Annotated in this window: 106 protein-coding genes, 1 tRNA gene and 2 pseudogenes (1 of these 109 only partly in view); 68 read left to right on the top strand and 41 right to left on the bottom strand. The window is 64.7% G+C overall.

What is annotated here, in order from left to right; all coding sequences use genetic code 11:
* Positions 1-518: recombinase family protein (locus L8F96_RS15650; RefSeq protein ID WP_334656591.1), on the top strand; the 518-nt coding region annotated here is incomplete at its 5' end.
* A gap of 6 nt (positions 519-524) precedes the next feature.
* On the opposite strand, the gene L8F96_RS15655 is transcribed toward L8F96_RS15650, so the two are convergent.
* A complete protein-coding gene (locus tag L8F96_RS15655; RefSeq protein WP_334656592.1) occupies positions 525-2,060 on the bottom strand; it encodes an IS1182 family transposase in 1,536 nt (511 codons plus the stop codon).
* Positions 2,061-2,483: 423 nt separating this feature from the next.
* On the opposite strand from L8F96_RS15655, the gene L8F96_RS15660 reads away from it, so the two are divergent.
* On the top strand, positions 2,484-5,165 hold the full coding sequence (locus L8F96_RS15660) for a TonB-dependent receptor domain-containing protein (protein WP_334656593.1): 2,682 nt from the start codon (positions 2,484-2,486) through the stop codon (positions 5,163-5,165).
* A gap of 77 nt (positions 5,166-5,242) precedes the next feature.
* Here L8F96_RS15660 and L8F96_RS15665 read toward each other — a convergent pair whose 3' ends face one another.
* From L8F96_RS15665 to L8F96_RS15705, 9 genes are all read right to left on the bottom strand, one after another.
* Complete coding sequence (locus L8F96_RS15665) at positions 5,243-6,829, bottom strand: serine hydrolase domain-containing protein (protein ID WP_334656594.1); 1,587 nt, start codon at positions 6,827-6,829, stop codon at positions 5,243-5,245.
* Positions 6,826-8,343: an amidohydrolase family protein gene (locus L8F96_RS15670; protein ID WP_334656595.1), complete on the bottom strand. Its 1,518-nt coding sequence runs from the start codon at positions 8,341-8,343 to the stop codon at positions 6,826-6,828. Before L8F96_RS15670 ends, L8F96_RS15665 begins: the two co-directional genes overlap by 4 nt.
* A gap of 92 nt (positions 8,344-8,435) precedes the next feature.
* Positions 8,436-9,362 (bottom strand): LysR family transcriptional regulator, encoded by a 927-nt coding sequence (locus L8F96_RS15675; protein WP_334656596.1) that lies wholly within the window; start codon positions 9,360-9,362, stop codon positions 8,436-8,438.
* A gap of 37 nt (positions 9,363-9,399) precedes the next feature.
* On the bottom strand, positions 9,400-10,437 hold the full coding sequence (gene dgcA / locus L8F96_RS15680; RefSeq protein ID WP_334656597.1) for an N-acetyl-D-Glu racemase DgcA: 1,038 nt from the start codon (positions 10,435-10,437) through the stop codon (positions 9,400-9,402).
* Positions 10,356-11,375 carry an N-acetyltransferase DgcN gene (dgcN, locus tag L8F96_RS15685; RefSeq protein WP_334656666.1) on the bottom strand — a complete coding sequence of 340 codons (1,020 nt, stop codon included), beginning with the start codon at positions 11,373-11,375 and terminating at the stop codon, positions 10,356-10,358. The genes dgcA and dgcN overlap by 82 nt, the downstream gene beginning before the upstream one ends.
* A gap of 391 nt (positions 11,376-11,766) precedes the next feature.
* Entirely contained in the window at positions 11,767-12,585 is an 819-nt protein-coding gene (locus L8F96_RS15690; RefSeq protein ID WP_334656598.1) for a hypothetical protein, read from the bottom strand.
* On the bottom strand, positions 12,585-12,947 hold the full coding sequence (locus L8F96_RS15695) for a DUF3768 domain-containing protein (RefSeq protein WP_334656599.1): 363 nt from the start codon (positions 12,945-12,947) through the stop codon (positions 12,585-12,587). Before L8F96_RS15695 ends, L8F96_RS15690 begins: the two co-directional genes overlap by 1 nt.
* A 50-nt stretch (positions 12,948-12,997) precedes the next feature.
* Positions 12,998-13,576 (bottom strand): tyrosine-type recombinase/integrase, encoded by a 579-nt coding sequence (locus L8F96_RS15700; RefSeq protein ID WP_334656600.1) that lies wholly within the window; start codon positions 13,574-13,576, stop codon positions 12,998-13,000.
* Between the two features lie 129 nt (positions 13,577-13,705).
* Positions 13,706-13,978, bottom strand: coding sequence for a hypothetical protein (locus L8F96_RS15705; protein ID WP_334656601.1), 273 nt, complete (start codon positions 13,976-13,978; stop codon positions 13,706-13,708).
* Between the two features lie 367 nt (positions 13,979-14,345).
* On the opposite strand from L8F96_RS15705, the gene L8F96_RS15710 reads away from it, so the two are divergent.
* The 26 genes and pseudogenes from L8F96_RS15710 (at position 14,346) to L8F96_RS15835 (ending at position 49,564) form a co-directional block, all read left to right on the top strand.
* Positions 14,346-14,930, top strand: coding sequence for a recombinase family protein (locus tag L8F96_RS15710; RefSeq protein WP_066759998.1), 585 nt, complete (start codon positions 14,346-14,348; stop codon positions 14,928-14,930).
* Positions 14,931-15,140: 210 nt separating this feature from the next.
* Complete coding sequence (locus tag L8F96_RS15715) at positions 15,141-16,136, top strand: hypothetical protein (RefSeq protein ID WP_334656602.1); 996 nt, start codon at positions 15,141-15,143, stop codon at positions 16,134-16,136.
* A 179-nt stretch (positions 16,137-16,315) separates the two neighbouring features.
* Complete coding sequence (locus L8F96_RS15720) at positions 16,316-17,227, top strand: hypothetical protein (RefSeq protein WP_334656603.1); 912 nt, start codon at positions 16,316-16,318, stop codon at positions 17,225-17,227.
* Positions 17,224-18,336: a DGQHR domain-containing protein DpdB gene (dbpB, locus tag L8F96_RS15725; RefSeq protein WP_334656604.1), complete on the top strand. Its 1,113-nt coding sequence runs from the start codon at positions 17,224-17,226 to the stop codon at positions 18,334-18,336. The genes L8F96_RS15720 and dbpB (L8F96_RS15725) overlap by 4 nt, the downstream gene beginning before the upstream one ends.
* Positions 18,333-19,664, top strand: a complete 1,332-nt coding sequence (dpdA, locus tag L8F96_RS15730) for a tRNA-guanine transglycosylase DpdA (protein ID WP_334656605.1) — start codon at positions 18,333-18,335, stop codon at positions 19,662-19,664. The genes dbpB (L8F96_RS15725) and dpdA overlap by 4 nt, the downstream gene beginning before the upstream one ends.
* The gene (dbpB, locus tag L8F96_RS15735) at positions 19,627-20,715 is read left to right on the top strand and encodes a DGQHR domain-containing protein DpdB (protein ID WP_334656606.1); all 1,089 of its coding nucleotides are present in this window, start codon (positions 19,627-19,629) and stop codon (positions 20,713-20,715) included. Before dpdA ends, dbpB (L8F96_RS15735) begins: the two co-directional genes overlap by 38 nt.
* Complete coding sequence (gene queE / locus L8F96_RS15740) at positions 20,712-21,344, top strand: 7-carboxy-7-deazaguanine synthase (protein WP_334656607.1); 633 nt, start codon at positions 20,712-20,714, stop codon at positions 21,342-21,344. The genes dbpB (L8F96_RS15735) and queE overlap by 4 nt, the downstream gene beginning before the upstream one ends.
* Positions 21,344-21,718: a 6-pyruvoyl trahydropterin synthase family protein gene (locus tag L8F96_RS15745; RefSeq protein ID WP_066760005.1), complete on the top strand. Its 375-nt coding sequence runs from the start codon at positions 21,344-21,346 to the stop codon at positions 21,716-21,718. Before queE ends, L8F96_RS15745 begins: the two co-directional genes overlap by 1 nt.
* Positions 21,715-22,419: a 7-cyano-7-deazaguanine synthase QueC gene (queC, locus tag L8F96_RS15750; protein ID WP_334656608.1), complete on the top strand. Its 705-nt coding sequence runs from the start codon at positions 21,715-21,717 to the stop codon at positions 22,417-22,419. The genes L8F96_RS15745 and queC overlap by 4 nt, the downstream gene beginning before the upstream one ends.
* 98 nt (positions 22,420-22,517) lie before the next feature.
* Positions 22,518-25,670 (top strand): protein DpdE, encoded by a 3,153-nt coding sequence (gene dpdE, locus L8F96_RS15755; protein WP_334656609.1) that lies wholly within the window; start codon positions 22,518-22,520, stop codon positions 25,668-25,670.
* Entirely contained in the window at positions 25,663-28,161 is a 2,499-nt protein-coding gene (gene dpdF / locus L8F96_RS15760; protein WP_334656610.1) for a protein DpdF, read from the top strand. Before dpdE ends, dpdF begins: the two co-directional genes overlap by 8 nt.
* Positions 28,158-29,048: a protein DpdG gene (gene dpdG, locus L8F96_RS15765; protein WP_334656611.1), complete on the top strand. Its 891-nt coding sequence runs from the start codon at positions 28,158-28,160 to the stop codon at positions 29,046-29,048. Before dpdF ends, dpdG begins: the two co-directional genes overlap by 4 nt.
* Entirely contained in the window at positions 29,048-32,068 is a 3,021-nt protein-coding gene (gene dpdH, locus L8F96_RS15770; RefSeq protein ID WP_334656612.1) for a protein DpdH, read from the top strand. Before dpdG ends, dpdH begins: the two co-directional genes overlap by 1 nt.
* A complete protein-coding gene (locus L8F96_RS15775) occupies positions 32,058-32,774 on the top strand; it encodes a hypothetical protein (protein ID WP_334656613.1) in 717 nt (238 codons plus the stop codon). The genes dpdH and L8F96_RS15775 overlap by 11 nt, the downstream gene beginning before the upstream one ends.
* Positions 32,771-37,318 (top strand): protein DpdJ, encoded by a 4,548-nt coding sequence (dpdJ, locus tag L8F96_RS15780; protein WP_334656614.1) that lies wholly within the window; start codon positions 32,771-32,773, stop codon positions 37,316-37,318. Before L8F96_RS15775 ends, dpdJ begins: the two co-directional genes overlap by 4 nt.
* A gap of 2 nt (positions 37,319-37,320) precedes the next feature.
* The gene (gene dpdK, locus L8F96_RS15785) at positions 37,321-37,845 is read left to right on the top strand and encodes a phospholipase D-like domain-containing protein DpdK (protein ID WP_334656615.1); all 525 of its coding nucleotides are present in this window, start codon (positions 37,321-37,323) and stop codon (positions 37,843-37,845) included.
* Positions 37,842-39,953, top strand: a complete 2,112-nt coding sequence (gene dpdD / locus L8F96_RS15790; RefSeq protein ID WP_334656616.1) for a protein DpdD — start codon at positions 37,842-37,844, stop codon at positions 39,951-39,953. Before dpdK ends, dpdD begins: the two co-directional genes overlap by 4 nt.
* A 989-nt stretch (positions 39,954-40,942) precedes the next feature.
* On the top strand, positions 40,943-42,298 hold the full coding sequence (locus L8F96_RS15795) for an McrB family protein (protein WP_334656668.1): 1,356 nt from the start codon (positions 40,943-40,945) through the stop codon (positions 42,296-42,298).
* A 7-nt stretch (positions 42,299-42,305) separates the two neighbouring features.
* A complete protein-coding gene (locus L8F96_RS15800; RefSeq protein WP_334656617.1) occupies positions 42,306-44,873 on the top strand; it encodes a hypothetical protein in 2,568 nt (855 codons plus the stop codon).
* Between the two features lie 97 nt (positions 44,874-44,970).
* Positions 44,971-45,532: pseudogene (locus L8F96_RS15805) on the top strand (SOS response-associated peptidase family protein).
* Between the two features lie 242 nt (positions 45,533-45,774).
* The gene (locus L8F96_RS15810; RefSeq protein ID WP_334656618.1) at positions 45,775-46,077 is read left to right on the top strand and encodes a hypothetical protein; all 303 of its coding nucleotides are present in this window, start codon (positions 45,775-45,777) and stop codon (positions 46,075-46,077) included.
* Positions 46,031-46,570 (top strand): hypothetical protein, encoded by a 540-nt coding sequence (locus L8F96_RS15815; protein WP_334656619.1) that lies wholly within the window; start codon positions 46,031-46,033, stop codon positions 46,568-46,570. The genes L8F96_RS15810 and L8F96_RS15815 overlap by 47 nt, the downstream gene beginning before the upstream one ends.
* 135 nt (positions 46,571-46,705) lie before the next feature.
* Complete coding sequence (locus L8F96_RS15820) at positions 46,706-46,921, top strand: helix-turn-helix domain-containing protein (protein WP_334656620.1); 216 nt, start codon at positions 46,706-46,708, stop codon at positions 46,919-46,921.
* Between the two features lie 58 nt (positions 46,922-46,979).
* Positions 46,980-47,219, top strand: coding sequence for a hypothetical protein (locus L8F96_RS15825; protein ID WP_334656621.1), 240 nt, complete (start codon positions 46,980-46,982; stop codon positions 47,217-47,219).
* Positions 47,216-47,818, top strand: a complete 603-nt coding sequence (locus tag L8F96_RS15830) for a hypothetical protein (RefSeq protein ID WP_334656622.1) — start codon at positions 47,216-47,218, stop codon at positions 47,816-47,818. The genes L8F96_RS15825 and L8F96_RS15830 overlap by 4 nt, the downstream gene beginning before the upstream one ends.
* A 195-nt stretch (positions 47,819-48,013) precedes the next feature.
* Positions 48,014-49,564 carry a hypothetical protein gene (locus L8F96_RS15835; RefSeq protein ID WP_334656624.1) on the top strand — a complete coding sequence of 517 codons (1,551 nt, stop codon included), beginning with the start codon at positions 48,014-48,016 and terminating at the stop codon, positions 49,562-49,564.
* Positions 49,565-49,636: 72 nt separating this feature from the next.
* Here L8F96_RS15835 and L8F96_RS15840 read toward each other — a convergent pair whose 3' ends face one another.
* Entirely contained in the window at positions 49,637-50,830 is a 1,194-nt protein-coding gene (locus L8F96_RS15840; RefSeq protein WP_334656625.1) for a tyrosine-type recombinase/integrase, read from the bottom strand.
* 265 nt (positions 50,831-51,095) lie between these two features.
* Positions 51,096-52,082, bottom strand: a complete 987-nt coding sequence (locus tag L8F96_RS15845) for a bile acid:sodium symporter family protein (RefSeq protein ID WP_334656669.1) — start codon at positions 52,080-52,082, stop codon at positions 51,096-51,098.
* Positions 52,083-52,375: 293 nt separating this feature from the next.
* Between L8F96_RS15845 and L8F96_RS15850 the strand changes: the two genes are divergently transcribed.
* Positions 52,376-52,621, top strand: coding sequence for a hypothetical protein (locus L8F96_RS15850; protein ID WP_334656627.1), 246 nt, complete (start codon positions 52,376-52,378; stop codon positions 52,619-52,621).
* 45 nt (positions 52,622-52,666) lie between these two features.
* Here the strand turns inward: L8F96_RS15850 and L8F96_RS15855 are convergent, their stop codons facing one another.
* The 4 genes from L8F96_RS15855 to L8F96_RS15870 all read right to left on the bottom strand — a co-directional run bounded on the left by L8F96_RS15855 (position 52,667) and on the right by L8F96_RS15870 (position 55,917).
* Entirely contained in the window at positions 52,667-53,083 is a 417-nt protein-coding gene (locus tag L8F96_RS15855; RefSeq protein WP_334656628.1) for a hypothetical protein, read from the bottom strand.
* Between the two features lie 107 nt (positions 53,084-53,190).
* Positions 53,191-53,964, bottom strand: coding sequence for an SDR family NAD(P)-dependent oxidoreductase (locus L8F96_RS15860; RefSeq protein ID WP_334656629.1), 774 nt, complete (start codon positions 53,962-53,964; stop codon positions 53,191-53,193).
* Between the two features lie 39 nt (positions 53,965-54,003).
* Positions 54,004-54,348 (bottom strand): hypothetical protein, encoded by a 345-nt coding sequence (locus L8F96_RS15865; protein WP_334656630.1) that lies wholly within the window; start codon positions 54,346-54,348, stop codon positions 54,004-54,006.
* 39 nt (positions 54,349-54,387) lie between these two features.
* Entirely contained in the window at positions 54,388-55,917 is a 1,530-nt protein-coding gene (locus tag L8F96_RS15870; RefSeq protein WP_334656631.1) for a GGDEF domain-containing protein, read from the bottom strand.
* 188 nt (positions 55,918-56,105) lie between these two features.
* Here L8F96_RS15870 and L8F96_RS15875 point away from each other — a divergent pair, with 188 nt between their 5' ends.
* The 3 genes from L8F96_RS15875 (at position 56,106) to kynU (ending at position 59,592) form a co-directional block, all read left to right on the top strand.
* The gene (locus tag L8F96_RS15875; RefSeq protein ID WP_136450939.1) at positions 56,106-57,443 is read left to right on the top strand and encodes an MFS transporter; all 1,338 of its coding nucleotides are present in this window, start codon (positions 56,106-56,108) and stop codon (positions 57,441-57,443) included.
* A gap of 74 nt (positions 57,444-57,517) precedes the next feature.
* Positions 57,518-58,339, top strand: coding sequence for a tryptophan 2,3-dioxygenase (locus tag L8F96_RS15880; protein ID WP_125945361.1), 822 nt, complete (start codon positions 57,518-57,520; stop codon positions 58,337-58,339).
* A gap of 8 nt (positions 58,340-58,347) precedes the next feature.
* Entirely contained in the window at positions 58,348-59,592 is a 1,245-nt protein-coding gene (gene kynU / locus L8F96_RS15885) for a kynureninase (RefSeq protein WP_145117700.1), read from the top strand.
* A gap of 41 nt (positions 59,593-59,633) precedes the next feature.
* Here the strand turns inward: kynU and egtD are convergent, their stop codons facing one another.
* The 5 genes from egtD to L8F96_RS15910 form a co-directional block, all read right to left on the bottom strand.
* A complete protein-coding gene (gene egtD / locus L8F96_RS15890; protein WP_334656632.1) occupies positions 59,634-60,611 on the bottom strand; it encodes an L-histidine N(alpha)-methyltransferase in 978 nt (325 codons plus the stop codon).
* 60 nt (positions 60,612-60,671) lie between these two features.
* Positions 60,672-61,925: an ergothioneine biosynthesis protein EgtB gene (gene egtB / locus L8F96_RS15895; protein ID WP_334656634.1), complete on the bottom strand. Its 1,254-nt coding sequence runs from the start codon at positions 61,923-61,925 to the stop codon at positions 60,672-60,674.
* 155 nt (positions 61,926-62,080) lie between these two features.
* Complete coding sequence (locus L8F96_RS15900; protein WP_046409368.1) at positions 62,081-62,317, bottom strand: twin transmembrane helix small protein; 237 nt, start codon at positions 62,315-62,317, stop codon at positions 62,081-62,083.
* A gap of 10 nt (positions 62,318-62,327) precedes the next feature.
* Entirely contained in the window at positions 62,328-63,155 is an 828-nt protein-coding gene (gene gluQRS / locus L8F96_RS15905; protein WP_334656635.1) for a tRNA glutamyl-Q(34) synthetase GluQRS, read from the bottom strand.
* A 66-nt stretch (positions 63,156-63,221) separates the two neighbouring features.
* Complete coding sequence (locus tag L8F96_RS15910; RefSeq protein WP_046409365.1) at positions 63,222-64,025, bottom strand: enoyl-CoA hydratase/isomerase family protein; 804 nt, start codon at positions 64,023-64,025, stop codon at positions 63,222-63,224.
* 99 nt (positions 64,026-64,124) lie between these two features.
* On the opposite strand from L8F96_RS15910, the gene L8F96_RS15915 reads away from it, so the two are divergent.
* The 15 genes from L8F96_RS15915 to L8F96_RS15985 all read left to right on the top strand — a co-directional run bounded on the left by L8F96_RS15915 (position 64,125) and on the right by L8F96_RS15985 (position 79,316).
* Entirely contained in the window at positions 64,125-64,694 is a 570-nt protein-coding gene (locus L8F96_RS15915) for an HNH endonuclease (protein WP_125945367.1), read from the top strand.
* Positions 64,695-64,717: 23 nt separating this feature from the next.
* Positions 64,718-65,131, top strand: coding sequence for an EF-hand domain-containing protein (locus tag L8F96_RS15920; RefSeq protein WP_125945368.1), 414 nt, complete (start codon positions 64,718-64,720; stop codon positions 65,129-65,131).
* 32 nt (positions 65,132-65,163) lie between these two features.
* Positions 65,164-67,833 (top strand): phosphoenolpyruvate carboxylase, encoded by a 2,670-nt coding sequence (gene ppc, locus L8F96_RS15925; protein ID WP_334656636.1) that lies wholly within the window; start codon positions 65,164-65,166, stop codon positions 67,831-67,833.
* Between the two features lie 100 nt (positions 67,834-67,933).
* A complete protein-coding gene (locus L8F96_RS15930) occupies positions 67,934-68,629 on the top strand; it encodes a PepSY-associated TM helix domain-containing protein (protein WP_334656637.1) in 696 nt (231 codons plus the stop codon).
* Between the two features lie 18 nt (positions 68,630-68,647).
* Positions 68,648-69,118, top strand: coding sequence for a DUF2271 domain-containing protein (locus tag L8F96_RS15935; protein ID WP_046409362.1), 471 nt, complete (start codon positions 68,648-68,650; stop codon positions 69,116-69,118).
* 11 nt (positions 69,119-69,129) lie between these two features.
* Positions 69,130-69,993, top strand: a complete 864-nt coding sequence (locus L8F96_RS15940) for a DUF4198 domain-containing protein (protein WP_334656639.1) — start codon at positions 69,130-69,132, stop codon at positions 69,991-69,993.
* A gap of 16 nt (positions 69,994-70,009) precedes the next feature.
* Positions 70,010-71,002, top strand: coding sequence for an FAD:protein FMN transferase (locus L8F96_RS15945; RefSeq protein WP_334656640.1), 993 nt, complete (start codon positions 70,010-70,012; stop codon positions 71,000-71,002).
* A gap of 163 nt (positions 71,003-71,165) precedes the next feature.
* Complete coding sequence (locus tag L8F96_RS15950) at positions 71,166-71,447, top strand: hypothetical protein (RefSeq protein ID WP_334656641.1); 282 nt, start codon at positions 71,166-71,168, stop codon at positions 71,445-71,447.
* Between the two features lie 85 nt (positions 71,448-71,532).
* A complete protein-coding gene (locus L8F96_RS15955) occupies positions 71,533-73,560 on the top strand; it encodes an amidohydrolase family protein (RefSeq protein ID WP_334656642.1) in 2,028 nt (675 codons plus the stop codon).
* Between the two features lie 90 nt (positions 73,561-73,650).
* Positions 73,651-74,235, top strand: a complete 585-nt coding sequence (locus tag L8F96_RS15960; protein ID WP_334656643.1) for a GDSL-type esterase/lipase family protein — start codon at positions 73,651-73,653, stop codon at positions 74,233-74,235.
* A 135-nt stretch (positions 74,236-74,370) separates the two neighbouring features.
* The gene (gene katG / locus L8F96_RS15965; protein WP_334656644.1) at positions 74,371-76,608 is read left to right on the top strand and encodes a catalase/peroxidase HPI; all 2,238 of its coding nucleotides are present in this window, start codon (positions 74,371-74,373) and stop codon (positions 76,606-76,608) included.
* Between the two features lie 108 nt (positions 76,609-76,716).
* Positions 76,717-77,646 carry an IS1595 family transposase gene (locus L8F96_RS15970; RefSeq protein ID WP_136451054.1) on the top strand — a complete coding sequence of 310 codons (930 nt, stop codon included), beginning with the start codon at positions 76,717-76,719 and terminating at the stop codon, positions 77,644-77,646.
* Complete coding sequence (locus tag L8F96_RS15975; RefSeq protein ID WP_168770678.1) at positions 77,646-77,816, top strand: hypothetical protein; 171 nt, start codon at positions 77,646-77,648, stop codon at positions 77,814-77,816. The genes L8F96_RS15970 and L8F96_RS15975 overlap by 1 nt, the downstream gene beginning before the upstream one ends.
* The gene (locus L8F96_RS15980; protein WP_334656645.1) at positions 77,813-78,604 is read left to right on the top strand and encodes a hypothetical protein; all 792 of its coding nucleotides are present in this window, start codon (positions 77,813-77,815) and stop codon (positions 78,602-78,604) included. The genes L8F96_RS15975 and L8F96_RS15980 overlap by 4 nt, the downstream gene beginning before the upstream one ends.
* A 121-nt stretch (positions 78,605-78,725) precedes the next feature.
* Complete coding sequence (locus L8F96_RS15985) at positions 78,726-79,316, top strand: exopolysaccharide biosynthesis protein (protein ID WP_125945376.1); 591 nt, start codon at positions 78,726-78,728, stop codon at positions 79,314-79,316.
* A gap of 21 nt (positions 79,317-79,337) precedes the next feature.
* Here the strand turns inward: L8F96_RS15985 and L8F96_RS15990 are convergent, their stop codons facing one another.
* From L8F96_RS15990 to L8F96_RS16005, 4 genes are read right to left on the bottom strand one after another with little or no spacing between them, the layout of a single operon-like run.
* Positions 79,338-79,628: a hypothetical protein gene (locus L8F96_RS15990; RefSeq protein ID WP_334656646.1), complete on the bottom strand. Its 291-nt coding sequence runs from the start codon at positions 79,626-79,628 to the stop codon at positions 79,338-79,340.
* Positions 79,629-79,630: 2 nt separating this feature from the next.
* Positions 79,631-82,168, bottom strand: coding sequence for a cbb3-type cytochrome c oxidase subunit I (locus tag L8F96_RS15995; RefSeq protein ID WP_334656647.1), 2,538 nt, complete (start codon positions 82,166-82,168; stop codon positions 79,631-79,633).
* Entirely contained in the window at positions 82,165-83,172 is a 1,008-nt protein-coding gene (coxB, locus tag L8F96_RS16000; protein WP_334656648.1) for a cytochrome c oxidase subunit II, read from the bottom strand. The genes L8F96_RS15995 and coxB overlap by 4 nt, the downstream gene beginning before the upstream one ends.
* A complete protein-coding gene (locus L8F96_RS16005) occupies positions 83,135-83,515 on the bottom strand; it encodes a c-type cytochrome (protein WP_052742545.1) in 381 nt (126 codons plus the stop codon). The genes coxB and L8F96_RS16005 overlap by 38 nt, the downstream gene beginning before the upstream one ends.
* Before the next feature lie 80 nt (positions 83,516-83,595).
* Here L8F96_RS16005 and L8F96_RS18670 point away from each other — a divergent pair.
* Positions 83,596-83,910, top strand: a pseudogene (locus L8F96_RS18670) (c-type cytochrome); the annotation flags it as partial.
* 319 nt (positions 83,911-84,229) lie between these two features.
* On the opposite strand, the gene L8F96_RS16015 reads toward L8F96_RS18670, so the two are convergent.
* The 6 genes from L8F96_RS16015 to L8F96_RS16040 form a co-directional block, all read right to left on the bottom strand.
* The gene (locus tag L8F96_RS16015) at positions 84,230-84,889 is read right to left on the bottom strand and encodes a cytochrome b (protein ID WP_334656649.1); all 660 of its coding nucleotides are present in this window, start codon (positions 84,887-84,889) and stop codon (positions 84,230-84,232) included.
* Positions 84,886-85,632 carry a cytochrome c oxidase assembly protein gene (locus L8F96_RS16020; protein ID WP_334656650.1) on the bottom strand — a complete coding sequence of 249 codons (747 nt, stop codon included), beginning with the start codon at positions 85,630-85,632 and terminating at the stop codon, positions 84,886-84,888. Before L8F96_RS16020 ends, L8F96_RS16015 begins: the two co-directional genes overlap by 4 nt.
* Before the next feature lie 42 nt (positions 85,633-85,674).
* Positions 85,675-86,385, bottom strand: coding sequence for a peptidylprolyl isomerase (locus L8F96_RS16025; RefSeq protein WP_136450954.1), 711 nt, complete (start codon positions 86,383-86,385; stop codon positions 85,675-85,677).
* A gap of 88 nt (positions 86,386-86,473) precedes the next feature.
* Positions 86,474-86,980 (bottom strand): pantetheine-phosphate adenylyltransferase, encoded by a 507-nt coding sequence (coaD, locus tag L8F96_RS16030; RefSeq protein ID WP_046409351.1) that lies wholly within the window; start codon positions 86,978-86,980, stop codon positions 86,474-86,476.
* A 2-nt stretch (positions 86,981-86,982) separates the two neighbouring features.
* Positions 86,983-87,879 carry a polyprenyl synthetase family protein gene (locus tag L8F96_RS16035; RefSeq protein WP_125945383.1) on the bottom strand — a complete coding sequence of 299 codons (897 nt, stop codon included), beginning with the start codon at positions 87,877-87,879 and terminating at the stop codon, positions 86,983-86,985.
* Positions 87,876-88,112, bottom strand: a complete 237-nt coding sequence (locus L8F96_RS16040) for an exodeoxyribonuclease VII small subunit (protein ID WP_125945384.1) — start codon at positions 88,110-88,112, stop codon at positions 87,876-87,878. The genes L8F96_RS16035 and L8F96_RS16040 overlap by 4 nt, the downstream gene beginning before the upstream one ends.
* A gap of 131 nt (positions 88,113-88,243) precedes the next feature.
* Between L8F96_RS16040 and L8F96_RS16045 the strand changes: the two genes are divergently transcribed.
* The 8 genes from L8F96_RS16045 to pal all read left to right on the top strand — a co-directional run bounded on the left by L8F96_RS16045 (position 88,244) and on the right by pal (position 95,431).
* Entirely contained in the window at positions 88,244-89,602 is a 1,359-nt protein-coding gene (locus L8F96_RS16045) for an NAD-dependent succinate-semialdehyde dehydrogenase (RefSeq protein WP_334656670.1), read from the top strand.
* Positions 89,603-89,702: 100 nt separating this feature from the next.
* Positions 89,703-90,587 (top strand): hypothetical protein, encoded by an 885-nt coding sequence (locus L8F96_RS16050; protein ID WP_334656651.1) that lies wholly within the window; start codon positions 89,703-89,705, stop codon positions 90,585-90,587.
* A gap of 52 nt (positions 90,588-90,639) precedes the next feature.
* Positions 90,640-91,107, top strand: a complete 468-nt coding sequence (ybgC, locus tag L8F96_RS16055) for a tol-pal system-associated acyl-CoA thioesterase (protein WP_046406696.1) — start codon at positions 90,640-90,642, stop codon at positions 91,105-91,107.
* Positions 91,104-91,796: a protein TolQ gene (tolQ, locus tag L8F96_RS16060; protein ID WP_046406694.1), complete on the top strand. Its 693-nt coding sequence runs from the start codon at positions 91,104-91,106 to the stop codon at positions 91,794-91,796. Before ybgC ends, tolQ begins: the two co-directional genes overlap by 4 nt.
* Before the next feature lie 44 nt (positions 91,797-91,840).
* On the top strand, positions 91,841-92,272 hold the full coding sequence (tolR, locus tag L8F96_RS16065) for a protein TolR (protein WP_125945387.1): 432 nt from the start codon (positions 91,841-91,843) through the stop codon (positions 92,270-92,272).
* Positions 92,269-93,381 (top strand): cell envelope integrity protein TolA, encoded by a 1,113-nt coding sequence (gene tolA / locus L8F96_RS16070; RefSeq protein WP_417158999.1) that lies wholly within the window; start codon positions 92,269-92,271, stop codon positions 93,379-93,381. Before tolR ends, tolA begins: the two co-directional genes overlap by 4 nt.
* Before the next feature lie 107 nt (positions 93,382-93,488).
* A complete protein-coding gene (gene tolB, locus L8F96_RS16075) occupies positions 93,489-94,853 on the top strand; it encodes a Tol-Pal system beta propeller repeat protein TolB (RefSeq protein WP_417159000.1) in 1,365 nt (454 codons plus the stop codon).
* Positions 94,854-94,912: 59 nt separating this feature from the next.
* A complete protein-coding gene (gene pal / locus L8F96_RS16080) occupies positions 94,913-95,431 on the top strand; it encodes a peptidoglycan-associated lipoprotein Pal (protein ID WP_046406691.1) in 519 nt (172 codons plus the stop codon).
* Between the two features lie 118 nt (positions 95,432-95,549).
* On the opposite strand, the gene L8F96_RS16085 is transcribed toward pal, so the two are convergent.
* From L8F96_RS16085 to L8F96_RS16120, 8 genes are all read right to left on the bottom strand, one after another.
* Complete coding sequence (locus L8F96_RS16085; protein WP_046406689.1) at positions 95,550-95,756, bottom strand: Trm112 family protein; 207 nt, start codon at positions 95,754-95,756, stop codon at positions 95,550-95,552.
* Positions 95,753-96,370 carry an LON peptidase substrate-binding domain-containing protein gene (locus tag L8F96_RS16090; protein ID WP_046406687.1) on the bottom strand — a complete coding sequence of 206 codons (618 nt, stop codon included), beginning with the start codon at positions 96,368-96,370 and terminating at the stop codon, positions 95,753-95,755. The genes L8F96_RS16085 and L8F96_RS16090 overlap by 4 nt, the downstream gene beginning before the upstream one ends.
* Entirely contained in the window at positions 96,367-97,263 is an 897-nt protein-coding gene (locus L8F96_RS16095; RefSeq protein ID WP_046406686.1) for a tetratricopeptide repeat protein, read from the bottom strand. Before L8F96_RS16095 ends, L8F96_RS16090 begins: the two co-directional genes overlap by 4 nt.
* Before the next feature lie 110 nt (positions 97,264-97,373).
* The gene (locus L8F96_RS16100; RefSeq protein ID WP_046406684.1) at positions 97,374-98,219 is read right to left on the bottom strand and encodes a TorF family putative porin; all 846 of its coding nucleotides are present in this window, start codon (positions 98,217-98,219) and stop codon (positions 97,374-97,376) included.
* 175 nt (positions 98,220-98,394) lie between these two features.
* The gene (locus tag L8F96_RS16105; RefSeq protein WP_296220489.1) at positions 98,395-99,924 is read right to left on the bottom strand and encodes a SulP family inorganic anion transporter; all 1,530 of its coding nucleotides are present in this window, start codon (positions 99,922-99,924) and stop codon (positions 98,395-98,397) included.
* Positions 99,924-100,622, bottom strand: a complete 699-nt coding sequence (locus tag L8F96_RS16110; RefSeq protein ID WP_046406681.1) for a carbonic anhydrase — start codon at positions 100,620-100,622, stop codon at positions 99,924-99,926. Before L8F96_RS16110 ends, L8F96_RS16105 begins: the two co-directional genes overlap by 1 nt.
* Positions 100,623-100,712: 90 nt before the next feature.
* Positions 100,713-102,032, bottom strand: a complete 1,320-nt coding sequence (locus L8F96_RS16115; RefSeq protein WP_125945390.1) for an ATP-binding protein — start codon at positions 102,030-102,032, stop codon at positions 100,713-100,715.
* The gene (locus L8F96_RS16120) at positions 102,029-102,739 is read right to left on the bottom strand and encodes a response regulator transcription factor (RefSeq protein ID WP_046406678.1); all 711 of its coding nucleotides are present in this window, start codon (positions 102,737-102,739) and stop codon (positions 102,029-102,031) included. The genes L8F96_RS16115 and L8F96_RS16120 overlap by 4 nt, the downstream gene beginning before the upstream one ends.
* Before the next feature lie 152 nt (positions 102,740-102,891).
* On the opposite strand from L8F96_RS16120, the gene L8F96_RS16125 reads away from it, so the two are divergent.
* The 7 genes from L8F96_RS16125 (at position 102,892) to L8F96_RS16155 (ending at position 108,227) form a co-directional block, all read left to right on the top strand.
* A tRNA-Gly gene (locus L8F96_RS16125) sits at positions 102,892-102,966 on the top strand.
* A 155-nt stretch (positions 102,967-103,121) separates the two neighbouring features.
* Complete coding sequence (locus tag L8F96_RS16130; protein ID WP_125945391.1) at positions 103,122-103,922, top strand: DUF72 domain-containing protein; 801 nt, start codon at positions 103,122-103,124, stop codon at positions 103,920-103,922.
* Between the two features lie 59 nt (positions 103,923-103,981).
* Positions 103,982-104,443 (top strand): GNAT family N-acetyltransferase, encoded by a 462-nt coding sequence (locus L8F96_RS16135; protein WP_334656652.1) that lies wholly within the window; start codon positions 103,982-103,984, stop codon positions 104,441-104,443.
* Between the two features lie 64 nt (positions 104,444-104,507).
* Positions 104,508-105,560: a class I SAM-dependent methyltransferase gene (locus L8F96_RS16140; RefSeq protein WP_334656653.1), complete on the top strand. Its 1,053-nt coding sequence runs from the start codon at positions 104,508-104,510 to the stop codon at positions 105,558-105,560.
* Positions 105,557-106,072 carry a GNAT family N-acetyltransferase gene (locus tag L8F96_RS16145; RefSeq protein WP_296222227.1) on the top strand — a complete coding sequence of 172 codons (516 nt, stop codon included), beginning with the start codon at positions 105,557-105,559 and terminating at the stop codon, positions 106,070-106,072. The genes L8F96_RS16140 and L8F96_RS16145 overlap by 4 nt, the downstream gene beginning before the upstream one ends.
* An 11-nt stretch (positions 106,073-106,083) precedes the next feature.
* Positions 106,084-106,875: a peptidoglycan editing factor PgeF gene (gene pgeF / locus L8F96_RS16150; RefSeq protein ID WP_334656654.1), complete on the top strand. Its 792-nt coding sequence runs from the start codon at positions 106,084-106,086 to the stop codon at positions 106,873-106,875.
* Between the two features lie 137 nt (positions 106,876-107,012).
* On the top strand, positions 107,013-108,227 hold the full coding sequence (locus tag L8F96_RS16155) for a UbiH/UbiF/VisC/COQ6 family ubiquinone biosynthesis hydroxylase (RefSeq protein WP_334656677.1): 1,215 nt from the start codon (positions 107,013-107,015) through the stop codon (positions 108,225-108,227).
* A 31-nt stretch (positions 108,228-108,258) separates the two neighbouring features.
* Here L8F96_RS16155 and L8F96_RS16160 read toward each other — a convergent pair whose 3' ends face one another.
* Complete coding sequence (locus tag L8F96_RS16160; RefSeq protein WP_334656655.1) at positions 108,259-109,092, bottom strand: TauD/TfdA dioxygenase family protein; 834 nt, start codon at positions 109,090-109,092, stop codon at positions 108,259-108,261.
* A 78-nt stretch (positions 109,093-109,170) separates the two neighbouring features.
* Here L8F96_RS16160 and L8F96_RS16165 point away from each other — a divergent pair, with 78 nt between their 5' ends.
* Positions 109,171-109,827, top strand: coding sequence for a Crp/Fnr family transcriptional regulator (locus L8F96_RS16165; RefSeq protein ID WP_334656657.1), 657 nt, complete (start codon positions 109,171-109,173; stop codon positions 109,825-109,827).
* Between the two features lie 244 nt (positions 109,828-110,071).
* On the opposite strand, the gene L8F96_RS16170 is transcribed toward L8F96_RS16165, so the two are convergent.
* Positions 110,072-110,965: a hypothetical protein gene (locus L8F96_RS16170; RefSeq protein WP_334656658.1), complete on the bottom strand. Its 894-nt coding sequence runs from the start codon at positions 110,963-110,965 to the stop codon at positions 110,072-110,074.
* A gap of 339 nt (positions 110,966-111,304) precedes the next feature.
* Here L8F96_RS16170 and L8F96_RS16175 point away from each other — a divergent pair, with 339 nt between their 5' ends.
* The 4 genes from L8F96_RS16175 to L8F96_RS16190 form a co-directional block, all read left to right on the top strand.
* Complete coding sequence (locus L8F96_RS16175) at positions 111,305-111,979, top strand: recombinase family protein (protein ID WP_334656659.1); 675 nt, start codon at positions 111,305-111,307, stop codon at positions 111,977-111,979.
* Between the two features lie 990 nt (positions 111,980-112,969).
* Positions 112,970-113,233, top strand: a complete 264-nt coding sequence (locus L8F96_RS16180) for a hypothetical protein (RefSeq protein WP_334656660.1) — start codon at positions 112,970-112,972, stop codon at positions 113,231-113,233.
* A gap of 27 nt (positions 113,234-113,260) precedes the next feature.
* Positions 113,261-113,770, top strand: coding sequence for a hypothetical protein (locus L8F96_RS16185; RefSeq protein ID WP_334656661.1), 510 nt, complete (start codon positions 113,261-113,263; stop codon positions 113,768-113,770).
* A gap of 107 nt (positions 113,771-113,877) precedes the next feature.
* Positions 113,878-114,090, top strand: the 5' end (the start) of a protein-coding gene (locus L8F96_RS16190; RefSeq protein ID WP_334656663.1) for a hypothetical protein. The gene runs 240 nt beyond the window's last position; only the first 213 of its 453 coding nucleotides appear in the window; the start codon lies at positions 113,878-113,880; its stop codon lies beyond the right edge, outside the window.

The following is a 114,090-nucleotide window of genomic DNA, read 5'->3' on the forward strand; positions in this document are numbered from 1 at the left end:
TCTACGCCGCGAGTTGTGCCGAATGTTCTGACGACGGACAGTTCACCGACAAGGTGAGCGGCGCGAAGCTGAACCGTCCCGGCCTGACCGAAGCTCTCAATTTCGTGCGGGCGGGCGATACGCTGGTGATATGGAAGCTCGATCGCCTTGGCCGATCTATCGGGGGCCTGATCGAACTGGCGGCCGACCTGTCCGCTCGCAAGATTGATTTCCGATCGCTGACGGACGGGTTCGACACGGCCACCCCATCGGGCCGGCTGCTGTTCCATATCCTCGCTTCCGTCGCAGAGATGGAGCGCGAACTGATAAAGGAACGGACGATCGCCGGTTTGGCAGCGGCACGGGCAAAGGGCGGCACGGGTGGAGGCCGCAAGTCCGTAATGACGCCCGACATGCTCGATACCGCCCGCAAGCTGCTCAAGGCCGGCGACAAACCGGCGAAGGTCGCGAAGCTGTTACAGGTCGGCCGTTCTACCTTCTATCGCCACTTCCCTGCGGCCGAGCGCGAACCTGGCTAACTGGCGTCAGAAGATCGTAGCGTAGTAGGATTGCTCGAACCGGCCCCGGCTGATCCGGGCCATGTGGTCGATCCGTTCCGGCACCGGGGGCGGGCGGCGGGTCCGTGCCGGTCGTGCGTCAGGGCGGGCCAATAGCACGAGATTGGCAATGGCCGCGCCCAACAGAAACTCTTCCTCGGCACCGCGCAGGCCGCGAAGGTGCAAACGGGTTAGCCCCCGCTTACCCTTGGCATCGGCAAACACCCGCTCGACGCCCCGACGCAGCCGCATCGACCGCTTGAATAGCGGCGTCTGCATCTCGCCGCGCACCAGCTCACGCACGTCCTCATGTTCGCTGTGCGTAACCGACCTGTTGCTGCCTGCGGTGCATTTCCGTTTGAGGTAACAGGCGCGGCAATCGGCAGGACTGGCGCTGTATCGGAGGAAGCCGGCCCGACGATCGGCACCGCGAAAGGGCAGTATCTTCCCAGCGGGGCAGACATAGCGGCCCTGCTCCCGCTCATAGCGGAAGGCTTCGCGGGGGAATTTGCCCTTGGTCTGCTCGGAGCGTTCCAGCACTGGGATATGCGGGATGGTGCCGCGATCGGTGACAAACGCCAGGAACGCGGCGCTACCATAGGCGGTGTCGGCCGCGACACGCTTTGGCCGGTAGCCGAACCGATCGTCGGCCCGTGCCAGCATGGTCCGCCCCGCATCGACTTCTGCCGCGAAGCGGGCGGGACTGGCCTCCACGTCGATCGCCACCCCTCCCGGCGTGTCGATCAGGACATTCAGGGCATAGCCGAACCGGCCCCGAGCCGTGCGCGCAGACCACGCCGACGCCGGATCGGTGCGTGACACCTCGGCCGGCTTGCCACGCGGCACCCCATGTTCCTGCGGTGGAGCATTGGCCTGATCCGCCAGCCATTCACAAACCGGGCGGGGAAGCCGAGGCGCGGCCATGTCGGCGTCCCGCATCTTGCGCTGCCAGCTTGCATCGGCTGCGACGAACGATGCGTCGATTGCGGCATCCTTGTGGGCAATCAGCCCCACGTCGGCGCAGCGCCGCACAGTCTGCTCGAACAGGATGCGGAAGATGCCGGCATCGCGGAAGCGGCCATGCCGGTTCTTGCTGAACGTAGAGTGGTGCGGCACGGGCGCGTCGAGTGGTAAACGACAGAACCAGCGATAGGCCAAATTGAAGCGGACTTCCTCGCACAGCCGACGTTCCGACGTGAGGCCGTAGAGGCGAGCGATCAGTGACATGCGGATCAGCAGTTCGGGCGCGATCGAGGGACGCCCTCGGCGACTGTAGTGCGGGGCGAGCGCATGGCGCAGTTCACCCAGGTCGATCAGCCCGTCTATCCTGCGTAGGATATGATCGGCGGGGATCATCGCTCCCAGCGCCCGCCAACTTGCGCCCTTGCCGCCTCGCTGTTGCTCGCCCATCATGGCCGCTGCTCCCGATGTGTCGAGGCGGGGAACCCGCCAGGCACGCGATCGGATCACCCGGCCTTTTTCAACAGCCCCGGTTGTTTTCTGGACAGCGACGGCCGTGCGCAAAGGCCCTCTATAAGCGCAAACTTTCAGGAGCTTGGCGCAAGCAAGTGTTCATCAAACGCCAGTTTGTGAACGGACGACCGCTTCTGGGGAGCGGAGCGCAGGCAACGTATGGCCGGGAATTGGGTCGAAAGCCGATTGGCAGCTTCGCGGGCACAAGGACCCACGTTTTGGCTATTCAGCGCCGCTCCAATGAAACCGGAAGCGGTCACTCGTTCAGCTTGGCGGTAGCCTGAACTGCCGGATAACGGCTCGCGAGTCAGGGGCTCGTCGGACGCTTCTAACCTCAGGTTATAGCGGCTGAACTCTTCTTGGCTGGTGCTGCACTGCAGTGAAATGAAATCGTCACGATCGTCAGGGTGCTTTTCCGGGGGAATGATGATGCCGCGAATGTTAATCGAACTACGAGCGAGTTGCGCGATTGCTATGGCGCTCGCAACTATCGCCCCTGCCTGGGCGCAGAACGCCGCGACGAACATATTAGTCGACGACTTGGAGCCGACGGGCGGCGAGGATGTCGTGGTCACCGGATCGCGCATCGACGTTGGTGGGTTTGATGCGCCCACCCCTACCACGGTTGTCGGAGCGGCCGAGCTGCGGCTGGGGAATCGTCCGAGCATCGGCCAAGTTCTGAACGATCTGCCGCAGTTCCGAGCAAGCACGACGCCTCAGTCCACGGTCGCAAACACCAATTCGGGCACCACCACCGCGGACCTGCGCGGCTTGGGAGCGAACCGCACGCTGACACTGCTAAATGGCCGGCGGTCGATCGGTACCGCCGATCTCAACGTAGTGCCGCTGCCGCTGGTCGAGCGGGTAGAGGTCGTCACAGGTGGCGCTTCGGCCGCCTATGGCTCAGGAGCCGTGGCAGGTGTAGTCAACATCCTGCTCGATCGCGATGCCAAGGGATTGACGCTTGACGTCCAGGCGGGGATCTCGAGTCGGGGCGATGCCGCTCGTTATGGCGCCGACGCGAGCTGGGGCACCGACTTCGCCGATGGCCGCGGCCATTTTGTAATCGGGGGCAGCTTCGTCAAGGAACGCGGCGCCATGAACCGGGATAGCCGTCCCAACGTCGGCAGCACGGCCGTCTATGCGAACCCGACCTACACGCCGACCAACGGACAAAGCGCCTTCTTTCTAGCGCGCGACGTTAATTTCTCCAACGCCAGCGCAGGTGGCCTGATCGTCAACGGGGCGCTCGCCGGACAGACATTCAACTCGGACGGTACGTTGCGCCCGTTCGTCTACGGCAGCCCGCGCGGATCGGCGGTGATGGTCGGCGGCGAAGGCATCAGCAGCACCGACGAATATCCCTTGTCTTCACCGTACGAGCGCTACAACGGATATGGTCGCTTGTCATTCGACGTCACCGACAATGCGACGCTGTGGATCGACGGCCTCTACAACAATATTTCGTCTGAATATCTGTTCTACTCGGAAGTGGCTCGCGGCAACCTAACCTTCTCGCGCGATAACGCCTTTCTGCGGCCCGAAATACGTGACAGGCTAGTCGCTGCCAACCAGGCGACCTTTTCGCTCGGGCGCATCTTTCAGGATTATGGCCAGCGCATCTTCGGCTACCGTCGGTCAACTTGGGAAGGCGCGATCGGCATAGACGGATCGTTCGCAGACGGGCGTTGGAAGTACAGCGCCTTCTACAGCCATGGCGAGGCGCGTGATCACCGCAGCTACCAGAATCAGCGCATCACGACGAACCTGGCGCAAGCGCTTGACGCTGTTCGTGACCCCGCTGGCAACATCGTCTGCCGGGTAGCGCTGACCAATCCGGGCACCGCGTGCCGGCCGCTCGACATCTTCGGCGCAGGTCGCGCGTCGCAGGAGGCTGTCGATTTCGCATTTGCAGACGCATTTGGCATCACCAACGAAACGCTCGACAGCGGCGGTTTCAACATTCGGGGCACGTTATTCGACTTATGGGCCGGGCCGGTCACGGTGGCGGTCGGTGGAGAGGCACGACGGGAGGCAATTGAATCGGTCGATATCGACCCGGTTTCCCGTGCCCGCGGCTTTACCCAACTTAACTTCGCACCGCTCGATGGTGGTTTCGATGTGAAAGAAGCTTTCGCCGAGCTGAACGTGCCGCTGATCGATATCGACGGAACGGCCGAGTTCGGTGTGAACGGCGCTGCCCGCTATTCGGACTACAGCAACACTGGCGGTATTTGGTCGTGGAAGCTGGGGGGCACCGCGCTGCTGTTCGACCAGTTCCTGATCCGTGCCACACGATCGCGCGATATTCGGTCCGGGAGTCTGGCGGAGTTCTTCACCACCCTGACGACGACCTTCAGCACGGTCGCGGATCCGGTGCGCGGTACGACCGACTCAGTGGTTCGATATGGCGGCGGCAATCCCAATCTGCGTCCGGAGATCGGGCAGACCTTCACCGCCGGTGTTAGCTGGTCACCAGGCTTTATCCCGCGTTTGAAGCTGTCTGCCGACTATTACAGCATCGACATCGACGACGTCATCGTCGCCCCGACCGCACAGGACGTCGTCACGCGCTGTTATCAGGGGCAGACCAGCCTCTGCAGCCAGATCGAACGTACCGGCGGTTCGCCGACCGGCGCGATCACGGCGATCTACAGCACGTTCCTGAATTTCGCACGGCTTGAAACTCAGGGTATCGATCTCGAGGCGACCTATACGCTGCCGCTCGCGGATCTTGCGGCGAATGCCGACGGCAACCTGCGCTTCCGCGCGCTTGCGACCTACACTGATTCACGCATCACTGATGATGGTATCGCACGCATCGAGACCGTTGGAACTGTGGGTGATGGCACCTCTGGCATTCCACGGTGGCGTGCCAACGGCAGTATCTCGTGGGAATCGCAGCTCGGCACCTTCGACCTGCGCGCCCGTTATGTCGCAGGTGGCGTGTATAATGCCGAAGTCGACATCGCGAACAACGACATCTCGTCCAAGACCTACATCGACCTTGGTGCACGGGTGAATGCGGGGCCGTTCACGCTGTACGGAACGATCAACAATCTGTTCGACCTTGATCCGCCGCTGACCACTTATGGTCAGATCCACTATGATCAGATCGGCCGGTATTTCTCGATGGGTGCGTCGCTGCGGTTCTGAACACGGCGCAAACACTGGTGATATGGAAAGGCGGGAGCGTCGCTCCCGCCTTTTGTTGTTGCTCAGATTGATCGCGCTTAGTTGATACGGTTGAACGCGACGCCGTAAGCGCGTCCGGTGAGATAGCGTAAGCCGGTTACCCTTCCGTCCTTGCGCGTAAAGCGCAGAACGTCACCATAGGCGCTCTCGAACGCATCGGCGAAGGCCGGCTTGAACGACAGCGTATGGCCTTCCCGTGTCGATGGAGCGACCGTCAGTGCGCGGCCTGCGCCGATACCAACCGCCAGGCAAAAGTCGTTGTCGACGCCACAGTACCGACCAGCATAGTCGCGTGGTTCGCCCGCAACCGCCGGATCGGCGCGGCGGTAACGCAGCCGCTCGCCGATCGCCTCCACGGTCAACTCGTTCTCCGCATCCCAGACATAGGTAAAGTCGCCAGCTCGCCAACGACCTGGCCCGACCGGCTTTATCGTCACCTCGTCGGCCAGCAGCTTCCCATCCTTCACCGTGATGTGCAGCGGCAATCCAGTAACGTCGCTGAGGTAAATGCCAGTGGCGGGCAGCTTCTTTGCAACATACGCCCGTGCTGCGGGCGTCGCCGGCAGGAAGGCATCCGCAACGCGGCGGCCGGTTTCCACCGGATTGGCGTCCGACGCGTTGCACAGTAGCGCCACCGACAGCTTTTGATCGGGATAGCGCGCCAACCACGCGCGATAACCGCCGGTCGATCCCGAATGCGCGACTTCCCGTCGACCGTCGCGCTGCGTAACTCGCAGACCGGCGGCATATTCGATGGCAACGCCGGACTTTAGAACGCCCACCTTCTCCATCGCGGCGGTAAAGCCTTGCCCCAAAGTATCCGCCGACAGTGCCGCATTCCAGCGCAGCAGGTCAGCGGTGGTGGTCAGCAATCCGCCGTTGCCATGCGCGTCCTCGATCGGCTGGTCGATGACATAGCCTGTACCTTCGCGGGCATAAGCGATCGCGCGGCCGGGCACGATGCGGGCATAGCGTTCACGCCAGCTACTGTTCGTCATACCGAGCGGACTAAGGATGCGGGTTTCGCTGAATGCCGCGAATGACATGCCTGAAACGCGCGCCACAATCACAGCGGCCAGATTGAAGTTGGTGTTACTGTAGGTGTAGTGCGTGCCCGGCGCGTAGTTTAGCCCTTTCTGCTTCGCCGCCAGCGCCAGTACGTCGTCATTGTCGGCCACCCGGCTGTTGCGGGGCCAGCCGCCCATACCTGCCACCGAGCCCCAGTCGCGCAAGCCGCTGGTGTGATGGATCAACTGGCCAACGGTAACGGGCGTGCCGTAGTCCGGCATCTCAGGTAGATACTTGCGAATATCGTCGCCGAGACTAAGTTTACCGTCGCGCGCTAGCAGGATGACCGCAGCGGCGGTGAACTGCTTGGACACCGATCCCGCCTCGTAGATGGTGCTGGGCTTCGCAGAAATTGCGTTCTCGAGATCCGCCATGCCGTAGGCACGGTCGATCAGCTTGCGGCCTTTCATTTCGACTGCCACGGCACAGCCTGGGACGTCCTTGCCCGCATAGCGCGCGAACACGGCGTCGACTGCCTGCTGCTGCGTTCCATTGGGCTGCGCGACGGCCGGCGCTGCGATCGCCAATGCGATCAGACTGACACCGAGACCCTTCATTTCGCGCTCCCGCCGCGCACCGGACGGCCGAAGCGTGTTTCGGACAGCAGCTTGCCGTCACGAACCACATAATTGCCTCCGACGAGCACATAGCGCATCCCGCGCGAGGGCGCGGTCGGTTTGGCATAGGTAGCCACCGCCCCGACGGTGGCAGGATCGAACACCACGATATCGGCGTCGGCGCCGGGCTTAATGCGGCCCTTGCGCTTCATCTCGGGCGCAACCGGCTCCATCAACTGCGCTGGCAGGATGGTCGAGCGGCGGATCGCGTCGGGCAGACTCAGAAGCTGACGGTCGCGCACATACTCACCCAGCACCTTGGTGAAGGTCGATGCGGTGCGCGGATGACCGTAGACGTTACCGGGGAACGGCCATTTCGGCGTGGTGAAATCCTCGGCACCGACCGAATAGTTCACCGCGTCGCTGGCGATGAAACCGTCGGGTACGAGCACCGCCTGCTCAATCAAGCGGCGATCGGCATCGACCGCCTCATTCAGATAATGGACGAAGACGCGTGCACTCGGATCCTGGCGCTGCAACTCGGCGAGACGGGCATCAGACGCCGGGTGCTCGCCGGTCGCCACGACTTCGATGTTGCTCGACTTGATGTCGACCAAGGGCAGGTTTTTGACCTGGAGGAAGGGCACGTTGATGCCGGTAGAGCCGGCACCCCAAGGATAGGCTTCGCTGGTAACCGGGATGCCATAGGAGCGCGCCTTGACGATCATCGCCGCGAGCCGCGGGATATCGCGCAGGCCCGAACTGTTTATGTGGCACAGGTGCATGTGCGCGCCCGTGGTCGCCGCGGCTGCGATCACCTCCCCGAATGCTTCCACCGCGCTGTGCGGATCGCGCGAATTTTTGCTGCGTACGTGCGTGAACATCGGCACATCGCGACTAGCGGCGAGCTTCGCCACATCCCAATATTCAGTGCGGTTGGTTTCGGTCCAGTAACCGACTGGAGTGCCTACACCCAGGCCGCCGTCATCAAGCCCCTCCCCTACCTTGCGTAGGATCATCTTGATCTCTTCTGCCGTGGCTAAGCCCTTGGCGCGAGCGCCGAGCAGCTCGGTACGGACGCCACCCCATGAAACTGAGAAGCCGTAATTGATGGGGCGGCCTTCCGCCGCGGCGTTGCGATAGCTGTCGCTTACTGGCCAACGGCCGGTTTCCAGCTCGAGCGCGGTGGTGACACCGTCAAGTGCCTGCATCCAACCACCTGGTATGGTCTGGGCGTGAGAGTGCACGTCGATGAAGCCTGGCGCGACAACTAGGCCCTTGGCATCGATCCGAGACTTGCCTGCGAGCAACTCATCGGAAATCATGACGACGCGACCATCTTTGATCCCGATTGATCGCACCGCATCAAGGCCGCTCTCTGGATCGATGACCCGTCCGCCGGCGATCACCAGATCAAACTCGGGCGTCGTTCGTGCGCTGAGTGCCGTCCAGCCTGCCGTACCAGCCAGCGCCGCCGCCGTGATGATCGCCAGCCGCTTGTTCCGTCTCTTCACGCGCTTTCCCCCGAATGTCAGACCGGAGGGCGATGCTAGGGAAAGGATTGGGTGACCGGCACAGCAAATCGCGCGTCGAGCATAGCCCGATGTTATGCCTTGGCTGGCCCGATCGCCGTGCGCACGCTTTCGAGAAACTGTCGTGCGACGGTCGATAGCGGCACGTCCTCAAGGTGCGCGGCGACGATGTTAAATTGCATGCCTTGTTCGAGCGGACGCATGTCTAGCTCTGGCGTCATGCATCCGCGTGCGGTGAACTCGTCGATCACCGCGACGCCCATCCCCTGCTCCACCAGTGCGGCAGCGACGAAATAGCTCTTCACGGCGATCGTTGCGGCATCGGATCGCTGGTCTGCCGTCCGCCGTGCGAGCAAGCCGCCGATCGCACCATCGTTGATCAACTGAATGATCCGAAACGAGCGCAGTGTCTCGATCGCAATCCGCGGCGGCGGGCTCGGGATATCTTGCCGCCGGAACAACACGACCAGCTCGCCAGAGCCAAGCGTCACATTACCCAGCCTCGGATGCCGCGCCACGTCATAACCGATGGTCAGATCGCTGCTTCGACTATGCAGCGTATCTGCCAGTTCTTCGGTGTGAAAGGTGCGGATTTCGAACGAGACCTGTGGATGGCGAACTGCAAAGCGAGCCATCGCCTGCGGCAGAAGGCGCAAACCCAACGAGTGGATCGTCGCAATGCGCAGGCGACCCTGATCGGCGAGGCGCAGATTGCGCGCTGCTTCGAACAAGGTTGCCACCCGGTCTTGAACAGCGGCAGCCTCCTCGAACAATCGATGCGCCTCGTCGGTCGCGATTAGCCGCCCCTTGACCACCCGGAACAGTGCCAGGCCGAGCTGCGACTCCGCATGGCGCAACACCTTGCTGACCGACGGCTGTGATACGCCAAGCACGCGCGCTGCGCCACTGAGTGACCCAGTCTGGTAGACAGCGTGGAAGATCTCAATGTGGCGTAGCGTCAGCACGGTCGCAGCAGTGTCGGCAAAGCGCGCCGTCCGCAAGCGCACAGCAGATCATACCGGAGTGCCGAGCGGAACCTCAGGCGGCAGGGTATGCCCAAAGCGCGTCGTCGGGCGGACCGACGCTGCCGTCCGCCGCAAAGGTCAATCCACCGGAGCGATCTTCGCGAAGCCACCAGGGGCCATCGAGATCCGCATAGTCGGCCATCGCCGCGACGCGCATGGCAGGCGCCATGCCAAGCGAAGTACCAAGCATGCAGCCAACCATCACGCCCATTCCCGAATTCCGGGCCGCGGCGAGCAGTTCGAGCGCCTCAGTGAGTCCGCCGGTCTTGTCCAGCTTGATGTTCACGAAGTCATAGATTTCGCGTAGCCGCGACACATCGGCAGCGACATGACAGCTTTCGTCGGCGCACAGCGGCACGCGCAACGCAATATCGGCGAGCGCCGCGTCCTGCCCTGCAGGCAGTGGCTGTTCGACCAGCCTTACCGCACAATCGACCAGCACCTCCTCCATGTCCCGGAGGAGATCGAGTGACCAGCCTTCGTTGGCGTCAACGATCAGGATCGCGGCGGGCGCACTATCACGCACCGCTCGCAGGCGCGCGGCAGGGTCGTTGCCGTCCAGCTTGACCTTGATGAGCCGGGCATCGGCAAGCGCAAGGGCCGCTTTGGCCATGGCGGCGGGCGTGTCGATCGAGATGGTGCGGGCGCTTACCAAACCCTCGACTGGTGGCGCATAGAGCGTGCCAGCCAGCCGCGCCTCGAGGTCCCAAAGCGCATTGTCGAGCGCGTTGCGCGCCGCGCCCGCAGGCAACAATGCGCGGAGCGCGGCACGGTCAGCACCCTCCGCGATCGCGTCAGCGGTCTTCTCGATCTGCTCGATGACCATTTCGGGCGTCTCGCCATAGCGGGGCGTTGGCGTGCCTTCGCCCCGCGCCACGACTGCTCCGTGCTGCAGTTCGACCACCGCGACATCGATGCTGTCCCGCACGCCGCGCGCAATGCGGAAAGGCGTGCGTAGCGCGTGACGCTCTATGCGAGGACGGACGGCGCGAAGCATGCGAGCAGCTTGTCCACGATACGGTCGGTCCCCATTGTCACCGGATCCTGGCATGGAAGGCCAAGGCGATCCTCGATGGCGAGACAATGAGCATGCGCCTCGTCGCTCTGTAGCCCCGACGTGTTAATGGCGACGCCAACCGCCTTGACGTCGGGACTGGTCAGGCGACCGGCTTCCAGATTGCGTTCAAGGCACAAGGCGAGATCGGGAACCTTGTAGTCACGCGTATGGCGGATCGTCTCGCGCCCGGCCTCGTGGCACAGCACAAGCGCGTCAGGCTGTGAACCATGCAGAAGCCCGAGCGACACGCCAGCGAACGACGGGTGAAATAGCGATCCCTGTCCTTCGATGAGATCCCATCCGTCGTCACTTCGGTCCGGCGACACCCATTCGGCCGCGCCGGACAGGAAGTCCGAGACAACGGCGTCGATCGGCACGCCCGAACCCGCGATCATGATCCCGGTCTGTCCAGTCGCACGGAAATCGGCCGCCACGCCACGCGCGCGCAGTTCCCGCTCCAGCGCCAACGTGGTGTACATTTTGCCGACGGAGCAGTCGGTCCCGACGGTCAGCAAACGACGGCCAGTGCGGCGCTTACCAGTGCCAACCGGCAGCTTAGGCGGGGTGCGTACGTCGACCAGCGCGACACCGGCCCGCTCCGCAGCAGCGGCAACGCCAGGCGCGTCGGAGAGGCGCATGTGAAGCCCCGAGGCTACATTCAGGCCGGCAGCGATTGCTTCGAGCACCACGCCGCCGGTGGTCTCATCGATCGTGCCGCCCGCGTTGGCGAACCCCACCACCAATGTCTTTGCGCCAGCTGCAACGCCCTGCGCGATCGTCATACGTGGCAAACCGACGCTCACTGTACACTCAGGCTGGGCCATTTCGCCGATGGCAGCGCCCGGACGCCAAACGGCAATGCCGCGTGCGGTTTTCACCGCCAGAACGTCGGTCGCTGCGCCGAGATACAACAGGTACGGCCCCGAAATCATAACCCCTCCGCTCGCTAGACTCACGCAGCTGGTCATTTCGGATTGGCGGCGCTGCGCCAACGCCAAAGCATGCCACCGGCTATAACCATTGGTAGGAGCGTGCGCGCAGGCCTGAGCGCCTGAATAGCACTAGATATTGAGACAGGCACTCGTCTGCGAATGACACTCGGCCGTTAGCTGCCTCATACATTTCGCGGAGCGACGGCAGCTATCGCGCTTGGCGTGGCCGAAAGGTGACGAGCAGCGGATATCCACTTCACCACGCGGCGGGCTTTAGAAAAGAACAGCTTGAACCGGCTGATTTCAGCTCTGTCACGGCGCCCGCCAAGGATCGGCGGTACTCATGGGAAAATGGTACTATTCCACCGAGTGCGAGTAGCAAGCAGACCGTTTACAGTTCACGGTCAAGCGGCAACTGCCAACGACGATACACAAAGCCAAACGCACCATCAGCCAGCTCTTCATACGCCAACGGCTTACCCGACACATAAACTGTGTGGAGCGTAGGCGAGGGATACTGGATGCGCCCGTTCAGCCCGCACGCTTCCCAGTTGGAGCAGGAGATGTACGCGCGCGGTCGCCCGTCTGCGTGTGGCTGGGACAATAGCTTGCGCTTGGCGGCTAACGTGCCGGCGTTGCTCATGCGGTCGTGAGTTGGATTGACGATGATGTCAGCCGCCAAAATCGCGTCGCGTGCGGTTTGGTCAACGAAGCGCGGTGCGGTGCGCCCCCGAATGATGTTGAGCTCGCCGCAGATGAGCGCAAAGACGCTGCATCGCTCGAACTCCAGGCTGCGCTGATCCAACTGGCGCACGAAGCGCTCGAGGCGCGGGTTGTCGGCAGCCGCGATCTGGCGACTGCGCGCAAATGCTTGGCGGCCAAAGCGATGAAGGTCGCCATCGCCCGTGATCGCCCACATGGCGTGCCAACGTCCAGCCTCGCGCTGAGCACGACCGTCATAATGAACTTCAGTGACGATGGTGCCCGCGCGCGGCTCGTTGGAGATCTCACGGGCCAACCGGTGCAACTGCTTTCGCGAATGCACCGCATAGCCCGCGGTCACCAGCAGATCGGGCTCATAAGCATGGCTTGCGGCAAGGATAAGCCGCGTGCGCTCGGCAGGACGCAGCATCATGTTTTGTCCGCATCGCGCAAAGGAGATGGTGCCAACCTCCAGCATCGCTGGCTTTGCCATGGTCGTGCGCCCCATCAGTATTCGTCAGCCAGCATCACCGTAAGCACGCGGGTGGTGACGCTGGGGTCGGCAGGATCAGGCGAGCCGAACCGCATGGCGCGGTCATAACAGTCAATTTTCCAGAAGATTCGGGTGCCGTTCCACTCAACGGTGCCAAAGTCATGCTCGCCATACGGGTCGTTGTCGGGTGTGAATGCGTCAAAGCTGGCGACTGCCAGCAGGATGTCGGACACAGCGCCGTTGCCGAGCGCGATCACGCCGGCGGTGACCGCCAATCGTCCATCGACGGGCATTTGGCGCAAGGCATCGTTGAGGCGGGCGATGGGGCTACGCGCGTCTGATGCGTTGTGGGCGTGAGTCGTCGGCTTCGCGTTCATGCGAATTCTCCTGAAGCTAGCGATATGAAGGGAAGAAGGGGAACTCGTCGTCAGACGAGGCGGACAAGCCTGCGCTGGCTGTCGCGGTCACCCTGGATATAGCGTTCGGTCGTGGTGAGCTGGCGGTGACCGGCAAGTTCCTGAACGTCGCGCAGCGAACCGCCCGTGCGCGCGATCAGCCGCGCGGAGCGCGTGATGAAGGTGCGCCGGCCTGAGTGGGACGAACAACCGTGCAGCCCCAGCGCGGCATAGGCAGCGGCAAACCAGTTGACGATGCTGCCGGCCCGCATGTGCGCCCCGCGCTCGGAACGGATCACCGGACCTGCCGTAGGCTTGCCTTGATGGTTGTGCAGCCGCCGCATTGCGGTGGCGAGTTCCGGATGGATGGGCAGCTGTCGCGCTGCGCCATTCTTTGCGATGCTGGCGGCGACCAGCAGCTGATCGCCGATATGCCCGTTTGCTCGCAATACCATCGCCCAGTCGAGACCAGCGATCTCGCAGGCACGCAAACCTGCCTTGAAGCTCAGCAGGACAATGACACGATCACGTAAGGGGTGCCGGTTGGTCGCGACGTACTGCACCAGCCGGCGCACGTCGTCACGCTCCAGCACCCGGGCAGGGTGGGACATGGTAAATCTCCGATGTTGAGAGAAACAGCATCGGCAGTGCCGTAACTGTGCTGCTATACTAACACAGCCGGCGCCAAACGTCTAATTCGTTCCAAATGCGTAATGATTGAACGCGCTTGCTGCCACGGCTCAGCCGTCGAGCGGCACTTCGCGTAACAGGCGGATGCGCAACTCGGCTGAAGCGCCGATCGGTTCTATGCGAACGTAAGCGGCGTCGAGCTCGCGCGAGATGTCCGACGCTAAAAGGCATACACGCCGCAGTTGCACGCGGGAATCTGGGTAGAAGGCGAGCACGTGTTCGGAGCCATTGTCGGGCAGCATGGTCAAAGTACCTGGTGCGTGCAGGTCAATCAGGATTTCCGCCACATCGTCAGCCAAATCGTTCGGCGTGTCGTTGGTCATGAGGCAATCATGGCGAGGCATGGACGCACTGGTAACATCCCTCGTTCGATTCAGCTCGCTACCGGTGCGAATTGGCAGAATGTCGCAACTAAGTGGGTCCGCTATCCGGCAACGCCCCTGACCGGCCTACGTCGTCGAGGGGTGAATGAAGAGAACTTCGCAACCTGGGTTACTTCGTTGATGGCCTATACTCATGAATGAGATCTGAAAAACGCGGCGGCTCAAGATGCCGGGCACGTCTCGCAAACGATCGATTTTGATACGCGACCATGTGAGAACGTCTAGCAAGTTCGGACGCGTTATCAAAACACTTTCTCGATTGGGGTAGGCCGTGATAGGCGCAGGAGATGAGTTTTGAGAATGTCTCATGCTGATCGGCTACGCACGGGTATCGACGCCCGAACAGGATCTGACGCCTCAGCTCGACGCGCTGCGCACAGCCGGCTGCGACCGGACCTTCTCCGACAAGGCGAGCGGCGCGAAAGCTAACCGAGCCGGCCTGGCCGAGGCATTGTCGCATGCGCGCAATGGCGACGTGCTTGTGGTCTGGAAACTCGACCGCCTCGGCCGAACAATGAAGGGGCTTGTCGATCTCGCTGCCGAGCTAGCCGATCGCGGTGTCGGTCTCCGCTCCATCACTGACGGGATCGACACCGCTGGGACGGCCGGCAAGCTCGTCTTCCACATCCTGGCGGCGATGGCGGAGATGGAGCGCGACCTGAACCGGGAACGCACCACCGCCGCGCTGATCGTAGCGCGGCGCGAGGGAAGGGTAGGAGGGCGAAAAACGGTTATGACGCCCAGACGGCTCGCAGCCGCCCGTAAACTCCTCGCCTCTGGAATGACGATCCGCGAGATTGCGCCGACGATCGGCGTGTCGGTCCCAACGCTCTACCGCCATCTTCCGGCATCGGAGCAGGAAGCGATTACCGCGGAAGGGGCTAGTGCCTGACAATGCACAGTTTATTTGCCGGGCCAACTGAAGCCTGCACCCATCGGCTGTGGAAGGAGTGGGCGTATAATGCCAAGGCGGCCAACTATTAGGGGATACGCTGCGCTGGCTGCCTTCGCCGATTATCTCGGTCCAGCGAACGGCGATTGGGGCCGACCTGATGACCTGCGCGGTGTCACGGTTCGGAATGGGTATGCCAATCATCAAGCGGTGATCCGCTTTATCGAAGAACTCCGCACTCAGAGCCGTCGCAGCGTATTCCTCGAAGATGGAAAAGCCGTACCGCTTAGTCGTGCCCGCTTTCGTGAACCTGGAGACAATCCTGATCTAACTACGCAGGAAGGTGTGTTCGGCTTCGGCAAGGCTGCCATCGGTTTATACGGCACCCGAGCGCGAATGACTGCGCCTGGCGTCATAGAGATTGCAGACGGGTGGGGCGACTCGGTGCGCTTCGGCACGTCCTCTACCGCCGCATTTGCTGACGCGGTATGGGAAAGCGACGAATGGGATCTTCCGGCACCCGTCCCTTCGCTTACGATACCTTTTGGAGCGGTTGAGGCCTTTGAACGATCAGCCTCAGTCATCACCACGGCGGTGCTTGCTACCGGCAGCGAGGATCGTGAGGCAGCCTGCGCCGCGATCACTGCACACTGGGAAGCCTGTCACTATTCGTCACGAGCCCCAGAGGTACAATGGTATGCAGGCCCGGACTCTGCTCTTAGCGCCTTAGCATCCTCGCGGGTTTTTGGCACGGGATTGAAAAAGACGCTCCGTGATCGCGCCTTGATGCACTTTGATCTTGAGATTTCTGCCAGACTCGGTGGTAAGGGTTCAGGTGTTAAGGACGCCATATGGCGGCTTACAAGTGCTTCTCTCGGCTACGACGCGCAAATGGCGGTTATGGATCGGATCGTTGCTCGCCGTGTTCAACCAGCCTTTGACTATATGGGCCTATTTGCCGACTATCGACGCCTCGCTTGGTATCGGTTTCTTCGTGAGCAAGGCGTCGATCTTCCGGGGGTTGTATCTACATTCTGTACCATGACAGCGAACGCATGGTTGATTTTTCCTACGCGTGATGTGGTCTTCGCGGTTGAGCGACCCAGCGCCGTGGAGCAGAATGACGCAGCCTATACCCTGATCTTCGGCGATGGAGATCGCCTGGCCCTCGCACGAACCGGCGAGGCCGACCCACGGCACTCCTGAAAGGGAGAGGTGAAAAGTAGATTCAGCCAGATGGTCCCCAGGCATCTTGCCTGGCACACGACATATTGGTCATTTAATGCGGCCACGACAGGGCGGTCCGGTTGCATTTAATGTGGAAGTCCGGCCGTTCCCTCTCTATAGATAAATGTCCCGGTGGATGCGAGCGAGAGGCGGCATAAGTGACTCTTGTGATTACCAGTTGTACCACTCGAAAGCGTAAACCGATCGCCGCCGGCCTCAATATGGCGTCGATTGCCGACGGCGCCTTGCCCGCCGTAGCACTGGCCTGGAGTGCGCGGCTCGGACAGTCTAAAGAGCGCCACCCGGCCAGCGATATTTATGGCGGCCGCGGCTTTCAGGAAGCTGCGGGTGTCGCCAAGGCGCTCGATGCACGTCTCTTGATCGTATCGGCAGGGCTGGGACTGATAGCTGCCGACACCGCGATCCCTGCCTATGGCTGTACCGTCCGCGTTGATGCCGCGGACAGCGTTCGCGCGCGGGTACAGAGTGGCTTCAGTCACGCGGCCTGGTGGGGCGAGCTGCGCGAAAGGTCGCCATTCGCGCAACCGCTTGCCAAGCCTGTAGAGGGATCGAATGGGCTCATTCTCTTGGCCCTGTCGGACGCCTATCTGGAGATGCTCTCCCCAGAGATCGCGGCATTGCCCGCAGATGCGCTTGCCCGAGTGCGGATCTTCACACGAGCGCCGAAAAGCCGCATCGCGCCGGATCTTTTGCCGCTGGTGATGCCCTATGATGACCGTCTCGACGGACCTGATAGCAGCATCCGAGGCACGCGCAGCGATTTCGCCTCGCGCGCGCTTGCCCATTTCACTGGATTGCAGCTGGCTGGTTCGGCGACTGACGACGCGGCTTTGGTAGCCGCTGCGATCCACAAATGGCGGATGCCGATTAAGGTCAAGCGCGTCCGCCATGATGACGCGGCGCTTCTGGCTCTAATGCATGATCACTGGGACGCGGCCAAGGGCAGCTCGTCGCGGCTACTGCGGGTCTTCCGCGACGATATCGGCGTAGCCTGCGAGCAATCGCGCTTTGCCGCACTAGCGCGGCAGGTGCGGGAGGAACGGTCATGACATCCCGCGGGATTCTCAAGATTCGGGCAGTAAGGGCCGAGCAGGGTGAAGGGACGGGGGTCTTCGCGTTCTTTCTCCGAGGCGCCGACATCAATAGGATTGCGGACATCAGCCGCATCCGCCGCGACGACACTGAGCTAAAGGGCTTTCAGCGCCGCGAGATCCGCGACCATGTGAAGGACATCACTGCTTTTCTCGACAGCGGCCCGGTGCTCTTTCCCAATGCCATAATCCTCGCACTCTCCCCTGAGATCGAGTTCTCGCGGTCGCGCGGGCGCTCACCCGACAGCGCGTCGGAAATCGGCGAGACGGGGACTCTGTCGATACCGGTTTATCCCGAAGGTCGCCGTGCCGCCTGGATCGTCGACGGACAGCAGCGCTCGATGGCGCTAAGCGCCGCCAAGAACTCGACCATCGCGGTGCCCGTGATCGGCTTCGTCTCGGACGCCCTCGCTATCCAGCGCGAGCAGTTCATCCTCGTGAACAAGGTGAAGCCGCTCCCGACCGCGCTCATCAACGAACTCCTGCCCGAGGTCAGCGTTCTTCTGCCTCGCGATCTTGCGGCTAAGCAGGTGCCGAGCGCTCTCGTTGAAGCGCTCAATACCGACCCCAAATCGCCTTTTCATGGAATGATCAAGCGTGAGTCTGACCGGTCGGGGATCGTCACCGATACAGCGCTCATTGAAACGATGAAGGCGAGCCTCAAGACCGCTGCTGGGGCGCTTGGACAGTTCCGCCAGAACGGGGCGGGCAGCGATACTGCAGCGATGTACGACGCGCTGCTGCTCTATTGGTCGGCGGTGCGCGACACGTTTCCCGAAGCCTGGGGACGTCCTTCAACCGAGAGCCGCCTGATGCACTCCGCCGGAATTCGCGCGATGGGCGCGTTGATGGACACGCTGATGCTACGCGCCGATGCCGCCACTGACAAGCCGGCGGCGATCCGCGAGATGCTTGGCAGACTCGCGCCGCATTGCTGCTGGACCGACGGTAAATGGGAGGGGCTGGGGTTCGAGTGGAACGCCATCCAGTCGACCGCGCAGCATATTGCCAAGCTGACCGATCATCTCTTCCATCTCGAGCGCGACTTGGCGCGCACCGCGCCATGAAGTTCATCTTCGCCGACAGCCTCGATTATGTGGATCCCGCCTTTGACTTCATCGCTGATCGGAGTCCTGCCGAGCGCCAGCCCTATTGGGACGACGCGTATCCGCACGAAATCCTTGGCTACGCACCCTATGACGGGGTGCTGGTCTCGCGCGGCATCGTTGGCGATCACCGCGTCAAGGGCAAATACACCGCCAGCCAGGCGCGGCGCTTCGGCCTGGTCGGCGTGCGCAAGTTCCTGCGTCTCGACACACCCGAGTTCGCGCATCTCGACATATTCGGCGATTGCGGGGCCTTCACCTACGTCCAAGAGGAGCGACCGCCCTATACGCCGGTGGAGATGGCCGAGTTTTACGACGAATGCGGTTTTACCCATGGCTGCTCGGTCGATCATATCATCTTCGATTTTGATCCGGCGCTGACGGGTCTTGCGGGCGGCACGCAGGACGCGCGGCACCGCTTCGACATCACACTCGAAAATGCCGATGGCTTCCGCCGCGAGGCTCTAGCGATGGGCTCGGATTTCAGGCCCTTGGGCGTGGTCCAGGGCTGGTCGCCGGGTAGTATGGCTGAGGCCGCGCGGCGCCTCGTCTCGATGGGCTACGACTATCTCGCGCTGGGCGGAATGGTGCCGCTCAAATCGCCAGAGATAAAATTGTGCCTCGAGGCTATCCGGGACGCCGTGCCGTCCGCCACGCAGCTCCATATTCTCGGCTTCGCCAAGGCTGACGATATCGACAGCTTTCATGGTTACGACATCGCCAGCTTCGATACGACCTCGCCGCTGCTCCGCGCTTTCAAGGACGCGAAGCAGAATTACTACTTGCCAGGGGAGGGTCTCGGCCTCCGGTACTACACGTCCATCCGCGTGCCACAGGCGATCGAGAACCCTAAGCTTCAGCGTAGCGTGAAAAAGGGCATATTTCGCGCCGAAGATCTCCTGAACATGGAGGCGCTCGCTTTGGGAAGCTTGCGCGCGTTTGACCGGGGGGAAGCCGATCTGGAAGAGACGATTCGGCACGTGCTTGTCTACAGCGCAGCACTGGTCGAAGAGCGCCCGCATCAAGAATGCGTAGGCTCGATCGCGCTCGCAAAGCTCGAGGCCCGCTATCGAACAACGCTCACTGACCGGCCGTGGAAGAAATGTCCCTGTGCGATCTGCCGGGACGCTGGCGTCGACGTCATCATCTTTCGCGGAAGCAACCGCAACAAGCGCCGCGGGATCCACAATCTCGCAATCTACAAAGACCATATAGAACGACTGGATCTGAAGCGTGCCGTTATCCGACCCGATGATTTTCAACGCCGTCTGCGCGCGGCAGAGCGATGAACATGTCGTGCTCAGCTTCGTGGCGCGTGCCGCCGACGTGTTGCGATTTGCAACTATCGAGCGCATCGGGCGGGACGCTCAGGGCGAACTCAGCGGTTTCCAGCGGCCGCAGGTCGCAGCGCACATCCGCGAAATCCGCGACTATCTTGAAAAGCCGAATGCGGTCCTGCCCAATCCGATCGTGGTCGCGTTCACCGAACGGGCAACGATTGTCGACCAAGGAGGCGGGATCATGCAGCTGTCAATCGACGTGAGCGGGGGTGCCCCCGGCCTCGTCGTCGACGGCCAGCAGCGCCTGACCGCGCTGGGCGAGGTGAATCGCGATTTCGATATCTTCGTCTCCGCGCTAATCTGCCGTGACGAGGCGGAACTGCGCCGGCAGTTCGTGCTGATCAACAACACCAAGCCGCTGCCTAAGTCGCTGATCTACGAGCTGCTACCCACCGTTGACGACCTGCCCCCGCGGCTCGATCGGCGATCGACGGCGGCCGATATCACTGCGCGCCTCAACTTCGAGAACACCTCCCTCAAAGGTTATATCAAGCAGCATACCGCGCCCGAGGGTATGATCGCGGATACCGTGATGCAGAAGGTTATCATGGAGTCGCTCAACAATGGAGTGCTGCGTGAAATCATCCGCACTCACAAAGGTGTTGAGCGCAGCGTCCGACTGATTTCAAACTTCTTCGAGGCGGTGAAGAAGACGTTTCCCGATGCGTGGCATGGCCAGAAACCCGCCACCTCGCGCTTGCTCCACGGCGCTGGTATCCAGGCGATGGGCGACGTCATGGAAGTGCTCGCTCAGCGCAGCGAGGCTCGGAGCGTCGAGGACTTTCGCGAAGGTCTCGAATGCCTAAAGGGCCAGGCTGCCTGGACCAGCGGTGAATGGAACTTCGATGGCGAAGTCCGGCGCTGGAACTCGCTCCAGAATGTCAATCGAGACGTCGCGCTCCTCAAACACTACCTCGTCGGACTGGTAAAAGTCGACCAGAGAAACCGCCGTAAGGCAGTGCCCGTGCCTCTGCTCGAGCGAGAGACTGGGCGCTCATGACCTATGCCGTAAAAGAGATCTTCAAGACACTACAAGGCGAGGGCGCACAGATGGGCCGCGCTGCGGTATTCTGTCGATTTAGTGGATGCAATCTCTGGTCGGGCCGCGAACAGGACCGGAGTGCTTCGGCGTGCACCTTCTGCGATACCGACTTCGTTGGTATGGACGGAACCGGTGGCGGGCGCTTCCCCGATGCCGACGCGCTAGCCGCAGCGATCGAAGCGGCGTGGGCTGGGTCGCGGGATCGGCGCTATGTCGTGCTGACCGGGGGCGAGCCGTTGTTGCAGGTCGACGATGCCTTGGTGGCAGCGCTCCACACGCATGGGTTCGAAATTGGCGTCGAAACCAATGGCACGCAACTTCCTCCCGCCGGGCTGGACTGGGTCTGCGTCTCGCCCAAAGCCGATGCCGAGTTGCTCGTGACCACCGGCGACGAGTTGAAGCTTGTCTATCCGCAGGAAAAAGCCCTGCCCGAGAGGTTTGCCGATCTCGCCTTCAACCACTTCTTCCTGCAGCCGATGGACAGCTCAGAAGCCATCGCCAATCTGGTTGCGGCCATCCAATATTGTACCGACAACCCGCGCTGGCGCCTCTCGCTCCAGGCTCACAAAATGATCGGAATCCGCTGATGTTTGAACTCAGCAAACAGTTTCGCTTCGACGCCGCGCACACCCTCGATCGCTCGATCCAGACAGATTCGAGCCGTCGCATCCACGGTCACAGCTACCGTGCTGAAGTGACAGTGCGTGGCCGGCCCGATCCGGCGACCGGCATGATTGTCGATCTCGGACTGCTCGAAGCCTCGATGGCGGAGGCCCGCGATGCCTTGGACCATCGTTTCCTAGACGAGGTCGACGATCTCGGCCCCGCGACGATGGAGAATCTCAGCCGCTGGATCTGGGAGCGTCTTAAGCCAGTCGTCGCCAACCTGGCTAAGGTCGGCGTGTACCGCGACTCAAGCGGTGAGGCCTGTCACTATTGGGGAGAGGATATGGCCGCATGAACGATCATGGGGCGCTCATCCTCTTCTCGGGCGGGCAGGACAGCGCGACGTGCCTGGCGTGGGCGCTAGACCGCTTCGAGCAAGTTGAGACAATCGGATTCGACTATGGCCAGCGCCATAGCGTCGAACTCGAGTGCCGCGCCAGCTTCCGTGACAAGGTCGTCGGCCTGAAGCAGGACTGGGCCAGTAAGCTGGGTCCCGACCACATGCTCGACCTGTCGGTCATCGGTCAGGTCAGCGATGCCGCGCTCACCAGTGATGCCGCGATAGCATTGCGCGACGACGGGTTGCCCAACACGTTCGTGCCCGGCCGCAACCTCTTGTTCTTCACGCTTGCCGCAGCACTCGCCTCGCGCCGTCATCTGCGCCATCTCGTGGGGGGCATGTGCGAGACCGACTACTCGGGCTACCCTGACTGCCGCCACGATACGCTTAAGTCGCTCCAGGTCACGCTCAATCTCGGTATGGGTAGCAATCATGTGCTCCACACGCCGTTGATGTGGATCGACAAGGCCCAGACCTGGAAGATGGCGCAGAACCTTGGCGGCAGCGCGCTCGTCGACCTGATCCGGACCGAAACCCATACATGCTATCTGGGCGAGCGTGACCGGTTGCATGAATGGGGCTATGGCTGTGCCGCCTGTCCCGCCTGCGATCTTCGCCAGCGAGGCTGGGCGGAGTTTAAGCACGCTGCAGACTAATTTGCAGCTTTCTTACTTGGCGGTGAGAAAGTTCACGATAAGGTCCGGTTGCGGCTGACAAAAGGCCGCCAGTCGGGGGACGTGTGCTTTATCGGGGCATGTTGGTCGCGCTGCCGCAAGGCAGGGGGGTAGGGAAGCTTGAAGGAGTCGAGGATGGAACCTGTAAGGCGACCGTCTTCCGGTCAATCACGCTATCGGAGACTATCTGCTTCCCGCTGGCCGAACTCGAGCGCGCTTATCTGAGTCCACAGACCCGCGTCTATGTGCGTGAGGAGGATCGTTTCCGCGTCGGTCGTGTGGCCGACTTCCTGGCGGGCGACAATGGCCTGATCGAGTATGAGGTCCGCTTTCCGAACGGCAAACGGGCGGACTTCAGCGAGCTTGCACTCTATGTCAGGCCTTGGAGCGCGCCCGAGAATCCGGCCGAGGTGCTCGCAAACGGCGGCGCGGAGAGCCAATTCCTTCATGATCGCCGGCAAGCGGCGATGCTGCCGCTCCTGAAACTGCGGGGCGCAGCCCAGGGTATGACCGCCTTGGTATCGGCCGGTATCGACCTTGCTCCCCATCAAGTCGCCGCAGTGCGTCGGGTCTTGACCGACCCCGTCCAGCGCTATCTGCTTGCCGACGAAGTCGGCCTCGGCAAGACTATCGAAGCCGGCCTCATCATCCGCCAGCATCTAATCGATCGGCCCGACACCAGCGTTCTGGTGGTGGTGCCGGCCCATCTGTGCGACCAGTGGCGCGGTGAACTCAGGACGAAGCTCAGGATCGACCAGTTCGACGGCCATGTCGAGGTGATCGCGCACCCTGACCTGGCACGGGTAAAGCGAGCGCCCGATATTCTGGTGATCGACGAGGCGCACCACCTCGTGGGGGTCGAGACAGGACGTCTCGCGCCATCCGCTGCGCGGCTCGGCTTGCTAGCGCAGCAGACACCTGTTCTTCTCCTGCTTTCCGCAACTCCACCTCTGGGCGATGAGGGTCGATTCCTCGCCCTGCTTAACCTCCTCGACCCCGCATCACACCCTTTGGACGATCTCGATGGGTTCAGGCGCAAGCTGGAGGGACGGCGCGAAATTGGGCGCTTGCTGCTCGCGCTCGACCCGGACGGATCAAAGTTGGTGCTTCGTCATCGCGCCTCTGAGCTGGAGCGGCTCTTCCCCAACGATGCGGTGATCGCCAACCTCGTGCCGCAACTCGTCGCGGCAACCCGCGACGCGCCAGACGACCTGCCGAAGCTGTGCTCGGCGCTCAAGACGCATGTCGCCGACAGTTATCGAATTCACCAGCGACTGATCCGATCGCGACGGGCCGACGCTCAAGGTTGGGAGTTTGCTGCACGCGGGCCTACGGATGACGGCGCCTTGAGCTTCCCTCACGTCCGCACCGAAGCCGACGAAGGTGGCTGGACCGAGCGGCTGCTCGCGACTCTAGAAGAGTGGCGGTTCAGCGTTCTGGAGGCTGCACAGGGCGAAGAGGTGAAGCTGGATGCGGCCGCCCGGCGCTATGCGGGCCTGCTTGGCGCGGTTGCGGCCGGCCGGGCGGCAATCCTCACGTGGGCCGTAGCATCGACGGCCGTTGCGCTTTCCAGCGACGAGAAGACGATTGTCGATCGGTTGCGTAAACTTGCCGAAGAGGCCGAGGACGACCCTGATGTCGAGGTTGCCTGCGAAAGCACGCGCCGGCTCGTTCGCAGCCTGAGAACGGAAGGGGTGGCCCACCCCAAGATCGTTGCCTTCGCTTCGGAAGCCGAGCTTGCGGCAGAATTCCGACACGCGTTGGGTGATACGCTCGATCGTTGTGAGGTGCTGGCTCTTGATGGCCGCGACGATGAGCCTAATCAGGCTTCGGTCGCGCGGTTCACCTTGCCACGCACGACAGCCCTGTTGATCTGCGATCGGAACGGCGAAGAAGGACTCAACCTCGCTTGCGCGGACGCGATCGTCCACCTCGACCTACCATTGTCGGCCGCCCGGATAGAACAGCGCATCGGCCGCCTCGATCGCTTCGGGCGCCGGCAGGCGATGGTGCGCCATCGCGTGGTGCTGCCCTCTGATGAGGAAGACAGCCCATGGGCGGGCTGGTTCGACTTCCTGGCCAGCGGGTTGGGAATTTTCCATCGCTCGCTCAGCGACGTGCAGTTCCTGCTAGACGGGTTTGAACTGCGGCTATTTAGAGAACTGCTCGAGCGGGGATCGCAGGGCGTCGCCGACCTTTCCGCGGCCGTACGCGCCGAAATCCAGGACGAGCGCTTGTCCCAGGACGAACAATATGCGCTCGACAGGATCGCACTCGCGGAGGAGCCAGTGGAGGCCTTGCTCGACGCGTTAGAGTCTGCCGAGGAGGACGAGGCGGCGCTCGAGGAGGGCATCGACCGGTGGCTCGTTGGAGCGTTGCAGCTCAAGAAACGCCCGTACGCATGGCCCGAACAGGATCCGTTCAAGCTGGGCGCCGCGAAAGACACGCTGATTCCGAAATTGCCCTGGCTCGAAGCATTTGACCTGCAGGATTCAGTGGCGCTCACCTGGCGACGGCGGATCGCGACGAACCACCCTGAAGCGACACTGCTTCGACCCGGCACCCCGCTCATCGATACTGCCGAGCGGTTCACTCGTTGGGACGACCGCGGGACGGCGTTCATCACCTGGCGTACCGCGCCGGAGTGGACGGGCGATCTGTGGCTCGGCTTCCGGCTCTGCCTGGTCGTCGAACCTGACATTCCGATCGCCGATCTTTTCGCGCCGAGCCGCGCGGAACTGGCGAAGGTGAGGCGGGCGCAGCGCTTCCTAGCTCCGCGCGCTTATACCGTACATGTCGACGCCGACGGCGATATCGTCACCGACCCCCAGCTGACCGCTATTCTCGATCGACCTTATACTGGCGCCGATGCCGGGAGGGCAGCGCCAGACCTCAACCTCTCTAGTCGCCCCCATCTCCTTGCTGGCGTCGTCGAACCGGGCCAGTTCGCGACTTTGTGTCGATCAGTGCGTGACCGCGCGCGCGATTGGCTTCTCGCCGAACCGGCATTGAACGAGGCAATCACGGCAGGAACGCGGAGCGCTACGGCGGAAGTCGCTCGCCGTCGGGAACGCCTGCAACGTCGGCAATCGGCGGGCGACGGCGATGCTAGAGCCGATCTCGCGGCGTTCGAAGCCATCCTGCCGGCGATTGCCAACCCGACGGTCAGGCTCGACGCCATGGGCTGCTTCTTGGTTTCCCGTGATCGCAATCAGGCAAGCACGCATGGCTGACCTGTCCGACCACGACGCATTCAAGGCGCTGACGCTCCTGCTCAGCGGAGAGGGGGATGGAGCCGAGTGGACGGCTTCGGCCGAACCCTCGATTGAGCGCCTACGGGTTGCGTTGACGGCGCCCCCGATCGATCCGAGCCCGCTCGATCTCGCTGTACTGCTGCGGCAGGCGCTTCGCCGCGAATATGCGAGACGCTCTTTCGCGGTCAGTCCCTCGGTCATCGTACGGCATCCGAAGCTTCGAACCTTCGAGGACTGGGGCGCCGTTTCGCTGATCGGGAGTAATTTTGGCGGCGAGGTTCGCATCAAGGCCGAAGCATGGGCGCCAGACTGGCTCGCGCCAGCTCCTCACGGCGGTCCCGACGACGCCGCGGCGGGCGAGGCGATCCGTCGCACCTTCGGTGCAGAAGGATCCGAGGGCGACCCCTTTCTCGGCGTGATCGGCCGTACTAGCTACCGGAGCCCCGGCCAGCGCGCTGCAGTACGCGCCGCGCTATCGACTCCGCCGGGTGGCACTCTGGTCGTGGCGTTGCCCACGGGCGAGGGGAAAAGCATGATTTTCCAGCTCGCCCATGCTCTCGGTTTTGTTGGTGACGAGTCGAGCAGCGGACAGGGAGTGACGCTCGTCATCGTTCCAACGGTGGCGCTGGGCGTCAACCACGAGGAAGAGGCAGTCGGCGTATGCGGCCTAGCGCCCCCCTTGGCCTATCAGGGGGGCGCCGACGCGGCAAACGCAACGATCGCCCAACGCATTGCCGAAGGGACCCAGGGACTCTGCTTCGTGTCGCCGGAGGCGGCATGCAAGCCGCTGCGGAGCGCCCTTCGCAAGGCCGCAGAGGCGGGCAAGTTGCGCGCGATCGTGGTCGACGAAGCTCATCTGGTTGATCAGTGGGGGACGGGGTTCAGAACTGAGTTCCAAGAACTGAGCGGGTTGCAGCGCGAATTGCATGCGCTCGCGCCTGGCGGCCGGCAACCGCGTACGCTTCTTCTGTCCGCAACACTCACGGATTCCTCGCTTGAGACCCTGCGTGCGCTGTTCGGGACCGGTGGCGAGTTCGCCAGCATCGCGGCGGTCAAGCTTCGGCCCGAGCCGGATTATTGGATTGCTCAAGCCGACGAACGCGCACGAACTGCCCGCGTTCTCGAGGCCCTTCACCATGCGCCGCGACCGGTCGTCCTCTATGTCACGCAGGTCGAGCATGCCGAGAACTGGCGCCGCGAGCTTCAGGACGCGGGCTTTCGACGCTTGCGCATGCTCCACGGCAAGACGACGCGGGAGGCGCGCGAGCGTATTGTCGCGGAGTGGCGTCGCGGCGACATCGACATTGTGATCGGCACATCAGCGTTCGGGCTCGGTATCGACTATCCGCATGCACGGAGCGTGATCCATGCCTGCGTGCCTGAAACGCTCGACCGGTTCTACCAGGAGGTCGGGCGGGGAGGACGGGACGGCCGCGCGTCTCTCTCGTTGATTGTCCCGGCTCCTTCGGACTTCGCCACCGCCGAGGGGATCAACCGGCAGATGGTGATCAGCATCGATCGCGGCCTCGAGCGCTGGGGCGGCCTCTTCGGCGGCAAGCAGATGCTGGGCGATCGCGTGATCGCTGTGCGGATCGATGGCAGTCCGGGCGCGAGTGAAGCGGATATTGACATGACCGGCGACCGGAACGCCGATTGGAACCTCCGGACCGTCGCTCTGATGGCGCGCGCAGGCCTGCTGCGCCTGCGTGGCGCACCGCAGGCCGCGCTCGAACAACCCGGCGATTGGCTGGAAGTCGAACTGCTCGACGACGGTCATCTGCAACGCTCGGTCTGGGAGGAACGCGTCGAACCTGTCCGCAAGTCCGCCCAGGCGTCCAGCGAACGCAATCTCGATCTGATGAGGCGGTTCCTCCGAAATTGTGGTTGCCCGGCCGAGATCTTCACCGAGCTTTACGGCGCCGATCGGGTGGCCTCTTCATGCAGCCGGTGCGCCATCTGCCGATCCGATCCATCTCAGCGCCATCGCCCCACGAGCCCCGGTGAGCCGCTCGCGCCTTGGCGGCTGCCGCAGCCGCCGCTGATTGCGCGCTTGCTGGGCGCGGATGGGCGACTGCTCGTCGTCTATGATCCAGACGACATCGGACGCGGCGTCTCTCGCCGGCTGGGCGACACGGTCGAGCGTCTACAGCGTCAGGGGCTCGCAAAGGTGGTGGTAATTGGCGAGCCGCCCTTCGACATGGATCGGGTCTTGCGCGTGTCGCAAACCAAGGTGCTCTTCGTCGCCAAGGCTCCGTCGCTGGCGCATGCCCGTCTGCCCGCGGGGCCGGAGTTGGTGCTCGTCGGCACGGGCGAGCGGATCGGCGAGTCGGCATGGGCGGCGGCCGAGCAGCGTGCCCGCATCCTGATCATGCCCGAAGGCTATCGTGTGACCAGCGGCCATCTCTTACGCGACGTCTTCGGCGGCAGAGTGCTTACCCTCGACGAACTCCAAGCAAAGGTCGCCGCATGAGCATCATTACCACCTGGCCGGCCGTCCCGAGCCGCTTATTCGCTGTGTACGCCTCCCTCGCCGATAGCGAGAATGGCGAGACGCGCGATCGATTTGCCTCCTGGGCCACCCCATCATCGCTTGCGAGCCGGGGTGGCGGAGAAACCGGTGAGGCCTCGAGCGCCATTCTCAACCAGACCCTTCAAGAGGCGAGGCGGCTCGGCCTGGTGAATGAGGCGGACGGTCGTCTGATGGTCGGAGACGTGCCGCGCCGAAAGACCGCGGGGGGCGACCGAGAACCCGAGTTTCGCAGCTTCATGCGCCATGTTCTGCTCTCTCCCGAACGCGCCGAGGCAGCAGGACATGCTGCATTCGCCATCGCTTTGGCGTGGTTCTTAGGGCGTGATCCGCGCCATCCACTCGAATTTAGTCAGGCGCCCCAGAGACTGTTGTCCGAGGAAATTGGCGAGCTTGCCTCCACTACCGAACTCACAAACGCGGACAACTATCGAAATTTTCTTTGGTGGGTGCGCTACCTTGGCTACGCCACCTTCGTAGGGCACGGTTCGTCCAGGCGGGTCGTGCCCGACCCGACTAGGGCCATAGACGAAGCGTTGCCCGAGGTATTCGACGGTGCCGACGCGCTCGAAATCGAGCAGTTCATAGCCGCGCTGGCCACCACACTGCCGGTGCTCGAAGACGGCGCGGCTCGAACCGCGGTCGAGAACGCCCGCGCCGCTCCCTCGGCGGACCGGGACAATCTTTCAATCGCGACCAGCCTAGCGTTGCTAAGATTGAGCGAGCGCGGGACGATCAGGTTAGAAAGCGTGGCGGACGCTCGCGCGCGCATCCTGAACTATGGCAGCGAAACGGTGCGGGTCAGCAGAGTACGGCGGGGCAAGAAGTGATGCGCAATTTCCTGTGCTGGACACCCTCAGCGGTGCGCCAGATCATCAACCCGTTTGCCGAACATATGCCCGACAGCCTGTTTCAGGCCGTTCACACGGACTGGCCGCTCCAGGTCGCGACGCCGGCCGGCAAGTCGTTTCAAGATGTCGGCGAGGCCGCTTGGGCAGAACTAACCCCGCCGGCCTTTCTCGATGACTTTCTGCGCGAGGACAGGCCGCACGCGCTGGCCGCGATCCTGGGTGAGACAGGCTCGGGCAAGTCCCACCTAGTCCACTGGATGCGGCTCCATGTCCGCGAAGACGCGCGGCGCATGGTTCTGGTCGTGCGCAAATCGGGCACCAGCCTGCGGGCTATCGTTCGCGAAATCATCGGCAAGCTTCCAGCCGATCAGCAACAGACGTTCCTCGATACGTTCAACGCCGCCGGCGACGGAGCGATGGGTCGGGAGGGCCGCAAGCACGAGCTTCTCAACCACCTCGCGCAGGCGGTTCGTGAAGATGTCCTTGGCCGGGACGGCGACGAGTTGGAAGAAGAACTGCTTCGCTGCATCCCCGACCTTCTGCAAGATCCCTATATGCGCAAGGAGCATTTCCTGCGCGAGGGAGGTGTCGTCGGCGAGATCGTCGACCACATCTTTGCCGAGTCTAACGCCAAGGACAGGCCGGACCGGCGGCGGCTCTTCGGTCCCGACGATCTCGCGCTTGGCGGCATGGACTTCGTTCATGCGACCAAGCTCGCCAAGGACGCCATCCAACTCATCGAACTTGACCAGGCCGTAAACCTTCCCGTCGCCATCGCGATCATCAACCGCAATCTCGACAAGGCGATCGCTCGGACCCTGAGCTTCGCAGGCGATCGGATCGAAGAACTCATGGCGCGGCTGCGCGCCTATCTCAAGGAACAGGGACGCGAACTCGTTCTGCTCGTCGAGGAGTTCGCGCGTCTCCAGGGAATTGATCGCGCGCTGCTGCAGGCAATCACGTCGCATGGAGACGAGCGGCAATGCCGCATGCGCACCGCCATTGCGGTCACGACCGGCTTCTTCGCGAGCGTCGCGGAGACCGCCTATATGCGCACCACGCACATCGTCGACATGGATCGATCGGCTGGTCGAGCGGCGGGCCAGGCAGTCACGCCGTCCTCTCTAGCGGAATTTGCAGCGCGTTACCTGAATGCAGCTCGGCTCGGCAGAGAGCGCATCGAGCAATGGAGTCTCAGCGCTGGACCGGGCGACGCAGCACCGTCGCGGTGTGACGAATGCCCGTATAGGCCAGAATGTCATCCGACCTTCGGTCAGATTGACGGCTACGGCCTCTACCCGTTCACCGAGCGATCCCTTTGGATCGGCGCCGGCCGGGCCGACCAGTCGCTGCCGGCAAGCCTCAACCCCCGCGTGCTGCAGAACAATTTGCTCGTCGAGGTGCTGGACACCTTCGCGCCGACCATCGAAGCGGGCGAATACCCGCCGCAGCGGTTGCTCGAGAAGCTCGGCGGTGTGAAGAACCTCACGCTCGCGTCCGAGAACCTGCTCAAAGGCCGGGACGCGCGCGAAGCGGGCCGGTGGACGGCTTTGCTCGAACTCTACGACGGCACGGGCACAATCGTGAACCCGCCGGCCTCATTGCGCGAGGCCTTCTCGGTTCCAGAAATACCGGATGTCAGCATTGGGGCGCAAAATTCTATACCGAAATCCGTCACGGCGCCAGCACCGGCTCCGGCCCCGTCGGCCAGTCCCGACGACACCGCGATCGAAAGTTGGATTCGAGGCGGTGGGCTCGACCAGGCCGTTGCCGGCCGGTTGCGCGAAGCGCTCTTCCCCGCAATTGTCGAGGCGCTCGATTGGGACATGCTCGGGCTCGCCCGAACCAGTTTCGCAGGCCAGTCAGGCCGGCCGTTCCAGCGGACAAGCATCAGCTTCGTCAGGCAGACGACGAAGGCGGCGGGCTATCTTCAGGTCAAACTTGAGATCGACGCCGATCCGAAGACGGGTCAGGCGCTCCAAGGGTTGCTACGTGCGGCGAAAAGCGACTTCCGGTGGGACTTTCCCGGCGGCGACCGGGCGCTCGGTGCTTTCCTTGATCAACTGGAGCAATGGTGTGCGGAGGTCGCTTCTCAGTTGCGGCGGCTCACTGCGCCGCAGCCAGACTGGAGCTCAGCGACCGCCGCGCTTCATCTCCTCGCCGTTGGCGCTGCGATCGGAGGGAAGATCCGGGCTAACGCGACCGCTGGCGACGTCATTGACGCGGCGTTCGCTGGTTGGGCTGAGGATCCCGCGGCCAGTGCGCCGGACCTGCGCGGCCTCTATGCCAAGATCGTGAAGCAGCGAGAGGACATGGTCACGATCGCACGCTCACAGATATCGAGCATGAAGGGGGGACAGGCCGGGTCGATGCTCGACCCACGCCGGGCGCTCGGTCCCGTTCGAAGCCTACGCGCGGCCAAGTGGCGCCTCAATCAGCAGCCTCCTGCCGACGATCAGAGCAGCTTGGCCAAGCTGTATCGGGACGTGAAAGCCGGCTTGGAAGCGGCGACCCGAGCCGAGCAGTCGGTCCGATCGGCTTGGCGGGAAGAAATGGAGGGAGCGTTCGGAGCGGGCTCCACCCGCGGGACGATCGTTGCAACGGTAACCGCGGCCAGACGTGCTGCCTTAGACGCCGGTATCGGCGCGCAGAATGCCTCGCGCGCTCTCGACGAGGCTTTGGAACGGTTCGGGTCGGCCTATTTCGATGACGCCCTCGCCGTATCGCGCACGATCGCGCAGGCCGAAGATGCGCTGGCGATACTACCAAGCTACGGACGCGGGCGGGCCAATGCCGTTGCTGCCGGGAGTGCGCTCCGTCGTGCCACACAGACGTTCCTCGATGCAGTTGAGCAGAACCTCGAGAGCTTTGGTGGCGATCAGGCGGCAGCCGCGCAGGACGTGGCGACTAACGTCGCGGCTGTCGAGCAGTCGCTCAAGGGGATTGTCGAGAGTCTGAAGGGGATGAGGACAGCAGAGGAGACCGCGCATGCTGCTTGAGCGTGCCGCTGGCCTTGCCGACAAGATCACTCGGTACCAGCAACTTAAGGCGGCCGCCAACGAGGCGGAGAAATTCCGGACAAGGGCGGTGCAGGCGGGGCAGGCGGCGACGCTGATCGTCCAGGCGAAAGCGGCCATTCATCGCTTCACGGCCGCTGGCATTTCGGTCGATTTCGTTCCGGCGAACGTGGAAGCGCTTGTCGAGAAGGCGGAGATCCTGCTCACAATAGCGGCAGAGAACCCTGCCGGCTTGGCCGACCCACCGTTCAATTTCCGCTACGACTTTGCTGACCGGGTGAGCGGGGTCGCCGCCGCGGCGAACAAAGCACTCATCGAGGCGTGGCGGCGTCATGTAGCGGAGAACGGACCTGGCGGCTCCGACGAGGTACTCGAGGCTCTAGCGCGGCTACCGCAGCTTCGGTCGGGCGTGGTACGCATCCGCCGCCTCCGTGACGAGGTCGCGAGGCTTGCAGCGGATGCCCCGAGCGACCCGGAAGCTGCTGTTTTACGCCTTGCAACACTCGTCTCCGAGCATCGTGCAGCCTGGGCGGATTTGACGGCTGATGGCATTCCGCGCGCGGTCATCGCCTTCATCAGGAATTCCGGTTCGGAAATGGGTGCTTCCTTGTCCCTGCTAACCGAGGAGGTGCGTGACTGGCTGGCATCCCGTGATCTTCTCGGTGCCTTTCGTATCAGAATCGGGTGACCTGCGGCGTGGATCTTTCAAACGATGCATTGGCGCTGCTCGACCGTGTCGAAGCTTTGGAGATGCGTTCCCTAGCATGGGGCTTCACTGGCGGTGGCGCCACCGAGCAAGAGGTTCTCGCGCTGCTCGACGCCGAGGATCGGGCGGAGGACGCGCTTGAGGAGTTGATTGACGCGCGTTTGCTTAGTGAGCACGTTGCGATGGCGGGCGGGCGTTACTATAGATCGCGCTTCGCTGAAGCCGTTCGCCTGCTTGCGGCTAATCGCCAACTCTTCGCCAATAAGCCGTGGCAAGGCGCTCCGCGCCTGGTTGCCGACTTTCGGATCGACCGGCGCCCGCGTCGATTTCCGCGACGCGACGTTGATCCGAAGGCTCTGTTTAGCGATCATGGATCTACGCTAGCCGCGACAGAAGTGCGACGAGCGATCTGGGATGCTCTGACCAATAGAGCCGGCCTACGCCTCGCCAAGTTCCAGGAACGGGCCACGCTGCGTCTATCCGAGTTGGTCGACGACGGTGGGACGATCGTCACCGCTGGGACAGGAAGCGGGAAGACGATCGCCTTCTATCTTCCTGCGATGCTCTCGATCGGTGAGGCAATCGGCCCAGAGCATTGGGTCAAGGCGCTCGCCATCTACCCACGCGTCGAACTGCTCAAGGACCAGTTTGCCGAGGCGTTCCGCATGGCGCGGTCAATCGACGGCGCGCTCGCGAGCAAGGGTCGGCGGCCATTGCGGATCGGGGCACTGTTCAGGGCGACGCCACGCCGCGCGAGCGTGCAGGAGGTACAGGCGCATGACTGGATCCGGCGCGGGCGCGACTGGGCATGTCCTTGGATGCGCTGTCCGACCTGCGAGGCCGAAATGCTCTGGCGACAGGTCGACCTGGACGCCGGCAAGGAGCGCCTTGAGTGCGCGCGACCAGGCTGCGGAACCGCGGCCGACGAGCGACACCTCGCGCTCACCCGTCAGCGCATCCAGCAGCAACCACCGGACCTGCTCTTCACGACAACGGAGATCCTCAACCAGCGGTTGTCGGACCATTGGACGCGGAGCGTCTTCGGCGTTGGCTCTTCTCGCAAACCCTTCCTGACGCTCCTCGACGAGGTTCATACCTATGAGGGAACCAGCGGGGCCCAGGCGGCGCTGACACTCAGGCGGTGGCGCCATCTCTTGGGCGCACCGGTGCACTGGGTGGGTCTCTCAGCAACCCTCGGCGACGCTGCGCGGTTCTTCGCCGATTTGACTGGCGCGTCTCCGGATCGCGTAGTTGAGGTGAGCCCGCTCGCAGAAGAGATGCTCGAGGCTGGCGCGGAGTACCAGATACTTTTGCGCGGCGATCCCGCGTCACGGGCGTCGTTGCTGTCGACCACGATCCAGACATCAATGCTGGTGTCGCGCGTGCTCGACCCGCCGCAAAAGGCGGATGCATCGCACGCGTTCGGCAGGCGTGCCTTCCTGTTCACCGACGATCTCGACGTCACCAATCGCCTGTTTGATGATCTCAGGGATGCCGAAGCTTATACGATCTTCGGCAAGCCTGACGCGGGGCGACAGCCCCTCGCTGCTCTCAGGGCGGCGGGGCAAGATGATCGTGCCCGTGATCTCGAGGGTCAGCGCTGGCGAGTCTGCGAGGATATCGGGCACGCGCTTGACCAGCGGCTGATCGTGGGTCGGACAACGTCACAGGACGCGGGTGTCGTCGCCGGCGCGAACATCGTTGTCGCCACTGCGGCGCTTGAGGTTGGCTTCAATGATCCCCAGGTCGGGGCAGTGATCCAGCACAAGGCGCCGCGAGGCATGGCATCGTTCCTTCAGCGCAAGGGACGTGCCGGGCGTGATAGACGAATGCGGCCGCTCACGCTTACTGTCCTTTCCGACTATGGTCGTGATCGAGTGCTGTACCAATCCTACGAGCGGCTCTTCGACCCGGCTCTCGACCCACAGTATCTGCCGATCGCTAACCCTTATGTCCTAAAAATGCAGGCGACATTCGCCTTCTTTGATTGGCTGGCGGACGAGGTTGCAGGATACGATAAGGCTTGGGCCTGGGACTATCTGAGCCGCCCCATAGAGGAGCCAACGCCCGCTGTTACCGCCGTCGTGCAGCGGGTTAAGGCACGGCTCGGCGCTCTAGTACAAGGCGACGAAGCCACCATCGCCAGTCTTCGCCGGCACCTCGCCGGTGCGCTCCCGGTTGATGCCGAAACCGTGGAATCTCTGCTGTGGGAAGCGCCGCGATCTCTCTTGCTAGAGGTGGCGCCGACACTGGTCCGGCGGCTGTTCCGGCAGTGGCGCTTGGCCTTTCCTGAAAACGGCGTTGGTTCCGATTTGTTCGAACCATATCATCCGCTGCCGGACTTCGTCCCGCGCAACCTCTTCAGCGATCTCAGCCTTCCGGAGGTTCGCATTCTCGTACCGCCGGCCACGGTCAATCACGATTGGCGCACCGATGCGATGCCGGTGCTCCAGGCGGTCCAGCAGCTTGCGCCAGGGCGGGTGACGCGGCGCTTCGCATTCGAGCGCGGCGGCCTTTCTCACTGGGTGCCGGTGGATCCGGCCCTGCCGATTCAGGAGCGTCGAATCAGCGACTATGCCGAGGATCATCAGTTCGTCGGCGAGTTCACTGGAAGGTTCAACGACTGCGCCGCCCCCGAGCCGCTACTGGTTTTCCGACCATGGACTGTGCGGCTGGCCAAGGTTGCGCGGACGGAGGCGCTGCCGAGCAGCAATGCACGCCTGTCTTGGCAAACTGACATCGTGGCTAACGGCGATCCGCTAAGCGTGCCGGTCACACCCCGTTCGCCATGGCGGCCTTTCGTCGCGGGCGTCGACTTCTACCTACACCGGTTCCGCGCGAGTGCTGGTGTGCGCCGCTTCGCCCCGAGTTCATCGGCAACCGTCAGGACACTGCAGGACGAGTTTCCGGTAGAACTCCGCTTCCGGAGCGACGACGACCGGCCGGCAGCCATCGGCTTTGAGCTGGAAGTTGATGGCTTCAGCCTCGACCTCACGTTGCCACCGGACGACCGGCTTGGCGCGGAACTGCTCACCCCTAAGCTGCTCGCGGAATGCAAGCTGGCCTATTTGCGCGAGCGCTTCCGCTCCGACGAAGCATTGCCTGCAGACATAAATCGCTTCCAGCGTGACTGGCTCTTTCAATCCCTCTGCGCCGTATTGGCCGCAAACGCGCCGGCCGAGGCGGAAAGCATTCTCGATGATGCACACATTGATGCCACTCTGCAGAGCGTCATGGATCAGTTTTTCGGCACCGGTCTGCCGGGAGGATCAACTCCGCAAGAAGGTAATGAGGACGGCGAAGACGAGGACGACGGAGACGAGACCGACGAAGGGGATGATGGCGCGGCGTTGCCAGCCACTCAGCGTGCCGCCGGCCGGCTGCAGCAGGCGCTAGCCTGTCATGTTGCCAGGCCCGAGGTGCGTACGCGACTACGATCGATCGCGTCCGAGTTCGCCAACCCCAAGATATCAGCTTTCAATCGATGGTTGCGCCGACTGATTTTAGAAACGCTCGGCCAAGCGATGCTCCAGGCCTGCATTGCCGCTGCGCCAAGACAGGCGACGTTGGAGAACCTACTGCTCGATCTCCGCGACGATCCCGAAACCGGCACGGCGACCATCTGGATCACCGAGACCACTCTTGGCGGTGCAGGGGCCCTGCAGTCCTTTGCTGAGACGTTTGCGAGCGAACCAAACATCTTCTTTGATGCGGTCGAAGCATCGCTGGCACCTACAGACCTAGAGCTTGTCGACGCCGGCCTGCGACGCATTGTCGAACTCGCGATCGTAGATTCGGAGGTTCGCGCGTCACTGTCCCGTCTTCGCGGCACCTCGTCCCACCTGGAGAGTTCGACCATCTGGCGGGAGCTGTCGCATTTGCTCGTCCAGCGCGGCGGGGTCGACCCGAGTCACGCCCTGGCAGTTGCGTTCAGCAGTCGCTTGCTTCGGCCGGGCGGGAGTACGCAACTCGACGAACTGATCGCAGGCCTGACCATGTTCTGGGACGAACTAGAGGGCCGGAATGCGATCGCGATTGGCGTTCGAGAATTCGCCTATGTCGTCAGCCGCGATGAGCAATGGTCAGCGCGGGTCCGTCAATTCTTAAACGTCTCTATGTCGGCGACAGCGGCGGCGCAGGTGGGCGTCTACTCCGCCGTCGTCGGCATGCTCTGGCCGCGTGAGCCCGAAGTGAGACGTACCAGCTTGCAATCATACCATCCGTATCGCGAAACGCGGGAGACGGACCCCGCGGTTGTTCGCCACCTTTTGTTGCGCCGACGGGTAAAGGAGGTCGAGCTCTCTTCGTCCCAGTGGCGAAAGCAACTGCTCGCCGCCTTGGAAGAGGAGGGTGGCTGCCGCCTCGTGGCTCTACCGGATCAGGCGCGCGCCCTTCGCGCGGCGCTCGTCCAACTCGGGGCGACGCCGGTCGACGTTGGCGTGCTGCAGTTCTTCCCGGCCGTCGAAAGGGTCGAGCGCGGCGCTCAGCGGATTCAGGTTGATCTCGTGCTGCGGGAGCATGGCTGATAATGACATCTTCCCGAGACCTTCATGGCCCCGCCCAGGTCCGTGCATTACGCGATCTACTGCAGACGCTGTTCGTAGCCGAATTGCTTAGCCCGAGTCCAAGACTCTGGCTCACGTTTGCGTGGATTTCTGACGTTGAACTGCTCGACAACTCGACACGCCGCTTTGCGGCAATCGAGCCCGACTGGCCCTCTGCACCTATACGCCTGTCGCGGGTTCTTGATGCCCTACTTGCCCGCGGGTCGCATGTTCGGCTGATTATCCGCGAGCACGCACACAACGACTATTTCATCGCGCGACTGCAAAGCCTGAAGGCTCACCACGGCGATCAGATCGATTGGCGAGTGGGCAAGGACTTTCACGCGAAGGGGCTTCTTGGCGAAGATTTCTTCCTGAGTGGATCTATGAACCTGACGCGAAGCGGCATCTCCGTGAATGGTGAGCACCTGACCTTGCGAACCGATCCAGCAGCCATTGCCGAACAAGCCGAGCAACTTGACCTACAGTGGAGCGAGTTGCTCTCATGATCGCTGCCGATCTTGACACATCGCGTGAAGTGGCAACCGCCGTTATCGCGCTCGCGAGTGGGAGCGCGTACTCCTCGGATGTCGACGGGCACTGCCGCAGTTTGTTGGAGACACTAAGCGACCCCGACTTTCCTGGCGCCATCATCCCCGACCAAGACGGTAAGGCACTTCGGCTGGTCGCGGCGGCATCACCGAGCGACTGGAGGCGGCTCAGCCCGGTTCTGCTCGCCTTTGCTGGCCCAACGCTGACTTCGTTCAACGGCATGCCTGCGGAAAATGCGCTGAGCGTCGAGATGGCCACCCTTCTCGCCCCCGCCGGGGTCCTAGTCGCCGCCTCGATTGATCTTCCCGAGCGCGTACCGGATCGTGAGGCAGCGCTGCGGGCCGTGCTGCGCGCGCGTGACACTTTCGCGCGCGCCCCCCGACGCAACCGAGCGGCACCGGAGCCGACCAGTTGGATGCTGGCGCGCTTTCAGGACCACCTCAATGTCGGAAGGCGCGAGGCCGCAGCCTCCACTCTCGCCAGACTGCGTAGCGAACTGCGGCTTGACGCCCTCAATCTGAAGGCGTTGCAGGTACAACTGCACGCCGCCTTCGACGAGTGGGAGGCTATACTCAACCTTCCGGGTTTCGAGAACCTCGTGCGCGCGCGACGTACGCCGCTCACCACGGCGCTCCTGCTCGAAGCTCTGTATCGGACGCTTCTAGAACAATCCTTCACAACCGGAGATGTCGACGCGGTCACGGAGGCGTATCGCGAGCGCGTCCGCGCGCTAGCCCTTCCCATGCTTACCAAACCGTTGCCTTCGTCCTTGCGCGACGGCGGTTGGCGGCTGATTGCGACCGAAGCGCTGCTGGGCGGGGATGAAGAACTCGTGCGAGCCGCGGCGGAGCATCCTGAGGCACTGGGATGGCTCGCTGGCCTGATGATTGTGGCGCCCATCAAGCCTGGGCACACCAAGACGTCGCTGGACGATGCGCGCGAGCGCGTCGTTGCTAACGACGGTGTCGACAGCGTCGACGCCATGGCTGCCGCCCTCGCGGCGCTCTCCCGATTGAGCGAGGCCGAAAGGCATGAGTTAATACAACTCGCCCCGTTTAGGTCTTCGATCCGGGCGCTGGAAGAGGAAAGTGGCGCTGCAACCCTGCCGGCCTCCTGGAAGGACTGGCTCGAGCGAGCCGTCGAGCCTGACTTCACCAATGCGCTCGATCTCGCCCGTCATGGATCGGAAGAATGGTCGATGGGAGAGGTCGCCCGCGATCCGGTCAACGTTGCGGGACTGATTGAGAGCCTGAATGCCGCGCAGAGCCATCCCTTAGCCGCGGAGCGAACAGCTCAGGCGCTGCCCTATATTGTAGCAGCGCTGCAGCGCGATCCTGACTTTCCTAACGTCGCCTTTAGGCCTGTCTACGCCAGCCTGTTGACACTGCTGGCGATGGGGGTCGGGCGCGCATCGACCGTATACGACTCCAGCCTTGTCTTGCTTGATGCCATGTTGGCGATCGGCACGGGCGCCGCTGGTTACCGCGATCTCGTCGCGGATGCCGAAGAACTCGCAGGTGAAGGGTTCGGAGCGGCCATGGTCTATTGGGTGTTTGAAGTCGTCGAAGCGTTCATGCGCGCGGCCACCCCGGATCCAAAGGCACGGGACCAACTGGTTCACCGTGTGCTCGCCCGCCTCGCGCCAATTCAGGGCCGGTTGTCGAAGCTGCAACGCGAGGCATTGCGGCGCCTTTCCCAGGAGTTTGGCTGGGATCTGGCCGGCTTCACGCTCGAGAAGCCGAGTGAGGCCGTTGACGATCTGCGCTCGCGGCTCGGCGGCAAGCGCATCGCGCTTTACAGTCTCGTTGAGGCGGCTAGCCGACAGGCCAAGGTCGCTCTGGAGGGTATAGCCGACTGCGTAGTTGATTGCAGTGCGGATCATGGCGGAACCGCAAAGCTACGGGCGCTTGCAGAGAATAGTGATCTGTTCGTGATCGCATGGTCGGCGTCCAAACACGCCGCAACGGACTTTATCCGAGAGCACCGTGGCGCGCGACCGCTAGTTTATGCGCAGGGCAAGGGTGTCTCGAGTCTCCTTCGTGCCGTCGAGGACGGCCTGATATGACCGATGGAAGACAAATTAACGGAGGGAGATTTCCGTCCTTCTCCCGTGGGCGGCAGGGCACGTTGCCAGGTGCGGATCGACGCGGCGCGACGCAGCAGCGGAACAGGGAGCTGTCGCTGGCCGACGAGCAGGCGATCGCCGCGGCATTGGCCCGGAAGCCCGAAGAGTTGCTCGACGAGTTGCGGGCGGCCTGGGACATGCCCGCCAGACGTCCCGTCCGCGTCGTCGGCCGCCTGACGCTGACACGGCGCGGAAGCGACGGCGCAGACATGGTGTTCCTCAACGAGCTGGAGCACCCCGAAACGGGTGTCGGGCTCGTCTATCCGACCCTCGGCGGATTGGTCATCAACGCGGATCCGGTGAACGCCTCCGTGCCGCCAGGACCATCTCGGGAGATCACGGACGCCAAAACGCTGGCCTCCGGTGAGCAGTGGGCGATCGCCGAACTCGAACTCTCGTCGCTCGAACAGCGCCGAAAGCTTCGAAACCCCTGGGTGGTCACGGTCCGATCCGGCTCGCTCAGGCTGCTGAGCGACCTGCCCAACGAGTGGCAGATCCAGGTCCATGGCGCGCAGTCGGTGAAGCGCATCTCCGCATCGGCACGAGAGGAGATCGAGGACCACGTCCGGAACTCGGTTCTCGAAGAGGACCAGGAACTCGCACGCCGCCATGCCGAGAACGAGCGGCGGCTGACCGAGCTGGCAACGACCCGCCGCCAGGCCGAGGAAGACGCACGCACCATGTTCGCCGGCCTGAACGAGGAACTGGCGGGGCATCGGCTGCGCGTCGACGCGGCACGCAAGGAAGCCGACGATCTCCAGCAGCGACTGGCAGCGGAACGCGATCATTTCGAACGGCAACAACGACAGATCGAGGAAGAGACGCAGCTCATGCAACTTCGACACCGTCAGCTGCAGGAACTGCTGAGCGAGAAGCGGGACAGGCTGATCGCCCTCGGACTGGTGGACGCCAGCGACATCGATGCGGTGATGCCGGAAAACGAAGGCGGTCGGGACGATCGCTCCGGCGTCGGTTTCTCCGAAGCGTTGGACGGCGACTTCTCGTGCCTCGCGCCGGTGCTGCAGGTACAGCTCCAGAAGAACGGCCTGCTCTACACTCAGGCGCTGCTCCGCGACTTTCTGGCGCTGCTGCGCACGCGCGACCTCGTCGTGCTCGCGGGGGATTCGGGCTCGGGCAAGACCAGCCTTGTCCGCGCGGCGGCCGATGCGATCGGCGGCGTCTGCACCGTCGTGCCCGTCAAGCCGAACTGGACCGGTCCCGAGGATTTGCTTGGATACTACAATCCGATGGAGCGCAGCTATCAGGCGACCCCGTTCCTGGTCGCACTCCAGGCGGCCGCGCGAGAGCCCGACGTTCCCCACTTCATCTGTCTGGACGAGATGAACCTCGCGCGGGTCGAGCACTATTTCGCCGACTTCCTCAGCCTGCTCGAGCAGCGCGCCGACCTGCCGACGATCCAGCTCTATACCGCGGACGAGGAGCGTCACGTCGTCGTCGAGCAAGGGCTATTCCTCCATGTCGAGGCGGAGGCGCGTCAGCGCGCCGGGCTCGGCGACACGGCGACGCTTGAGGACATCTTGAGCGACGACCGGGCCAACGCCGAGATCCACCGCCTGAGCGGTCTTGCCGACAAGGAGTCGGTGCTAATGCATCATGCCCGCCTGCGACGCTCGCTCGCGGCGCAGATGCGCATGCCCATGTCCCTGACCCTGCCGGCGAACGTCTGGATCTTCGGCGCGGTCAACATGGACGAGACAACGCATCAGCTGTCCCCCAAGGTGCTCGACCGCGTGCACGTGCTCCGGTTCAGCAATCCGATGCTTGCCGACTGGGACGCGATCGAGGCCGAGATCGACGCGGCTGCTGACGCCCTCCCCTCTGACCTGCCGTCGATCCTGATCCGGCCCGACGAGATCGGCCTGCGACAGGACTATCCCACCTTCGACCGGCGGGACGAGGACGTGCGCTTCCTGTCCGACATTTCGCGCCGGTACCTCGATCCGCTCGGCGTGGAGTTCGGTCTGCGCGCGATCCGCCAGGCGCAGGGATACATAGCGGCAGCCGACGCCGCAGGCCTCAGCCGTCACCAGGCGCTAGACGGCGTAATCCGGCACAAGATCCTGCCCAAGATGGCGTTCGACGCCGCCCGGCCCACCGGGAGCGGACGTGCGCGGCGCAATATCCTTGTCGAGCTGCGCGACGAACTGGCGAAACGCTTGGAGAGCACGGACGTCAACATGGACGCGGGCAGCGTCGCCGAACTCGATCGGATGATCCGCCTGGCCGAAGGCAATAACGGCGTCGTCAACTACTGGCTGCGCTGACCGGCCAATGGACGTGCTGGCGCACTATCTCGAAATCCAGTGGGAGTCGGAGAACACGCCGCGCAAGGTGACGGTATCGACGCATTCTATCGAGATCGAGAAGGCGCCCGACGGCGTCCTGCACGCCGAGGTGTCGATCTTCCGGGACTTCGCCCCGTGGCTCGGCCTCCATCTCTCGGGGCCGCTCGCCAATGTGGAGCCGGTCACAGTGGGAGCGCAGGACGAGCGCACGCCGTGGCTCAAGATCCAAGACGACCAAGGTCGCGAATGGTGGATCCCTGCGACGGGATGGAGCAGGAAGGCCGGGCGGCACGTCGCCGAGATGCACCGTTCGTTCGGGACCTTTGAGATCGAGATCGGCCCCGGGCGCGGGCTCGTCGTCGACGCGGTCGCGCTGGAGCTCGACCGGGCGCATGCCCAGGACTATCTCGACGACTTCCGCGACGATATGGTGTGGCTTGCCGTCGGACAGCCGACGGGTGCCGCGGCACAGGCGGGCTCCGACTACAGCCAAGCACTGGTCGAGGCTCTCGCCGACTTCGCGCAGGCAGCCAGACGGGTCCTCCAGCATCACGCGCGCGAGGTCCGGGAGGCGACCACCCTCGTGCCGACCACGAAGCTGAGGCCCAGCGCCGACACCTTCAGGGCCGCGATGCGGCGCCCGGGAGCAAGGGCGTATCCCGGGCGCGTCGCGGTCGAGAGCGCCGACGTGCCGGAGAACAGGTATGTCCGCGGCATGGTCGAGCACTGTCGCCGCCTCGCCCACTCGATCGCACGTGCATCTGATCGCCATCATGGTCATCTTGCTGCGAGGGCGGAGAGGGAAAAGGTCCGGACCGAAAGACTCAAAGCGATGGACGTGGTCGAGGTCGACCCGGAGATCTTCGATAACCAGATCGCCGAGATCGTTCAGACAATGGACGCCATCGAGAAATGGTCAGCCGATCCTTCGGTGCCGGATCGCAGCGGACGGGAGTTCTACTTCCAAATCGGGGACGAGTTCAGGGAAGGCGGTCGTGGTCCGCGAGAGATGTTCTACCTTAACCCGTCCCGCGACAGCGCTGTCGACGCCAAGAACGGCATCAACCACAGCGTAGCCCGACTGCCTGAACGGCTTCACGATCTCGTCATGGCGGGACGTCGGATCGATCAGCATCTTGCCCTGAGGGTGATTGGCGATGCTGCCGTCACGACTTTCAAATCAAAATATGGGATAGGTTTCCGTCGAGCCGTCTTCACTCACATCGCGCAGGTTCAGGTTCACTCACCCGTCCTGCAGCGAAGGATGGCAGCGCGCGCCAGCCTGGAGCAGAACGGCTGGCAACGGCGGCTCAGCGCCACGGAGCGCAAGGAGATCGAACTCGAGGCGCGGACGGCCCGATCCCGGGCGGCACACCTTGAGCAGCGCGCAAGACTGAGCGAGGCGGTCCACGACAGCCTCCACGTCTTCGAACGTGACATGGGCATGCAAGTTGCGGGATGGGAAAGGGCCGGAGTCGGCTCGACCGCCATGTTCCCGATGGGCATGCGCTTCGCACAGAACCCGATCTATGCCGCGGCTCTGGGGGCGTTTCAAAGGGTGTTGGAACTCGAGCGCCATACCGGCATCGGGGGCGATGCGCTGGATCGGCTGGGCAGCATCAACATGCTCCACGCCAGCGCCGTCTACGAGCGCTGGTGCCTGATTAAGATCATGGACGTTCTGATGGAGGACTTCGACTTCGCGCCACAGGGCGAATGGGTTGAGCAAGTGATCGCATCGGCCTGTCGCGCCGGAGGGCATGCTAACAAGGGCTTCTCCGTCGACTTCCGTCGTGCCGATCCGAACATGACGGCCCGCGTCGAAATCGAGCCGATGCTCGACAACGGCAGGCGTCCGGACTTCCGGCTCCGCTTCGAGATGGATCGACCGGACAGCTCGAGTAAGTCGATCTTTCGGGATTTGGAAAACGGTGCGTCGGGACTGGTCATGGACGCCAAGTTCCGGACCCGGTGGCAGCACGACGAGCTGGCCGAGATGCTGAAGCTGCTGGTGGAGACGAAGAGGTACGATCAGGACGGATGTCGCGTCTTCATCCTGCAGCCCGCGCGGGGCGCAATCCGGGACCGCTCATCGCCGCTCGGCTGGGGCCGCGACTGCGACTACGGGCATCGGTACCCGACGCGACATGCCCATGGCAGCATCCAGCTTGCCGCTGACATCGCCGGGGTCGGAGGGTCGGTGACGAACCTGCGCCGTCTCATCGCAATGGAACTGCAGGATGTGTTCCCCGAGCCGGAAGCGGAAACGATCCGTGGGCCGAAGGGGGACGTGGAGGTCTGCACCGCGACGTCAAGCTTCTGCATCAGCTGCGGCACGACGCACGACGTCGAGGACGTCGCTCCCGGCAGGACCGGCCGCGACAACCGGAAATGGTACTTCGGCTGCGCGAGATGCGGCGCGGGCACCATGCACACGCGCTGCTTTGGCTGCGGCACCACGATTCACAAGAACGGCCTGCAGATGACGTACCATCTGACGGTCGCCGATCAGATCTCGAACGTCGTTTGCCAGCAGTGCGGCAGGGGCTTTTAACGCGGGAGGTGAGCCCTGCCCGTCTTAGGGCCCGGGACGCTGAGCTTATATGCGCAACGGACAGTTGCCATTGTGGGCGGCTGCTGAGGATCGGATCATGTGCAATCGCGCCCGCATGTCGAATGAGCCCGAGACCTGTGGCGCTCGGCCGCCAAGCTCTTCAGCGAGCGGCCCCGCGACAATCGGTTCGATTCGCGCGAGCTGCGGCCCAAGAGCCGGAACTACGTTATTCGCGAGCAGGATGACGAGCGCGCGTGGGACGTGATGACCTGGGACGTTTTGGGCGGTAAGGCCGCATGGCCGATGACCAATGCCCGCCAGCTCGGACTGCCACAGTGGCGGAAGCTCGCGGAGAAGCCGGAAAACCGCTGCATCGTGCCGCCGGCCGAGTTCTGCGAGTTCACGCCCGACAAGCATGCCCTCGGCGACGGCGAGCCTCCACTGAAGGGCGAGATGTGGTTCAACGTGGTGGATCAACCGTCGCGGGCTTTTGGCAGCGGACCGAAGACGGCAATCCCTTCACCATGGTGACATGCGATCCCGAATGCGTTGGTCGTGCCGATCCACCCAAGGCGATGATTACGATTCTGGAGTTCGAGGACATCGCTTTGTGGTTGCGCGACTCTAATAACGAGATCGTCGCACTGCAAGAGCCTTGAGACCCTGCCAAGATGAGTGTGCGCGGGGCAGTGTTCCCGACCCGCCGAGACGAGCGCTAGGCTCCGCTTAGCGGCCGCGGTCTTGATGCGGTTGGCGACAAGCTGGCGGGTGGACTCCCCGACGGTGATGACCATGCGCGCGCTTTCGCCGCGCTCGCGCGCCTTCTACATGGCATCGTCCACCATCGCCTGGGCAAAGACACCTTTTAGTCAATCGTAGCATCAAATTTGGGAGATACGTAATGGCTAAGCCATATATAGGAAGGAGTTGGCTACATGTTAAATGGAGCGATGAGGAGCGCGAGGTAATTGTCAGATTGATGCATTATCTCTCTAAGAAACTAGAGTTGTACTGCGTTGTGTTAGGTATGGACCTTGGCTACAAGTACGGGATGCCAGAGTTTTTTGATGCAGCTGAGGAAGCTACTCGTGCTATTATAGAAATTGGTGAGGAAAAGCGTGAGTTCATATTTGAAGAGTTTGCCAAAAAACACTTCTATGTTAATGATTCAGCAATACTCCGCCTTTCGAGATGGCGAAGGTAATAATAGTTCGCCTGAGGTAATGCGTGCGCAGCTAGCTAAAGCATTACGGTGGCTGGAGCCGATGTTTGATCAAATTGCAGGGGCAGGCGAAGAAGGTTCAGGTGCATACTCCGCGGCCATGATCGACGCCATTAATGCCCTGAACGCCGGCGAGACGCCTGAAATTTTTGCCCCTTCAGCAAGACGGGGAAAGGAAACAAACGCATACACGTTGAACAAGTTGCGATTGGAGCTTGTCCTTCTTGGTCAATCTTTAGACCGTACGAAATTGCCTATGCACGAAGTCGACAAGATGTTCGTTAATGCTGTTGGGCATCAGTGGGACACGGTATCACGATGGGATAAGTCCGCCCGAAACGTTTTGGTTCCGGATACTATAGCCGAGATCGAGAGATCCGTTGCAGATCGGGTGTGGGGGTTAACTAACAGGCATGTAAGACGAGAAATAAAGAGTGCTGGTCACAGATATAACGCTGCACGGCGGAAGAATTAATATGCCTCGTGCGGAAGCTCGCTTTCGGACAATGGAAACCTTGCATTTTCCCGGAGAATGTCGGCCGAGACGTTTCCTTGGCAAATCGCGTGAGTGCGGCATAGTTCGTCTTCCTCCAACAACGGAGGAACGACTATGTCGATCAAACAAGCCGAACCCGCGCCCTGCGCTTCCATCCTCGTGGACGTGCGTGAGGCTGGGCGCCTCATCGGCGTAAAGCGTACGCTGGTTTTCTCACTCTTGCGGCAGGGGCTCCTGGTCCGCTGCAAGATTGGTCATCGTACGCTCATCACCCGTGCCAGCATCGAACAGCTGGTGGCGAACGGCGTGAGCCAAAGCGGAGGGCGTTGAGGTGCCCCGCCGTAACATCACTCAAATCGGCCGACCGCCCCGCAAGTATCGCGTGGACTTGGATCCGAACGCAAAGTTCGAGAAGGCGGCAGATAGCGCCAAAGAGGATCGTCGACGGGCGAAGCTGCTTCGATCGGCGAAGCTGCCTCCCAAGCTGAAGGCCGCAGCCAACGATCTTGCCGATCGCCTAGATGGCCGTTCAGTCCCTGAAACACCTGCATCGAGCCGCTACATGCGCGAGCAGCGTATCGACGTCGTCGGTGCGCTCTGGCAGCTGTGCGATGAGCGCGCAAAATGAGGGCGGGCGCCGTCACCATCGTCCACGAGGACTGGTCCAAGGACAGCGAGGAGCTGCTGCAAACCGACCCGCGCAAGCTGAACGCAGCCCTCCTTCAACACCTCCACCGCCACGGCGTCCGCGATGTCGACGGCTGGCTGTTCGCCTCGATCCACGGCGACTTCGATCCCATCACGAAGCGGTTCCAGCTGCACTACCACATCGTCGCGGCGGGCGGCATGTTGAACGTGCTGCGGCGCCTGGCGGCTGGTCCCATGTTCCGGAGTACGCGGCCTGAGGGTCGAAAGTCGGGCACCGTATATCAAAAGGTGCACTTCAGCCGGCGGCCGTTGCGCAATGTCCCCTACACGCTGAGCTACCGGCTGCAGAGCTACTGGTCGAAGACAGTCACCGTGAACCTAGGGGACGAAGAGAACCCCCGGATGGTACGCCGAAGCCGCCAAGGACGCATCCCGGAGCCGTACCATAGCTTGAGCCTATTGTGGCTCGATCGCTGGAGGCTGCAGGATCTCACGCTGTTGGTGAAGTTGGGTGTGACAACCAAAGGCCTTGTTCGCTCAAAACGAGCAAACCCGCGTAATCGAATTGAGGGGCGATGATGTGCGTTACTGCCATCAACACCCACCATAGCGGCCACAACCAGCATATTAGCAGCATATTACTGCACAACACTGGCTAGCGCACAATCACGCGCTCAATCTCCCAACATTCATCTCGGGGATTCGTTCTGCCTCGGCGCCTGAGGGGGCGTCGGGGACAGAGGGGACTCTGACTTTTCGGGAAAGACACACATCATGAGCAAACCACGGCAGAAGGTCGAACTAGCGACCACCGATGCAGGGCGCCAGTACGCCTGCCTCACCACCCCGCGCGAGCAATTTTGGGAGCCAGGATCCCTTGCTAGGGGATCGCGACACAAGCTGGGAGCAGAGCTAGCGCGCTGCGGCATCTATCTCAGGGATCAGAGCGACCGGGAGCAGATCGCCGCGATGATCGCGGCCGCAACGCCGTACGCTGGTGCCCCACCAATCGACCAGCCGGGCTTTAGTGGTCCTCATTTTGCCTTTGCGGATGGCTCGATCATGTCGCCGCCAGACGCTGTACCCGGACCGTATATTGGTGAAATCAACGCATCGAAGCGATTGATTGGCTCCTTCGAGGGTTGGTCAGATGGGGTGGGCGGCCGCCTGAAGGGGCAACACCTCCCAAAAACAGCGGTGCAGTTGGCGCTTGCTGCTCCCCTCGTCGCACTTGGCATGCTGTCGCAGCAGCCGTTGATCATTGAATTGGTGCTGCCAAACGCCGCAGCCGGAGCGCCGCTGATGGCTATCTGGCGCTCAATCCTGGGGCAACTCTCCCTTTCATGTTCGGGCGCCTTAACATTCCCGGATGTGCTGGAGCTCTCGAAGAACGGCAAAGATCTCTTCCGCGACCTGCTCCATGTGGTTCGCGATGCTGACCTCATCCTGGCGGCGGCATCTTCCGCGTCAAGAAGGGCTCAGGTTTCGAAGTTCCTCTGCGACGCTGGTCAGCGCTCACGCCCGCAGTCGTACATCTTACTTAACACGCGGCCAATGTCAGATCTGGTCGGTGCCGGCACCGAATTGGCGACGCTGATCGATGCTCGTACCATCAAGTTGGTGCTTGGGACGGATCGAAGTCTCGGCGTTTTCGATAGACACCCCGCCGGAGAGCCGGACATCGCGTCCTTCTCCCGAAGCCTTGAGGCAGCCGCAAGTCATCACCAGGGTCACCTGATGAACAGCTTCATCTCGCGCCTGGTACTGAAGCTTGCGCAGGATGAAGCCGGCCTTCGTGAAATGATCACAGAGCGCATTCAGGTTTTTAAGAGTAGGGCGGGGATCGATCAACATGATGGACAACCGTGTCATGCTGCGAATACGTTTGGTTTGATCTATGCTGCTGGTTGGTTGGCGGAAAGCTGGGGGCTTTTGCCGAACTACGGACATCCTGGAAACTCGCCGCGTATATGCCTGCAGACTCTATTATCCAGATTGCCAAAATCGAAGCCCTTCGACGAGGAGCTCGCATTACTGGCGCGAGATCCTGAAACTGTTCATCTCGGTTACGGGCAAGTCACTCCTGAGCCATCGATGACTAGGACGGCGGCCGTGTTGGTGCGGCACCACAAGAACCGCCGCGAACTCATGGTTCGCTCCCAAGCGATCAATCGAGTCTTTCCTAACTGGACTGCACGCTTGTCCACTCCTGAGGTGCAGGCTCGACTCATTCGCGAAGATACGAGGATTCAAGTGCGACGACGACTGGTGGCCGGAGAACCACAGGAGTTAACGTATAGCTTCCGCTTGCCTGACTTGGAGTGAGCGCGGCCAGGCCGATGCGGGTATCGCATCGGCCGTTTGCCGGCGCCATGCGTGCTCAAGATTGTACGAGGTCTACGTTGTGGGAGTGTTCCCGAGGTAGGCTGCCCACCGTTCCATGAGTTCTCGGCGTCGTTCGATAGCCGTACCGCGGCGGTAAGCACGCTCGGCCTTGTTCTGAATCGTATGCGCAAGCGCTGCTTCGATGAGCTCGCGCGGGTAATCTGTTGCGTCACCGGCCCAGTCGCGGAAGGTTGAACGGAAGCCGTGGGTAGTGATGTCCCCGTGTTTCATGCGTCGGAGCAGCATCGCCATCGCCATGTTCGAGCGCGCTGCTCCGCCAACTCCGAAGATCGCGGCTTCGGGCTGGACAATCGCCGGTTCGACCCGCTTCAGAAGATCAAGGGCGGCTTGCGAAAGCGGGACAACGTGCTCGGCACCTGCCTTCATTCGCGCAGCCGGTACGGTCCATGATTTCTTGGCCATGTCGACCTCACCCCAAGTGGCGCCAAGTGCCTCACCGCTGCGCGCTGCAGTGAGGATGACGAACTCAAGGCAGCGCGCGGCCACAGCTTCTCGCTGTCGCAGCTCAGCCATGAACGCCGGCGCATTTTGCCACGGGAGGGCGGCATGATGCCCACGATCAAGCTTGGAAGGTGCGGGGAGCAGGACCGAGAGATGGCCGCGCCAAGCGGCCGGGTTCATGGAATCTCGAGGCCGTTTTCCACGTGCCTTTGCGGCGTCCAAGATCTTCTCGATGCGGCCGCGAACGCGCTTCGCCGTTTCGGACTTCGTCAGCCAGATCGGCGTTAAGACGGCTAGGACCTCGTCAGTGCCAACCGCGTCGATCGGCGTGTCACGCATGGATTGGGCGTGGTCGCGAAGACTGCTCCGCCACTGTTGCCGATGCACCGGATTCTTCCAGCCGGCCTCAACACTGGAAATGTACTCTTCTGCGAACTCGCCAAAGGTCGGTACTCGCGGCATTTCCGCCGGAGCGACTGGCGTCAGCACCTGACGTGGGTTTCTGCCGATCGCGACCGCCTCCCGCATTTCACCAGCAATGCGCCGGGCAGAAGCGAGTGACACGCTTTGCGCCGACCCGAGCCCGATCTCCGTGCGCTTGCCACCCTCTACATGCATGAACACCCAAGATCGTGTTCCCGCCTTCGAGACACGGAGGTACAAGCCGCCTCCATCTGCGTGCCGGCCTTCCGTCTTTAGGCTCGCCACCTGCTTCACGTTCAGCTTGTTGATAGGGCGAGCCATGTGTCGATCGTCTCCGGAAAGCCGGCCTCAACGCCCACTTTCATGCCCACTCGTGTGCCCACTTGTGGCGCGGTCGTCAACGAAGCTGTGCGATCGCTCTTGAACGGTGGCCCAGGCGAAAACGCTGCCAAGGCCCTAGAGTGTAGAGGGAATTTGTCCATCAGCGACCATTCCCGAACCTTCGCGAACTAAGCAGTTCTACGGACTCCGTCTCCGCCACTTTGCCTCATCGCCATTGATCCCGGTCGTCGCCAGGCCCCTTGAATCACGCTGGCGCCCGCACCGGCGCGGCTTCTCCGTCCTCCTGAGCATAGCGCTGCGCCAGATGCGCGCAGACCAGCAGCTGGATCTGGTGAAAGATCATGACCGGCAGGATGATCGGCCCGACCTGCGCCGCCGGGAACAGCACGCCGGCGATCGGCACGCCGGATGCGAGGCTCTTCTTCGATCCGCAGAACAGGATGGCGATCCGGTCGGCGCGATCGAAGCCCAACCGCCGCGCGATCCAGGCGGTCGCCACCATGATGACCGCCAGCAGGATGGCGCAGATGATGCTGAGCACGACGAGCTGCCAGATCGGCATCCCCGACCACAGTCCCTCGACCACCGCCGCGCTGAACGCGGTATAGACCACCAGCAGGATCGATCCGCGGTCAACCGTGGACACCAGGCGCGAATGGCGCGCGACGAAGGCCTTGGTCAGCGGGCGGGAAAGATGCCCCGCGACGAACGGCACCAGCAACTGGAAGACGATCGTCCAGATTTCGTCCCCCGCGACCTTTGCCTCGCCCCCGATCAGCAGCGCAACCAGCAGCGGGGTGAGTGCGATGCCCAACAGGTTGGAGGCAGACGCGCTGCATACCGCCGCGGGGACGTTCCCACGTGCCATCGCGGTAAAGGCGATCGACGACTGGACCGTCGAGGGCAGCAGCGTGAGGAACAACAGCCCGGTCGCCAGGGACGGGGTCAGCATCGTGCCTGCGACCGCCGCGGTACCGATCCCGAGCAACGGGAACAGGCCGAAGGTGATCGCCAGCACGACAAGGTGCAGGCGCCAGTTCGTCAAACCCTGCACGATCGCCTCTCGCGACAACTTTGCGCCGTGTAGAAAGAACAGAAGCGCGATCGCAACGGTCGTCAGCGCGCCGAACAGGCGCGCGCCTTCGCCCCTGCACGGCAATAATGAGGCGACCAGCACGGTGAAAAGCAGCAGCAGGCTGTAGCGATCGATCTTGCGAATGGCGGAAAGCAGGGCAACTTCCTCTTTGTCATGGCCGGGTTCGAGGCCCGGCGGCCATGTAGCACGCGCGCGCCTGCCTTGGCACAGACCTTTCCCCCGACACCGGTGTCATGGATCAACCAAGTTCTTTGCCCGAAGCAGCGCTGCTGTTGGTCCAGGCACGCCGCGTGATGCATGTGGAACACAGCAATGGGGAAAATTACGTAGCGCTTGTTGATAATCGTGCTTCTGTTGACACTTTGTGAGCAGTCTGGCGTTGCTATGCCCGGCGGCTTCGGCTGCCCTTTAAAGGGAGATGTGGGATGATGAAGATACTGTCCGGCCTCGCGGCCAGCGCGCTTGTTCTTGCGCCAATCTCGGCCACCGCGGCTCCGGCCGCTTCGGCGTCGAAGCTTTCCGTCGCCTCGTCGGCCCGCGTCGGCGCCGCCACCGGCAAGTCCGATCGCGCTGTCGCTGGCGGCGGCATCATTGCGGCCGTTCTCGCAGCGGCAATCGTTGTCGGCGGCATCGTGCTGATCGCCGACAACGACGACGACTCCGACAGCAACTGATGTAACGCGGCGGTGGCGTCCCAAGGCGCCACCGCCGTTGTTCACCTACGCCGCCGGGCTTCCGGCGTCGCGATCGGCAAGCAGCGCCTCGATGTCGTCGGCCGGCAGGTTGAACGCCGCGGCGAGGCTGGCGATCGACGCCCCCCTGCCGGCGAGCGCGCGGACGCGCTGACGATCGACCACCATCGTATAGCCCGACGTATCGCGCTGCTCCCGGACAATATCCTTGCGTCCCGAACCGCGGCGGCGCTGCTCGGCCGCGCGATGCGGGTCGCTCGCGGTCAGCTCCGCATCGGCGCGACGTCGCTCCTGCCGCAGCGCCTCGCGTGCCTGCGCCGATGCGGCGCGCTCCGCCGCCCGCGCCTCAAGGCGGGGAAGCGTTGCATCTCCCCTCGCGGATCCCGCGCCGCGCGCGTGGCGTTGGTCGGCGCCAGCGCCTGCGCCCCAACTCTTGTGTACCATGGCGCGATCTACTCCTCGCTTGCGCACTCCATTGCGACGCGGTGACCATGCGGCCGCCACGCGCGGAGGGGCTCCTTAGCGATCACGCCTGCTTTTTGAACCCGCTCCTATCGGTCCTGCCCCCCGTCCACGGGCACGATCGCGCCGGTCACGAAACTGGCCATCGGGCTGAGCAGGAAGGCTGCCACCCGGCCGATCTCCTCCGGCGTGCCGAACCGCTGCAGCGGCACCTCGCGCCGGATCCAGCGCCACCATGTCTCGGCGCGCGGGCCGGTCGAGCGTTCTTCCCAGTCGCCGCCAGGAAAGATGATATTGCCCGGCGCGATGGTGTTGACCCGCACCCCGCTCGGCCCCGCGATCACCGCCAGCTCCTTGGCCAGATGCCCCAGTGCGGCCTTCGCCGTGCCATAGGTGAGGGGCGTGCCCAGCGCCGCCAGCCCGGCGATCGATCCGATCATCAGCACCGACCCTTCCCCACGCGGGGTCAGGCGGCGCAGGGCGGCGCGGGCTAGAAAGAAGGCCGAATCCAGGTTCTGCGTCATCCCGCCGCGCCACGCATCGTCGGGAACGTCGAAGCCTGGCGGGCAGGGATGCAGCCCGACATTGGCCACCGCGCCCCACAAGGGGCCGAGCGCCGCTTCGGCGGCGGCCATCGCCTCCTCCACCGCTCCTGGATCGGTCATGTCGCCGGCGGCGCTCCATAATCGGTCCGCGCCAAAGCGCGCGCTGAGCGCCTCATGAGTCTGCGCCAACGCCTGTGCGCCGCGCGCGGTGAAGGCGACCTTCGCACCCTCGGCGAGACAGGCTTCCACGATGCCAAGACCGATACCGCGGCTTCCTCCGGCAACGAAAATGGTCTTGCCCGAAAGTCCCAGGTCCATGCGATCCTCTCCCCTTTGCCGCCGCCTGCCGGACGGTTGTTACGTCGTGGCGGGCAGGTCCTCGGCCGCCGCCGCCCGCACCGGTGTCCGCTCGCGCCGCCAGCGCAGCCCGAGGAACAGCACGGTGGGCCAAAACAATGTGTTGATCGTGTCTGCGATCGTATCAGGCCAGCGCCACGATCCGTGATTGTAGCGGTCGATACATTCGTTGAGCAGCTGGAGCGCGGCGACACAGGCGAGCGGGATCGGCGTCGACAGCGATCGGCGGGTGATCAGCCGCGCCAGCAGCAACACGGCCATCCCCCCATGCACGTGCGCCAGCGCATCGGGATTGGCGGGCGTGATCAGGCCCGCCACGACACTCTTCAACGCGACATAATCCATGCGCTGCTTGTGCGGCGGCGCCGATGGGAGCGCAACTGTTCAGCGAGGGGCTGCGCGGGGATAGCGTATCTGGTTGGGCCGGTCTGCCGATGGCCCGGTGGTTTCCGGCGGCAGGTCGCTCAGCCACTCCACCCGGTTGCGGCCCTTGCGCTTGGCCCGGTACAGCGCCTCATCCAGCTTCCGGAACAGATCAACATGGTCGACCGCCGCCCGATCGAGACAGCAGGCAGCGACGCTGACGGTCGCATTGACCACTCGGGCGTTCCAGAAGATCCGCTGCGCGGCGAAGGTGTCCCGCAGCCGCAGCGCTAGCGCTTCGGCACTCGCCGGATCGGCGACCCGCGCGATGATCGCGAATTCCTCCCCGCCCAGCCGCGCGATCAGATCGCCCTCCCGACAGCAATCGCGCGCCGTCTTGGCGAACAGCTGGAGCATCGCATCGCCCGCCAGATGGCCATGCTGGTCGTTGATCCGCTTGAAATGATCGATGTCGAGCCACAGCACCGCCAGATGCCCGCTGTCGTCACGCCGCGCGGCCAGTCGCTTGCGCAGCTTTTCCTCGAACGCGCGGCGATTGAGCAGGCCGGTGAGCGGATCATGGTTCGCGGCATCGCGCAGCTTGTGGAGCAGGCCATCATGCACCGCGATCGCGCTGCTGATGGTCAGGGGGACCAGCACCAGGAATGCCACCGCGACCCGAACGGACACGACATTGTACGGATTGGCCATGTCCTGGCCGATGTCGATGAAGCCAAGGCCGATTGCCGTCAGGCACCCGACGCCCATCGCCATGGAGATGACGGCCGTTGCAGGAACGCTATAGGCCAGGGCACACAGCAGCAGCCCCGGCATGGGAAACATGATGCTGCCCGGCCCATCGAAGCGCACCGCGGCGATGCACGACGCCACCAGCAGTAGCAGCGGCCAGCGCGGCCTGGTCGAACCGCGGATGCAGGCCAGCAATTGCCGCGGTGTGACCCGGCGCACGGGCATGTTCAGGATCGCGGGCAGGACGACCAGATAATTGACCAATTCGCCCGCCGGCCAGGTAAGCAGCGCCTGCGCGGGGGAGCCGTTGAACGCGATCACCACCAGTGCCGCACCGCAAAGCCCTGCCGCGAGGCACGCGGGGAGCAACGACATCACGATGCGCAGGACGGAGTGTACCCGCTGAAGCGCCAGGTCGCGCGGGTCGAGCCGCAGCAGGAACATCGTCGCCACCATCGCGCCGACCACGTTGGTGATCGCGAACATCACCGCCAGCGACAGCGGTCGCCCGAACATCAGGTCCGTGGCGATGAAGCCGGCAAGCGCCCCCACCCAGCTCGGCCAGCAGCGAAGCCGCGGATTGCGCACCATCAATCCTGCCAGCAGTGCGTTGGCCGGCCACAAGGACACCGAAAACGCCTGATGCGTCGCCAGGCCGACGGCGCTCGCGGTCAGGATTGCCAGCCCGATCAGCACCATCGCGCGCGCGCCGACGATCAGCTGCTCGCGTGACGACGCCGCGCCGCCATGCGTCGCCCGACGTTCGCTGACGTCTGCTGATGAGGCGACGGGAAAGGACATGCGCAGCCCGATAGACTGGAACGGTAAATTTACGGTGAGGACGCTGCCTGCGCCAGCTGGTTAACCATTGCAAGTCGCTGTTTTCGTGTAAGCGTTTCCATGTACGCCACGCGATCGTTGCTGGTGATCATTTTGCGCGCATCGCCGACCATGCTGGCAATGTCGGACGCCGTCGCTAGAAAAGTCGGATGACCGATCATGGCGCGACCAGCTCCGCTTATCTTCGCCGCGTCGTCGGTGCCTCGATGGCTGGCACCATTGTCGAATGGTATGAATTCTTCCTCTACGGGACCGCTGCGACACTGGTGTTCGGGAAATTGTTCTTCCCGCCGACCGGCAACAGCCTTGATGGAATCATCGCGGCCTTCGCGACCTATGCCGTTGGCTTCATCGCCCGCCCGCTGGGCGGCGTGGTGTTCGGCCATGTGGGCGACCGGATCGGTCGCAAGTCGCTCCTTCAGGTCAGCCTGGTGCTGATCGGCGCCTCGACGTTCCTGATGGGGTGCCTGCCCGGTTTTGACAGCATCGGTTATTGGGCGCCCGCGCTGCTGGTGACGCTGCGCTTCATCCAGGGCTTTGCCCTTGGCGGCGAATGGGGCGGGGCAGTGCTGCTGGTGACCGAACACAGCCCGGACGATCGGCGCGGCTTCTGGGGCAGCTTCCCCCAGGCGGGGGTGCCGCTGGGCAATCTGCTGGCGACGCTGGTGCTGCTCATCCTGTCGGCCACGCTGACGGACGAGGCGTTCCTCGCCTGGGGCTGGCGGGTCGCCTTCTGGCTGTCGGTCGTCATCATCGTGATCGGATATTACATCCGCACACAGGTCAGCGATTCGCCGCTGTTCCAGGCCGCGCGCGAACAGGCTGACCATGCCGCCGACTATGGCCTCGTCGATGTCTTCCGCCGCTATCCCCGCGCGCTCCTCACCGCCATGGGCCTGCGTTTCGGGGAAAACATCCTCTATTACATGGTCGTCACCTTCTCGATCACCTACCTCAGTTATCGCGGGATCGAGACGGGCCGCATCCTGACGTTGCTGTTCCTCGGCCACGTCGTGCACGTTCTGGCGATCCCCGCGGCCGGCATGGCGGCCGACCGCATCGGTCGCCGACCGGTCTATCTCGCCGGCGCGGCGCTGGCGATCGGTTGGCCTTTCGCCGCTTTCCCCATGTTCGACACCGGCGACACGGCGATCATGCTGGCCGCCGTCATCGCGGGGCTCGGCGTACACGCGCTGATGTATGCGCCTCAGCCGGCGATCATGACCGAGATGTTCCCGACGCGGATGCGCTATTCGGGCGTCTCGCTCGGGTATCAGGTAACGGCGATCGTCGCTGGCTCATGGGCGCCGCTGATCGGCACCGCGATCCTGCGCAACCACGACGGCTGGCTGCTGCTCGCGCTCTATATCGCCGGCAGCGCTGCGGTCAGCTTCGTCGCGGCGCTCATGATGCGCGAAACGCGCGGCATTTCACTGACTGCGATCGACCGCGCCGACACGCAGCGTCTCGTCGTCGCGGGGCGCTGAGCGCGCGACATCCGATCTGGCCGGATTGCGCCGGCTCATGAAGCAAAAGCGGCCGAAAGCGGCTAAAGAAGGCCATGGACACCCAAAGCGATCCCGCCGTCGCCCCGGCAAAGGGCCCAAGCTACGCCAGCTACCTGCGCCTCGACGACCTTCTCGCCTGCCAGTCGCCCTTGTCGGGTACGCACGACGAAATGCTGTTCATCGTCATCCATCAGGCATCCGAGCTGTGGATGAAATTGTGCCTCCACGAACTGACCGCCGCGCGCGACGCCATCGCCACATCGCGCCTCGAACCGGCGTTCAAGATGATGGCCCGCGTTGCGCGCGTGCAGCAGCAGCTGATCGGCAGCTGGGAGATTCTCGCCACCATCACCCCGGCCGATTATTCCGCGATGCGCGGGAAGCTGGGCACCAGCTCGGGATTCCAGTCGCATCAATATCGCGCGATGGAATTCCTGATGGGAAACAAGAACGCGGCCATGATCGACGTCTTTGCCGACGCGCCGCCGACCCAGGCCACGCTCACCGACGCGCTGACGCAGCCGAGCATCTATGACGAGGCGCTGCGCGCCCTTGCGCGCGCCGGCCTGCCAGTGCCCGAGGATCGACTGACGCGCGACTTTTCAAAGCCTTATGTCGCCTCGCCCCAGGTCGAGATGTGCTGGCGCACCGTCTATGCCGAGCCGGAACGCCATTGGGATCTCTATGAACTCGCCGAAAAACTCGTTGATCTCGAATATCGCTTTCAGCTCTGGCGGTTCGGCCATCTCAAGACCGTCGAGCGCGTGATCGGGTTCAAGCGCGGGACCGGCGGCACCGCCGGCGTGCCGTACCTGGCGCGGGTCATCGACCAGGTATTCTTTCCCGAGCTGCTGACCGTGAGGGCTGTATTGTGAGCGCGCCCATGACCACCAACTGGCCTGATCTCGACGCGGTCCAATCGTGGGATGCCGCTGATCCGCTGGCGGCCTGCCGCGCGCGCTTCGCGCTTCCCGTGGGAACGATCTACCTCGACGGCAATTCGCTCGGCGCGCTGCCCCGTGCGACGGCCGCCCGCGTCGCCGATGCCGTTACGCGGCAATGGGGCACCGATCTGATCGCCAGCTGGAACAAGCACGGCTGGATCGAAGCGCCCGCCCGCCTCGGCGCGCGCATTGCGCCGCTGATCGGTGCTTCGCCCGACGAAGTGATCGTGGCGGATTCCACCTCGGTCAATCTGTTCAAGCTGCTGGCGGCCGCCTGTGCCGCGCGCCATGACCGGTCCACCATCCTGGCTGAACCCGGCAATTTTCCGACCGACCTGTACGTTGCCAATGGCGTCGCGAAGATGATGCCGGGCCGCACCGTCCGCACCGTGCCGGCGGCGCAGATCGCGACGGCGATCGATCAGGACACGGCCGTCGTGCTGCTGACCCACGTCCATTACAAAACGGGCGCTATGCTCGACATGGCAGGGATCACCGCCGCGGCACATCGTGCGGGCGCGTTGATCCTCTGGGATCTCAGCCACAGCGCGGGCGCTGTCGAACTGGATCTCAACGGCTGCAGCGTCGATCTCGCCATCGGGTGCGGCTACAAGTATCTGAATGGCGGGCCGGGCGCGCCAGCCTTCCTGTTCGTCGCCCGCGCCTTGCAGCAGACGCTGTCGTCACCGCTGTCGGGCTGGATGGGTCACGCCGCCCCGTTCGACTTCGGAGACGAATATGCGCCCGCGCCGGGTGTTCGTCGCTTCCTCTGCGGGACTCCGCCGATCCTGGCAATGAGCGCGCTTGAGTCCGGGCTGGACACCTTCGACGGCACGACGTTGGCGCAACTGGTGGCGAAAAGCCGAAGGCTCGGGGACCTGTTGATCGCGGGTATCGAGGCGCGCTGCGTCCGGCATGGCTTCACGCTCGTGACCCCGCGCGATCCGTTGGCACGCGGCAGCCACGTCAGCATCGCGCACCCCCATGCCTGGGAGATCTGCCAGGCGCTCATCGCCCGCGGCGTGGTGGGCGATTTCAGGGCGCCGGATGTCCTACGCCTCGGGCTGACCCCGCTTTACACCAGCTTCGAGGATGTCTGGCAGGCGGTCGACCGGCTCGCCGCGGTGATGGACGAGGGCGCGTGGCGCGATCCTGCCTTTGCCGAGCGCGCGGCGGTGACCTGATCGACCGGGCGGCTGCCGATCGCCTGACCGGCAATCAACAATCAGGGCGCGGGGCGTTCCGGCTGCGCCTCCGCCAGGGTCACCGCGAACAGCCCGTGAGGATCGGTCCACTCCGCAACTGGGGTCCAGCCGCCGGCGCGCAGCAGGATACGGGCGTCGCGCGGCCCGTATTTGTGGCTGTTCTCGGTATGGATCGTCTCGCCGGCCGCGATCGTGAAGGGGCGGCCCTCCACCGTGAAGGCGGCGTCCTCGGTCGCCTCCAGATGCATTTCCACCCGCGCCCGATCATCGTTCCAGATCGCCCGGTGCCGGAAGGCGTCGAGCGGGATGGTGCCGTCCAGCTCGCGATTGATCCGGCCCAGCAGGTTGCAGTTGAATGCCGCAGTCACGCCCGCTTCGTCGTCATAGGCACGCTCCAGCACCGCCTGATCCTTGATCCGGTCCATGCCGATCAACAGATGCGCGCCCTCACCCAGCGAGCCGCGCATTGCGCGCAACAGGTCCACCGCCGCCAGCGGGATCAGGTTTCCGATCGTGGATCCGGGGAAGAAACCGAGCTTGGGTGATGCCTCGATCGTGCGCGGCAGCGTCAACGTGCGGGTAAAGTCCGCCTCGAACGGCAACACGAACAGCTCGGGATAGCGCGCTGACAGGTCACGCGCCGAATCGCGCAGGAAGTCGCCCGATATGTCGATCGGCACGTAAGCAGAGGGGCGGACCGCATCGATCACCAGCGGGGTCTTGGTCGATGAACCCGAACCGAATTCCACCAGCGCGGACCCCTCCGGGACACGTGCGGCCAGGTCGGCGGCTATGTCGCGGAGGATACCGGTTTCGGTCCGGGTCGGGTAATATTCCGGCAGCCGCGTAATGTCCTCGAACAGCTCCGACCCGCGCCGGTCATAGAACCACCGTGCTGGGATCGCCCGGGGGCGGCGTTCCAGCCCGCTGAGCACATCCGCGCGAAACTGCGGGTCCGTCAGCGAGGCTTGTCCGTCCTCCATTTCCGGCTTCAGCATCAGCGTCCCTTTCCGATCGATGTCGATGTGGCGCCACCACGGTGGGACGGCGCCTTGTCCTCAGAGGTCCTTCGCCAACCGGACGCCGGTGAATTGCCAGCGCTGGTGGGGGTAGAAGAAGTTGCGGTAGCACGCGCGAGCATGGCCGCGCGGCGTGGCGCAGGATCCGCCGCGCAGGACAAACTGCCCGCTCATGAACTTGCCGTTATATTCTCCCACTGCCCCATCGACGGGGGCAAAGCCGGGGTAGGGGCGATAGGCGCTGCCGGTCCATTCCCAGACGTCGCCGAAGAATGCCGGCCCCTCGGCGGACGGGTGCGGCTCCACCGGCCCGGCTTCGTCCATCTGGTTGCCGCCGGCGGGATCATGGCCCGTTGCTGCCGCCTCCCATTCAAATTCGGTCGGAAGCCGCGCGCCGGCCCAGCTTGCATAGGCATTGGCCTCAAAGAAGCTGACGTGTGTGACCGGCGCGGCCGGATCCACCGCACGCCGCCCGTCGAGGCCGAAGCGTGTCCACACGCCGTCGCGCTCTTCCCAGTAGAGCGGTGCGGTGATGGCCTCTCGCTGGACCCAGGCCCAGCCATCGGACAGCCACCAGCGCGGCTCGCGATATCCACCATCGGCGATGAACTGCTGCCATTCGCCATTGGTGACGGTGCGGCTGGCAATCGCATGCGGCGCAACCAGCGCGCGATGGCGCGGCCCCTCACAATCGAAGGCGAAACCGGCGCCGCCATGGCCGATCTCTACGATCGCTTCCTCCCGTTCGAGCCACTCGATCGCCGCGGGCATCGCAACGGGGACTTTTGGGGCGGCGGCCCATAGCGCCGGCTCGAGCGGGTTCTCGGCAAAGAGATGCAGGGTATCCGTCACCAGCAGCTCCTGATGCTGCTGTTCGTGGTGACAGCCCAGCTCAACAAGCGTGCGCGCCGCCGGCGAAAGGGTGGGAAGTGCGGCGACCACCGCATCATCCACGGCCGCGCGGTAGGTGCGCACCTCATCCAGCGTCGGCCGCGTCACCATGCCGCGGCGGCTGCGCGCATGGCGCCGTCCCTCGGCCTCGTAATAGCTGTTGAACAGGAACGGGAAGCGGCGGTCGTGCAGTCGATAGCCCGGCACATGGTCGCGCAGGACGAATGTCTCGAAGAACCAGCTCGTATGCGCCAGATGCCATTTGGCGGGCGAGGCATCGTCCATCGACTGTACGGTGGCGTCGGCGTCGCTCAACGGCGCCGCCAGCGCGTCAGTAAGCGCGCGAGTCGCCTTGTAGAACCCGGCGGTCGGGTCTTCGTCGGCTGCGTGTCGCACGTGCATCCTGTGCTCTCCCCAGTTCACGGCACGCATTCACGGCAGGCGATCAGCGCATGGATCAGAGGCGACAGGAAAGGTTATCCCTGCCGCTAATCTGGATCAGGAGAAGGAACGAGCAACCGGCTTTTTTGTTCAACGCGCAGCGTTGAAGGCTCGCGTCAGTTGCGCCCAGCGGCGAACAACATGACCACGACGATCAGGATCGCGAGCGCCTGGAACAGGATGCGCTGTTGCATCATGCGGTTGGACTTCAGCTGGCTGGCGGTCGGCCCCGTCTGCCCGGTCCCCCGCGCCTCCGCGCTGGCGTTCTGCAGAAACGCGACAATGCCGCGGATCAGTGCCACGAGCGTCGCGATGAGCGCCGCGACCAGGAGGATGACCAGAAACGTCTGCATGCCACCCAATCTAGGTGGTGTGGAGGCCGTTGGGAACCCGCCCCGCGCGCAGATCGGCAGCAATGGCCCGTCCATTCACGCCGCTCTCGCGCATCGCGGCCAGCGTCGGGGCACCGTGCCGCTTGGCAAGCCGCTGCCCGTCCTCGCCAGCGAGCAGGCCGTGGTGATGGTAATGCGGCGTCGGCAGGTCGAGCAACGCCTGCAATAGCCGATGGACATGGGTGGCCGCGAACAGGTCGCGCCCGCGCACCACATCGGTCACACCCTGCCACGCATCGTCGACGGTGACCGCCAGATGATAGCTCGCCGGCGCATCCTTCCGCGCTAGGACAACATCGCCGGCCGACGGAGGATCAGCGGGGATCGTCCGTTCGCCGTCCTGCCACGCCAGCGCGCCAACCTGCGCGACCGCGCGCGCCATGTCGATACGCCAGCAGAACGGCCGATCACTGCCGTCCTGTCGTTCGCGGCAGGTGCCGGGATAGACCGGCTCGGCACCATGCGGCGCAGAAAGGCTGGCGGCGGCGATCTCGGCGCGCGTGCAGTAGCAACGGTAGAGCAGCCCCATCTCCCGCAGGCGATCGAGCGCCGCGGCATAAGCGGGCAGGCGATCGGACTGGTGCACGACCGGTCCGTCCCAACTCAGGCCCAGCCAGGTCAGATCGTCCATGATCGTCTGCACATGCTCGGGCCGGCTGCGCGTCCCGTCGATATCCTCGATTCGCAGCAGGAACCGGCCGCCGGCGTCGCGGGCAAGATCATGCGCCAGCATCGCCGACCATGCATGGCCAAGATGCAGGCGACCGGTGGGGGAGGGGGCGAAACGGCTGACGATCACGCCGCGCGATGTGCGTCGCTTCGCCCCGCTCGGCAACCCCGCCGTGTCCCTCGCGCGGTTCGGGTCTCAGCGTCCGCTGAACACCGGCTCGCGCTTCTCCATGAAGGCGGCGACCCCTTCCTTGTGATCCTCGGTCGCCATCAGCCGCCGGATCGTCTCGATCGCCCAGCCACCCAGGTCACGCGGATCGCCATAAGCGGCACGGCGCAGCCCTTCCTTCATGTAGCGCAGGGCAAGCGGCGGATTGGCGGCAATCCGGCCCGCCAGCGCGCGCGCCGCGGTCAGCAGTTCCTCATGCGGCACCACTTCGCGCACCAGGCCAATGCGATAGGCCTCGGCCGCGTCGATCACGTCGCCCGTGAACAGCAGCTCTGCGGCCTTGGCCGGGCCGACGATTGAGGGAAGGCGGTAAAATCCGCCCACGTCGCATACCAGGCCGCGCTTGATGAACAATTCGGCGAACTTCGCCTTTTCCGACGCTATGCGAATGTCGGCGTAGAGCGCCAATTCCATGCCCCAACCAACCGCGGCGCCGTTCACCGCGGCGATCACCGGCTTGTCGCATTCGAGCGCGGCGATAGCCGCGGGGGTGGGCTGGTACCGCACGATTGGCGGCGCCTTGCGCTTCGCAAACGCGTCCGGCCCGGCCATGATCTCGCCCACGTCATCGCCGGAGCAGAAGGCCGGGTCCGCCCCCGTGACGATCACGCAGCGCGCGTCCTCGTCGCTGACGGCGCGGCGGAAGGCCGCTTCGAGCTTGGCGTAAGCGTCCCAGTTCAGCGCGTTGCGCCGCGCCGGTCGGTTGAGCGTGATCGTGGCGATATGGTCGGCCACGTCATAGGTGACGCTCTCGCTCGTCTGGTCGTTCATTCGTCCTCTCCCCTTGACCCGGCTTTTCTCCGGCTGTCATCATGGCGTCATCGCGGGACGCGACACGGTCCGGCGACACGGTATCGAAGGGGAGCGCGCTTGTTCCATCCCGATCTGATCCGGCATCCGGACGCCTGCCCGGCGCTCGTGCTGAACGCCGATTACACGCCGTTGTCTTATTATCCGCTCAGCATCTGGCCGTGGCAGACTGCGGTCAAGGCCGTGTTTCTCGACCGCGTCGATATCGTCGCCCATTATGAGCGCGAGGTGCGCAGCCCCAACCAGACGATGCGCCTGCCGTCGGTGATCGCGCTGAAGCAATATGTGAGGCCGTCACAATTCCCCGCCTTCACCCGCTTCAACCTGTTCCTGCGCGATCGCTTCGCCTGCCAATATTGCGGCGGGCACCTGCGCGACCTGACCTTCGACCATGTCGTGCCGCGCGCGCAGGGCGGCCGCACGACCTGGGAGAACGTCGTCACCGCCTGCGCGCCGTGCAATCTGCGCAAGGGCGGGCGGACCCCCAAACAGGCCGGCATGCCGCTCCATATCGAACCGATCCGCCCGACCAGCTGGCACCTGCAGGAACATGGGCGAAGCTTCCCTCCCAACTATCTCCATGAGACATGGCACGATTGGCTCTATTGGGACGTTGAGCTCGAAGCCTGATCTTGAGGGAGGTTGATACGGCAATGCGATCATGGATCGTCGCCGCGGCGATTGTGCCGCTTTTTCTGGCTGCGTGCGGCGCGCGTGACGAGGATGAGGAAACGCCAGCGGCTGCGAATTACAGCCCTCCCACGGTCACCTCGCGGCTCGATTTCGGCAGCGAGATCGAACGGCGCTTCCATGACAATGACGTCAATCGCGATGACAAGATCACGCCTGACGAACTGCCGGAACGGTTGCGGCCGATGATCGCGCGCGGCGACAAGAACGGCGACGGCGCGCTTAGTGCAGAGGAATGGGGCAATTTGCTGCTCGACTGGTTCGATCGCAACGATCTGAACAAGGACCGCACCCTGACCAGCGAGGAGCGTGAAACCTATCGTGCGCAGCAGCGGGCGCGCCGTGCCGCTGCGGCACCTGACGGATCTGCGCGTTGACGATGGAAACCGGTGAGGCGCAGCAAGGCGAGATGAACGCATTACCCCCGGTCACGAACACTGACGATATCCGCTATCTCGGTCGCGTTCTCGGCGACGTCATTCGCGAAATGGGCGGCGAGCGGCTGTTCGAGGCGACCGAGGTAATTCGATCCGCGTCGGTCGACCGGCATCGCGGCGGTGGCCCGCCCGTGGATCACCATCTCGACGCGTTGTCGCTCGATGAGACGCTCGATTTCGTCCGCGGCTTCATGCTGTTCTCCATGCTGGCGAACCTCGCCGAGGACCGTCAGGGCGTCGCCGCGGAGGAGGGCGCCGACGTCGCCTCCGCGCTGCAGAAGCTCGCCGGGGAGGGCGTGGATCACGATCAGGTCTGCGCCCTGCTCGATCATGCGCTGATCGCCCCGGTCCTGACGGCGCACCCGACCGAGGTGCGGCGCAAGAGCATGATCGACCATCGCAACCGCATCGCCGCGCTGATGGCGCTGCGCGATGCCGGGGCGGAGGAAACCTCCGCCGGCGACCGGATCGACGAAGCGATTATGCGACAGGTCGCCTTGCTGTGGCAGACGCGCGTGCTGCGGCGCGAACGCCTGTACGTCACGGACGAGGTGGAAACCGCGCTCAGTTATTTGCGCGACGTGTTCCTGCCGGTCATCCCGGCGCTGTATCAGCGTTGGGACCGGGCGATGGGACGCCGCCTGCCGGCATTCCTCAAACCGGGAAGCTGGATCGGCGGCGATCGCGACGGCAATCCTTATGTGACCGCCGATTCGTTGCGCACGGCGCTGTCAAAGGCATCTGCCGCCGCGCTCGGCTATTATCTCGATGAACTGCACGCGCTGGGCACCGAACTGTCGATCTCGTCGGACCACGCGACGATTGATGAGGCGGTGATCGCGCTGGCGGAGGCAAGCGGCGATACCGGCGCCAGCCGCAGCGACGAACCGTATCGGCGCGCCCTGTCCGGAATCTACGCGCGGCTGGCTGCCACCTATCAGAAGCTGGTCGGAACGCCGCCGCCGCGCCCGGCTGCGCGTGTTGCCGAGCCTTATCCCGATCCGGCTGCCTTGCGCGCCGATCTCGTCACGCTCGCGCGCCCCTTGTCTGAAGGCGCTGGCGGCCTGCTCTCCAGCAGCGGCGCGATCGGGCGGCTGATCCGCGCGGTCGAGGTGTTCGGCTTCCACCTCGCGACGCTCGACCTGCGGCAGAACAGCGCAGTGCACGAGCGGGTCGTCGCCGAGCTGCTCAAGAACGCCGGTGTGTGCGACGACTATCTCGCCCTAGACGAGGCAGAGCGCGTTGCGATGCTCAATCGCGAACTCGCCAGCGCAAGGGGGCTCACCAGCCGCTTCATCACCTATTCCGAGGAAACTACCAAGGAACTGGAGATCGTTGCCGCGGTCGCCGAGGCGCATGCGACCTACGGGCCAGCGAGCATTCGCCAGTATATCGTGTCGATGTGCCAATCGGTCAGTGACCTGCTCGAGGTGCATCTGCTCTTGAAGGAAGCCGGGCTGTACGTGCCCGGCGATCCACCCCGCGCGGCGGTGATGGCGGTCCCGCTGTTCGAGACGATCGGCGATCTGGAAGCCGCGCCCACGATCATGCGTGCCTGGTTCGCCCTGCCGGAGGTGGCGGCGATCGCCCGGGGGCGCGGGCATCAGGAAGTGATGATCGGCTATTCCGATTCGAACAAGGATGGCGGCTATCTCACCTCTGGTTGGCAATTGTCCAAGGCTTCGACCGCGCTGAAGCCGGTGTTCGAGGCAGCTGGCGTGGGCATGCAATTGTTCCACGGGCGCGGCGGTGCGGTGGGACGCGGCGGCGGCTCGGCCTTTGCAGCGATTCGCGCGCAGCCGCCCGGCACGGTGCAGGGCCGCATCCGCATCACCGAACAGGGCGAGGTGATCGCCGGCAAATACGGCACGCGGGAAAGCGCGATCACCAATCTGGAGGCGATGACCTCGGCGACACTGCTCGCCAGCCTCTCGCCCGCGCCGCTGTCGAACACCGAGAATGAGACGTTCGCGGCGGCAATGGACACGCTTTCCGACACCGCGTTCCATGCGTATCGCGACCTTGTTTACGGCACTGAGGGCTTCAACGCCTTCTTCCGGCAGATGACGCCGATCGCGGAGATCTCCGGCCTCAAGATCGGCAGCCGTCCGGCCAGCCGCAAGAAATCGTCCCGGATCGAGGATCTGCGCGCCATTCCCTGGGTGTTCAGCTGGGCACAGGCGCGGGTCATGCTGCCGGGCTGGTACGGTGTCGGCCATGCGCTTGCGACGTTTCAGGACAAGGCGCTGCTGGCCGACATGGCAGAGGGCTGGCCGCTGTTTGGCGCGATGCTCGCCAACATGGAAATGGTCCTCGCCAAGTCCGACATGGGCATTGCCGAGCGCTACGCCGGGCTGGTCGAGGACGAGAAGCTCGGTGCGCGGATTTTCGGCCGGATTCGTGACGACTGGCAGCAAACCTGTGATGGCTTGCTGGAGGTGACCGGCCAGTCCCGCCTGCTGGAAAAGCACCCGGCGCTCGACGCATCGATTCGCCTGCGACTGCCCTATATCGAACCGCTCAACCTGCTGCAGATCGAACTGATGCGGCGGCACCGTGCCGGCGAGGACGATCCGCGCATCGCGGAGGGCATCCTGCTGTCGATCAACGCCATCGCAACAGCATTGCGGAACTCCGGCTGACCGATTTGCTGTTGCGAATTATTCGCGACTGCCTTAGCGACGGCTCATCAGGCAATGGTGCCTCCCGAGCGGTGGAATGCAGGCAAGCGAGACGGACAGGGTGAGGGAGCGGCAACCGGCGCCGGCATGTGGCGGCGTCACGCCCGCGCCGCGCGGTACAGCCGGCCGTACCCGACCCCCTCGCCCGCGCAAGAAGGTCCGCGCATTCTGGCTGAAGCAGCTGCATACCTGGCACTGGGTGAGCGCAGCGGTGTCGCTGGCCGGCATGTTCCTGTTCGCGATCACCGGGATCACGCTCAACCATGCCGCCTCGATCGGCGCAGAACCGCAGGTCACGCAGGTAGAGGCAACACTGCCACCGCAGCGCCTCGCCGAACTGCGCGGCGACCATGCCGCAGCCGCGCCGCTGCCGCGCGCCGTGGCAGAGGCCGTGGCGTCAGCCGTGGCGCTCGATCCCGCCGGCCGCGCCGCCGAATGGTCCGATGACGAAGTCTATGTCGCCATGCCGGGGCCGGGCCGCGACGCCTGGGTCAGCATCGACCGGACGAGCGGGACGATCACCGCAGAAACCACCTGGCGCGGCTGGATCTCCTACCTCAACGATCTGCACAAGGGCCGCAACACCGGCGACGCCTGGTTCTGGTTCATCGACGCCTTCGCCGTGGTGTGCATCATCTTCACGCTGACCGGGCTGCTGCTGCTCCAGCTTCACGCCCGTCATCGTCCCTCCACCTGGCCGCTGGTCGCGACGAGTGTGATCGTCCCGCTGTTGCTGGCCGTGTTCCTGATCCACTGAGAGGAAGCCGCGAACCTCATGCGTCCTGTCTATCTCCTCGTCGCCGGCGCGGTCAGTGCCCCTGCGGCCGCGCAGACCGTCAGCGTCACTATTCCGCAGCTGAAAGTGGCCGAATATCACCGGCCTTATGTCGCCGGGTGGCTGGAACCGGCCGCTGGCGGCCCGGCGCGCACGGTGTTCGTCTGGTACGACGTCAAGAAGGGCGGCGCGGAACCTGGCACCAAATGGCTGGCGGACCTACGCAGCTGGTGGCGCAAGGGTGGTCGCACGATGAAGCTGCCGGCCGACGGCGTCAGCGGCGCGACGCGGGCCCCGGGCACCTATCAGATCCCGCTGCCCAAGGGGCTGGCCGCAGGGCAATATGTGCTGAACGTCGAGGCTGCACGCGAGACGGGCGGTCGTGAGCTGGTCCGCGTGCCCATCACCATCCCGGGCAAGGGCGGCACTGCCAAGGGCAGCGCCGAGCTCGGCACCATCACCGTTCGTTGAGGAAGATCGCCATGCGTCTGAAGACCCTCCTGCTCGCCGCCGTCGGCGCCGCTACCCTGGCCGCCCCGGCGATGGCGCACCGCCAGTGGTTGCTGCCGTCGACCACTACGTTGTCGGACACCAACCAATATGTGACGGTCGACGCGGCGGTATCGAACGACCTGTTCTACCCGGATCACGTCGCGATGCGCCCGGAGCAGATAAAGGTCTGGGCGCCGGACGGCACCACCGGCACGATCGAGAATGCCGCCACTGGCCGTCACCGCACCACGTTCGACGTGAAGGTCGACAAGCCGGGCACGTGGAAGATCGGCATCGAAATGTCGTCGGTCATGGGCAGCTTCAAGCTGAACGGCGAAGAATGGCGCGTCGGCGGCCGACGCGGTCCGCCGCCGGCTGCGGGTGCTGGTGCGCAAGCTCGTCCGCGGGTGCAAAGCGTGGCAACGCCGGCAGAAATCCCGGCCGGTGCGACCGACGTCAAGCTGACCGAGGTGTCGAGCCAGAACGCCACTTTCGTCACCGCCGGGCCGCCGAGCGAGACGGTGTTCAAGCCGACGGGTAAGGGGCTGGAGTTCCAGCCGATCTCCCATCCCGGCGCGCTCGTCGCGGACGAGGAGGGGCAGTTCCGCTTCCTCGTCGATGGCAAGCCGGCGGCCGGGGTGAAGGTGACGGTGGTGCCGGGATCCAAGAAGTTCCGCGAGGCGGAAGGCGCGCAGGAGCTGGTCACGGGTGCGGACGGCGTGCTGCGGGTCAACTGGCCGGTACCGGGCATGTACTGGCTGAGCGCGACGGTGACCGACGCCAACACGACCGTCCCGCGCGCGACCGAGCGGCGCATGACCTTCACCACGACGCTGGAGGTGCCCGCGCCCTGAGCGCGGCATCGCAGGCATGGTCGCTGACCCGCGCGCGGATCCGATCCGCTACGTCGTACCGCCGATCGACCCCGCGGCGCTGAGCCACTGGGATCGATCGGCACGCGTCGTGGATCATGGCGGCGCTACCATGGGGACCCGCTGGCATATCCGCTATGCCGCGCCAGATGACGTCGTGGCCGAGCGGCTGTACGAGGCGATAGAACGGGTTTTCGCCGGCGTTATCAGCGACATGAGCCATTGGGCCGCGGATACGCGGCTCAGCGCGATCAATCGGTCGGCGCCGGGTGAGTGGCATTCGATTTCGGACGAATTTGTAGAGGTGCTTGCCACATCATTGGAGGTGGCGGCGGCGTCGGGCGGTGCGTTCGATCCGGCCATTGGTGCGCTGGTCGCGCGGTGGGGATATGGGCCGGTTGCGGTGGATCGTTTGCCGACCATCGACGAAATTGCCGCAGCGCGTGCCGGCGGGGGGTGGCGCCAGCTCGAGCTTGACCGGGCCGGGTGCCGGGTCAGGCGGCACGGCGAGGCGCGGCTGGACCTGTCCGGCATTGCCAAGGGGCATGCCGTTGACCGTCTTTCCAAGATATTGACAGAACACGGTATTTCCCACCAACTGGTCGAGATCGGCGGCGAGTTCGTCGGGCGCGGGTTGCGGCCTGACGGTGATCCCTGGTGGGTGGAACTGGAGACGCCGGGCGGCTGCGCGGCGCCGATCCGGGTGGCGCTTCATCAATGCGCAGTGGCGACGTCGGGTGATTATGTCCGGGGGCGGCATACGATCGACCCGCGGACGGGCTATCCGGTGGCGCATGCGCTGGCGGTGAGCGTGATCCATGACACGGCGATGGCGGCGGATGCGTGGGCGACGGCGCTGAGCGTCTTGGCGCCGGCGGAGATGATGGCGATGGCGACGCAGCGGGGGCTGGCGGTACGGGCGCTGACGCGGCGTGAGGGGCGGGTGGTGGAATGGCTGAGCCCGGCACTCCGCGCGATGATCGACGATTAGGCCGGCGCAAAACGGCCTCGATCACCGGAGCTTCGGCCTGCCTGCGGCGCTGAATCGGCGCACATTGGCCGCGCCCGCGGTCCTTGCTGCCAGATGTTCCGATGAACGATTCGGACCGTCCGTCCGCGCGGTGCGTTGACCCCCGTTAGCAACGGGAGGTGTTATGCAGATCGTGAAGCTGCCGGCCGGCGAGGCACCCCCGCCCGACACCGATTGCATCCGCATCCAGCAGCGCGACGATGGTCGTTTCCTGCTGGAAGGATCGGTGCTGTTCCGCTGCGGCGACGTGGATTCGGCCGAATCCGTCTCGCTGGTGGGTGGCGACACCTATGCCAGCTATGACGATGGGGAGGCCGCCGGGCTGGCCTGGGCCGACGATCATTGCGTCGAGACGCTGCATGTCGCGCGGTCGGCCGGGAGTGAGCCGTTGCCGGACGCGGCGTGAAACCGCCTGACGCGATGCGCAAATCCCATAGGTGACGCAACGACATATTGTTGCGCGTGAGGCGCCGCGACCGTAACGGTCGGGTATGAAGCTCCTGTCCTCCGCGGCCTTTGCTGCGCTCGCCCTGTGTCTTGCCACCAATGCCGCCGCGGAAATGCAGCGTTACAGCGTGATCTTCGGCGGCAAGACCGTCGGGCACCTCAACGCCGACGTCGAGGGTGACCGGACCGCGATCGATTTCGATTACAAGAACAACGGTCGCGGCCCGACGATGAAGGAAACGCTGCGGCTCGACGCCAAGGGCTTGCCGGTGGCGTGGGACATCGCGGGCACGACGACCTTCGGATCCAAGGTCGAGGAGCATTTCGCGCGCACCGGCAAGGGTGCGACCTGGACCGATGCGACGGGCAAGGGATCGGTCGCCACTGCGCCGGCGGGGGCGGTCTATGTCGCGCAGAGCGGCAGCCCCTGGTCGACGGGCCTCTATGCGCGCGCGATCCTGAAGACCGGCGGCACCACGCTGGCCGCGCTGCCGGGCGGTACGCTGACGCTGACCAAGGGCCAGACGCTGAACATGACCGGCGCGAACGGGCCGCTGAAGGTGACCGCCTATGACGTCGGCGGGATCGAGACCACGCCGGACACCATCCTGCTCGACGACAAGGGCGACATGTTCGCCGCGATTTCGCCCCGCCAGGTGATCGTGCGTGCGGGTTATGAGGGCGAGGCCGAGCGGCTGAAGACGCTGGCGGCGCAATGGTCGACCGACCGCTTCGTGGCGATCAACAAGAAGGTCGCGCATCGCTATGCCGGGCCGGTTCGCATCCGCAACGTGCGCGTGTTCGATCCCAAGGCGGGGACGCTGGGCAATCCGGTGTCGGTGCTGGTGTCGGGCAACAAGATCACCGCCGTCGAGCCGGTGGCCAAGACCGGCGCGGCGGGCGAGACGGTGATTGATGGCGCCGGCGGGACGATCGTCCCCGGCCTGTACGAAATGCACGCGCACACCGGGCAGGAAGGCGCGCTGCTGAACCTGGCCGCGGGCGTCACCACGATGCGCGACATGGGCAATGACAATGCCGTGCTCGACACGCTGGTGGAGCGGATCGACAAGGGCGTGATCGCGGGGCCGCGGATTGTGCGCGCCGGCTTCATCGAGGGGAAGAGCCCGTTCAGCGCCAACAACGGCATCCTGGTCAACAGCGAGGCCGAGGCGGTCGCCGCGGTCCGCTGGTACGCCGATCACGGCAAGTTCTGGGGCGTCAAATCGTACAACAGCATGAACCCGGCGTGGATTCCCGCGCTGGTGAAGGAGGCACATGCGCGCGGGCTGAAGGTGGCCGGGCACGTCCCCGCCTTCGCCACCGCGGACCAGATGATCGAGGCCGGGTTTGACGAGCTGACGCATATCAACCAGTTCATGTTGGGCTGGGTGATCAAGCCGGAGGAGGATACGCGCACGCTGTTCCGCCTGACCGCGCTGAAGCGGCTGCCCGCGCTCGATCTCAACAACCCCAAGGTGCAGAAGACGATCGGCATGATGGTCGAGCGCAAGCTGCCGATCGACGTGACGCTGGGCATCCACGAGAACCTGCTGCTCAACCGCGACGGCCAGACGGCGCAGGGCGCGCGCGACTATGTCGATCATCTGCCGATCGGGGCGCAGCGCAGCCTGAAGCAGGCGTGGATCGACGCCAGCGCGCCGGGCGACGATGCCGCCTATCGCGGCGCCTATGACAAGATCGTCGCCACGGTTCGCATGCTGAACGAGCGCGGAGTGATGATCGTGCCGGGGACCGACACGGGCGGCTCGTTCACGTTCCACCGCGAGCTGGAATTGTACCAGCAGGTCGGCATGACCCCGGCGCAGATCCTGACGCGCGCCTCGTGGGACATGGCGAAGTATCTCGGCCAGGACGCGACGCTGGGTTCGGTCGAGCCGGGCAAGCTGGCCGATTTCTTCCTGGTGCCGGGTGATCCGACCAAGGACCTGAAGGCGATCAAGCGGATCGCGATGGTGGTGAAGGACGGCACCTTCTTCTACCCGGCGGAGGTGTACCCCGAGTTCGGGATCAAGCCGTTCACGCCCAAGCCGGCGATCACCAGCAACTGATCGTTGTTCCTGCCGCGCGCCATGCCGAGGGGGCGGCGCGCGGCAGGGGCTGCGGTGACATTGGCCGGGCCGCCCCTATCTTGAGCGGCGATGCCAGCCGAACCACCGTATCTCCTCGCCTTTGGTGACAGCCTGATCGCCGGTTACGGGCTGGCGGCCGATGATGGTCTGGCCGCGCAGCTGCAGCGCGGGCTGGCCGGGCGCTTTCCGGGGGCGCGGGTGCTGAATGCCGGCGTGTCGGGCAACACGACCGCCGACGCGCTGCGCCGATTGCCGCGCGTGTTGGCCGCGATGCGCGCGCCGCCCGACCTGGCGATCATCCAGATCGGCGCCAACGACGTGCTGCGGGGCGTTCCGCCGGGCGAGACGCGCGCGAACCTCGACGCGATGCTCACCGAACTGGGGCGGTGCGGCATTCCGGTGCTGCTGACGACGATCGATCCCCCGGCGCTGATCCGGGCGCGGGCGGAGCCCTACCTTGGCGTGCATGGCGCAGTGGCGGCGCGGCATGGCGCGGCGGTGAGCGACTTCTTTCCCGCCGGGATCATGGGACGCGCCGACATGGTGCTGCCCGATCGCGTCCATCCCAACGCGCGGGCGATTGCGGCGGTGGCGGCGCATCTGCTGCCGACGATCGAGGCATTGCTGGCGCGCAGGGCGGCGGACGCAGCCTGATCGATCATCGGCAATTTTGCACAAGGATCGCTCATTGATCGATTTCGCCTGTCGTACTGACGAATTTATGTCGCTTCCATCACCGCGCGATCGGCCTAGTCTCCTCGCTGATAATCGCGACGAGAGGAACACGACATGGACGCACCCACCAGTGGCTGCCCGGTTACCGGAAGCCCGCTGAGCGATCATTCGAAGGAGCCGGCCGCGCTGCGCAAGCTGCTGGGGCGCACCAATCGGGATTGGTGGCCAAATCAGCTGTCGCTGGAAATCCTCCAGCAGGATGGCCTGTCGGGCAATCCGATGGGCGACGATTTCGATTACGCCGCCGAGTTCAAGACGCTCGACCTGGAAGCGGTGAAGGCCGATCTTCGCGCGCTGATGACCGACAGCCAGCCGTGGTGGCCGGCCGATTACGGTCACTATGGCCCGTTCTTCATCCGCATGGCCTGGCACTCGGCCGGCACCTATCGCACCGGCGACGGGCGCGGTGGTTCGTCCTCGGGCGCGCAGCGCTTCGCGCCGCTCAACAGCTGGCCGGATAACGGCAACCTCGACAAGGCGCGGCGCCTGCTGTGGCCGATCAAGCAGAAATACGGCCGCAAGCTGAGCTGGGCGGACCTGTTCATCCTGACCGGCAATGTCGCGATCGAATCGATGGGCGGCCCGGTGTTCGGCTTTGGCGGCGGGCGCGAGGACGTGTTCGAGCCCGAAAAGAGCATCTATTGGGGAACCGAGGAGGAATGGCTCGGCCAGACGCGGATCGACGAGAAGTCGGGGCTGGCGCTGGAGAACCCGCTGGCGGCGATCCAGATGGGCCTCATCTACGTCAATCCCGAAGGGCCGGGCGGCGAGCCTGATCCCAAGGGGTCGGCGCGCGACATCCGCGAGACGTTCCACCGCATGGGCATGAACGACGAGGAAGTCGTCGCGCTGACCGCCGGTGGCCATACCTTCGGCAAGGCGCATGGCGCTGGCGACGCGAAGCTTGTCGGGGCGGAGCCGGAAGGCGCGGACATTGCGCAGATGGGGCTCGGCTGGGCCTCCACCCACGAGACCGGCATGGGCGATCACACGATCACCAGCGGCATCGAGGGCGCGTGGACGCCGACGCCGATCCAGTGGGACATGACCTATTTCGAGATGCTGCTTGACCACGATTATGAGCTGGTGAAGAGCCCGGCCGGGGCGTGGCAGTGGCAGCCGGTGGGCAACCCGCCCGAGACGCTGGCGCCCAAGGCGCATACGCCGGGCGTCAAGGTGCCGACGATGATGACCACGGCCGACATGGCGATGAAGGTCGACTCCAAGTATCGCGAGATTTCCGAGCGGTTCCGCAACAACCCTGACCTGTTCGCCGACGCCTTTGCCCGCGCCTGGTTCAAGCTGTGCCATCGCGATATGGGGCCGAAGATCCGGTATTTGGGATCGGACGTGCCGGCGGAGGACCTGATCTGGCAGGATCCGATTCCGAAGGCCGATTACGCCCCGATCGATGCCGCTGACGTCGCGGCGCTGAAGCAGAAGATCGCCGACGCTGGCCTGTCGACGAGCGAGCTGGTGAAGACGGCCTGGGCCTCGGCCGCGACCTATCGCCAGTCGGACCATCGCGGCGGCGCCAATGGCGCGCGAATCCGGCTGGAGCCGCAGCGCAACTGGGACGTCAACGAGCCGGAGAAGCTGGCCCGCGTGCTCGACATCTATGAGCGCATCAAGGCGGACTTCGACGGCAGCGCGAGCGGCGGCAAGAAGGTGTCGATCGCGGACCTCATCGTGCTGGGCGGCAGCGTGGGGGTCGAGCAGGCGGCGAAGGCGGCCGGGCATGACATCGAGGTGCCCTTCACCCCGGGGCGTACCGATGCGACGCAGGAGCAGACCGATGCGGCGAGCTTCGACGTGCTCGAGCCCAAGGCGGACGGCTTCCGCAATTACCTGCAGGTGCGGTTCAACGTGCCGACCGAGGAGCTGCTGGTCGACCGGGCGCAGCTGCTGGGGCTGAGCGGGCCGGAGATGACCGTGCTGGTCGGCGGGATGCGGGTGATCGGCGCCAACCATGGCGATACCGACCATGGCGTGCTGACCGAAAAGCCGGGGCAGCTGACGAACGATTATTTTGTCAACCTGCTCGACATGGGCACGGCGTGGAAGGAAGTCGATGAAACGGGCGACGAGCTCTACATCGGCACCGATCGCGCGACCGACGAGCCGCGCTGGAAGGCGACGCGGACGGACCTGGTGTTCGGCGCCAATTCGCAGCTGCGTGCGCTGGCCGAAGTCTATGCCTGCGACGATGCCAAGGAGAAGTTCGTCAAGGACTTCATCGCGGCGTGGACCAAGGTGATGGAGGCCGATCGCTTCGACCTGAAGTACAAGTGATCGCAGGCTGAGCGACGACAAGGGGCCGCGGCATCCACGGGTGCCGCGGCCCTTTTTCTTTGGCGTTATTATACTTGACGTACCCACGCAAAAGCGTAGGTATCAGGAATGAGCAGCAACCTTTCCGCGCCGCACTTCCACAACGAAGAAGCAGCTTACGCCTACGTTGAGGCGCGCATCTGGCCGAACGGTCCGGTGTGCCCTCACTGTGGCGGTGTGGAGCGCATCAGCAAGATGCAGGGCAAGAGCACCCGCATCGGCGCCTACAAGTGCTACCAGTGCCGTAAGCCCTTCACCGTGAAGGTTGGCACCATCTTCGAGGCCAGCCACGTTCCCATGAACGTCTGGCTTCAGGCGATGTATCTGATTGCTGGCAGCAAGAAGGGCATTTCGAGCAACCAGCTTCATCGGATCTTGGGCGTCACCCTCAAGACCGCTTGGTTCATGTCGCACCGTATCCGTGAAGCGATGCGCTCGGATGATAGCGGCATGTTCGGCGGCAACGGCGGCGTTGTCGAAGTGGACGAGACCTTCATCGGGCAGCTCAAGGGCGTTCCGAAGAAGCGCGCCTTCCACCACAAGATGAAGGTTCTGGCGCTAGTCGACCGCGACAGCGGCAAGGCCCGCACCATGGTCGTGGACAATGTGAACGCGGAAACCCTGATGCCGATCGTACTTGAGAACGTCGCCCGCGAGGCTCGTATCATGACCGACGAACATAGCGGCTATCGCCACATCAAGCATCACTTCGCGGGCCACGGCACCACTAGCCACGGCAAGGGCCAGTACGTGAACCTTGAGGACCGCTCGATCCACAGCAACACCGTCGAGGGCTACTTCTCGATCTTCAAGCGCGGCATGAAGGGCGTTTATCAGTTCTGCGGTGAAAACCACCTTCACCGCTATCTGGCAGAGTTCGAGTTCCGCTATAACAACCGCGTTGCGCACGGCATCGGCGACACTGAACGGGCGGACCGTCTGCTGGCCGGGATCGTTGGCAAGCGCCTAACCTATCAAACGTCTTGTGGGGAAGCCTGATGCCCAAGAAGCAGAGCCCGGAAGCGCCAGAAGATCAGAGCGAAAGGTTCGTGCGCGAGGCTCAAAAGCTAATCGACGCTGGCGAACTAAGCCCCACCGACGCCGATGAGGGCTTTGAGCGCGCGATGCAGCGCATCGCATCCGGCAGGCGCGGCCCCGAGGATCGATGACCCCGGAAGAAGGGTTCGAAAGTGCCCAGTACCTAGTCACTTGGGCGAGTTCGCAAGTCGACGAGCTTAAGGCGATCATCAAAGCCTTCTCGGACGATGACGCGACAGCTGTGGTCAAAGAGCTGAACCGTAAGACCGGACGCCAAGAGTTGAAGATAAAGTTCGCACCGCTCCCTTTCCGGGTCCGGGGGCTGACTAACAACGTCATCAAGGATTTGCGGGACGCCTTGGACCAAGCCACAAGTGCGGCTAGCTTCCTCGTTCGCGGCAAGCAAAAGAGGAATGCTCATTTCCCGTTCGGCCAAGACCCCGACGACTTCGATACAGCAGTCCATAAAGGTCCTTGTGCCGACATCCCCTCCGAGCTTCACTCCGTCTTGAAAGGTTTTGAACCCTTTCCCACGGGCGAAGGGTGGACAGGAGGGAACAATGTCCTCCGATATCTTGGGTATGTTTCTGGGCCCCACAAGCACAGATTTACTCTCGCTCCAGCCTGCGATGTCGGAGACGTAGCACTCGAAATGGATTACATTTTCACCGGCTCGGACGGCGCTACGGTGATGCAAGAGGCTAAAATCGCACGCAACAATGAGATTGTCTTGTTCTCCATCTCCAGTGATGGAGACGCGAAGGTGAAGTACCACGTCTCCTTCAAGGTAGCTTTTGCCGACACCAAACTGAAAGGCGTTCGCGTGATTGCCTTTCTTGAGGCCGCTTTGCAGACTGTTGGAAAGATCGTGCAAGACCTTCAAACGGAGGCTTTGCGCATCGGCCCACGACAAATCTGAATTACTCATACCTCACCCCCAAACCGAGGTGGGTACGCGAAGTATAATAACGCCTTTTCTTTACCTATGTTGGACCGTTACGGTGGCGGAACCGTGAGCCGCGTCGCGCCGTTCACCGGCGATGGCAGATGAACCCCATAGCGTCGGCGATATCCTGGACCGGCTGGACGAACTAGCGAACGAGAAGGACGAGGTATCGCTGGGGCAGACGATCGAGGCGTTCGGCAATCGCAGCTATGCGCCGTTCCTGGTCATCCTGCCGCTGATCGACATATCGCCGGTGGGGTCGATCCCCGGCCTGCCGACGCTGCTAGCGCTGGTGATCGTGCTGACCGCGGGGCAATTGCTGTTCGGGCGCAAGCATATGTGGCTGCCGGGATTCCTCGCCAACCGATCGCTCAAGTCCGAAAAGGTCGCCAAGGCGGTGAAGAAGCTGCGCCCGGTGGCCAAGCGGATGGACAAATGGTTTCACGGGCGGCTGCCCGCGCTGACCCAGGGGCCGATGGTGCGGGTGGCGGCGGCGGCGATCATCATGCTGACGCTGTCGGTGCCGCCGCTGGAGCTGCTGCCGATGGCGACCACCGCGCCGATGGCGGCGATCGCGGCGTTCGGCATGGCGTTGCTGGTCAAGGACGGGCTGCTGATGATCGTCGCCTTTGTCGCGGCGGCGGGGGCGATTGCGGCGGCGGTCGGCCTGTGGGGTTCGCGCTGACGCCCGGAGGGCGAACCCGGGCTAGACGAGCAGCGCGGGCAGCCCCTGCCACAGCACTGCGACCAGCGAGAGGCCAGCGCCGCCCAGCGCGATCCAGCGCATCCAGTCGCTGAAGGAATCGTGCGTGCCGGCGCGCGCCTGCCGGAGCCGCGCGATCAGCCAGCCGTCCGCCGCGAGGCACGCCAGCGTCATCATCACCGTCAGGATGCGCGCGATGTCGGTGGTCAGGAACACGCTGGCGACGATGTAGACGGCGAAGAAATGCACCGCCCAGACGATCATCCCGCCGAGCATCCAGGCCCAGGCGCGCATCGTCAGATCGTGCCCGGGAAGAGCCGCGCGAGGAGCGCGATGACGCTGCCCTGCGCGGCGGTGTAGCACATGAACATGACGGTGAGGTCCATCGAGTTGTTGCGCGGGCGGACGATCAGCGCGCGGCTGTTGCGCGCCGCCATATAGCCCGCCATCAGCACGCTGATCGCGACGATCAGCCCCTGCAGCGTCTGGAAGGCATAGACGATCGCGCCCTGGCCGCTGGCGGTGGGCCACAGGCCGTGGCGGGTCCATGTCCAGCAATCCACGCCGAAGCCGATGGCAAGCCCCACCGCCGCGCAGCACAAGAGCACGCCGGGCGTCCACAATTCGGTCTTCTCACGCGCCAGCATGTAGCGGGCGAGCAGCGCGAAACCGGCGCCGCCGCCATGGCCGAGCAGGATCGGGAGCAGCCATAGGGGATCGGGCGCGGCGATCCAGAATTGCGGGTGGATGCCGTAGAGATAGAAGAAGCCGAAGATCGCCATGACGAACATCATGCCGATCACGATCAGGAGGATGATCATTGCCCACCAGCCGTGGGTGCGCGGGCCGGTGGCATAGGTCGGCAGCATGATGCCGGCGCCGACATCGACCTTCTTCTCGGGCACCAGCCGATCGGTGTCCCACAGCCAGCGCAGGATGCAGGCGACCGCCAGGATGCCGCTGACGAAGGAGATGAAATAGGCCTGCACCGTCAGGATCAGGAAGAAGCCGGCGGTGAAGAGCGCGCCCAGCAGCGGCCAGGGCGAGGGGGTGGGGAGGATCTGCACATATTGCGGCTCCGCGCGCAGCGGGCTGGTGATGATCGTTTCGCGCAGGCCGGTCGCGGAGCCGGGGAGGAGATAGCGGCCCTCGTCGACATCCTCGGCCAGCTTCGGATCGTCCCACAGGGGATAGCGGCTCTTGATCACCGGGATGCTGCGGGTGGAGAACAGCCCGGTGGGGAGCCATTCCAATGTGCCGCCGCCATAGACGTTGCCCGCGTCATGATCGGTGGTGAAGCGCATGTTGCGCGCGCAATCGATCAGGAACAGCAGCACGCCCGCGCCGAACAGGAAGGCGCCGACGGTCGAGATCATGTTGGTGAGATCCCAGTCGCGGCCGGGGAGATAGGTATAGACGCGGCGCGGCATGCCCATGAAGCCGGTGAGGTGCATCGGCAGGAACGTCACCTGCATGCCGATGAACATCAGCCAGAAGATCCATCGGCCAAGCCGTTCCGACAGCGGGCGCCGGCTGGTCATCGGCGTCCAGTAATAAAGCGCGGCGAAGAAGGGGAAGACCATCCCCCCGATCAGCACGTAGTGGAGGTGCGCGACGATGAAATAGCTGTCGTGCGCCTGCCAGTCGAACGGCACCATCGCCACCATCACGCCGGTCAAGCCGCCGATGACGAAGGTGATGAGCCCGCCGAGCAGGAACAGCGTTGGCGTGTTGTAGCGCGCGCGGCCGATCGCAAAGGTCGCGATCCAGGAGAAGACCTGGATGCCGGCGGGGACGCTGACCGCCATGCTGGCGGCGGAGAAGAAGCTGACCGAGAGTGTCGGCATGCCGGTGGTGAACATGTGGTGCGCCCACACGCCGAAGCTGATGAAGCCGGTGGCGAGGAAGGCCAGCACGATGAGATTGTGCCCGACCAGCCGGGTGCGCGCGACGGCCGCCACCACCATCGAGACGAGGCCCGAGGCGGGGAGGAAGATGATGTACACTTCCGGGTGGCCGAAGAACCAGAACAGGTGCTGCCACAGCAACGGATCGCCGCCGCGGGTGGAATCGAAGAACGGCCAGTTGAACGCGCGCTCCAGCTCCAGCAGCAGGGTGCACAGGATCACCGAGGGGAAGCCGATGATGATCATCACCCCGAACACCAGCATCGCCCAGGCGTAGATCGGCATTTTCGCCAGCGTCATGCCCGGCGCGCGGGTGCGCAGCACGCCGACGATGATCTCGATCGCGCCGGCGATGGCGGAGATCTCGATGAAGCCGATACCCAGCAGCCAGAAATCGGCGTTGATGCCCGGCGAATAGGTGGTGCTGGTATAGGGCGGGTACATGAACCAGCCGCCGTCGGGGGCGAGGCCGACGAACAGCGAGGCGAAGAAGCACAGGCCGCCGACGGCATAGGCCCAGAAGGCATAGGCCGAGAGGCGCGGGAACGGCAGGTCGCGCGCCGCCAGCATCTGCGGCAGCAGCAGCACCGCCATCGCCTCCATCGCCGGCACCGCGAAGAGGAACATCATCACCGTGCCGTGCATGGTGAAGAACTGATTGTAGGTTTCCTGCGGCAACACGCCCATCAGCGGCAGCGCAAGCTGTACCCGCATGACCAGCGCCAGCACGCCGGCCAGGATGAAGAAGGCGAAGGCGGTCGCGACGTAGTAGAAGCCGATGTAATTGTTGTTGACCGCGGTCAGCAGTTCCCAGCCCTTGGGCTTGCACCAGATCCGTTCAAGCTCGGCGCGCTCCCCGGCGGGCCGCTCCCCCTTGGTCGGGAAGCGATCGTAGAGCGCCGTGTCGAAGCCGGTTTCCGAGGTCACTTCTGCGCCTGCATGTAATCGGCCAATGCCTGGAGATCCTCACCCGGCAGCATCGTGTAGGGCGGCATCCGGTTGCCCGGCTTGATCGCCTGGCTGTTGCCGATCCAGCCGATCAGCGTGCCGCGATTGTTGGGCAGGATGCCCGCGCCGAGCGACTGGCGGGTGCCGATATGGGTAAGGTCGGGGCCGGCGAGGCCGTTCGCCTCGGTGCCCGCCACGCGGTGGCAGGCGGCGCAGCCGGTGGACTGGAACAGCTGCGCGCCGCGTGTGGCGGCGGCTGGCGCTGGTTGCTGCAGACGAGCCTGACGCGCGGCGAGCCAGCGGGCGAAATCGGCCGGTTCGTGCGCGACCACGACGAAGCCCATCAGCGCATGCGGGCCGCCGCAATATTCGGCGCATTGCCCGCCATAGACGCCGGGCTTGTCGGCCTGAATCTTCATCACGTTGCGTCGGCCGGGAATCATGTCGAGCTTGCCCGACAGGCGCGGCACCCAGAAGCTGTGGATGACGTCGTTCGATTCGAGTTCGAGCAGCACGGTGCGGCCGGTGGGGATATGGAGTTCGTTGGCGTCGCGCAGCTGCGGCTGGCCGTTGTCGCCCAGGTAGTCGACGCGCCACCACCACATTTCGCCGGTGATGCGCGCCTTCATCGCCACCGGGCCCGGCGGGGCGGTGAGATTGCGGGTGAGCGTCAGGCCGTAGACCAGCAGCACGCTGAGCACGACGACGGGGAAGGCGATGCCGCCGATCCAGATCGCCTTGCTGCCACCCAGCCGCTCGCGCAGCCGTTCCTTGCCGAACAGCGCGATCCACAAGGCGACGAGGACCACCAGCAAGACGCCCACGCCCATCGCGAACAGGATCCACGACAGGGTGGAGATCGAACCCGCGAACGGGCCGGCGGGATCGAGCACGGGCGGCGGCCAGCCGGCGAGGCTGTTCGCCAGCCCATCGACGGGGCCGGCGTTACCGGGAGCGGAGGGTGTAGAGGTAGGCGGCGACATCGCGCGCTTCCTTCTCGCTGAGCGGCATGGCCGGCATGGTGGTTCCCGGGACGAGTTCGGGCGCGCGGCGCACGAAATGCGCCAGCACGTCGGGGCGGTTGGGGAGGCGGCCGGCGATCATGCCCTGATCGCCGAAACGGTCGAGCGCGGGGCCCAGTTCGCCCTTCGGCCAGCTGAGCCCGGGGATCGAATGACAGGATCCGCAGCCGACGCGGCGGATCGCGGCGAGGCCGGCGGCGGGATCGGCCTGTGGCATATGCTGGCGCTCGTCAGGTGGCGGCTTGCAGGCGCCGACGGGCAGCGCAAGCGCAAGCAGCGGCAACAGGGCGCGAAGCGTCGGCAATGATCCCCCTTCATGGCCCGGCACGAACCGGTGCCGGTCGTTTCGGAACCGATCGGATCGGCGGAGGTTCCGAGGAAGCGATGATTACGGCTGCACCCTCCCGGCGACGGCCGCTCGCCGGCCTTGCGTTTCTGTTGCTGGCGGCGTGCGGGACGGCGGACCGGACGGCGGCCGACCGCTTCGTCGAGACCGGGCAATTGGTGGCGCTGAGCGGCGGCGATGCCGGTGCGGCGAGCGCGTGCCTGGTGTGTCACGGCGTCGATGGGCGCGGCAATGGCGCGGGCGCGCCGCGGCTGGCGGGGCTGGACCTCGGCTATCTGACCGCGCAGCTGGAGGCCTATGCCAGCGGGCGGCGCAAGAATGCCGAGATGGAGTGGATCGCCAAGCGGCTGACCCCGGCCGACCGGCAGACGGTGTCGGCTTATTATGCCGCCATGCCCTATCAGCCGGCGGCGGCTGCGGCGGCTGCGGCGGGTGCGGCGGGGGCCAGCGCGAACACCGGGCCGGCGGCGCTGCTGTACCAGCGCGGCGATGCGGCGCGCGGCCTTCAGCCATGCGTGGTGTGTCACGGTGCGGCGGGCGAAGGCGTGGGTGCGGGCAATCCGGCGCTGGGCGGGCAGCCGGCGGGCTATCTGTCGGAGCAGCTGATCGCGTGGCAGAAGAGCGAGCGGCGCAACGATCCGGGCAATGTTATGCTGGAGATCAGCCGCAAGCTCACGCCGGGCGAGGTTGCCGGTCTCGGTGCTTATGCGTCCGGTCTGCCTGGGGGTCTTCCTCGTCCGGGATCTCCGGCAGCATCCCGCTCAGCACATCGTGACGATCCCAAAAATGATGCTTCAGCGCCGCGCCCACGTGGAGCGGAATGACGAGGAACAGCGCGAACACCACCGCGAGGTGAATGTCCTCCGCCACGTCCATGATCTGCCAGCGTAGGGTCAGCGGCATGTCGCCGAGCGGGAAGGGCGGCCAGGGGACGACACCCGCGAGATAGAGCGGGCCGGGCTCCGCAATCGCCGACCACATCACCCAGCCGCTGATCGGCAAGAGGAAGAAGGTGGCGTAGAAGATATAGTGGATGATGACCGAGACGGTCGTCTGCCAGCCCTGCTTGTCAGCATCGTTGATCGGGCCGGGAACGGCGAGGCGCCAGGCGAAGCGCGCCAGCGCCAGCAGGATCACGGCGAGGCCGGCGGCGCTGTGCACCTGATAGGCGGCAAGCTTGTCCTCGCCCACCGGCAGGCGGCTCATCGACCAGCCCCAGCCGAGCTGGAACAGGATCAGGAAGGCCATGATCCAGTGGAAGGCAATGCCGACGGGGGAATAACGGCCGCGTTCGGTGTGGCCGCGGGCCCATTCGCGAAGCTGGCGGATCATCGCGCCGCCACCTCATGCTCCTCCGCGACGAACCAGCGCGCGAGCAGCCACAGCGCGCCACCGAGGTAGAGGCCGGCGGCGGGCGCCCACATGATGAGGCCGGCGAGCTGCTGATCCTCCAACGGGGACAGGCCCCAGGCCTGGGTGGTGAGATAATGCGGGGCGTAGAGCGCGCCGCTGTTAAACACGAGGAGCGCGCCGAGCAGGCCCATCTGCACCATCATCGCGAGCAGGGCGGCAATGCCCATCGGCATGGGGGCGGTGCGGATGTGCGCCCACATGCCCCAGGCGGTGACGAGCAGGCTCGCCTGCATCAGCCAGTAAGCGGCGTTGCTCGACAGCGCCCAGGCATAAGCGGGCGGCGCATGCCAGACCCAGAAGGCGAGCGTGTGCGCCACGGTCCATAGCGCGAGCCCGCCGCGCGGCGGGCGGAGCACGCCGGCGAGCGCGATGGCGAGCAGCGGCGCGACCAGCGCGGTCAGCAGCACATGGTGGACCGTGCGGGCGGCAAAGAGCGCGGAGGTGAGCGCGCAGAGCGGGGAGAGGAAGAGGAACAGCGCCAGCGCCCATGCTGCGGCGAAAAACCGCCGCTGGCGCGGATCGGCGTCGGCCAGCCGGTAGAAGGCGACGGCGGCCAGCGCGAGCGCGGCGATGAGGATGGGGTCGCCGTTCCAGCGCCCCATCAGCGTGTCAGGAAGCGGCGCGATGCCGCAATAAGGTAGCCAGGCCGCCGCCTGATTCACGTCATCTTCCCCCGTCCGCTGGCGCAGTGAACGAGGAAGAGACTATCGACGCGGGCGCGAGTTCCGTGCAGGCGCCGCCGGCTTCGTGCCGGGCAGCGTCACCGGCGCCTCCTGCGTCACCGGCGCGGGGGCCGCCTCGGCGCGATAGGGCGGGGGGTTATCGGCGGCGATATAGGCGTGGAGGATGCGCGTCGGGTTGGCCGGCGGCTCGCCCTTTTCGATCGCGTCGACATATTGCATGCCCTCAAGCACGCGGCCGAACACGGTGTATTTCCCGTCGAGGCTGAGCCGCGGCATCAGCATGATGTAGAACTGGCTGTTGGCGCTGTTTTCATCCTGCGCGCGTGCCGCCGCGACCGCGCCGCGCACGTGCGGCAGGTAATTGAACTCCGCCTTCACGTCGGGGAGGTCCGAGCCGCCGGTGCCGTCGCCCTGCGGATCGCCGCCCTGCGCCATGAAGCCGTCGATGACGCGGTGGAAGGTCAGGCCGTCGTAGAATTTGCGGCGCGTCAGGTTCTTGATCCGGCGCACCATGTCGGGCGCGACATCGGGACGCAGCCAGATCGACACGCGCCCGCCGCTCGACAGGTCGAGCAGCCAGGTGTTTTCGAGATCGGTGGTGGGCGGCGGGGTATAGCGCTGCTTCGTCGCCTGTCCTGCCTTGGCCGCTTCCTCCATCGCCTTGCTCTGGGCCATGGCCGGGCCGGCGAGCAGCGTGGCGGCCAGCATCGCAATCAATCCAACAAAGCGCATCGTCATCCCAACCCGATCGTGTCAGCAGCGCCCTAAACTAGATCGCGGCTTGCGCCAATCTGAACCGGGGTGCGCCGTTGCCGGAAACCTATTGTCCGCCGCGCCGCCCGGTCTGTTCCACACGTGCAACGACTTCGTCGCGCACGGCGGGGCTCACGAACTTGCTGATGTCGCCGTTGAAACGGGCGATTTCCTTCACCAGCCGGCTGGCGATCGGCTGCAACGCCACATCGGCCATCAGGAAGACCGTTTCGATCCGGTCATTCAACTGCTGGTTCATCCCGGCCATCTGATATTCATATTCGAAATCGGCCACCGCGCGCAGGCCGCGAACGATCATGCTGGCGCCTTCGCGCTCGGCGAAATCCATCAGCAGCAGATCGAAGCTGACGACGCGGATGTCGGCGTCCAGCCCGGCGCATTCACGCTCCACCTGCGCCATCCGCTCCTCAAGCGAGAACATCGGGCTTTTCGACGGGTTGGTCGTGACGCCGATGACCAGCCGGTCGACCAGCTTCGCGCCGCGCCGGATGATGTCCATGTGGCCCAGCGTGATCGGATCGAACGTCCCCGGGTAAACACCGATTCTCGCCATGCTCAATGATCCCTTGAAAGCACGAAGCGCGCGATGTCGCGGAGCAGGTCGGCCTCCGGGCCGTAGCTGCGCAGGTGCGCAATCGCCTGATCCACCAGCATCCGGCATCGCTCCCGTGCCGCATCCACCCCGAGGAGCGAGACAAAGGTTTCCTTGCCCGCCCCGTCATCCTTGCGCAGCTTCTTTCCGGCCAGCGCTTCATCGCCCTCCACGTCGAGCAGATCGTCGACGATCTGGAAGGCAAGACCGATATCGCGGGCATAGCCGCGCAAATGCGTGCGTCCCTCGGGCGGGATGCGGCCGAGGATCGCCCCAGCCTCCACCGCGGCGAGGATCAGCGCGCCGGTCTTCATCGCCTGCAGCCGGGTGACGGTGGCAAGGTCGAAGCTGGCGCGTTCGGCCTCCAGATCCATCATCTGGCCGCCCGCCATGCCCGCGGGGCCGGCGGCACGCGACAGATCGAGCACCAGTTCGGCGCGGACGAAGGGATCGGGATGGGTGGCGGGATCGGCCAGCACCTCGAACGCCAGCGCGTGGAGGCAGTCGCCGGCGAGGATCGCGGTCGCCTCGTCAAACTGCTTGTGCACGGTGGGACGGCCGCGACGCATGTCGTCATTGTCCATCGCCGGCAGATCGTCGTGGATCAGCGAATAGACATGGATCGCCTCCAGCGCGAGCGCGACGCGCCCGGCACAGTCCATGTCGCAGTTGAACAGCCGCGCGGTGGCGACGACCAGCAGCGGGCGCAGCCGCTTGCCACCATCGATCGCGGCGTGGCGCATCGCGCGATAGAGGTCGGCGCGGGGATCGTCCGGCACCGCCAGCAACGCATCGAAGCGCGCGTCGATGTCGCGCGCGGTATCGGCCAGTGCCGCCGAAAGCGTCGGGGTGAGGGTCATCCGGCGGTGAAGGGTGTCGTCGTGGCGCGGCCCTCGGCGTCAAGCCGGATCGCCTCGATCCGGGCCTGCGCGGCATCGAGCCGTTCGGCACAGCGCGCCCGCAGCTGATTGCCGCGTTCGTACAAGGCGATTGCATCCGCAAGCGGCGTATCGCCGGATTCAAGGCGCGCTACGATCGCTTCGAGCTCTTTCAGCGCGGCCTCGAACGTCAGGCTGTCGACGGGCGTGTCCATGGCGGTGCTATGGGACAGGCGCGGGCGAGGGGTCAAGCAGGCGCGGCGCCGCGGGGCGGCCGGTGCGACAGGACGAGGCAATAGGGGGAATGGCGGAGGATACGGGCGTGCGCGCGATCGTTTCAGGCGGCATGTTCCAGAGCATCAATCCCGCCACCGGCGCGCCCGGCGCCACCCATCCCGAACACACCGACGCCGAGGTGGAAACGCGCGTCGCCCGCGCGCATGCCTTCTGGGCGGAATGGCGCACCACCGACCTGAAAACGCGCACCGACTTGCTGGAGCGGATCGCCGAGGCGTTCGAGGCGGACAAGCGCCGGCTGGGCGAGATCGCGACGCGCGAGATGGGCAAGACGCTGAAATCCGCCATCGCCGAGGTGGAGAAATGCGCGGCGGCGTTCCGCTATTATGCGCAGAACGGGCCGGGGATGCTGGCACCCCGAACGGTCGAGGTGCCGGGCGGCAAGGCGACGAGCCATTACCTGCCGATTGGCGCGGTGCTGGCGGTGATGCCGTGGAATTTCCCCTACTGGCAGGTGGTCCGCTGGCTGGCGCCGACGATCCTGGCGGGGAATGTCGGGCTGCTGAAACATGCCTCGCTGTGCCAGGGCGTCGCCGCCGCGATCGAGGAGACGGTGATCGCTGCCGGGGCGCCGGCCGGACTGTTCCAGAATCTGGCGATCAGGAGCGGCAAAGTCGGCGCGCTGATCGCCGATGACCGGATCGCGGCAGTGACGCTAACCGGCAGCGAGGGCGCCGGCGCGAAGGTCGCCGAGGCGGCGGGCGCCGCGCTGAAGAAGGTGGTGCTGGAACTGGGCGGATCGGATCCGTTCATCGTCATGCCGTCGGCCGACCTCGACGCGGCGGCGAAGGCGGCGGTGACGGCGCGCACCCAGAATACCGGCCAGTCGTGCATCTGTGCCAAGCGGATGATCGTCCACGCCGATGTGTATGACGCGTTCCTCGAGCGCTTCTCGGCGGGCATGAAGGCGGTGGTCGCCGGCGACCCAATGGATGCGGCGACCGACATGGGGCCGCTGTCGAGCGAGGAGCAGCGCCAGACGGTGATCGACCAGCTGGCGCAGATCGAGGCGGCGGGCGGTCGGCTGCTGCTGGGCGGCGAGCCGCTGCCGGGGAAGGGCGCCTTCATGTCGGCGGGCATCCTGGTCGATGTGCCGATCGATCATCCCGCCGCGCAGGAGGAATTGTTCGGGCCCGTTGCGATGCTGTTCCGCGCCGAGGACATCGACGCCGCGATCGCGCTGGCCAATGACGTGCCCTTCGGCCTTGGCGCGTCGGTGTGGACCAGCGACGAGGCCGAGCAGGAGCGCTTCACTCGCGACATTGCCTCGGGAATGATGGCGGTGAACAAGATGCTCGCCTCCACACCCGAGGCGCCGTTCGGGGGGATCAAGAAATCGGGCCACGGCCGCGAACTGGGTGCCTATGGCCTGCACGAATTCATGAACCTGAAGACCGTGTTCGACTGACGCGCGGCGCGAGGTGGCGGCTCATCGCATCCTTTACTCCGCGTTTACCTTCCGGGCGCAGACCCGTCGCAACGGGAATCCGGGGGAGAACGGAGCCGCCATGTCACGCGTTACACAAGCCATCGTTGCCACGGCCGCCATTGCGGCGCTGGCCGCCTGCGCCACGCGCACCAAGGAAGTGGCGGTGGCCACCCCGCCGCCAGCGCCCGCCCCGGTGCCGGTCTATGTCACGCCGGCGATCACGCCGATCAACCGCGGCCTCTCTCCCGCGGCGACCGTATGGCACATGCGGGTCGCGCTGAACGTCGCGGCGCTGGCGTGTCGGGGCGCGCAGGGGAACCACATCGTCGAGGGCTATCGCACGCTGCTGACCAACCAGAAGGCGGCGCTCGCCACGGCGGAAACCGCGCTGGAGAGCCAGTATCGCGCAATGGGTGGCGACTGGCAGGACCGCTATGACGACGCGATGACGCGGCTGTACAATTTCTTCTCCCAGGCGCCGGCGCGCGACCCGTTCTGCACCGCGGCGGCGGCCACGCTGACCGAGGCGGAGCGGCTGGGCCCCAATGAGCTGCAGGCCTTTGCCGCGGCGGTGCTGCCGACGCTGGATGCGCCGTTCGCCGAAATGCTGGCACCGCGACCGGTGATCGCGCTGGCGGCGCCGACATCTGCGCCCGCGCCGACGCCGGTTGTCGGCGCGGTTGCCGCCACCGCGGCGCCCGCGGCGGCGATTGCCGCGCGCCCGGCGCCGGTGGCGGTGTCGGGGACGAGCATCAGCGCGGTTCCTGCGCTGGCGACGGCCCCGGCGGTGGTGACGCCGGCAGTGGCGGTGCGCGCGGCGACACCGGCAGCGCCTGCACCGGCCAGCGCAGCCCGCACGACAGCGGCGTTGCCGGCCGTGGCGACCCGTGCGGCGGCGGCCCCGGTGGCGGTCGGCACGCGTGCGCCGCGGATCGAGGTCGATCCGGCGGTTCTTCAGGACTGACCACCCGCCACGGGACTGTTCGCGACGATCCGCTTCGGTTAACAGGCCGGTAATGGAGACCGGCCGCATCGATCAGCCTGTGGAAGGCCGCTTCGTCGGGGTCGAGCATCGCCTGCCGATCCGCGTCTATTTCGAAGACACCGACCTGTCGGGCATCGTGTACCACGCCAATTACCTGCGCTTCATGGAACGCGGGCGATCGGACATGCTGCGGCTGGCCGGGATCGACCAGCGCGCGGTGCATGAGGCGGGCGAGGGTGCCTATGCCGTCACCAGCCTCGCCATCCGCTATCGCGCGCCGGCGCGGCTGGACGATGCACTGGTCGTCGTGACGCGGGTGACCGAGGTGCGCGCGGCCAGCGTTTCCATTCATCAACGAGTCATGCGCGACGCGCTTGTGCTGGCCGACGCGGATGTCGTCGCGGCGCTGGTGGCACCGTCGGGGCGACCCCGGCGGCAACCGCGTGACTGGATCGAACGTTTCGGCGCACTTGCCGACAAGGGGGACTTGAGGCCTTGAACCCGTTCTTCAATACCGACGCTGCTACCCTGTCGCCCATCGCCCTGTTCCTGCAGGCCGATTTCGTGGTGAAGGGCGTGATGTTCGGCCTGCTCGCTGCCAGCATCTGGACCTGGGCGATCATCTTTTCCTTCTGGCGCAAGCTGGGCCGGACGCGGAAGGCGACCGAGAAGTTCGAGCGCGATTTCTGGAAGGCGGACGATGTCGACGCCTTCTACAAGACGCGCGCCGAGGAGGATCTGCCGAGCGCCCGCGTCTTTGCCGCCGGCGTCGCCGAATGGCGGCGATCGACGCAGGGATCGGTGATCGATCGCGGCGGCACGCGCGAGCGGCTCGCGACCACCATGGGCGCGGCAGTCGCCAACGAGATCGACAATCTGTCGGACCGGCTGAACGTGCTGGCGACGGTCGGCTCGGTCGCGCCGTTCGTCGGCCTGTTCGGCACGGTGTGGGGCATCATGCGCAGCTTCACCAGCATCGCCAGCCAGCAGAATACGAGCCTGGCCGTCGTCGCGCCGGGCATCGCCGAGGCGCTGTTCGCGACCGCGATCGGGCTTTTCGCGGCCATTCCGGCGGTGATCGCGTACAACCGCTTCAGCCACAGCATCAACCGGATCGAGGCGCGGCTGAACCGTTTTGCCGACGGTTTCCACGCGACGCTGTCGCGCCAGCTCGATCGCGAGCGGTGAGCATGATGCCGTCGATCGATCCAGCCGTTCAGGAGGGCTGAGCCATGGCGATGCAGCTTCCCTCGCAGCGATCCGGCGGGCGCCGAGCGCCGATGGCGGAGATCAACGTCACGCCGCTGGTCGACGTGATGCTGGTGCTGCTGATCATCTTCATGGTCACCGCGCCGCTGCTGACCGCGGGCGTGCCGGTGAACCTGCCCGACAGCCGCGCCAAGCCGCTGGACCAGGACAAGGAGCCGACCGAAATCTCGCTCGACGCCGATGGCCGGATCTTCATCGCCAAGGACGAGATAGCGGCCGACGCGCTGCCCGCGCGGCTGGACGCGATCGCCGCCGAATCCGGTGAGGGTGATCCGCCGCAAGTGTATCTGCGCGCCGACCGTGCGCTGGATTACGGGCAGGTGATGCGCGTGATGGGCGAGCTGAACCGCGCCGGGCTGAACCGCGTCGCGCTGGTGACGATCGGGGACGAATGACCCGGATGGACCGGTCGGAACGCATCGGGCTGGGACTTGCGCTGGCAGGACATCTGATCCTGTTCGGGTTGCTGTCGGTCGGCTTCCTGGCGACGCCCAATCCCGAAAAACTGAAGCAGCAGCCGATCGAGGTGAGCCTGGTCAAGGACGTCGGGCTGGAAGCGACGGCGCCGCAAGCGGTGGAGGAGCCGGCACAGTCGGTCGCGCCCGAGACGGGCGAGCCGGACGATGCCGCGCCGCCCGCCCCGGCGGAGCCCCCGCCTGCGCCCGAACCTGCGCCCGCACCCGAACCCGCGCCGCCCCAGCCTGCGCCCCAACCTGCGCCCAAGCCGGCGCCGCCCGCGCCTGCGCCCAAGGCCGCACCGAAGGCGGAGCCCAAGCCAAAGCCCGCGCCGCCCAAGCCGCAGCCGGCCCCCAAGCCGGTTGAGAAGCCCAAGCCTGCGCCCAAGCCCAAGGCGAATCCGGCGGCCGAGCGCGAGGCAGCGAAGAAGGCGGCCGCCGCCGAAGCCGCCGCCAAGGAAGCAGCGGCCAAGGCGAAGGCGGCGGCCGACGCCAAGGCCAAGGCGGCGGCCGATGCGAAGGCGAAGGCCGCGGCGGACGCCAAGGCCAAGGCAGCGGCTGATGCGAAAGCCAAGGCGGCCGCCAAGGCACGCGGATCGGGATCGGACAGCGAATCCAAGGCGGCGCGGCCCAAGGGCGGCCGGCTGGGCGACGATTTCCTGAAGGGGCTGAGCACCGAGAAATCGACCAGCCGCAGCCAGACGCCGCGCGCGGCGAAGATCGACGGCGCGGCGCTTGCCTCGATCGTCCAGGCGATCGCGCGGCAGATCCAGCCGTGCGCCGATCGCCAGGTCGACCCGGGCCCGGGCGCGAACGAGATCGTCACGACCCTGAACCTCAGGCTCAACGAGAATGGCACGCTGGCGGCGACGCCGACGATGGTGCGTCAGACCGGGGTCACGCCGCAGAACGAGCGTTATGCGCAGCGCGTGAAGGACCTGGGCATTGCCGCGTTCAAGGGCTGTTCACCGTTGAAGCTGCCACCGGAATATTACGACACGCCCAATGGCGGCTGGAACAACATCAATTTCAAATGGAAGCTGCGGTGATGACCCATCACGATTTTGACCGTCACGGGCCGCTCGGGCGTTCGCCGGCACCCGCGCGCGCCGATGCGCCTTCCCGCCGGATGCGCGCCGGGGTGATGGCGCTGTTCATGACGCTGCTGGCGACGACCGCCTCGGCGCAGGACGTGCCGCCGACGCCGCTCAACGTGCCGGCACCGGCGGCTGCGGCGGCGCCGGCGCAGACCACGGGCGGCCCGCTGGAGGTCGACGTGACGGGCGGCATTTCCGCGCCGATGCCGATCGCAATCCCGTACATGCCGCCCGCCACGGTGGTGCAGACGCCGGCGGGATCGACCGACGCGCTGGGACGGCAGCTGGCGGAGATCGTCACCAACGACCTGCGCAATTCGGGGCTGTTCTCGCCATTGCCGCCGGCACAGCTGCGGGCGGTCATGTTCCCCGAGGTGCAGAGCCCGGCGTTCAGTTACTGGGGCGGGACGGGCGCACAGGCGCTGGTGCAGGGCTATATCCGCGCCAATGGCGACGGGACGCTGACGGTCGGCTGCTATCTGTACGACGTGTCGGCGCAGACCGAGCTGATGCGCCAGGGCTTCGTCGTGCCGCCGTCCGACTGGCGGCGCGCGGCGCACAAATGCGCCGACATGGTCTATACCCGCCTGACCGGCGAGGGGCCGTATTTCGACAGCCGCGTCGTCTATGTCTCGGAGACCGGGACCAAGGACAAGCGCATCAAGCGCCTGTCGATCATGGACCAGGATGGCGCCAACCACCGTTTCCTGACCAACGGTCAGTCGATCGTGCTGACGCCGCGCTTCTCGCCCAATCAGCAGTCGATCGTGTACATGAGCTATGTCGGGCGTGTGCCGGGCATCTATGTCTATGAGATCGGCAGCGGGCGGCAGCGGCTGGTGGTGCAGAATGTCGCGACGACCTTCGCGCCGCGCTTCTCGCCCGATGGGCGCTGGATCCTGTTCTCGATGGCGACGGGCGGCAACACCGACCTTTATCGTGTGCCCGCCGCCGGCGGCACGCCGCAGCGGCTGACCAATTCGCCGGGCATCGACACCGGCGGCAGCTATTCGCCCGACGGCAGCAAGATCGTGTTCGAGAGCGACCGGTCCGGCGGGCAGCAATTGTATGTGATGAACGCCGATGGTTCGAACCAGCAGCGCATCAGCTTCGGCGGTGGGCGCTATGGTACGCCGGCATGGAGCCCGCGCGGCGACATGATCGCCTTCACGCGCATGTCGGGTGGCTTCCGCATCGGTATCATGAACGCCAATGGCGGGGGCGAGAAGATCCTGACCAATGGCTGGCACGACGAGGGGCCGAGCTGGGCGCCCAACGGCCGGGTGCTGATGTTCTACCGCTCCGCGCAGGGACGCAGCGGCAAGGCGGACCTGTGGTCGGTCGACCTGACGGGCGTCAACGAACGCCGCGTGCCGACGCCGCTCGACGGGTCGGACCCGTCATGGGGTCCGCTTCGGCCGTAAAATTGTTACTGGATACTGTTACCTGGGGGGCAACGGGGCAGAAAATGGGAGAAAAGAGAATGGCCAGACTAACGACCACCATCCTGCTCGCGACGGCATTGGTGACCACTGCGGCCTGTTCCAAGAAGCGGCCGGAAGTGCTGCCGCCGGCGCCGGGCGAAGCGCCGACGACGGGCCAGACCGGCCAGACCGGGCCGGTGGATGGCGTGGTGACGCCGGGCTCGGCGGAGGATTTCAAGCGCTCCGTCACCAGCGACACGGTCAATTTCGGGCTGGACCAATATGACATCGACGGCACCGCGCGCGGCATCCTGGACAGCCAGGTCGTGTGGCTGCAGCGGTACCCGAACGTGCGCGTGACGATCGAGGGTCATGCCGACGAGCGCGGCACGCGCGAATACAACCTCGCGCTGGGCGATCGCCGCGCCAATGCGGCGAAGAACTACCTCGTCGCGCGCGGCGTGTCGCCGAGCCGCATCACCACGATCAGCTATGGCAAGGAGCGTCCGCTGGCGCTCGGCTCGGACGAGGAGAGCTGGGCCCAGAACCGCCGTGCGGTGACGGTGGTGCTGAACTGATCCGCCGGGGCGAGCGCGCGCGATCGGGCGCTGCTCGCCCGCGATCATGCAAAGGGCGCTGGTGCCAATCGCACCGGCGCCCTTTTTTGTGTCCGCTAATGAGTGCGCGGTGCCTGGCTCAGGCCGTTGATGCGGGCGCGATGTGGCGGGCTTCCTCGACGAGGAGGACGGGTACGCCATCGCGAATCGGATAGGCGAGGCCGGCGGCGGCGGAGACAAGCTCGCCAGCCGCCTCGTCCAGCACCAGCGGGGTGCGCGTGACCGGGCAGACCAGCCGTTCGAGCAGCCAGGGGTCGATCGTCGCTGCCGGCTTGTCTCCGGTCATTGCAGCGTCACCCGGTCATCGCCGTCATGGCGGCCGAAGAATTGCATCAGCTGGACGATCAGGTCCGCGCGCACCTTGATGCCGTCCGCCTCGAGCAGCGCCTGTTTGGCGGCGACGTCGAAGGGGGCGATCTGCGCGATGCCGTTGACGAGGCTCTGGTCGTCGAGGCGGGCGACCGCCTCCCAGTCGACGGCATAGCCCTGATGCTCGGCGAAGCGGCGTGCCTCCAGTTCCAGCGCGGAGCGTTCGCCCAAGGACAGCGTCTCGGGCTCGGGCTCGGGCAGCAGCGTCGCCTCGACCTGACGGAACAGGGTGGCGACATCGAGCTCGCGCTCGATGCGGAACAGGGCGACGCCCTCAAGCACCAAGTTGGAGCGGCCATCGTCCAGCATCTCGATATCGGCGATCCGCCCAACGCAGCCGATGTCGTAGAGCGCCGGCTTGTCGCCAGCGCCCGCCTCCATCATCCGCGGCTGGACCATGCCGATCCGCCGGTCGCGCGCCATCGCGTCCGAGATCATCGCCCGGTAACGCGGCTCGAAAATGTGCAGCGGCAGGTGCATGCCCGGGAAGAGGAGGGCGCCCGGCAGGGGGAAGATGGAGAGCCGGGTCATCCGAACAGGATGGCGGACAGCCGGCGGCGCTGCGCCGACACCCACGGATCCTCGAGCCCGACGACCTCGAACAGTTTCAGCAGCTGCTGCCGCGCCGCGCCCTCGTTCCAGTCACGCTCGCTGGCGATGATGGCGAGGAGGTTGTCGGCGGCGGGATCGCGGTTGCCCGCCGCCATCTGCGCATTGGCGAGGTCGAAGCGCGCCTGATGATCGTCCGGGTTGGCGGCGACGGCGGCCTCAAGCGGGGCGAGGTCATCGACGACAGGAGCCGATTGCGCGAGCGCCAAAGCGGCACGGGCGCGTTCGATGTCGGGGCGCTTGGCGACCTCCTCCGGCAGCGTATCGAGCATCGCCTGCGCCTCGTCATGCGCGCCCACGGCGACCAGCGCGCGGATGCGGCCGGACAGGACGGCGGGATGCTCGGGCGCCATTTCGACGAGCTGGTCGAAGATCGACAGCGCGCGTTCGGCGTCGCCCTCGGCCAGCACCTGTTCGCCCATCGCGATCAGCGGCTCCAGCTCCGCCTCCTGCGACTGCGCCTCGCCCTGGATCGGGAGCTGGCGCAGCAATTGATCGAGCATCGTGCGCAGCGCCGATTCGGTGCGTGCGCTGGTCAGGTCGGCGACCAGCTGACCCTGGAACATCGCATAGACGGTCGGGATCGAGCGGATCTGGAATTGCGAGGCGATGAACTGGTTCTTGTCGGTATCGACCTTGGCCAGCACGACACCCTTGTCGGCGTATGCGGCGGCGACCTTTTCCAGGACCGGGGTCAGCGCCTTGCACGGGCCGCACCATTCGGCCCAGAAATCGATAATGACGAGCTTCGTCATCGACGGCTCGACCACATCCGTGCGGAACGCCTGGACGGCTTCCTTTTCCGCGGCACTCATTCCCAGCGTAGCCAAGGGCTGCTCCCGATTGATGGTTCGCGCCCTTATGTGGGGACGGGCGAGGGGAAGCAAACCCCCCGCCCGCCGCTAAAGCACAAGTTCAGGGCGGATCAGAACGCCGCGGCGACCGAGAAGACCACCTGATCCGAATCGATCCGGCTGCCGTTCTTGGTCGAGGAGAAATTGGGCTGGAGATACGCGATCTCGCGCTTCTTCAGGTTGGTGTCGACGAACGCGACGCCCAGCGTGAGCGGCGTGTTGGGGACGGCGAAGTCCAGCCCGATCATATAGTCGAGATATTTGCCGGTCGGCGCGATGCTGGTGCCGTTGGGGCCGAGGCCGCGGTTGCCGTCGGAAAAGCCGATATGCGCCTTGGCGGTGAGCGGCGTCGAGGGAATGCCGACCGAGCCGTCGACCCAGAGGTAGAGATTGTCCTCCTTGTCGCCCGGATCGTTGTAGATCCCCGCGGCCGCATCGGCGCCGGAGAAATACCAGCGGCCCAGCGCCTGCTGCTGGGGCGCATAGGCGATACCGGTGAGGAGGGTAACGGGGCCGAGCGTGCCCGAGACCTTCACATAAGGTTCGGCAAAGTCGGTCTTGTTGGCGCCGCCGGGGTACATGTACCATGTCAGGCCGACGTCGAGGTTGACGCCCGGCGACACTTCGGTGGCAAAGCCGCCGATGAGGTCAAGCTCCATGTTGGAACCGCCGAACGTGCCCCAGCCGGCGAGGTTGGATGCCCAGACGCCGGCATAGACGCCGCTTTCATGGCTGACGGTGATCCCGCCCTGGATCGCCATTTCCTTGTCGGTCTGCGACACGCCGCGATAGCGATAGTCGGATACAAGGGCGACGCTGCCACTGACGGTGATGGGCTTGGGAGGCTCTTCCTGGGCCTGAGCGGGAAGAGCGGCGACCGCGAGGAGCGCGGCAGGCAGATACTTCAGAAACATCATGGAACCTCCTGTTGGCAGAGGCTCCTCCTGCTTCCGGTCCGCTTGCGCTCCTCCTCCCTCTAAGGGAGCGGTCGCTCGCTGGCCGGACACCTTGACGCTATCGCAGCAAAATGAATGTAATATTGCTGGATTGCGTCAAAGTGTTTCCGGGTGGGTCGTTGCTAGTGGTTGATGGTCAGACCGCGAGCGCGGCGATCCGCCCACGCTGGCCGCGCAATTCGACTGGCGTACCAGCCGCCTTGCGACGCTGGAACCAGTCACGCAGCAATTCCGCCGACGTATGGTCCACCGCATCGAGCTTCGACACGTCGAGGCGGACCGGGGCGCCTGCGGGCACGCGATCGAGCGTGGCCGACAGCTTGGGCAGGGTGACGAAGGTTGCCGCGCCGTCCAGCGAAATGGCGTGCGACTCGCCCTCCTGCTGCTCGAACACGCGCAGGCGGAGGCGGCGCAGGTTCGGCACCAGTTCCAGCACCGTCAGGCCAATGCCGACCAGCACGCCGGTCAGCAGATCGGTGGCGACCACCATGATCAGCGTCGCGGCCCAGATCACGACCGGCAGCACGCCATAGTCACGATACAGGTGCTGCGCATGCTTCAGGCTGACCAGGCGCCAGCCGGTGACGACCAGCACCGCGCCCAGCGACGCCATCGGGATGGCGCGCAGCAGCCACGGCAGCAGTGCGACGAAGCCGAGGATCCAGACGCCGTGCAGGATCGCCGACGAGCGGGTGACGGCGCCGGCCTGCACATTGGCGGACGAACGCACGATCACGCCCGTCATCGGCAGCGAGCCGGCGAAACCGCACAGGAGGTTGCCGATGCCCTGCGCGCGCAGTTCCTTGTTATAGTCGGTGCGCACGCCGTCGTGCATCTTGTCGACCGCGGCTGCCGACAGCAGCGTTTCGGCCGAGGCGATGAAGGCGATAGCGACCGCGGCGGTCAGAATGGCCGGTTCGGCGAAACGGCCCAGGAAGCCGTTTTCGGGCGGGGTGATCGCGCCGATGATCGATTCGGGAACGACGACCTTGGCGACGTCGAGGCCGAGGATGACGGTGAGCAGCGTCGCCGCGACGACGCCGACCAGCGCGCCCGGCACCAGACGCAACGATTTCGGGCGGAATTTCTCCCAGCCGACCATGCCGCCGATGGTGAGCAGCGCGATCATGAAAGCGAGTTCGGTGGCGCGCAGGTCCGACGACAGGCCGAGCAGGCGACCCGGCATCGCTGCCAGATTCTCGAGGCCCGACGACAGCGGCTTGTGATCGAACAGCACGTGGAACTGGCCGACGACGATCAGCACGCCGATGCCCGCAAGCATACCGTGGACCACCGCCGGGCTGATCGCGCGGAACCATCCGCCGAGACGGAAGATGCCGGCGACCACCTGAATCCCGCCAGCGAGAATCAGGATCGGACCCAGTGCCGACAGGCCAAGATCACGCACCAGTTCGAAGACGATGACCGCGAGGCCAGCGGCGGGGCCTGACACCTGAAGCGGCGAACCCGCCAGCGCACCGACGACGATGCCGCCGATGATGCCGGTGATCAGGCCCTTTTCAGGCGCCACGCCAGAAGCGATCGCGATGCCCATGCAAAGGGGCATCGCGACGAGGAAGACCACGATCGAGGCGGTGAAGTCCCGACCGAAGAACTTCAATGAAGGTATGGAGACGCCAGGGCGCTCGATCGCATCCTGTCTCATCACTCGGCTGCCTCTTGCATGATGAAGTCAGCCGCCAGGCGCTTCCCGGCGGGAAGGGCGACCGGCAGCGGCTTGTCGGCACGGACGGCCTCGAACCGCGAGGTTTCGCCGTTCAGCGCCAGCATCTGGCCATTGTGGATGTCGACGAACCAGCCGTGCAGCGCGATCTCGCCGCGCGCGATGCCGGCGGCGACCGACGGATGGGTGCGCAGGTGCGCCAGCTGAACCACGACGTTCTCGAGGCTGATCGCGCGGATGCGGGCGCCATCCTCCAGTTCGGTATAGCTCGAATCGACGACCTGGCGTGCGGCGGAGCCGTGACGCAGCCAGGCGGCGACGTTGGGCATCGGCTCAAGCTTCGCGGGATCGCCAGCCAGGCCCTTCATCGCGCCGCAATCGGAGTGACCGCAGACAATGATGTCGCGGATGCCGAGAGCCGCGATGGCGTATTCGACCGTGGAGGTAACGCCGCCATTCTGTGTCGCGTAAGGCGGCACAATGTTGCCGGCGTTGCGGCAGACGAACAGGTCGCCCGGCTGCGCCTGCATGATCTGCTCAGGCACAATACGCGAATCCGCGCAGCTGATGATCAGCGCCTTTGGTTCCTGCCCATGATTGGCGAGCTTCGAATAAAGCGCGCGGCTATCTTCATAGACCTTCTTTTCGAAGTCGAAGACGCGGCCGATGAGTTCGTTCACGGGGCTGCTCCTAAAAAAACTGGAACAGCTTATTTAGTTGCTGCGCTTTTCTGGACCGCAGCGCCAACGTTACATTTAATGTCTGGTGGATCAGGCGAGGCGGGTGATGGGTAAGGTGACCGTGGCCACCAATCCGCCGCTGGCGCGGTTGGACAGCATCAGCTGCCCACCCTCTGCCGCGATCGCCTGCACGACGATCGGCAGGCCGAGTCCGAAGCCAACCGTGTCGCGCCCGCGCGCCGGGTCGAGCCGCACGAACGGCTCGAGCACCGCGTCCATCTGGTTTTCGGGAATGCCCGGCCCGTCATCCATCACGCGAATCGTCACCACCCCGTCGCCCGGCTCCAGCACGACGGTGACCCGCTCCCCATAATGGAGCGCATTCTCGACGAGATTGGTCAGCGCGCGCTTCATGGCGAGGCGACGCAGCCGCAGCTCGAAATGGTCGGGGCCGACATAGGTCGCCTCATGACCGCGGTCGGTCGCGTCATCGACCAGCGTCGCGCACAGCACGGCGAGATCGAGCGCGGTGGGCTTCTCCGGATCGCTATCGCCGCCCAGGAAGGCGAGCAGCGACGCAATCATCGCCTCCATTTCGGACACGTCCTGCCCGATCGCGGCGCGCACCTCGTCGCTGGGAATCGATTCGGTGCGCAGCCGCAGCCGGGCAAGCGGGGTGCGCAGGTCGTGGCCGACCGCGGCGAGCGACTGGGTGCGCGCCTCGATCAGCGCGGCGATTCGCGCCTGCATCCGGTTGAACGCCGTGACCAGTCGCCGCACCTCACGCGGGCCGTCCTCCGGGACGGAGCCGACCTCATAATGGCCGACACGATCAGCCGCCTCCGCCAGTTGCTTGAGCGGTTTCAGCGTCCGGCGCAGCATCAGGCCGCCGAGAATCATCAGCGCGACCGCCGGGACCAGCCCCAGCAGCACGCGTTCATAGGCGAAGTCGAGCTTCGCCACCGCCTCCAGCGTGCGGAATTGCAGCCAGCTGCCATCGCGCAGCCGCAGCGCCCCCATCACCTTGGAATTGCGCGCCGGCGCGATCAGCCGGAGCCGGATGTCGCCGGTGCGCAAGGCCGGCTCCCACTCGACGATCTGGCGGCGCATCGGATCGAGCGCGGGATCGGGCGCGGGCGGTACCAACGTGGCATCGTGCCACTGCACTTCGTAGCGATCGGTGGTCAGCTCGTTCGCCAGCGCCGGCCGCTGCGACGCCGAGCGATCCTCCATCAGCCGGCGGGTGATGACGAGATGTTCGGCGAGGCGCCGTGCCTCGTCATCCCGGACGGAAAACTCGCTCGCCCGCTCGTACAGCGCGGTCGACACGCCGAACTCGATGACCATGGTGAGGAGGAGAATCGCGACGACCTGCCCGAGCAGGCCGACGGAGGGGATCCAGCGCCTCAACTGCGCTCCACGGGAACGTTGAGCATGTAGCCGACGCCGCGCACGGTGACGATCGGGGCCTGTTCGCCCGCGCTCGACAGCTTGCGCCGCAGCCGGCTGACCAGCACGTCGATCGAGCGGTCCGAACTGTCGCCGAGGCGTGTGCGCGACAATTCGATCAGGCGTTCGCGCGCGATCACGCGCTGCGCATGATCGGCAAGCGCCACCAGCAGATCGAATTCCGCGCCGGTCAGGTCGACAGAGGCGCCGGTCGGCGAGGTCAGCTCACGGCGCGGCAGGTTCACCGTCCAGCCTTCGAAGCGGAGCATGCCATGGTCGCCCTCACCCGAGCGGCGATCGAGCGCCGGACGGCGCAGCACGGCGCGCACGCGTGCGACGAGCTCGCGCACGCCGAACGGCTTGGCGATGTAATCGTCCGCGCCAAGCTCCAGCCCGACCACGCGATCGGTTTCGCTGGAGCGCGCCGACATGAAGATGATCGGCACGTCGCTTTTCTGGCGCAGCGATCGACACAGATCGATCCCGCTGGTGCCCGGCAACATGATATCGAGCAGCACGAGATCGACCGGGCCCGAATCAAGCGCGAGCCACATTTCGGGCGCGGCCGAGGCGGGCCGGACGTTGAAGCCGTTTTCCTGGAGCGCGCGAGCGGTGAGCATACGCAGCGCCGGATCGTCCTCCACGAGCAATATGGTAGGGGCGGTCATGCAAGGGGCGGACTAAAGGGGAAGGGCCGCTTCGGTCAATGTTTCAGACGGTGACGTAACGTTTCTGAGTATTTTGGGGTTGCAGGGTCAAAAAGTCGCTGCTAGTGGCCGCGCCTCACCCAGCCCGGAAGCATCCGGGACACGGCGCCAGAGCGGGCGTAGCTCAGGGGTAGAGCACAACCTTGCCAAGGTTGGGGTCGAGGGTTCGAATCCCTTCGCCCGCTCCAGTCGCTGCCAATCAGGGCAGCGACCCAGCGAGAATGATCTCGCGCCAATCATCAGCACAGCCCGCCACATCATTGGATGTCGCGACTTGTTTCGCGGGCGCAGCGCGTTTCGCGGGCGGGGTTCGCTTGGGCGTCCGGCGCGCTACACATCGGGCATGACGGATGCACCGATTCGCGTTGGCATTGGCGGCTGGACCTTCGAGCCCTGGCGCGGAACCTTCTATCCCCCGAAATGGCCGATCAAGCGCGAGCTGGAATATGCCGCGAGCCATCTCACCGCGATCGAGGTGAACGGCACCTTCTACTCCAGCTTCAAGCCGGCGACCTTTGCCGGCTGGGCCAAGACGGCGCCCGACGGCTTCGTCTTTGCGCTGAAGGCGTCGCGCTATTGCGTGACGCGCAAGGTGCTGGCGGAGGCGGGCGAATCCGTTGCGCGATTCGTTGGACAGGGGATCGTCGAGCTGGGCGACCGGCTGGGGCCGATCCTGTGGCAATTCGCCGCCACGCGAAAATTCGATGCGCAGGATTTCGCCGCTTTCCTGGCGCTGTTGCCGGCGGCGCATGAGGGCGTCGCGCTGCGTCACGCGGTGCAGGTGCGACACGACAGTTTCGCGGTGCCCGAGTTCGTTGCGCTGTGCCGCGCGGCGGGCGTCGCCATCGTGTTCGGTGATTCGGCGAGCTATCCCGCGATCGCCGATGTGTCGGGTGACTTCGTCTATGCCCGGCTGGAAAATGCGGTGGAGGAGGAGCCGGCCGGCTATGCCCCCGCTGCGCTCGACCGCTGGACGCAGGTGGCGCGTGGCTGGGCGGCGGGCCAGCAGCCGGAGGGGCTGCCCTATGTCGCGGCAGAGCCAGCGCCGGTGCGGCCGCGCGAGACATTCGTGTTCTTCATCAACGGCGCCAAGGTGCGCGCGCCGCATGGGGCGATGGCGATGATCGACCGGCTGGCGACCTGAACGGCAAGGGGGATCCCATCGCCATCAATCTTCCGGCTAAACCCATTCGCGCGGATATCATGCCCCGTCAGCCCATCATCATCCGCCCCTTCGCCGGGGCAGCCGACACGACGACATTGTCGCAGATCTGGCTCGACGCCTGCCTGATCGCCCATTCCTTCATCGGGGAGCAGCGCCTGATCGAGCAGCGTTCGCTGATCGAGGACCAGTACCTTCCCCATTCCGAGACATGGGTGGCGACGATCGAGGGCGCCCCGGTCGGGTTCATCAGCCTGCTCGATTCCTTTGTCGGTGGGCTCTTCGTGGCGCCGCAGATGCAGGGGCGGGGAATCGGCCGCCGGTTGATCGACCATGCGATGGGGCTGCGGGGCGAGTTGGAACTGGACGTCTATGTCCTGAACGCGGCAGCGATGCGTTTCTATCGGCGGATCGGCTTTCAGGAGGTGTCGCGGCGGGTGGTGGACGACGAGGGCATGCCGTTCGAGAATGCGCGCCTGCGCCTGACTGGTGCCGCCGCCTGAGCAATGCCTGCCCGTATGCGCCCGGGTTGCGGCGCGCGGCGGCGGCGGGCATGTCGCCGGGCTGATGAGTGACCCCGCCGTTCCCGCTTCGCCCGACCCGATGGAGGGCAACCTTCCCGAACGCCTCGCCCGCGCGATCGCGCTGGGCGGGCCGATCCCGGTCAGCCAGTTCATGGCCGCCGCCAACGCGCATTATTATGCGACGCGTGACCCGCTGGGCGCGGAGGGCGACTTCACCACCGCGCCTGAGATCAGCCAGATGTTCGGCGAGCTGATCGGCCTGTGGGCCGCCGACCTGTGGGATCGCGCAGGACGGCCCGAGGTGCGCTGGGTGGAATTGGGCCCGGGGCGCGGCACGTTGACCGCCGATGCGTTGCGCGCCGCTGCAAAGGCCGGCTTCACCCCGCCGGTCCATTTCGTCGAGACCAGCCCGACGCTGCGCACGCGGCAGGCGGCGGCGGTGCCGCAGGCGGTGTGGCATGACGATGTCGAGGACCTGCCGACCGATCGCCCGCTGATCATCATCGCCAATGAATTCTTCGACGCGCTGCCGATCCGCCAGCTGGTGCGCGGGCCGGCGGGATGGCGCGAGCGGCTGGTCGCCTGCCAAGACACGTTGTTCCTGCCGATCGGCGGCGCGACCGTTCCGGACAGCATCATCCCCGAGCATCTGCGCGATTCGCCGATTGGTGCGATCATCGAGACCTCGCCCGCCAGCGTCGGCATCATGCGTGTGCTCGCCGCGCGGATCGTGGCGCAGGGCGGCGCGCTGCTCGCAATCGATTATGGCTATGAGGGCCCGGCGGTAGGCGAGACGCTGCAGGCGGTGCGCGGCCACGATTTTGCCAATCCGTTCGAGGAGCCGGGCGACCGCGATCTGACCGCGCATGTCGATTTCGCGACGCTGGGCATGGTCGGCACGGCGAGCGGCGCGATCGTCTCCGGGCCCGTGGGACAGGGCGATTTCCTGACGCGGCTGGGCATCGATGCGCGCGCCGCGGCGCTGGGGCCCAGGGTGGCGCCGGATCGCGAGCGGCTGGTCGTCGCCATGGGCACCTTGTTCAAGGTGGTGGCGATGCGCCATCCCGACTGGCCCGAGCCGGCCGGTTTCGCATGATCGACTATCGCCCGGCGACGCCCGCCGACGCCGAGCCGCTCGACACGATGGCACGCGCGGTGTGGCTGGCGACCTTTGGCCATTCGGCGCCCGCAGACGACATCGCGGCCTATGTGGCGCAGCATTATGGCGCGGCGGGAACGCTGCGCCGTCAGTTGCTCGACCCCGCGTTCGACTTCCAGCTGGCGGTCGATGGGGCGGCGGTGGTCGGTTATTGCAAGCTGGGGCCGACCTTCTTTGCGGGCGAGGTGCCGACCGACGACGCGCTTCATCTCCACCAATTGTACGTCGATCCCGCGCGGCATGGCAGCGGCGTGGCCGCCCGGCTGCTCGACTGGGCTTATGACGTCGCGCGCAGCCGCGAAAAGAGCGCGGTCCTGCTGACCGTCTGGGAAGAAAATGGCCGAGCGCGCGCCTTTTACGCCAAGCACGGCTTCGTCCATGTCGGCGATTATGCGTTCCAGACCGGGTCGCAGATCGACCGCGACCTCATCATGCGGCGCGAATTGTGAGCGGAGTTGATATGGATAGCGGCGTAGGTTTGAGCGGCGGCGACGGGAACGGTGTGGAAGTGATCCGGGCGCGCAGTCTGGGCGACGTGGCGCATGGATTCCTCGGTCGGCGCGGCGGGGTGTCGCAGGGGCTGCATGGCGGGCTCAACGTCGGGCTTGGCTCCGACGATGATCGTGCCGCGGTCGATGAAAACCGCCGACGCGCGGTGGCGGCGGTGTTGGGGGGCGCGCCGCTCGTCACCTGTTTCCAGGTGCATTCGGCCGATTGCGTGACGATCACGCAGGACGTGGCCGAACGCCCGCGTGCCGATGCGATGGTCACTGACCGGCCGGGCCTCGCGCTCGGCATCCTGACCGCCGATTGCGCGCCCGTGCTGCTGGCCGACCGGGAGGCGGGCGTCGTCGGCGCCGCCCATGCGGGGTGGAAAGGCGCGATCGGCGGGGTCACCGACACGACGATTGCCGCGATGGAAGCGCTTGGCGCGCGGCGCGATCGGATCGCCGCCGCGATCGGCCCGTGCATCGCGCGCGCCAGCTATGAGGTGGACGAGGCGTTCCGCCGCCGCTTCGAGGAGGAGGATCCCGCCAATGAGCGGTTCTTCGTCGATGCCCGCGCGGGCCACGCCAAGTTCGACCTGGAGGCCTATGTCACGCATCGGCTGGCGAGCGCAGGGGTGCAGCGGATCGAGGCGCTGGGGCTGGATACCTATGCCGATGAGGACCGCTTCTTCAGCTATCGCCGCGCGACGCACCGGAGCGAGCCCGATTACGGCCGGCAGATCGCGATCATCGGCCTGCGCTGAGCGCCGCGCCGGCCCCGGCTCTGCTTTCGCTGGGCCTGTGCTTTCGCCGGGGCGATGCAACCGCTAGAGCCCTGGGTGACTTGTCATAAGCGGCGGCGACAGGCTGGCGGCGGAAAAGAGCGTATCGAATGACTCACATGCAACACGCGGACGTCCTGATCCTGGGTGGCGGCCTGGTCGGCGCGACGCTGGCGCTGGCGCTCGATCGCCATGGCATCTCCACCATCGTCGTCGATCCGGCGGACCCGGCGGTCACGCTGTCGGCGGGGTTCGACGGGCGTGCCTCCGCGATCGCCAGCGCCAGCCACCGGATGCTGGAGGCGATCGGCGTCGCCGACCGGCTGCGCGGGCAGGGGTGCGCGATCCGGCAGATCCGCGTCAGCGACGGGCTGGAGCCGGGCGCGCTCGATTTCATCCCCGATGCCGATGACGGCGCGCTGGGCACGATGTACGAGAATCGCGCGCTGCGCCGGGCGCTGGCCGAGAGCATGAGCGAGAGCAATGTCGATTTCCGCCCGCTGACCCGCGCGCTGGAGGTGGATCGTTCCGCTGCGGGTGTCCGCGCGACGCTGAGCGACGGCAGCGTCGTCACGGCATCGCTGCTGGTCGCCGCCGAAGGCCGCAATTCGCCAACCCGCGCCGCTGCGGGCATCACCACGGCCAATTGGCGCTACGACCATGCCGCGATCATCGGTGCATTCCACCACGAAAAGCCGCATGAGAGCATCGCGTTCGAGATCTTCTATCCCACCGGCCCCTTCGCGCTGCTGCCGCTGGTCGACGACGATGACGGGCATCGCTGCGCCATCGTCTGGTCAGTGAAGCAGGCGCAGGGCCCGGCGATGCTGAAACTGTCCGACCGCGCCTTCCTCGCGGAGGCGGAGAAGCGGATGGGCGGGTTCCTCGGCACCCTCTACAAGGCGAGCCCGCGCGCGAGCTATCCGCTGGGCTTTCACCATGCCGCCACGATCACCGCCGAGCGGCTGGCGCTGGTCGGCGACGCCGCCCATGGTATTCACCCGATCGCCGGCCAGGGGCTGAACCTGGGCTTCCGCGATGTCGCGGCGCTGGCCGAAGTGCTGGTTGAGGGACGACGCCTCGGGCTGGAGGCGGGCGATGCGCAATTGCTTGACCGCTATCGGCGCTGGCGCAGCCTCGACACGATGATGGTCGCGGGCGCGACTGACGTGCTGACCCGCCTGTTCGGCATTCCGGGGCGAACGGCGAGCGCGGTGCGCCGCTTCGGCATTTCCGCCGTCAACGCCATCCCGCCGCTGAAGGACCGCTTCATGGCGGAGGCGCGCGGCGAGAGCGGCGCGCTGCCGCGGCTGCTGCAGGGCATGACCATCTGATCCAGCCGCGGGCGGGCGCCGCTTCGCGCGATCAGTGCAGCGGCTCGCCCGAGATCGTGATGCGGTGCATCAGCCGCCGGTGCCCGTAATAATCGTTCATGGCGAGATGCCAGGTTGAGCGGTTGTCCCAGATGGCGAGCGACCCCGGTGCCCAGCTGACGCGGCAGTGGAACCGATCCTGCATCGCCACCTGATAGAGGTAGGTCAGCAGCGGCATGCTCTCCTCCCGCGTCCAGCCTTCGAAATGGAGCGTGAAGGCGGGATTGACGTACAGGATCTCGCGCCCGGTCTGCGGGTGCCGGATGATCACCGGGTGGACGGCGCGGGTACGCTCGTCATGGCCCTTCAGATCGGCGGCCTGATCGGTCTTCGCGTAGATGCCGTCGGCGCTGTAGATGTGATCGGCCGAATGGACCGCGCGCAGGCCGCGCAGCGTCGTTTTCAGGCCGTCGGACAGGCTGTCGAAGGCCGCACCGAGGCTGGCGAACAGCGTGTCCCCGCCGGTCGGCGGCGTCTCGCGCGCCAGCAGGATCGAACCCATGGCGGGCACCTGGTCATAACTGTGATCGGTATGCCAGCCGCCGCCGATATTGGTCTGCTGATTCTCCGTCTTTCGCACCTCGGCGATTTCCGGGTAGCCGCCGTTCGCCGGGAAGTATTTGTTGACGTCGATCGGCCCCCAGCGCCGGGCGAAAGCGATATGCTGTTCGGGCGTCAGGGTCTGGTCGCGGACGAACAGGACGCCGTGGTCCGCCACCGCCCGCCGCAGCGCGTCGAATCCCGCGTCGTCGATCGTGTTCAGGTCGACGCCGTGCGCCTCTACGCCGACATGCGCCGCCAGAGGGTGCATTTCGGGTATCGCCATTGATCCTCTCCTTGTTGGTTGCTGCTGACCGTACCGCCGCGGCTGGCCTGAAAATGTCCCGCGGGTTACATTTGGCGCATGCTGCTGGAGGAGCTTCGGGTCAGTCGCTGGTTTGCTCGCCAGTCGGGTGCGCTGCAGAACAGCCTTGCCGCCGCTGGGCGCCTGCGGGCGCTTGGGGCGGGGCAATGGGTCTATGGCGAGGGCGATGATGCGACGGGGCTGGTGATGGTGCTCAGCGGCATGCTGCGGCTGGAGGCGATGGTCGATGATCGCACCATCCTGGTCGGCGTGGCGCAGGCCGGCGGCGCCTTTGGCCAGTCACAGCGGCATGGCGGCGGCCCACGGATCGTGACCGCGCGCGCCGGGCCGCCGAGCCGCGTGTTCACGGTCAGCGATGCCGCGCTGGCGCGCGTCGGTGCCGAGGAGCCGCTGTTGTGGCACTCGGTCAGCACGCTCGTCTATGCGCAGCTGGACGCGAGCGTTCATTCGCTGGCGCAGATGCTGGCGCTGCCGCCCCGCGCGCGGATCGCGCGGCGGCTGCTGCCGTTTGCCGCGGTCGGGGAGGCGCCGCTGTCGCAATCGGACCTGGCCGAGCTGTGCGGCCTTTCCCGGAAAGCGGTCAATGTGCATCTCGCGGCGCTGGAGCGGTCGGGGGCGATCGGCAGGGGCTACGGCCATGTCCGGGTGATTGACGCGGCGCTGCTGGAGCGGGCGGGGGCTGGCGGAGAAATGTGAGGCGCCGACGCCGCGCAATGCCAGGTGCAAAAAAACCGTCGGTTCACCGCCGCTGGCGCTGGTGCGGTGGTTATTCCGGATAGACGATCGGATGAAGTAAGGCGAAGCTCGCCGTGATTTTCCGTCAGGGATGGCGCAGTGCCCATCCCTGACCGGAAAAGTGGTGCCCAGAAGAGGATTTTACGGTTGGCACCAAAAATGGCGGATTTCTGCGGTTTTCTGAAAGAGCGTCGGGACGGTTGTATTAGGCCTTTGTACTAGCCTTAGGCAAGGGCTTGGTGACGGGGGGCTTAAGCGCATGTGTCACGTCATCGAACCGCCACCCCGTTGCGCCAGCCAGACATGCAATCAGGCTCACTGCGGCAACCACCATCACTAGATGACCGTCAATCCAGCGGAAGCCAATCTTCTGGGCGGAGCCTATGTTTGATGACAATACGCGGAGAGACCGAGCTACGTCGCGGTATGTGTCAGAGTACTCTGTAAGTTTATTCATTATCTTATCTTGATTGATATCGATCTCGTTCATTCTCCTTGTAAGCTCGTTTACAGCCCTATCTCTAGCCTCGTTAGCTTTTCTCATTGCATCGGCGATATGGCGAGACATATCTTTGAGATGTTGCTCGACATTTTGCATGTATCCCATGTCAGAGGCGTGGCCCCATCTAGAGCGATAGTTACTCGCGTTTTCGTCAAGAACATTCTTGTAGTCGTTGACAAACTGTTCCGTCATCTTACTGATGTAATCAGGTGAAAGGCCAGTATAAATATCTTCTAGGCTTCTATTGACGTTGATCCTTCCGCGCAACTCGGATGCGTCAAGCCACCCCGTCATATCGTGAATGTGTTCATCCACAAGCTCATCGACGGTTTTTACGGACTCGCCAGCAAACCGCGATGAGTTGCGAGCCAGCATCGTCCTGTACTCAATGAAATACTGAACAAACATGTATATTAGGGCTAACGCTAACAGTATAAATGCCGTTCTGGAGGGCAGGTCGACTTCGGCACCAACGAACGGGGGCTTTAGCTTTGACGGTGACGCCAACCACAATACGATAACTGCGGAGCACAAGAGGATGAGATTTCTTTTATGTTTATGAAAAGTTTCGCTGAGACTTAGCTCCACCTTGCTCATACCAGCTATCCATGATCTGCCTGCCAACGTGCATCTAGACTGAATGCTTGGCTTGGCTCTGGCAATCAGCAACCCGCCTACGGCCTGAAATTGCTAAAGATATGCGAGAGGGCAATCAGACAATTCTGAGCGCGCTATCTCCCCCGTATCCCCACCCAGCCCGCTGGCGAATATGACACGCCTAGCGCGACCTGCATTATTGCGCGCGGTTCGTTCTCCCGGCGTAGCGTGTCACAGTAGCAGGATCATGGCTCGATCATCGCTGTCCAGAATAACCAAACGAGCGTTTGACAATTGTGGACAACGGTCCTACCTAGGCTTGGCAACAGGGATCATGCCATGCGGACCGTCACCTACTACCGTGTATCGACTGCCAAGCAGGGCCGTAGCGGCTTGGGCCTAGAGGCTCAGCAAGCGGCTATCGCTGCCTTCTGTGCATCACGGGACTGCCAGCCCCTTGGCGAATACGTCGAGGTAGAGAGCGGCAAGCGGGATGACCGGCCTGAGCTTACCAAGGCGCTGCATCATGCGAAGGTGACAGGGGCAACGCTGGTCATTGCCAAGCTGGATCGCCTGAGCCGTAACCTCGCCTTCCTCGCTCAGCTACAGGATGCCGGGACTAGGTTCGTTGCCGCTGACATGCCTGAGGCTAACGAGCTTACCATTCACATCATGGCAGCAATGGCCCAGGCCGAACGCAAGGCGATCAGCAAGAGGACCAAGGAAGCCCTTGCCGCTGCTAAAGCCCGTGGCACCAAGCTAGGCAATCCGATGGGCGCTAAGGCGTTCGGGGAGAGCAAGGGCAACGGTGCCGCTGTCGATGCGATCAAGGCCAAGGCTCAGGCGTTCGCTGCTGACGTCGCCCCGATCATTGAGGCTATCAAGGCTGAGGGCCATACTAGCCTGAGGGCTATTGCCGGGGAGCTTAATGCCCGTGGGATCATCACAGCACGGGGCGGGAAGTGGGCGGCTCAATCCGTCAGCGACGTGATGCGGCTGCACTCCCCGGCTTGATACCGGACAGGCGACGGGGATGCCCTCGTATCCGCCCGGAAACGGCCACCAGACTCGATATGAGAGGCTCAGGGTATCGACCTAGCCGGGATACCGTGGCGGCTCTGTACGGGGCTTTGAGAGGCTGGCCTATGTTGCGCCATAAGTCTGACGGCATTTCGGGACCGTATAGCATGGGAAAATCCTCGGTATCTATAGTCGAGTATATCCCTAAGAATGATCCCGGCACGAATATGAGCTTAAGCCCCAATTATCGCCGATCCTAAACCAGTACCGTACATGAAGAGAAACCATTTACACCGCCTAAGCTAGGTAGCCCTAGGAACGCCTGACCGTGCGATAACGGTAGATACCACAGCCCGTAAGGGTTAGCCGTAGGGCGAAGGGGTGTGCCATCTTAACAGGATGACATGCGGTATCGGACGCTGGCACTACAAGCGACGTATTATCTCAACTCAGGATCATGCGGCTGTATTTGCTTCCCACTGACTGTAGCTATGGCATTCGGCCATTACCTATGTAGTCGATTATCCTCATACCTGCATTGCGGGTAGGCTCCATATTGGAAGCTCTGGGGGGGTAGGGGGGACGCTGGATACAGCTTAATATATCTCAATCTAGGATCATACTAGTATATGTATATCCTACTCTATGGTCTGCATCCGTATTCCCGATGCGCAATAGCATTCTTCTGATAGGCTCAGATAGCTAAGCCCTTTCCTGTTCGGGTGATCGCTATACATCTGCCTGAGCCTATCTGAGGAATGACTGCCATCTTCCTCCACATACGCATTGCTCATATAACCAATGATGCCTATCGGCCCTGAGCAATTGCCAGCCTACTGACTGTAGCATTGCCCATAGTTGGCAGTCAGTAGGCGACCCCCTTTCCATAGCTGCAATATCTCTGTTCCCGTTTGCTTAAGTGCAAGCGGGCGGTCTGTCTGTAGCTTTTGTCAATATTACTCCACCCAAATCAAAGGATAACCTATGAACCCGGTGCCGGTTAATCTCGACCGCCTTAGTGATCCCCGCGTTGCTGCCCATATCGAGAAGGTAGATAGCCGTGTCCGTGGCGGCTTCCGCCTTTGCTTGGATATCCTAGGCATCCCGCTTCCCGAATACGCAAAGACTAAGCCTGCTGGTCGACCGTCTATTGCGAAGCTGATGGCCGCTGCTGATACAGATAGCGGGACCATCTACACCTACCGTAATGAAAAGATGAAGATTGGGGCATTCGCTCCCAAGCTCTAATTACCCTACTAGAAACAGGAAACAACTATGACCAACAAAGATACCCTTGCCGCTATCGCTATCGAGATTGAAACGCTTGGCGACGAACTACGCAAGGTTAGCAACTACATCGATATCCTTGGCAAGCCTGCCGTTGATAAGGCTGCTGCGATCAATAAGGCTCTTGTCAATGCCAAGGATCGCTTTGCTACCGCCCTCGCTGACGAACAGGTAGAGGCCCGCAATCTACGGCTTAGCCGCTTCTCTGATATCCGCGTTGAGGTGAGGCCGGGTGACAACCTGAATAGTACCGGCTTTCTCATCAAGTATGTGCGGGATACATGGGATATCACGGCCAATGCCAGCATCCCCAAAGAGCATGAATGCAACGGCTTCTCTGCCCTTGACGATGATGCCTTTGATTATCTCGTTACGGTGAAGCCCCATGCCATCCCCGCCTGCATTATGGCGCTGGCACCGGGTAAGCCACGGGAAGCGTTCACCTTGTATATGCAGGGTAAGCAGCGCGGATACTTCACGACTGCCCTAGCGGCGTAATGGCAGGCGATAGCTGGGATGATTGGGGCAGCGGGCAAGCGCCTAGCCGTCCCCGATCTGACTATATCCCCAAGGTTCGTCTGATCCCTACGACGCTGGATGATCTGATGAACTGGGCAGGCAACTATGCCGATGCCGTCAAAGCCCATGTCGAATATACCGCTGTCTCTACTTGGCTGATGAAGGCCGATGCTCCCCTAGCGGCTGCATGTATCGCGGTCGAAGCCGGTAACTTGTCCGTGCTGCTGACAAGGCAGGCGCTAGAGCATGAGGCAGGCTGGCCTAAGCTGACCAGCAACGCCCCGCCGCCACTCTACGAC

Source organism: Sphingomonas panaciterrae (genome assembly GCF_036890205.1).
GTDB classification, from domain to species: domain Bacteria; phylum Pseudomonadota; class Alphaproteobacteria; order Sphingomonadales; family Sphingomonadaceae; genus Sphingomonas; species Sphingomonas panaciterrae.

What these genes read in the sequence shown, in the direction of transcription:
- egtB (WP_334656634.1), bottom strand. Translation starts at nt 61,925, where the DNA reads ATGCACGTGCGACACGCAGCCGACGAAGACCCGACCGCCGGGTTCTAC.
- L8F96_RS15810 (WP_334656618.1), top strand. Translation starts at nt 45,775, where the DNA reads ATGGCTAAGCCATATATAGGAAGGAGTTGGCTACATGTTAAATGGAGC.
- pgeF (WP_334656654.1), top strand. Translation starts at nt 106,084, where the DNA reads ATGGATAGCGGCGTAGGTTTGAGCGGCGGCGACGGGAACGGTGTGGAA.
- L8F96_RS15900 (WP_046409368.1), bottom strand. Translation starts at nt 62,317, where the DNA reads ATGCAGACGTTTCTGGTCATCCTCCTGGTCGCGGCGCTCATCGCGACG.
- L8F96_RS16040 (WP_125945384.1), bottom strand. Translation starts at nt 88,112, where the DNA reads ATGGACACGCCCGTCGACAGCCTGACGTTCGAGGCCGCGCTGAAAGAG.
- L8F96_RS15840 (WP_334656625.1), bottom strand. Translation starts at nt 50,830, where the DNA reads ATGGCTCGCCCTATCAACAAGCTGAACGTGAAGCAGGTGGCGAGCCTA.
- L8F96_RS15690 (WP_334656598.1), bottom strand. Translation starts at nt 12,585, where the DNA reads ATGGGGCGCACGACCATGGCAAAGCCAGCGATGCTGGAGGTTGGCACC.
- L8F96_RS15710 (WP_066759998.1), top strand. Translation starts at nt 14,346, where the DNA reads ATGCTGATCGGCTACGCACGGGTATCGACGCCCGAACAGGATCTGACG.
- L8F96_RS16130 (WP_125945391.1), top strand. Translation starts at nt 103,122, where the DNA reads ATGACGGATGCACCGATTCGCGTTGGCATTGGCGGCTGGACCTTCGAG.
- L8F96_RS15955 (WP_334656642.1), top strand. Translation starts at nt 71,533, where the DNA reads ATGAAGCTCCTGTCCTCCGCGGCCTTTGCTGCGCTCGCCCTGTGTCTT.
- L8F96_RS16135 (WP_334656652.1), top strand. Translation starts at nt 103,982, where the DNA reads ATGCCCCGTCAGCCCATCATCATCCGCCCCTTCGCCGGGGCAGCCGAC.
- L8F96_RS15800 (WP_334656617.1), top strand. Translation starts at nt 42,306, where the DNA reads ATGGACGTGCTGGCGCACTATCTCGAAATCCAGTGGGAGTCGGAGAAC.
- queE (WP_334656607.1), top strand. Translation starts at nt 20,712, where the DNA reads ATGACCTATGCCGTAAAAGAGATCTTCAAGACACTACAAGGCGAGGGC.
- L8F96_RS16155 (WP_334656677.1), top strand. Translation starts at nt 107,013, where the DNA reads ATGCAACACGCGGACGTCCTGATCCTGGGTGGCGGCCTGGTCGGCGCG.
- dpdA (WP_334656605.1), top strand. Translation starts at nt 18,333, where the DNA reads ATGAAGTTCATCTTCGCCGACAGCCTCGATTATGTGGATCCCGCCTTT.
- dbpB (WP_334656606.1), top strand. Translation starts at nt 19,627, where the DNA reads ATGATTTTCAACGCCGTCTGCGCGCGGCAGAGCGATGAACATGTCGTG.
- L8F96_RS16015 (WP_334656649.1), bottom strand. Translation starts at nt 84,889, where the DNA reads ATGATCCGCCAGCTTCGCGAATGGGCCCGCGGCCACACCGAACGCGGC.
- egtD (WP_334656632.1), bottom strand. Translation starts at nt 60,611, where the DNA reads ATGCTGAAGCCGGAAATGGAGGACGGACAAGCCTCGCTGACGGACCCG.
- L8F96_RS15660 (WP_334656593.1), top strand. Translation starts at nt 2,484, where the DNA reads ATGGCGCTCGCAACTATCGCCCCTGCCTGGGCGCAGAACGCCGCGACG.
- L8F96_RS16090 (WP_046406687.1), bottom strand. Translation starts at nt 96,370, where the DNA reads ATGACCCGGCTCTCCATCTTCCCCCTGCCGGGCGCCCTCCTCTTCCCG.
- dgcN (WP_334656666.1), bottom strand. Translation starts at nt 11,375, where the DNA reads ATGATTTCGGGGCCGTACCTGTTGTATCTCGGCGCAGCGACCGACGTT.
- pal (WP_046406691.1), top strand. Translation starts at nt 94,913, where the DNA reads ATGGCCAGACTAACGACCACCATCCTGCTCGCGACGGCATTGGTGACC.
- L8F96_RS15745 (WP_066760005.1), top strand. Translation starts at nt 21,344, where the DNA reads ATGTTTGAACTCAGCAAACAGTTTCGCTTCGACGCCGCGCACACCCTC.
- L8F96_RS15855 (WP_334656628.1), bottom strand. Translation starts at nt 53,083, where the DNA reads ATGGTACACAAGAGTTGGGGCGCAGGCGCTGGCGCCGACCAACGCCAC.
- L8F96_RS15990 (WP_334656646.1), bottom strand. Translation starts at nt 79,628, where the DNA reads ATGCGCGCCTGGGCCTGGATGCTCGGCGGGATGATCGTCTGGGCGGTG.
- dpdK (WP_334656615.1), top strand. Translation starts at nt 37,321, where the DNA reads ATGACATCTTCCCGAGACCTTCATGGCCCCGCCCAGGTCCGTGCATTA.
- L8F96_RS16180 (WP_334656660.1), top strand. Translation starts at nt 112,970, where the DNA reads ATGAACCCGGTGCCGGTTAATCTCGACCGCCTTAGTGATCCCCGCGTT.
- L8F96_RS16145 (WP_296222227.1), top strand. Translation starts at nt 105,557, where the DNA reads ATGATCGACTATCGCCCGGCGACGCCCGCCGACGCCGAGCCGCTCGAC.
- dpdH (WP_334656612.1), top strand. Translation starts at nt 29,048, where the DNA reads ATGCGCAATTTCCTGTGCTGGACACCCTCAGCGGTGCGCCAGATCATC.
- L8F96_RS16105 (WP_296220489.1), bottom strand. Translation starts at nt 99,924, where the DNA reads ATGAGACAGGATGCGATCGAGCGCCCTGGCGTCTCCATACCTTCATTG.
- ybgC (WP_046406696.1), top strand. Translation starts at nt 90,640, where the DNA reads ATGGAGACCGGCCGCATCGATCAGCCTGTGGAAGGCCGCTTCGTCGGG.
- L8F96_RS15850 (WP_334656627.1), top strand. Translation starts at nt 52,376, where the DNA reads ATGAAGATACTGTCCGGCCTCGCGGCCAGCGCGCTTGTTCTTGCGCCA.
- L8F96_RS15700 (WP_334656600.1), bottom strand. Translation starts at nt 13,576, where the DNA reads ATGTCCCACCCTGCCCGGGTGCTGGAGCGTGACGACGTGCGCCGGCTG.
- tolA (WP_417158999.1), top strand. Translation starts at nt 92,269, where the DNA reads ATGACCCGGATGGACCGGTCGGAACGCATCGGGCTGGGACTTGCGCTG.
- L8F96_RS15820 (WP_334656620.1), top strand. Translation starts at nt 46,706, where the DNA reads ATGTCGATCAAACAAGCCGAACCCGCGCCCTGCGCTTCCATCCTCGTG.
- L8F96_RS16045 (WP_334656670.1), top strand. Translation starts at nt 88,244, where the DNA reads ATGTTCCAGAGCATCAATCCCGCCACCGGCGCGCCCGGCGCCACCCAT.
- dpdE (WP_334656609.1), top strand. Translation starts at nt 22,518, where the DNA reads ATGTTGGTCGCGCTGCCGCAAGGCAGGGGGGTAGGGAAGCTTGAAGGA.
- L8F96_RS16120 (WP_046406678.1), bottom strand. Translation starts at nt 102,739, where the DNA reads ATGACCGCCCCTACCATATTGCTCGTGGAGGACGATCCGGCGCTGCGT.
- L8F96_RS15705 (WP_334656601.1), bottom strand. Translation starts at nt 13,978, where the DNA reads ATGACCAACGACACGCCGAACGATTTGGCTGACGATGTGGCGGAAATC.
- L8F96_RS15980 (WP_334656645.1), top strand. Translation starts at nt 77,813, where the DNA reads ATGACCCCGGAAGAAGGGTTCGAAAGTGCCCAGTACCTAGTCACTTGG.
- L8F96_RS16050 (WP_334656651.1), top strand. Translation starts at nt 89,703, where the DNA reads ATGTCACGCGTTACACAAGCCATCGTTGCCACGGCCGCCATTGCGGCG.
- dgcA (WP_334656597.1), bottom strand. Translation starts at nt 10,437, where the DNA reads ATGCCAGGATCCGGTGACAATGGGGACCGACCGTATCGTGGACAAGCT.
- L8F96_RS15935 (WP_046409362.1), top strand. Translation starts at nt 68,648, where the DNA reads ATGCGTCCTGTCTATCTCCTCGTCGCCGGCGCGGTCAGTGCCCCTGCG.
- tolR (WP_125945387.1), top strand. Translation starts at nt 91,841, where the DNA reads ATGGCGATGCAGCTTCCCTCGCAGCGATCCGGCGGGCGCCGAGCGCCG.
- queC (WP_334656608.1), top strand. Translation starts at nt 21,715, where the DNA reads ATGAACGATCATGGGGCGCTCATCCTCTTCTCGGGCGGGCAGGACAGC.
- L8F96_RS15970 (WP_136451054.1), top strand. Translation starts at nt 76,717, where the DNA reads ATGAGCAGCAACCTTTCCGCGCCGCACTTCCACAACGAAGAAGCAGCT.
- tolB (WP_417159000.1), top strand. Translation starts at nt 93,489, where the DNA reads ATGACGCTGCTGGCGACGACCGCCTCGGCGCAGGACGTGCCGCCGACG.
- L8F96_RS15940 (WP_334656639.1), top strand. Translation starts at nt 69,130, where the DNA reads ATGCGTCTGAAGACCCTCCTGCTCGCCGCCGTCGGCGCCGCTACCCTG.
- katG (WP_334656644.1), top strand. Translation starts at nt 74,371, where the DNA reads ATGGACGCACCCACCAGTGGCTGCCCGGTTACCGGAAGCCCGCTGAGC.
- ppc (WP_334656636.1), top strand. Translation starts at nt 65,164, where the DNA reads ATGAACGCATTACCCCCGGTCACGAACACTGACGATATCCGCTATCTC.
- dpdG (WP_334656611.1), top strand. Translation starts at nt 28,158, where the DNA reads ATGAGCATCATTACCACCTGGCCGGCCGTCCCGAGCCGCTTATTCGCT.
- L8F96_RS15985 (WP_125945376.1), top strand. Translation starts at nt 78,726, where the DNA reads ATGGCAGATGAACCCCATAGCGTCGGCGATATCCTGGACCGGCTGGAC.
- L8F96_RS15865 (WP_334656630.1), bottom strand. Translation starts at nt 54,348, where the DNA reads ATGGATTATGTCGCGTTGAAGAGTGTCGTGGCGGGCCTGATCACGCCC.
- L8F96_RS15870 (WP_334656631.1), bottom strand. Translation starts at nt 55,917, where the DNA reads ATGTCCTTTCCCGTCGCCTCATCAGCAGACGTCAGCGAACGTCGGGCG.
- L8F96_RS15945 (WP_334656640.1), top strand. Translation starts at nt 70,010, where the DNA reads ATGGTCGCTGACCCGCGCGCGGATCCGATCCGCTACGTCGTACCGCCG.
- L8F96_RS16095 (WP_046406686.1), bottom strand. Translation starts at nt 97,263, where the DNA reads ATGAGTGCCGCGGAAAAGGAAGCCGTCCAGGCGTTCCGCACGGATGTG.
- L8F96_RS15835 (WP_334656624.1), top strand. Translation starts at nt 48,014, where the DNA reads ATGAGCAAACCACGGCAGAAGGTCGAACTAGCGACCACCGATGCAGGG.
- L8F96_RS16170 (WP_334656658.1), bottom strand. Translation starts at nt 110,965, where the DNA reads ATGAGCAAGGTGGAGCTAAGTCTCAGCGAAACTTTTCATAAACATAAA.
- coxB (WP_334656648.1), bottom strand. Translation starts at nt 83,172, where the DNA reads ATGTCGCCGCCTACCTCTACACCCTCCGCTCCCGGTAACGCCGGCCCC.
- L8F96_RS15775 (WP_334656613.1), top strand. Translation starts at nt 32,058, where the DNA reads ATGCTGCTTGAGCGTGCCGCTGGCCTTGCCGACAAGATCACTCGGTAC.
- L8F96_RS15880 (WP_125945361.1), top strand. Translation starts at nt 57,518, where the DNA reads ATGGACACCCAAAGCGATCCCGCCGTCGCCCCGGCAAAGGGCCCAAGC.
- L8F96_RS15665 (WP_334656594.1), bottom strand. Translation starts at nt 6,829, where the DNA reads ATGAAGGGTCTCGGTGTCAGTCTGATCGCATTGGCGATCGCAGCGCCG.
- L8F96_RS16035 (WP_125945383.1), bottom strand. Translation starts at nt 87,879, where the DNA reads ATGACCCTCACCCCGACGCTTTCGGCGGCACTGGCCGATACCGCGCGC.
- L8F96_RS15950 (WP_334656641.1), top strand. Translation starts at nt 71,166, where the DNA reads ATGCAGATCGTGAAGCTGCCGGCCGGCGAGGCACCCCCGCCCGACACC.
- L8F96_RS15960 (WP_334656643.1), top strand. Translation starts at nt 73,651, where the DNA reads ATGCCAGCCGAACCACCGTATCTCCTCGCCTTTGGTGACAGCCTGATC.
- L8F96_RS16175 (WP_334656659.1), top strand. Translation starts at nt 111,305, where the DNA reads ATGCGGACCGTCACCTACTACCGTGTATCGACTGCCAAGCAGGGCCGT.
- kynU (WP_145117700.1), top strand. Translation starts at nt 58,348, where the DNA reads ATGACCACCAACTGGCCTGATCTCGACGCGGTCCAATCGTGGGATGCC.
- dpdF (WP_334656610.1), top strand. Translation starts at nt 25,663, where the DNA reads ATGGCTGACCTGTCCGACCACGACGCATTCAAGGCGCTGACGCTCCTG.
- L8F96_RS15875 (WP_136450939.1), top strand. Translation starts at nt 56,106, where the DNA reads ATGACCGATCATGGCGCGACCAGCTCCGCTTATCTTCGCCGCGTCGTC.
- L8F96_RS15830 (WP_334656622.1), top strand. Translation starts at nt 47,216, where the DNA reads ATGAGGGCGGGCGCCGTCACCATCGTCCACGAGGACTGGTCCAAGGAC.
- L8F96_RS16140 (WP_334656653.1), top strand. Translation starts at nt 104,508, where the DNA reads ATGAGTGACCCCGCCGTTCCCGCTTCGCCCGACCCGATGGAGGGCAAC.
- L8F96_RS15910 (WP_046409365.1), bottom strand. Translation starts at nt 64,025, where the DNA reads ATGAACGACCAGACGAGCGAGAGCGTCACCTATGACGTGGCCGACCAT.
- L8F96_RS15695 (WP_334656599.1), bottom strand. Translation starts at nt 12,947, where the DNA reads ATGAACGCGAAGCCGACGACTCACGCCCACAACGCATCAGACGCGCGT.
- L8F96_RS16165 (WP_334656657.1), top strand. Translation starts at nt 109,171, where the DNA reads ATGCTGCTGGAGGAGCTTCGGGTCAGTCGCTGGTTTGCTCGCCAGTCG.
- dpdD (WP_334656616.1), top strand. Translation starts at nt 37,842, where the DNA reads ATGATCGCTGCCGATCTTGACACATCGCGTGAAGTGGCAACCGCCGTT.
- L8F96_RS16185 (WP_334656661.1), top strand. Translation starts at nt 113,261, where the DNA reads ATGACCAACAAAGATACCCTTGCCGCTATCGCTATCGAGATTGAAACG.
- L8F96_RS16160 (WP_334656655.1), bottom strand. Translation starts at nt 109,092, where the DNA reads ATGGCGATACCCGAAATGCACCCTCTGGCGGCGCATGTCGGCGTAGAG.
- coaD (WP_046409351.1), bottom strand. Translation starts at nt 86,980, where the DNA reads ATGGCGAGAATCGGTGTTTACCCGGGGACGTTCGATCCGATCACGCTG.
- L8F96_RS16025 (WP_136450954.1), bottom strand. Translation starts at nt 86,385, where the DNA reads ATGCGCTTTGTTGGATTGATTGCGATGCTGGCCGCCACGCTGCTCGCC.
- L8F96_RS15975 (WP_168770678.1), top strand. Translation starts at nt 77,646, where the DNA reads ATGCCCAAGAAGCAGAGCCCGGAAGCGCCAGAAGATCAGAGCGAAAGG.
- L8F96_RS15815 (WP_334656619.1), top strand. Translation starts at nt 46,031, where the DNA reads ATGTTAATGATTCAGCAATACTCCGCCTTTCGAGATGGCGAAGGTAAT.
- dbpB (WP_334656604.1), top strand. Translation starts at nt 17,224, where the DNA reads ATGACATCCCGCGGGATTCTCAAGATTCGGGCAGTAAGGGCCGAGCAG.
- L8F96_RS15860 (WP_334656629.1), bottom strand. Translation starts at nt 53,964, where the DNA reads ATGGACCTGGGACTTTCGGGCAAGACCATTTTCGTTGCCGGAGGAAGC.
- L8F96_RS16085 (WP_046406689.1), bottom strand. Translation starts at nt 95,756, where the DNA reads ATGACCGGAGACAAGCCGGCAGCGACGATCGACCCCTGGCTGCTCGAA.
- L8F96_RS16100 (WP_046406684.1), bottom strand. Translation starts at nt 98,219, where the DNA reads ATGATGTTTCTGAAGTATCTGCCTGCCGCGCTCCTCGCGGTCGCCGCT.
- L8F96_RS15795 (WP_334656668.1), top strand. Translation starts at nt 40,943, where the DNA reads ATGCCGGAAAACGAAGGCGGTCGGGACGATCGCTCCGGCGTCGGTTTC.
- L8F96_RS15920 (WP_125945368.1), top strand. Translation starts at nt 64,718, where the DNA reads ATGCGATCATGGATCGTCGCCGCGGCGATTGTGCCGCTTTTTCTGGCT.